104 protein-coding genes, 1 tRNA gene, 1 pseudogene and 1 riboswitch (2 of these 107 only partly in view) are annotated in these 111,281 nt (G+C 70.7%); of the genes and pseudogenes, 60 read left to right on the plus strand and 46 right to left on the minus strand.

The features are described from left to right. Positions 1-664 carry the 3' portion of a succinyl-diaminopimelate desuccinylase gene (gene dapE, locus Drose_RS05050; protein WP_390891324.1) on the plus strand. 395 nt of this gene lie to the left of the window's left edge, so the window shows 664 of its 1,059 coding nt (coding positions 396-1,059); the start codon falls outside the window, past its left edge; its stop codon occupies positions 662-664. Here dapE and Drose_RS05055 read toward each other — a convergent pair whose 3' ends face one another. Continuing rightward, the gene (locus tag Drose_RS05055) at positions 665-805 is read right to left on the minus strand and encodes a hypothetical protein (protein ID WP_260727002.1); all 141 of its coding nucleotides are present in this window, start codon (positions 803-805) and stop codon (positions 665-667) included. A gap of 113 nt (positions 806-918) precedes the next feature. After that, positions 919-1,704 (minus strand): DUF3152 domain-containing protein, encoded by a 786-nt coding sequence (locus Drose_RS05060; RefSeq protein WP_260727003.1) that lies wholly within the window; start codon positions 1,702-1,704, stop codon positions 919-921. A 70-nt stretch (positions 1,705-1,774) separates the two neighbouring features. Here Drose_RS05060 and Drose_RS05065 point away from each other — a divergent pair, with 70 nt between their 5' ends. From Drose_RS05065 to nudC, 10 genes are all read left to right on the plus strand, one after another. Then, positions 1,775-2,578 (plus strand): LOG family protein, encoded by an 804-nt coding sequence (locus Drose_RS05065; RefSeq protein ID WP_260727004.1) that lies wholly within the window; start codon positions 1,775-1,777, stop codon positions 2,576-2,578. Next, positions 2,578-3,129, plus strand: coding sequence for an LOG family protein (locus Drose_RS05070; protein WP_260727005.1), 552 nt, complete (start codon positions 2,578-2,580; stop codon positions 3,127-3,129). The genes Drose_RS05065 and Drose_RS05070 overlap by 1 nt, the downstream gene beginning before the upstream one ends. 37 nt (positions 3,130-3,166) lie before the next feature. Continuing rightward, on the plus strand, positions 3,167-6,352 hold the full coding sequence (locus Drose_RS05075; RefSeq protein WP_425545097.1) for an ATP-dependent helicase: 3,186 nt from the start codon (positions 3,167-3,169) through the stop codon (positions 6,350-6,352). A 55-nt stretch (positions 6,353-6,407) separates the two neighbouring features. Continuing rightward, entirely contained in the window at positions 6,408-9,764 is a 3,357-nt protein-coding gene (locus Drose_RS05080; protein ID WP_260727006.1) for an ATP-dependent helicase, read from the plus strand. Between the two features lie 87 nt (positions 9,765-9,851). Further along, complete coding sequence (locus Drose_RS05085; protein ID WP_260727007.1) at positions 9,852-10,013, plus strand: hypothetical protein; 162 nt, start codon at positions 9,852-9,854, stop codon at positions 10,011-10,013. A gap of 46 nt (positions 10,014-10,059) precedes the next feature. After that, complete coding sequence (locus tag Drose_RS05090; protein WP_260727008.1) at positions 10,060-11,028, plus strand: hypothetical protein; 969 nt, start codon at positions 10,060-10,062, stop codon at positions 11,026-11,028. Positions 11,029-11,190: 162 nt separating this feature from the next. Beyond that, positions 11,191-12,399, plus strand: coding sequence for a S8 family serine peptidase (locus Drose_RS05095; protein ID WP_260727009.1), 1,209 nt, complete (start codon positions 11,191-11,193; stop codon positions 12,397-12,399). Between the two features lie 7 nt (positions 12,400-12,406). Continuing rightward, the gene (locus tag Drose_RS05100; RefSeq protein WP_390891416.1) at positions 12,407-13,702 is read left to right on the plus strand and encodes a M16 family metallopeptidase; all 1,296 of its coding nucleotides are present in this window, start codon (positions 12,407-12,409) and stop codon (positions 13,700-13,702) included. After that, positions 13,699-15,030 (plus strand): M16 family metallopeptidase, encoded by a 1,332-nt coding sequence (locus Drose_RS05105; protein WP_260727011.1) that lies wholly within the window; start codon positions 13,699-13,701, stop codon positions 15,028-15,030. The genes Drose_RS05100 and Drose_RS05105 overlap by 4 nt, the downstream gene beginning before the upstream one ends. A 5-nt stretch (positions 15,031-15,035) precedes the next feature. Continuing rightward, entirely contained in the window at positions 15,036-15,941 is a 906-nt protein-coding gene (gene nudC, locus Drose_RS05110; protein WP_390891325.1) for an NAD(+) diphosphatase, read from the plus strand. Here the strand turns inward: nudC and Drose_RS05115 are convergent. Together Drose_RS05115 and Drose_RS05120 are read right to left on the minus strand one after the other, a co-directional pair. Continuing rightward, entirely contained in the window at positions 15,922-16,530 is a 609-nt protein-coding gene (locus Drose_RS05115; RefSeq protein ID WP_260727013.1) for a hypothetical protein, read from the minus strand. The two genes, nudC and Drose_RS05115, sit on opposite strands and share 20 nt — an antisense overlap. 64 nt (positions 16,531-16,594) lie before the next feature. Continuing rightward, on the minus strand, positions 16,595-16,840 hold the full coding sequence (locus tag Drose_RS05120; protein ID WP_260729616.1) for a mycoredoxin: 246 nt from the start codon (positions 16,838-16,840) through the stop codon (positions 16,595-16,597). 82 nt (positions 16,841-16,922) lie between these two features. Here Drose_RS05120 and Drose_RS05125 point away from each other — a divergent pair, with 82 nt between their 5' ends. The 3 genes from Drose_RS05125 to Drose_RS05135 all read left to right on the plus strand — a co-directional run bounded on the left by Drose_RS05125 (position 16,923) and on the right by Drose_RS05135 (position 20,109). Further along, a complete protein-coding gene (locus tag Drose_RS05125; protein WP_260727014.1) occupies positions 16,923-19,010 on the plus strand; it encodes an ATP-dependent DNA helicase UvrD2 in 2,088 nt (695 codons plus the stop codon). A gap of 125 nt (positions 19,011-19,135) precedes the next feature. Then, positions 19,136-19,609 carry a hypothetical protein gene (locus Drose_RS05130; protein ID WP_260727015.1) on the plus strand — a complete coding sequence of 158 codons (474 nt, stop codon included), beginning with the start codon at positions 19,136-19,138 and terminating at the stop codon, positions 19,607-19,609. A gap of 116 nt (positions 19,610-19,725) precedes the next feature. After that, positions 19,726-20,109: a WhiB family transcriptional regulator gene (locus Drose_RS05135; RefSeq protein ID WP_313899997.1), complete on the plus strand. Its 384-nt coding sequence runs from the start codon at positions 19,726-19,728 to the stop codon at positions 20,107-20,109. A gap of 319 nt (positions 20,110-20,428) precedes the next feature. On the opposite strand, the gene Drose_RS05140 is transcribed toward Drose_RS05135, so the two are convergent. From Drose_RS05140 to Drose_RS05150, 3 genes are all read right to left on the minus strand, one after another. Further along, positions 20,429-21,841 carry an ABC1 kinase family protein gene (locus Drose_RS05140; protein WP_260727016.1) on the minus strand — a complete coding sequence of 471 codons (1,413 nt, stop codon included), beginning with the start codon at positions 21,839-21,841 and terminating at the stop codon, positions 20,429-20,431. Between the two features lie 9 nt (positions 21,842-21,850). Beyond that, entirely contained in the window at positions 21,851-22,921 is a 1,071-nt protein-coding gene (locus Drose_RS05145) for a TOMM precursor leader peptide-binding protein (RefSeq protein ID WP_260727017.1), read from the minus strand. Positions 22,922-23,670: 749 nt separating this feature from the next. After that, complete coding sequence (locus Drose_RS05150) at positions 23,671-23,826, minus strand: DUF5679 domain-containing protein (protein ID WP_425516560.1); 156 nt, start codon at positions 23,824-23,826, stop codon at positions 23,671-23,673. Positions 23,827-24,199: 373 nt separating this feature from the next. On the opposite strand from Drose_RS05150, the gene Drose_RS05155 reads away from it, so the two are divergent. Then, positions 24,200-24,724 carry a M48 metallopeptidase family protein gene (locus Drose_RS05155; protein ID WP_260727018.1) on the plus strand — a complete coding sequence of 175 codons (525 nt, stop codon included), beginning with the start codon at positions 24,200-24,202 and terminating at the stop codon, positions 24,722-24,724. After that, a complete protein-coding gene (locus tag Drose_RS05160) occupies positions 24,721-25,311 on the plus strand; it encodes a hypothetical protein (protein WP_260727019.1) in 591 nt (196 codons plus the stop codon). Before Drose_RS05155 ends, Drose_RS05160 begins: the two co-directional genes overlap by 4 nt. Here Drose_RS05160 and Drose_RS05165 read toward each other — a convergent pair. Then, entirely contained in the window at positions 25,304-26,653 is a 1,350-nt protein-coding gene (locus Drose_RS05165; protein WP_260727020.1) for a zinc-dependent metalloprotease, read from the minus strand. The genes Drose_RS05160 and Drose_RS05165 overlap by 8 nt on opposite strands. A gap of 56 nt (positions 26,654-26,709) precedes the next feature. Between Drose_RS05165 and Drose_RS05170 the strand changes: the two genes are divergently transcribed. The 5 genes from Drose_RS05170 (at position 26,710) to Drose_RS05190 (ending at position 32,709) form a co-directional block, all read left to right on the plus strand. Next, entirely contained in the window at positions 26,710-27,744 is a 1,035-nt protein-coding gene (locus tag Drose_RS05170) for a YlbL family protein (RefSeq protein WP_260727021.1), read from the plus strand. A gap of 61 nt (positions 27,745-27,805) precedes the next feature. After that, complete coding sequence (locus Drose_RS05175) at positions 27,806-30,784, plus strand: UPF0182 family membrane protein (protein WP_390891326.1); 2,979 nt, start codon at positions 27,806-27,808, stop codon at positions 30,782-30,784. Between the two features lie 135 nt (positions 30,785-30,919). Next, a tRNA-Met gene (locus tag Drose_RS05180) sits at positions 30,920-30,993 on the plus strand. Between the two features lie 250 nt (positions 30,994-31,243). After that, positions 31,244-31,726 (plus strand): hypothetical protein, encoded by a 483-nt coding sequence (locus Drose_RS05185; RefSeq protein ID WP_260727022.1) that lies wholly within the window; start codon positions 31,244-31,246, stop codon positions 31,724-31,726. A gap of 425 nt (positions 31,727-32,151) precedes the next feature. Continuing rightward, entirely contained in the window at positions 32,152-32,709 is a 558-nt protein-coding gene (locus tag Drose_RS05190; protein WP_260727023.1) for a Uma2 family endonuclease, read from the plus strand. 545 nt (positions 32,710-33,254) lie between these two features. On the opposite strand, the gene Drose_RS05195 is transcribed toward Drose_RS05190, so the two are convergent. Beyond that, entirely contained in the window at positions 33,255-34,100 is an 846-nt protein-coding gene (locus tag Drose_RS05195) for a hypothetical protein (RefSeq protein ID WP_260727024.1), read from the minus strand. 77 nt (positions 34,101-34,177) lie between these two features. Between Drose_RS05195 and Drose_RS05200 the strand changes: the two genes are divergently transcribed. Together Drose_RS05200 and Drose_RS05205 are read left to right on the plus strand one after the other, a co-directional pair. Next, entirely contained in the window at positions 34,178-34,813 is a 636-nt protein-coding gene (locus Drose_RS05200; protein WP_260727025.1) for a Dps family protein, read from the plus strand. Positions 34,814-34,835: 22 nt separating this feature from the next. Next, complete coding sequence (locus Drose_RS05205; protein WP_260727026.1) at positions 34,836-37,337, plus strand: Hsp70 family protein; 2,502 nt, start codon at positions 34,836-34,838, stop codon at positions 37,335-37,337. Here Drose_RS05205 and fabG read toward each other — a convergent pair whose 3' ends face one another. From fabG to hisN, 4 genes are all read right to left on the minus strand, one after another. Next, a complete protein-coding gene (gene fabG, locus Drose_RS05210) occupies positions 37,338-38,078 on the minus strand; it encodes a 3-oxoacyl-ACP reductase FabG (RefSeq protein WP_390891327.1) in 741 nt (246 codons plus the stop codon). After that, a complete protein-coding gene (locus Drose_RS05215; RefSeq protein ID WP_260727028.1) occupies positions 38,075-39,241 on the minus strand; it encodes a thiolase family protein in 1,167 nt (388 codons plus the stop codon). Before Drose_RS05215 ends, fabG begins: the two co-directional genes overlap by 4 nt. Positions 39,242-39,345: 104 nt before the next feature. After that, positions 39,346-40,218, minus strand: coding sequence for a hypothetical protein (locus tag Drose_RS05220; protein WP_260729618.1), 873 nt, complete (start codon positions 40,216-40,218; stop codon positions 39,346-39,348). A gap of 82 nt (positions 40,219-40,300) precedes the next feature. After that, positions 40,301-41,119 (minus strand): histidinol-phosphatase, encoded by an 819-nt coding sequence (gene hisN, locus Drose_RS05225; protein ID WP_260727029.1) that lies wholly within the window; start codon positions 41,117-41,119, stop codon positions 40,301-40,303. Between the two features lie 52 nt (positions 41,120-41,171). Between hisN and Drose_RS05230 the strand changes: the two genes are divergently transcribed. Next, positions 41,172-41,714, plus strand: coding sequence for a DUF2087 domain-containing protein (locus Drose_RS05230; protein ID WP_260727030.1), 543 nt, complete (start codon positions 41,172-41,174; stop codon positions 41,712-41,714). Here Drose_RS05230 and rsgA read toward each other — a convergent pair. Both rsgA and aroA read right to left on the minus strand, forming a co-directional pair. Further along, positions 41,691-42,761, minus strand: coding sequence for a ribosome small subunit-dependent GTPase A (rsgA, locus tag Drose_RS05235; protein ID WP_260727031.1), 1,071 nt, complete (start codon positions 42,759-42,761; stop codon positions 41,691-41,693). The genes Drose_RS05230 and rsgA overlap by 24 nt on opposite strands. Beyond that, positions 42,710-44,005 (minus strand): 3-phosphoshikimate 1-carboxyvinyltransferase, encoded by a 1,296-nt coding sequence (gene aroA / locus Drose_RS05240; protein WP_260727032.1) that lies wholly within the window; start codon positions 44,003-44,005, stop codon positions 42,710-42,712. Before aroA ends, rsgA begins: the two co-directional genes overlap by 52 nt. An 86-nt stretch (positions 44,006-44,091) precedes the next feature. Between aroA and Drose_RS05245 the strand changes: the two genes are divergently transcribed. The 7 genes from Drose_RS05245 (at position 44,092) to Drose_RS05275 (ending at position 48,669) form a co-directional block, all read left to right on the plus strand. Then, positions 44,092-44,811, plus strand: a complete 720-nt coding sequence (locus Drose_RS05245) for an SOS response-associated peptidase (protein ID WP_260727033.1) — start codon at positions 44,092-44,094, stop codon at positions 44,809-44,811. 166 nt (positions 44,812-44,977) lie between these two features. Then, entirely contained in the window at positions 44,978-45,430 is a 453-nt protein-coding gene (locus Drose_RS05250) for a WhiB family transcriptional regulator (RefSeq protein WP_313899998.1), read from the plus strand. Positions 45,431-45,606: 176 nt separating this feature from the next. Beyond that, positions 45,607-46,200, plus strand: a complete 594-nt coding sequence (locus Drose_RS05255) for an alpha/beta hydrolase family protein (RefSeq protein ID WP_260729619.1) — start codon at positions 45,607-45,609, stop codon at positions 46,198-46,200. Positions 46,201-46,488: 288 nt separating this feature from the next. Then, complete coding sequence (locus tag Drose_RS05260) at positions 46,489-47,289, plus strand: sigma-70 family RNA polymerase sigma factor (protein WP_390891328.1); 801 nt, start codon at positions 46,489-46,491, stop codon at positions 47,287-47,289. Between the two features lie 4 nt (positions 47,290-47,293). After that, positions 47,294-47,578 carry a mycothiol system anti-sigma-R factor gene (gene rsrA / locus Drose_RS05265; RefSeq protein ID WP_260727035.1) on the plus strand — a complete coding sequence of 95 codons (285 nt, stop codon included), beginning with the start codon at positions 47,294-47,296 and terminating at the stop codon, positions 47,576-47,578. A gap of 366 nt (positions 47,579-47,944) precedes the next feature. Next, on the plus strand, positions 47,945-48,160 hold the full coding sequence (locus Drose_RS05270; RefSeq protein WP_260727036.1) for a biotin/lipoyl-binding carrier protein: 216 nt from the start codon (positions 47,945-47,947) through the stop codon (positions 48,158-48,160). Beyond that, positions 48,157-48,669 carry a GNAT family N-acetyltransferase gene (locus tag Drose_RS05275; protein WP_260727037.1) on the plus strand — a complete coding sequence of 171 codons (513 nt, stop codon included), beginning with the start codon at positions 48,157-48,159 and terminating at the stop codon, positions 48,667-48,669. The genes Drose_RS05270 and Drose_RS05275 overlap by 4 nt, the downstream gene beginning before the upstream one ends. On the opposite strand, the gene Drose_RS05280 is transcribed toward Drose_RS05275, so the two are convergent. Beyond that, the gene (locus Drose_RS05280; RefSeq protein ID WP_260727038.1) at positions 48,607-49,332 is read right to left on the minus strand and encodes a TetR/AcrR family transcriptional regulator; all 726 of its coding nucleotides are present in this window, start codon (positions 49,330-49,332) and stop codon (positions 48,607-48,609) included. The genes Drose_RS05275 and Drose_RS05280 overlap by 63 nt on opposite strands. Before the next feature lie 92 nt (positions 49,333-49,424). Here Drose_RS05280 and Drose_RS05285 point away from each other — a divergent pair, with 92 nt between their 5' ends. Both Drose_RS05285 and Drose_RS05290 read left to right on the plus strand, forming a co-directional pair. Beyond that, positions 49,425-50,960, plus strand: a complete 1,536-nt coding sequence (locus Drose_RS05285; protein WP_260727039.1) for an MDR family MFS transporter — start codon at positions 49,425-49,427, stop codon at positions 50,958-50,960. Between the two features lie 130 nt (positions 50,961-51,090). Next, positions 51,091-52,119 carry an SIS domain-containing protein gene (locus Drose_RS05290; RefSeq protein WP_260729620.1) on the plus strand — a complete coding sequence of 343 codons (1,029 nt, stop codon included), beginning with the start codon at positions 51,091-51,093 and terminating at the stop codon, positions 52,117-52,119. Here Drose_RS05290 and Drose_RS05295 read toward each other — a convergent pair. Next, positions 52,094-52,552 carry a hypothetical protein gene (locus tag Drose_RS05295; RefSeq protein ID WP_260727040.1) on the minus strand — a complete coding sequence of 153 codons (459 nt, stop codon included), beginning with the start codon at positions 52,550-52,552 and terminating at the stop codon, positions 52,094-52,096. The two genes, Drose_RS05290 and Drose_RS05295, sit on opposite strands and share 26 nt — an antisense overlap. A 23-nt stretch (positions 52,553-52,575) precedes the next feature. On the opposite strand from Drose_RS05295, the gene Drose_RS05300 reads away from it, so the two are divergent. From Drose_RS05300 to Drose_RS05320, 5 genes are all read left to right on the plus strand, one after another. Further along, positions 52,576-54,078: a sensor histidine kinase gene (locus Drose_RS05300; RefSeq protein ID WP_260727041.1), complete on the plus strand. Its 1,503-nt coding sequence runs from the start codon at positions 52,576-52,578 to the stop codon at positions 54,076-54,078. Between the two features lie 389 nt (positions 54,079-54,467). Next, the gene (locus Drose_RS05305) at positions 54,468-56,195 is read left to right on the plus strand and encodes a nitrite/sulfite reductase (RefSeq protein ID WP_260727042.1); all 1,728 of its coding nucleotides are present in this window, start codon (positions 54,468-54,470) and stop codon (positions 56,193-56,195) included. Positions 56,196-56,349: 154 nt separating this feature from the next. Beyond that, complete coding sequence (locus Drose_RS05310) at positions 56,350-57,066, plus strand: phosphoadenylyl-sulfate reductase (protein ID WP_260727043.1); 717 nt, start codon at positions 56,350-56,352, stop codon at positions 57,064-57,066. Beyond that, positions 57,063-57,812, plus strand: a complete 750-nt coding sequence (locus Drose_RS05315) for a sirohydrochlorin chelatase (RefSeq protein WP_260727044.1) — start codon at positions 57,063-57,065, stop codon at positions 57,810-57,812. The genes Drose_RS05310 and Drose_RS05315 overlap by 4 nt, the downstream gene beginning before the upstream one ends. Positions 57,813-57,848: 36 nt before the next feature. Then, complete coding sequence (locus tag Drose_RS05320; RefSeq protein WP_260727045.1) at positions 57,849-58,169, plus strand: TFIIB-type zinc ribbon-containing protein; 321 nt, start codon at positions 57,849-57,851, stop codon at positions 58,167-58,169. Positions 58,170-58,315: 146 nt separating this feature from the next. On the opposite strand, the gene Drose_RS05325 is transcribed toward Drose_RS05320, so the two are convergent. Together Drose_RS05325 and Drose_RS05330 are read right to left on the minus strand one after the other, a co-directional pair. Then, positions 58,316-58,573 (minus strand): WhiB family transcriptional regulator, encoded by a 258-nt coding sequence (locus Drose_RS05325; RefSeq protein ID WP_260727046.1) that lies wholly within the window; start codon positions 58,571-58,573, stop codon positions 58,316-58,318. Between the two features lie 379 nt (positions 58,574-58,952). Next, on the minus strand, positions 58,953-59,891 hold the full coding sequence (locus Drose_RS05330; RefSeq protein WP_260727047.1) for a diacylglycerol/lipid kinase family protein: 939 nt from the start codon (positions 59,889-59,891) through the stop codon (positions 58,953-58,955). A 114-nt stretch (positions 59,892-60,005) separates the two neighbouring features. Between Drose_RS05330 and Drose_RS05335 the strand changes: the two genes are divergently transcribed. Together Drose_RS05335 and Drose_RS05340 are read left to right on the plus strand one after the other, a co-directional pair. Further along, entirely contained in the window at positions 60,006-60,416 is a 411-nt protein-coding gene (locus Drose_RS05335; protein WP_260727048.1) for a hypothetical protein, read from the plus strand. Positions 60,417-60,468: 52 nt separating this feature from the next. Then, the gene (locus tag Drose_RS05340; RefSeq protein WP_260727049.1) at positions 60,469-61,191 is read left to right on the plus strand and encodes a FadR/GntR family transcriptional regulator; all 723 of its coding nucleotides are present in this window, start codon (positions 60,469-60,471) and stop codon (positions 61,189-61,191) included. A gap of 7 nt (positions 61,192-61,198) precedes the next feature. Here Drose_RS05340 and Drose_RS05345 read toward each other — a convergent pair whose 3' ends face one another. The 3 genes from Drose_RS05345 to sodN form a co-directional block, all read right to left on the minus strand. Continuing rightward, a complete protein-coding gene (locus tag Drose_RS05345; protein ID WP_260727050.1) occupies positions 61,199-61,627 on the minus strand; it encodes an ATP-binding protein in 429 nt (142 codons plus the stop codon). Positions 61,628-61,653: 26 nt separating this feature from the next. Further along, positions 61,654-62,139: a GNAT family N-acetyltransferase gene (locus tag Drose_RS05350; RefSeq protein ID WP_390891329.1), complete on the minus strand. Its 486-nt coding sequence runs from the start codon at positions 62,137-62,139 to the stop codon at positions 61,654-61,656. Positions 62,140-62,208: 69 nt separating this feature from the next. After that, a complete protein-coding gene (gene sodN / locus Drose_RS05355) occupies positions 62,209-62,613 on the minus strand; it encodes a superoxide dismutase, Ni (protein ID WP_260727052.1) in 405 nt (134 codons plus the stop codon). Between the two features lie 69 nt (positions 62,614-62,682). Between sodN and Drose_RS05360 the strand changes: the two genes are divergently transcribed. The 3 genes from Drose_RS05360 (at position 62,683) to Drose_RS05370 (ending at position 65,231) form a co-directional block, all read left to right on the plus strand. Next, entirely contained in the window at positions 62,683-62,997 is a 315-nt protein-coding gene (locus Drose_RS05360; protein WP_260727053.1) for a S26 family signal peptidase, read from the plus strand. A gap of 99 nt (positions 62,998-63,096) precedes the next feature. Then, entirely contained in the window at positions 63,097-64,266 is a 1,170-nt protein-coding gene (locus tag Drose_RS05365; protein ID WP_260727054.1) for an NAD(P)-dependent malic enzyme, read from the plus strand. A gap of 20 nt (positions 64,267-64,286) precedes the next feature. After that, entirely contained in the window at positions 64,287-65,231 is a 945-nt protein-coding gene (locus Drose_RS05370; protein ID WP_260727055.1) for a zinc-binding dehydrogenase, read from the plus strand. Here the strand turns inward: Drose_RS05370 and Drose_RS05375 are convergent. From Drose_RS05375 to Drose_RS05405, 7 genes are all read right to left on the minus strand, one after another. Then, positions 65,228-66,124 carry an alpha/beta hydrolase family protein gene (locus Drose_RS05375; RefSeq protein WP_260727056.1) on the minus strand — a complete coding sequence of 299 codons (897 nt, stop codon included), beginning with the start codon at positions 66,122-66,124 and terminating at the stop codon, positions 65,228-65,230. The two genes, Drose_RS05370 and Drose_RS05375, sit on opposite strands and share 4 nt — an antisense overlap. 327 nt (positions 66,125-66,451) lie before the next feature. Next, a complete protein-coding gene (locus Drose_RS05380) occupies positions 66,452-67,480 on the minus strand; it encodes an alpha/beta hydrolase family protein (protein WP_260727057.1) in 1,029 nt (342 codons plus the stop codon). Between the two features lie 317 nt (positions 67,481-67,797). Next, positions 67,798-67,977: a DUF6104 family protein gene (locus Drose_RS05385; protein ID WP_260727058.1), complete on the minus strand. Its 180-nt coding sequence runs from the start codon at positions 67,975-67,977 to the stop codon at positions 67,798-67,800. 63 nt (positions 67,978-68,040) lie between these two features. Beyond that, the gene (locus Drose_RS05390) at positions 68,041-71,730 is read right to left on the minus strand and encodes a multifunctional oxoglutarate decarboxylase/oxoglutarate dehydrogenase thiamine pyrophosphate-binding subunit/dihydrolipoyllysine-residue succinyltransferase subunit (RefSeq protein WP_260727059.1); all 3,690 of its coding nucleotides are present in this window, start codon (positions 71,728-71,730) and stop codon (positions 68,041-68,043) included. 192 nt (positions 71,731-71,922) lie between these two features. Continuing rightward, entirely contained in the window at positions 71,923-72,828 is a 906-nt protein-coding gene (locus Drose_RS05395; RefSeq protein ID WP_260727060.1) for an ABC transporter permease, read from the minus strand. After that, positions 72,825-73,736: an ABC transporter ATP-binding protein gene (locus Drose_RS05400; RefSeq protein WP_260727061.1), complete on the minus strand. Its 912-nt coding sequence runs from the start codon at positions 73,734-73,736 to the stop codon at positions 72,825-72,827. Before Drose_RS05400 ends, Drose_RS05395 begins: the two co-directional genes overlap by 4 nt. A gap of 118 nt (positions 73,737-73,854) precedes the next feature. Beyond that, entirely contained in the window at positions 73,855-74,256 is a 402-nt protein-coding gene (locus Drose_RS05405; RefSeq protein WP_260727062.1) for a DUF3052 domain-containing protein, read from the minus strand. Positions 74,257-74,312: 56 nt separating this feature from the next. Here Drose_RS05405 and Drose_RS05410 point away from each other — a divergent pair. The 6 genes and pseudogenes from Drose_RS05410 to Drose_RS05435 form a co-directional block, all read left to right on the plus strand. Continuing rightward, positions 74,313-74,405: pseudogene (locus Drose_RS05410) on the plus strand (GNAT family N-acetyltransferase); the annotation flags it as partial. Between the two features lie 164 nt (positions 74,406-74,569). Next, the gene (locus Drose_RS05415) at positions 74,570-75,388 is read left to right on the plus strand and encodes a DUF4097 family beta strand repeat-containing protein (RefSeq protein WP_260727063.1); all 819 of its coding nucleotides are present in this window, start codon (positions 74,570-74,572) and stop codon (positions 75,386-75,388) included. Beyond that, positions 75,385-76,014 (plus strand): PadR family transcriptional regulator, encoded by a 630-nt coding sequence (locus Drose_RS05420; RefSeq protein ID WP_260727064.1) that lies wholly within the window; start codon positions 75,385-75,387, stop codon positions 76,012-76,014. The genes Drose_RS05415 and Drose_RS05420 overlap by 4 nt, the downstream gene beginning before the upstream one ends. Before the next feature lie 190 nt (positions 76,015-76,204). After that, positions 76,205-76,894 carry a response regulator transcription factor gene (locus Drose_RS05425; protein ID WP_238016827.1) on the plus strand — a complete coding sequence of 230 codons (690 nt, stop codon included), beginning with the start codon at positions 76,205-76,207 and terminating at the stop codon, positions 76,892-76,894. Between the two features lie 8 nt (positions 76,895-76,902). Continuing rightward, positions 76,903-78,372, plus strand: a complete 1,470-nt coding sequence (locus tag Drose_RS05430) for a sensor histidine kinase (protein WP_260727065.1) — start codon at positions 76,903-76,905, stop codon at positions 78,370-78,372. A gap of 404 nt (positions 78,373-78,776) precedes the next feature. Next, positions 78,777-79,634, plus strand: coding sequence for a S1C family serine protease (locus tag Drose_RS05435; protein ID WP_260727066.1), 858 nt, complete (start codon positions 78,777-78,779; stop codon positions 79,632-79,634). Positions 79,635-79,789: 155 nt separating this feature from the next. On the opposite strand, the gene glpK is transcribed toward Drose_RS05435, so the two are convergent. Continuing rightward, a complete protein-coding gene (glpK, locus tag Drose_RS05440) occupies positions 79,790-81,265 on the minus strand; it encodes a glycerol kinase GlpK (RefSeq protein WP_260727067.1) in 1,476 nt (491 codons plus the stop codon). Positions 81,266-81,613: 348 nt separating this feature from the next. Between glpK and Drose_RS05445 the strand changes: the two genes are divergently transcribed. Further along, complete coding sequence (locus tag Drose_RS05445; protein ID WP_260727068.1) at positions 81,614-81,961, plus strand: hypothetical protein; 348 nt, start codon at positions 81,614-81,616, stop codon at positions 81,959-81,961. A gap of 340 nt (positions 81,962-82,301) precedes the next feature. Here Drose_RS05445 and Drose_RS05450 read toward each other — a convergent pair whose 3' ends face one another. The 3 genes from Drose_RS05450 to Drose_RS05460 all read right to left on the minus strand — a co-directional run bounded on the left by Drose_RS05450 (position 82,302) and on the right by Drose_RS05460 (position 87,201). Beyond that, on the minus strand, positions 82,302-84,413 hold the full coding sequence (locus tag Drose_RS05450; protein ID WP_260727069.1) for a putative bifunctional diguanylate cyclase/phosphodiesterase: 2,112 nt from the start codon (positions 84,411-84,413) through the stop codon (positions 82,302-82,304). A 12-nt stretch (positions 84,414-84,425) separates the two neighbouring features. After that, on the minus strand, positions 84,426-85,235 hold the full coding sequence (locus tag Drose_RS05455) for an SAM-dependent methyltransferase (protein WP_260727070.1): 810 nt from the start codon (positions 85,233-85,235) through the stop codon (positions 84,426-84,428). Positions 85,236-85,356: 121 nt separating this feature from the next. Continuing rightward, entirely contained in the window at positions 85,357-87,201 is a 1,845-nt protein-coding gene (locus Drose_RS05460) for a bifunctional metallophosphatase/5'-nucleotidase (protein ID WP_260727071.1), read from the minus strand. 456 nt (positions 87,202-87,657) lie between these two features. Between Drose_RS05460 and Drose_RS05465 the strand changes: the two genes are divergently transcribed. Beyond that, positions 87,658-88,641 (plus strand): NAD-dependent epimerase/dehydratase family protein, encoded by a 984-nt coding sequence (locus Drose_RS05465; protein ID WP_260727072.1) that lies wholly within the window; start codon positions 87,658-87,660, stop codon positions 88,639-88,641. 432 nt (positions 88,642-89,073) lie between these two features. Next, positions 89,074-89,997, plus strand: coding sequence for a sigma-70 family RNA polymerase sigma factor (locus tag Drose_RS05470; protein ID WP_260729621.1), 924 nt, complete (start codon positions 89,074-89,076; stop codon positions 89,995-89,997). A 174-nt stretch (positions 89,998-90,171) separates the two neighbouring features. Here Drose_RS05470 and Drose_RS05475 read toward each other — a convergent pair whose 3' ends face one another. From Drose_RS05475 to Drose_RS05485, 3 genes are all read right to left on the minus strand, one after another. Next, positions 90,172-90,609 (minus strand): Rv0361 family membrane protein, encoded by a 438-nt coding sequence (locus Drose_RS05475; RefSeq protein WP_260727073.1) that lies wholly within the window; start codon positions 90,607-90,609, stop codon positions 90,172-90,174. A gap of 53 nt (positions 90,610-90,662) precedes the next feature. Beyond that, positions 90,663-91,442, minus strand: coding sequence for a methyltransferase domain-containing protein (locus Drose_RS05480; RefSeq protein WP_260727074.1), 780 nt, complete (start codon positions 91,440-91,442; stop codon positions 90,663-90,665). Between the two features lie 390 nt (positions 91,443-91,832). After that, positions 91,833-92,801 (minus strand): C40 family peptidase, encoded by a 969-nt coding sequence (locus Drose_RS05485; RefSeq protein ID WP_260727075.1) that lies wholly within the window; start codon positions 92,799-92,801, stop codon positions 91,833-91,835. Between the two features lie 12 nt (positions 92,802-92,813). Then, positions 92,814-92,955: riboswitch (cyclic di-AMP (ydaO/yuaA leader) on the minus strand. Positions 92,956-93,314: 359 nt separating this feature from the next. On the opposite strand from Drose_RS05485, the gene Drose_RS38985 reads away from it, so the two are divergent. Both Drose_RS38985 and Drose_RS05495 read left to right on the plus strand, forming a co-directional pair. Continuing rightward, positions 93,315-93,713 carry an ATP-binding cassette domain-containing protein gene (locus Drose_RS38985; protein ID WP_260727076.1) on the plus strand — a complete coding sequence of 133 codons (399 nt, stop codon included), beginning with the start codon at positions 93,315-93,317 and terminating at the stop codon, positions 93,711-93,713. Positions 93,714-93,821: 108 nt separating this feature from the next. Then, the gene (locus Drose_RS05495; RefSeq protein WP_260727077.1) at positions 93,822-97,499 is read left to right on the plus strand and encodes a PQQ-dependent sugar dehydrogenase; all 3,678 of its coding nucleotides are present in this window, start codon (positions 93,822-93,824) and stop codon (positions 97,497-97,499) included. 91 nt (positions 97,500-97,590) lie between these two features. Here the strand turns inward: Drose_RS05495 and Drose_RS05500 are convergent, their stop codons facing one another. The 4 genes from Drose_RS05500 to Drose_RS05515 all read right to left on the minus strand — a co-directional run bounded on the left by Drose_RS05500 (position 97,591) and on the right by Drose_RS05515 (position 101,558). Next, on the minus strand, positions 97,591-98,436 hold the full coding sequence (locus Drose_RS05500) for a helix-turn-helix domain-containing protein (protein ID WP_260727078.1): 846 nt from the start codon (positions 98,434-98,436) through the stop codon (positions 97,591-97,593). A 252-nt stretch (positions 98,437-98,688) separates the two neighbouring features. Further along, positions 98,689-99,153: a hypothetical protein gene (locus Drose_RS05505; protein WP_260727079.1), complete on the minus strand. Its 465-nt coding sequence runs from the start codon at positions 99,151-99,153 to the stop codon at positions 98,689-98,691. A 721-nt stretch (positions 99,154-99,874) separates the two neighbouring features. Beyond that, positions 99,875-100,516, minus strand: a complete 642-nt coding sequence (locus Drose_RS05510) for a hypothetical protein (protein WP_260727080.1) — start codon at positions 100,514-100,516, stop codon at positions 99,875-99,877. Between the two features lie 310 nt (positions 100,517-100,826). Next, entirely contained in the window at positions 100,827-101,558 is a 732-nt protein-coding gene (locus Drose_RS05515) for a M50 family metallopeptidase (RefSeq protein ID WP_390891330.1), read from the minus strand. A gap of 12 nt (positions 101,559-101,570) precedes the next feature. Between Drose_RS05515 and Drose_RS05520 the strand changes: the two genes are divergently transcribed. The 3 genes from Drose_RS05520 to Drose_RS05530 all read left to right on the plus strand — a co-directional run bounded on the left by Drose_RS05520 (position 101,571) and on the right by Drose_RS05530 (position 104,164). Next, positions 101,571-102,065 (plus strand): GNAT family N-acetyltransferase, encoded by a 495-nt coding sequence (locus Drose_RS05520; RefSeq protein WP_260727082.1) that lies wholly within the window; start codon positions 101,571-101,573, stop codon positions 102,063-102,065. A 132-nt stretch (positions 102,066-102,197) separates the two neighbouring features. Beyond that, positions 102,198-103,760, plus strand: a complete 1,563-nt coding sequence (locus tag Drose_RS05525) for a serine/threonine-protein kinase (RefSeq protein WP_260727083.1) — start codon at positions 102,198-102,200, stop codon at positions 103,758-103,760. Between the two features lie 44 nt (positions 103,761-103,804). After that, the gene (locus Drose_RS05530; RefSeq protein ID WP_260727084.1) at positions 103,805-104,164 is read left to right on the plus strand and encodes a DUF1801 domain-containing protein; all 360 of its coding nucleotides are present in this window, start codon (positions 103,805-103,807) and stop codon (positions 104,162-104,164) included. Between the two features lie 15 nt (positions 104,165-104,179). Here the strand turns inward: Drose_RS05530 and Drose_RS05535 are convergent, their stop codons facing one another. Genes Drose_RS05535 through Drose_RS05545 form a run of 3 tightly spaced genes read right to left on the minus strand, consistent with a single transcriptional unit; the run spans position 104,180 to position 106,933 of the window. After that, the gene (locus Drose_RS05535; protein WP_313899999.1) at positions 104,180-104,950 is read right to left on the minus strand and encodes an FAD:protein FMN transferase; all 771 of its coding nucleotides are present in this window, start codon (positions 104,948-104,950) and stop codon (positions 104,180-104,182) included. Positions 104,951-104,952: 2 nt separating this feature from the next. Continuing rightward, complete coding sequence (locus Drose_RS05540) at positions 104,953-105,513, minus strand: FMN-binding protein (protein ID WP_260727085.1); 561 nt, start codon at positions 105,511-105,513, stop codon at positions 104,953-104,955. Positions 105,514-105,553: 40 nt separating this feature from the next. Continuing rightward, a complete protein-coding gene (locus Drose_RS05545) occupies positions 105,554-106,933 on the minus strand; it encodes a ferredoxin reductase family protein (protein ID WP_260727086.1) in 1,380 nt (459 codons plus the stop codon). Positions 106,934-107,189: 256 nt separating this feature from the next. Between Drose_RS05545 and Drose_RS05550 the strand changes: the two genes are divergently transcribed. Continuing rightward, on the plus strand, positions 107,190-107,720 hold the full coding sequence (locus tag Drose_RS05550) for a hypothetical protein (RefSeq protein WP_260727087.1): 531 nt from the start codon (positions 107,190-107,192) through the stop codon (positions 107,718-107,720). A 77-nt stretch (positions 107,721-107,797) separates the two neighbouring features. Here the strand turns inward: Drose_RS05550 and Drose_RS05555 are convergent, their stop codons facing one another. From Drose_RS05555 to Drose_RS05565, 3 genes are all read right to left on the minus strand, one after another. Next, positions 107,798-108,274, minus strand: coding sequence for a GNAT family N-acetyltransferase (locus Drose_RS05555; protein ID WP_260727088.1), 477 nt, complete (start codon positions 108,272-108,274; stop codon positions 107,798-107,800). 112 nt (positions 108,275-108,386) lie between these two features. Then, entirely contained in the window at positions 108,387-108,815 is a 429-nt protein-coding gene (locus tag Drose_RS05560; protein WP_313900000.1) for an alkaline phosphatase D family protein, read from the minus strand. Further along, positions 108,724-108,999, minus strand: a complete 276-nt coding sequence (locus tag Drose_RS05565; RefSeq protein ID WP_260727090.1) for a PhoD-like phosphatase N-terminal domain-containing protein — start codon at positions 108,997-108,999, stop codon at positions 108,724-108,726. Before Drose_RS05565 ends, Drose_RS05560 begins: the two co-directional genes overlap by 92 nt. Before the next feature lie 169 nt (positions 109,000-109,168). On the opposite strand from Drose_RS05565, the gene Drose_RS05570 reads away from it, so the two are divergent. Together Drose_RS05570 and gntD are read left to right on the plus strand one after the other, a co-directional pair. Next, complete coding sequence (locus Drose_RS05570; protein ID WP_260727091.1) at positions 109,169-109,918, plus strand: single-stranded DNA-binding protein; 750 nt, start codon at positions 109,169-109,171, stop codon at positions 109,916-109,918. Between the two features lie 438 nt (positions 109,919-110,356). After that, positions 110,357-111,281, plus strand: the 5' portion of a protein-coding gene (gene gntD, locus Drose_RS05575; RefSeq protein WP_260727092.1) for a guanitoxin biosynthesis L-enduracididine beta-hydroxylase GntD. Its footprint extends 95 nt past the window's final position; only the first 925 of its 1,020 coding nucleotides appear in the window; it begins with the start codon at positions 110,357-110,359; the stop codon falls past the right edge of the window.

Here is a 111,281-nt window from a genome sequence, read left to right on the forward strand (position 1 = left end):
ACTGAAGATCCTGGCCGACAACCGGCCGGAACTGCTGACGGACGCCTCGTTCGCGGTCCTGCTGGAGCCGACGCATGGCCTGGTCGAGGCGGGTTGCCAGGGGACGCTGCGGGTGCTCGTGCGCACCAGCGGCAAGCGCGCCCACTCCGCGCGGTCCTGGCTGGGTGACAACGCCATCCACAAGGCGGCACCCGTCCTGCGGAGTTTGCAGCGGTACCGCGAGCGCATCGTCACGATCGACGGCTGCGAGTTCCACGAAGGGCTGAACGCCGTGCGTGTCTCCGGCGGCGTCGCCGGCAACGTGATCCCGGACGAGTGCGTCGTCGAGGTCAACTTCCGCTTCGCGCCGGACCGCTCGGAGGCCGACGCGCAGGACCACGTCCGCGAGGTGTTCGAGGGGTTCGACGTGGAGGTCGTCGACTCGGCACCCGGCGCGCTGCCCGGTCTCGACGAGCCACCGGCGCAGGAGTTCCTGGCGGCCATCGGCCGGCCACCGCGGGCGAAGCTCGGCTGGACCGACGTGGCCCGGTTCGCGACGCTGGGCATCCCCGGGCTGAACTACGGGCCGGGCGACCCAAACCTGGCCCACAAACAGGACGAGCACGTCGAGATCGACAAGATCGTCGAAGGCGCGGCGGTCGTGCGCCGCTGGCTGAGCAAGTAGCTACTCGGCGGGCTTGTCCGAAGTGTCGCGCGGCGCGTCGGGCAGGCTGGCCATCATCCGGCGGACCACGAGCACCTCGCGAATCCGCCGGTTCATCTGCCGCTTGCGGCGATCGTGCTCGGTTCGCGTCATCGCGGTCACCCCCCACACCGTGCACCCAGGTATACCGGGTACGACGCCATGGCAGGCGAAAACGTTGCACTCCGCACCTGATTTCTTACCGAACCGCGACCTTCGGCCGGTCCGAAGGGTGTTCAGCGGGGTGCGGGCGGTCCGCTGACGAACGTCCGGCCGTCCGGATACGGCCACGGGTTGGCCACACAGCCCTCCAGGCCGAACGTCTGCCGGGCCATCACCGGGGCCGGCGCACCCTTGCGCGGGCAGACCACGTGACCGTTGCCGAGGAAGTGGCCGACCTCGTGGTTCACGACCATGTCCCGGTAGTCGGCGAGCCGCGGGTACCAGGCGACGCCGAGCAGCCACCGTTTGAGGTTGATGATCACGTCTCGTCCGCCCCGGCAGGACACCTCGCCCCGGGTGCGCACACCCCGCCGCGCGCACATGGTGTCGGTGGTCGAGGGCGTGGCCAGGTGCACGGTCAGCTCGCTGGGAGAGCCGGACGGCACCCGCTGGAACGACCACCGGCCGGAGGCGATCCAGCTACGCGCGTCGCCGAGCGTCTCGTGGACCGCGGCCGCGAACACCTCGGGGTCGACGCCCGAGCCCTCCTCGGCCGCTACGACGTATCGCACCAGGCGGCCGGCGGTGCCGGCCCGGTCACCGCCGGTGGCCGAGAGCTGGAAGCGGCCGGTCCCGCGGGCCGGAACGGCGACCGGCGCCGGGGACAGGGACACCGTAGGTGACGGGGACGCCGTGGGCGGCGGCGTGGCCGGGGACACGGCGAACGCGGCCGGCGATGCCCGGTCCGACGGCGCGGCGAGTGGCGGCGGCGGGGAGGACGAGCTCAGCCCATACCACACCAAGGAGGAACCCAGCAGCACGCAGACCGCCGTGACCACGATCAACCATCGGCCCGTCATGGCTGCATTGCTATCACGTGTCGGCGGGCTGGTCGGCCCCATCGTATGCGATCCACGTACCGTGACACCCATGACCGATGCACAGAGCAGCCAACCCCGGGAGCGGCATCGCGGCATGGTGACCCTGCGGCGTGACGCGATTCCGCCGAGCACCGCCGACGAACGGCTGCTCGACTCGCGACTGCGCCACGAGTGGAAGACCAAGGACGCGTGGCGGGCGCTGCGCATCCTCAGCGAGTTCGTCGAGGGCTTCGACACGCTCGCCGACCTGCCGCCGGCCGTCAGTGTGTTCGGCTCCGCGCGCAGCAAGCCGGACAGCCCGGAGTGGAAGCTCGGCGAGGAGCTCGGCGCGGCGCTCGCGCATGCGGGATACGCGATCATCACCGGCGGCGGGCCGGGCGTCATGGAGGCCGCCAACAAGGGCGCCGCCGAGGCCGGTGGGCTCTCCGTCGGCCTCGGCATCGAGCTGCCGTTCGAGCAGGGCATCAACCAGTGGGTCGACCTCGGCATCGACTTCCGGTACTTCTTCGCCCGCAAGACGATGTTCGTGAAGTACGCGCAGGCGTTCGTCGTGCTGCCGGGCGGCTTCGGCACGCTCGACGAGCTGTTCGAGGCCGTCACGCTGGTCCAGACCAGGAAGGTCACCCGGTTCCCGGTCGTGCTCATGGGCCGGTCGTACTGGCAGGGTCTGCTGGACTGGATCCGCGAGACCATGATGGCCGACGGCAAGATCGGTCCGGAGGACCTGCAACTGCTGTTCGTGACCGACGACGTCGACGAGGCGGTGCGGCACATCGTCGAGGCTGGGGAGTACCTCGACGAGCTCGAGACGGCGTCGGCGCGGCGGACCGCGCGCGAGGCGGGCGGGAGCTGATGGCGTCCATCGGCGTGTTCTGCGCCTCGTCCCAGCGGCTCGACCAGCGCTGGCTCGACCTCGCGCACGACGTGGGCCTGGAGATCGCGCGACGGGGCCACGAGCTGGTCTCCGGCGGCGGCTGCGTCGGCATGATGGGCGCCGTCGCGGACGGTGCCCGGGCGGGCGGCGGCCGCACGTACGGCGTGATTCCCCAGTCCCTCGTCGATCTCGAGGTCGCCGACACCAAGTCCGACGAGCTGGTCGTCACCGACGGCATGGCCTCCCGCAAGACCATGATGATCGAGAAGTCCGACGCGTTCATCACGCTGCCTGGCGGCCTCGGCACCCTCGACGAGCTCTTCGAGGTCTGGACGACGGCGATGCTCGGCCTGCACCACAAGCCGCTGCTGCTCCTGGACGCCGACAACTTCTACGGTGGCCTGCTCTCCTGGCTGGGCACGCTCGCCGACCGGGAGTTCGTCCGCACCTCGGCGCTGGCGTTGCTGATGGTGTCGCCCGGTGTCGGTGAGTCACTTGACCTGATCGAAGCGTCGTTGCTCGCCGCATGACCCGGGAATTGTCGGTCGGTCATGGTTCGATAGCCGCGTGACCGCGACAGCTTCTCCCGCGGGGCCGCGCCGTGCCTATCGGCTGGTGCGACGGCCCCCGGTGGCGGCTGCCCCGATCGGCGCCGATCCCTGGCAGCGACTCGTGGTCGAGCACACCGCCGGCCCGCTGCTCGTCATCGGCGGCCCCGGCACCGGCAAGACCTCCACGCTGGTCGAGGCGGTCGCCGCACGGGTCGCCGACGGCGTCGATCCGGAGCGCATCCTCGTGCTGACCTTCGGCCGGCGCGGCGCCGTGCGGCTGCGCGACCGCGTCGAGGCCCGGCTCGGGCGCACCGCCGGCCTCCGCACGACCGCGGAGCCGACGGTCCGCACGTTCCACGGCTATGCGTTCGGCCTGCTGCGCCGGGCGGCCGTCGAGCGGGGCGAGCCGTCACCGCGCCTGCTCACCGGCCCCGAGCAGGACCTCGTCATCCGCGAGCTGCTCGCCGGCGGCACCGTGGCCTGGCCGGAGTCGCTGGAGGGCGCACTCGGCACCCGAGCGTTCGCCACCGAGCTGCGCGACCTGCTCTTGCGCGCCGTCGAGCGTGGGGTGGGCCCGGCCGACCTGGCGCGCCTGGCGACGATCCACGGCCGCGCCGACTGGGCCGCCGGCGCCCGGTTCTTCGAGGAATATCTTCAGGTCCTGGCGTTGCGCGACGCCACGACGAGGGGTTCCGTGGCATACGACTACGCCGAGTTGGTCCGTGCTGCCGCGTCCCTCCTGCTGGACGAGCCCGACCTGCTGGCCGCGGAGCGCCGCCGGCTGTCGTTCGTGTATCTCGACGAGCTGCCCGACACCGACCCGGCCCAGGTCGAGCTCCTGGAGCTCATCGCGGGCAACGGCGCACACCTCGTCGCGTTCGCCGACCCCGACTCGTCGACGTTCGCCTTCCGTGGCGCCGACCCCTCGATCGTCGGCGAGTTCCCGTCCCGTTTCCCGACCGCGGCCGGCGCGCCCGCCCCGCAGGTGACGCTGCCGCACTCGCGGCGGCTCGGCGACGGCCTTCTGGCGCCCACCCGGCGGGTCGCGGTGCGCCTGCGCGGCCCATCCAGGCACCGCCTCCTGCAGCCGGCGCGTCCGGGCGGCACCGTCGAGACACGCACGTTCGCCTCGGAGACCGCCGAGGCCGCGTTCCTCGCGCACCGCCTCCGCGAGGCGCACCTGCTGCGCGGCGTGCCCTGGTCCCGGATGGCCGTGATCGTGCGGTCCACGGCCCGGCAGCTCGCGCCGTTGCAGCGGGCGCTGCACTCGACCGGCGTGCCGACCGTGACCGAGGCCGAGGACCTCCCGCTGCACCTCCAGCCGGCCATCGCGCCGCTGCTGCTGCTCCTGCGCTGCGCCCTCGACGACGCCCGGCTCGACGAGGACGCGGCGATCGCGCTGCTGCACTCGCCGCTCGGCGGCGCCGATCCGCTGGCCGAGCGGCGGCTGCGGCAGGGGCTGCGGGCGCTCGCCCTGGCGGCCGGCAGCCGGCGGCCCTCGGGCGTGCTGCTGGTCGCGGCCCTGAAGGACCCCGCCGAGCTGGCCATGGTCGAGCGGCGCTGGGCGGCGCCGGCGCGGACGGTCGCCCGGCTGCTCCAGGAGGCCCGGGACGCCGCGGCCCGGCCCGGCGCCACCGCCGAAGAGGTGCTGTGGGCGGTCTGGCACGCCAGCGGCCTCGCCGACCGCTGGTCCATGATCAGTTCGCGCGGCGGCCACCGGGGCGCCGCCGCCGACCGCGACCTCGACGCGGTCGTGTCGCTGTTCGACGCCGCGGCCCGGTTCACCGACCGGCTGCCCGGCGCCGGGACCGAGGTCTTCCTCGACCACGTCGAGGGCCAGGACCTGCCGGCCGACTCGCTCGCCCCGTCCGCCGACCGGGGCGACGCCGTGCGCATCCTCACCGCGCACGCCGCCAAGGGCCTGGAGTGGGACGTCGTCGGGGTCGCCGGCGTGCAGGAGGGCGTCTGGCCCGACCTACGGCTGCGGGGCAGCGTCCTCGGCTCGGAGCTGCTGGTCGAGGTGCTGGCGGGGCGCACCATGGAGACGATCGGCCGGCTGTCGGCACTGCTCGACGAGGAGCGCCGGCTGTTCTACGTCGCGGTGACCCGGGCCCGCGAGCAGATGCTCGTCACCGCCGTCGCGTCCGGCGACGGCGAGGAGCAGCCGAGCCGGTTCCTCACCGAGCTGGCCAGCGACGAGGAGCTCGACGGGCAGGCCACGTTCGAGACGCCGCACGCCCTTACGCTGCCGACGCTCGTCGCCGAGCTGCGGGTCGCGCTCGTCGACCCCGACGCCTCCGACGCCGAGCGCACGGCGGCCGCCCGGGTGCTGGCCCGGCTCGCCGCCGAGGACGTGCCGGGCGCCGACCCCGACACCTGGTGGGGGCTGCCGGCGCTCTCCGACGACCGGCCGCTCGTCGACCCGGGCGAGCCGGTCCAGGTCACCCCGTCGACGGTCGAGAGCGTCGACCGGTGCAGCCTGCGATGGTTGCTGGAGCGGCACGGCGGATCGCTCACCCCGTCGCCCGAGCAGTCGATCGGCAACCTCGTTCACGCCGCGGCCATGCTCGCCTCCGACGCGACCGTCGACCGGGCGCAGCTCGTGGCCTACGTCGCCGACCGGTTCGACGCCATCGAGCTGTCGGCGCGCTGGCTGGCCGGGCGCGAGCGGGAGCGCGCCGAGACGATGCTCGACAAGCTCATCGGCTGGCTGGCCGGCAACCCCCGCCGGCTGGTCGCGATCGAGCAGGACTTTCTGGTCGAGCTGGCCGATCCGGAGGCGCCGGTCGAGATCAAGGGCCGGGTCGACCGGCTGGAGCTCGACGAGCACGGCCGGCTCGTGGTCGTCGACCTGAAGACCGGCAAGACCATCCCGGTCAACGCCAACCTCGCCGAGCATCCGCAGCTCGCGGCCTACCAGGCCGCGATCGAGCTCGGCGCGTTCCAGGAGTCCGACGTCGCGGGCGGCGCCGCGCTCGTTCAGCTCGGCGGCGACACCAACACCGCCCGCGAGCAGGTCCAGCCGCCGCTCAGCGAGGCCGACGACCCCAACTGGGCGCGTGCGCTGGTCCAGCGCACGGCGCGGACGATGGCGGCGTCGACCTTCAGCGCGGTCGTCAACAACAAGTGCCGGGTCTGCCCGGTGAAGACCTCGTGCCCGGTGTCCGGCAAGGGCCGCCACGTGACGGGCGCGGACACGTGATCGATCCGGAGCGCGGCGCCGGGGCCGGTCATCATGCGCGCGGTCCGGTGGTCGCATGACCGCGGCCAGCACGTCGCCAAAGATCGACGCCGGCCCGCGGTACACACCCGTCGAGCTGGCGAAGCTGCTCCGCCTGCCGGCGCCGACCGTCCAGCAGGCCGCGGTCATCGCGGCGCCGGTCTCGCCGCTGCTCGTCGTGGCCGGTGCCGGGTCCGGCAAGACCGAGACGATGGCGGCCCGGGTCGTCTGGCTGGTCGCCAACTCCCACGTGCGGCCGGAGCAGATCCTCGGCCTGACCTTCACCCGCAAGGCCGCCGGCGAGCTGTCGCACCGCATCCGGCAGCGCCTCGGGCAACTGGTCCGCCGCCTCGGCCGCGACGACCTCATCGCCGGCGAGCCGACCGTCGCGACGTACCACTCGTATGCCACGCGCGTCGTCCGCGAGCACGGCGTGCGGGCCGGGTTCGAGCCGTCGACCCGGCTCCTCACCGAGGCCGCGTGCTGGCAGCTCGCCGACGCCGTCGTGCGTGCCTACGACGGCGACATGACCGCCGTGGCCGCGGCCCCCTCGACGGTCGTCGACGCCGTGCTGCACCTTGCCGGGGACCTCGCCGAGCACCTGCGCGAGCCGGCCGACGTCGCCGCGTGGACCGGCCGGTTCTTCGCCGAGGTCGGCGGCAAGACGGGCAAGATGGCCAAGCCGGTGCGTGACGTCCTCTCCCGCCAGCAGGCCCGGCTGCAACTGCTGCCGTTGATCAGGCAGTATCAGGAGAAGAAAGCGCTGCTGGAAGCCATGGACTTCGGCGACCAGTTGTCCAGGGCGGCTCGGGTGGCGAGCGATCATCCGGAGGTCGGGGCCGTCGAGCGCGACCGGTTCCGGGTCGTGCTGCTCGACGAGTATCAGGACACGAGCCACGCGCAGGTCGTGCTGCTGCGCGCACTGTTCGGCGAGGGGCACCCGGTCACCGCGGTCGGTGACCCCTGCCAGTCCATCTACGGCTGGCGCGGTGCCTCGGCCGGCACGCTCGACCGGTTCCCGGCGGAGTTCCCGGCCGCGCCCGGCGTGCCGGCACCGGAGCTGTCGCTGACCACGAGCTGGCGCAACCGGCCCGAGATCCTCGACGTGGCCAACACGCTGTCCCAGCCGCTGCGGGCGCACGGCGCGCGCGTCGCCGAGCTGGCACCCGCCGACCGCCTCGCCGAGCCCGCCTCCACCGCGACCGTCCACTGCGCACTGCTCGAGACGTTTGCCGAAGAGGCCGCGTGGATCGCCGACCGGGTGGTCGCCTCGTGGCGGCTCGCGGCGAAGGTCGACCCTGACACGTTCCCCTACGACATCCCGGTCGAGGACCGGCCGTCGACCGCGGTCCTGGTGCGGACCCGCGCGCAGATCCCCGCGCTGGAAAACGCGCTGCGCTCCCGCGGCCTGCCGGTCGAGGTCGTCGGCCTCGGCGGCCTGCTCGACACGCCCGAGGTCCGCGACGTGGTGAGCACCATGCGGGTCCTCGCGGACCCGGCCGAGGGTGCCGCGCTCCTGCGCATCCTGACCGGGCCGCGGTGGCGCATCGGGCCGCGCGATCTCGTGGCGCTGTACCGGCGGGCGCGTGCCCTCGCCGCCGCGCGCCGGGCGTCCCCGGACGACGAGCCGGACCTCGCGGACCGGCTGGACGAGGCCCTGCTCGTCGAGGCGCTCGACGACCTGGGCGACGCCGACGGGTATTCGCCCGAGGGGCACCGCCGGTTCGCCGCCCTCGGGCTGGAGCTGCGGCGGCTGCGCCGCCGGCTCGACCAGCCGCTGCCCGACCTGGTCGCCGACATCGAGCGGGTCACCGGCCTCGACGTCGAGGTCGCCGCCCGTCCCGGTGACGCCGGCCTGGCGCGCGGTCACCTCGACGCGTTCAGCAACATCGCGGCCCGGTTCGCCGCGGAGTCGGAGGGTGCGACGCTGAGCGCGTTCCTGGCGTTCCTCGCCGCCGCCGAAAACGAGGAGCGCGGTCTCGCGCCCGGCGAGGTCGAGGTGGTCGACGGCGCGGTGCAGATCCTGACCGCCCACGCGGCGAAGGGCCTCGAGTGGGACGTCGTCGCCGTGGCCGGCCTGTGCGTCGACGTGTTCCCCGGCGCGAGCAACTCCGGCGACCACTGGCTGCGGGGCCTCGGTGTCCTGCCGTTCCCGCTGCGCGGGGACCACGCCGGGCTGCCCTCGCTCGACCTGTCCGGCGTGGCCGACGTCAAGGGTGTGGTGGGCCGGCTGGAGCTGTTCAACCGCGAGTGGCGCGAGCACGACGTGCGCGAGGAGCGGCGGCTGGCCTACGTGGCGGTGACGCGCCCGCGGCGGCTGCTGCTCGCCAGTGGGTACTGGTGGGGCGAGGGCGTCAAACGGGCCCGTGGCCCGTCGGTGTTCCTGGCGGAGATCCGCGAGCGCTGCCTGGCCGGCGCGGGTGTGGTCGACGCGTGGGCGGAGACGCCGGCGCAGGACGCGCAGAACCCGACCGCCTCCGAGGTTCCCAGCGCGAGCTGGCCCGCCGACCCGCTGGGCGCCCGCCGGCCGCTGCTGGAGGCGGCCGCGGCGATGGTCCGTTCGGCGGCGGTGGTCGCGCCGTCGGCGGAGAGCGCCGCCGAGGAGGAGCCGCCCGCGCCCGGGTCCGTCGGGGCCGCGCCCGCCGAGGGTGGTGCCCGCGGGTGGTCCGACGAGGTGCTGCGGGATCGCGCCGGGCGGAGGTGGGCGGCCGAGGCCGACCTCCTTCTCGCCGAGCGAGCCCGGCTGACCCCGCATTCCGACGGGGCCGTCGAGGTGTCGCTCCCCGGCCACCTCTCGGTCTCGCAGCTCGTGGCACTGCGGCGGGACCCGCAGCGGTTCGCCCGGTCACTGCGCCGGCCGCTGCCGTCCCGCCCGGACCCGTACGCCCGGCGCGGCACCGCCTTCCACCACTGGCTTGAGCAGCGGTTCAAGGCCGAGCGCCTCCTCGACCTCGACGAGCTGCCCGGCGCCGCCGACGAGGGGGCCGCACCCGACGAGGCCCTCGCCGACCTACAGACGAAGTTCCTGGCCAGCGAGTGGGCCGACCGGGTGCCGCTCGACGTCGAGGTGCCGTTCGCCTCCGTGATCGCCGGGGTGGTGGTCCGCGGGCGAATGGATGCCGTCTACCGGCACCCCGACGGACGGTATGACGTGGTCGACTGGAAGACCGGCGGCCGGCCGGGCGGCGGTGACGCGACGGCGGCGGCGGTGCAGCTCGCGGCGTACCGGCTGGCGTGGGCCGAGCTCCGCGGCGTCCCGCTGGAGCGGGTCGGGGCCGCCTTCTTCTACGTCCGCGACGGGGTGACGGTCCGCCCGGCCGACCTGCTCGACGAGGAAGGTCTTCTGGCGCTGATCACCGCGCTCCCGGTCGGCCGGGCCGCCGACGCCCGATGAACTGGCAAAGTTCCGACATTTCGCTGTCGTGGGAACTGATTCCTCCTGAAAGCTGTCCTAGGTGGCATGCGAGGGGGTGTGCGCACGATGCAGGTATCGCAGATGCGCGAGGTCGCCGTGGTCGTCGGGGTCGCCACCGCCGGGGTGGTGACCGTCGCACTGATCGTCATCGGGCCGCTCGCCGCCGCCGACGGGCCGCGATATCCGCAGGTGACGGAGCTCCACCCACCACCACAACCGCAGCCTTGAGGAAGCTTTGGCAGTCCGGGCATCGGGCTGCGACACTGACTGTGAGATGACCGAGCAGCGTTCGCCCTGGGCTGAGCCCGACACGCAGATCGTGGTCGAGCCTGTGCGTCCTTCGCCGACCGTTCAACGGCCGGCGGGCGAGCCGCGTGCCGCGTCGGGGTATCGGTCCGGAAATGTCTCCGGTCTGGGCGTGCCGCCCGTGGTGCCGCCGCCCGACGTGCTGATCGGCGGGCCGGACGACGACGACCCGATCCGGCGCAACAAGCGGATCATGAAGTGGCTGGGCGGCGGCGCGATCGCGGTCGTCGTCATCGGCCTGGTCGTCATCCTCGCCTCGGTCATGACCAACAACGCGACGACGCCCGGCGGGATCTTCGCCGGCAAACCCGACTCGCCCAGCGACACGCGCCCGGAGCTGGCCCGCCGCTGCCCGCCGCCGAGCATCCCGCCCGAGCGGCCCAACCAGCAGGTGCCTCCGGCCCCGGCCGGGCCGCGGACCGCCGACGAAGAGGCGGGCATCTCCTACAAGGAGTACGGCGACCCGTGGTCCCCTTGGGACGCGGCCTGGGTCGACCGGGGTGAGCTCAAGGTGACCTACCGTGTCGGCCAGCACTTCGTCACCGAGCCCAACTACGGCGGGGGCGGCAGCGACTACCACGCCACGATCCTGTCCGGGCACGTCCCGGCCGCGGTCAACGACGGCCTGGTGCTCGACCTCAAGTGCATCGGCGACCAGATCGCCGCCGACGTGCGGGTGAGCTTCTACCCCGACAGCAACCAGCTCGAGCCGATCGAAGCGAAGGACCTGGAGCTCGGCGGCCGGCCGGCCCGGCTGATCAAGTTTCGCCTGCACTTCTCCCAGCCCGGTCTCAAGGCCAAGAGCGAGCTGGTCTCGATCGCGCTCGTCGACGTCGGCCGGGTCGAGGCCGCGATCCTTTACGTGTCGATCCCCGACACGCACCGTCAGTTCGACTACGTGGCGGACGAAGCCCCGGAGAGCGTCCGGCCGATCTAGCGCCACTGCCGTCCGCCAGCTCTCATGGCGCGTCGATCTTGCAGTTGTGGTGCCTAACAAACCGGGCATCCAGGGAGTGTTCCGGCACCACAACTGCAAGATCGGCGAAGGGGAGACCGGGTCGAGTGGCGTCACTTGCGTCGATCCGGCACGCTATCGCGCATGAAACAGCCGCTGGCCCTCGCGGTGGTCCTCGGGACGGTTGTCGTGCTCGGCGCCGGCAGTCCCGCAAGCGCGGACGTCATCCGTGACGATCAGTGGCACCTCAAGTACCTCAAGGTGGCCGAAGCCAACCAGCGCAGCCGCGGCGACGGGGTGACGGTCGCGATCGTCGACAACGGCGTCGATCGCAGCCATCCCGACCTCACCGGCGGCATCCTCGACCCGGTGTTCGTCACCGACACGCCCAACGCCAGCGGCATCGACGACGACGGCCACGGCACCGCCCTCGCCGGCCTCATCGCCGGCCGGGGCCACCCCGACGAGCGCAGCGGCGACGAGCACGGCGCCGGCGTGATCGGCGTCGCGCCCGGCGCGCGCATCCTGCCGGTGGTCATCGGCCGCCCGGCGAGCCCCGACCCGGATGCCGGCGTGGGCCCCGACCAGCTCGCGGACGGCATCGCTCTGGCCGTCCGGCGCGGCGCGAAGATCATCGTGGTGGGCTACTCCGTCGGCGCGAGCGATCGGCTCCGGCAGGCGGTCCGCGACGCGCAGGAGCGGGACGCCATCGTGGTCGCCTCCGACGGCAACCAGCCCAGCCGGGCCTTCGAGCCGTATCCGGCCGCGTACGACGGCGTTCTGGCGGCGGTACCGCTGACCCGTGCCGGCGACGTCCGGGTCCGGTCCGACAGCGGACGGAGCCTGGGTCTCGGCGTGCCCGGCGATCAGATCATGACCACGAACAGCGGCGGCGGCTACCGCGTCGACGACGGCAGTGCGTCGGTCGGCCTGCTGGCCGGGGCGGTCGCGCTGCTGCGCTCCGCCTATCCGGGGCTGTCCGCCCCCGAGATCGTGCGCCGGCTGGCCCTGACCGCGGTCGACGCGGGCGCCAAGGGCCCGGACCGCGAATACGGACTCGGCCGTCTCGACCTCGTGCCGGCGCTGACGAGGAACCTGCCGGCGCCCTCGCCGTCGGCCAGCCCGCAGCCGACCGCCAGCGCGAGCCCGTCGCCCGAGCCGCAGGCCGCGCCGAAGCCGCCGCGCTCCCGTGGCCAGCTCGGATGGCTGCTCAGCCTGCCGCTCGTCGCCGTGATCGCGGTCCTCGCGCTCTACGCGGTGCGGAGCGAACAACGGATCAGCGCGTCCACGACCGGAACGGAGAGGGACGGAACTGAGCCGGACCAGATAGATTCGGTGCGTGCCTCGTCGTAGTGCCGCTGTGCGGATCCCGGCTTCCAAGTATCCTGTCGAGCGCCTCACCCTGCCCAATGGCTTGCGGGTGGTGCTCACTCCTGACCGTGCCGCCCCCGTCGTCGGCGTGGCGGTGGTCTATGACGTCGGCATCAGATCCGAGCCCGAAGGGCGCACCGGCTTCGCGCACCTGTTCGAGCACCTGATGTTCCAGGGCTCGGAGAGCCTCGAGAAGCTGGCCCATTTCCGTTACGTGCAGGGTTCCGGCGGCACGTTCAACGGCTCGACGCATTTCGACTACACCGACTACTTCGAGACGCTGCCGTCCAATGCGCTGGAGCGGGCACTCTTCCTTGAGGCCGACCGCATGCGGTCGCCGCGCCTGACGGAGGAGAACCTCCGCAACCAGGTCGACGTGGTCAAGGAGGAGATCCGGGTCAACGTGCTGAACCGGCCGTATGGCGGGTTCCCGTGGCTGCGGCTGCCCCCGGTCATGTTCGACACGTTCGCCAACGCGCACGACGGCTACGGGTCGTTCGACGATCTCGAATCGGCGACCGTCGCCGACGCCGCCGACTTCTTCGACCGCTATTACGCCTGCGGCAACGCCGTTCTGGCGGTCTCCGGCGACTTCGACGTGGCGACGGCGACCGAGCTGATCGAGCGGCACTTCGGTGACGTGCCCGCGCGACCCGCCCCGGTGCGCCCCGACTTCGCCGAGCCCGACCTGACCGCCGAGCGCCGTTCCTCCTACGAGGATCGGCTGGCGCCCCTGCCGGCGGTCGCGGCGGCGTGGCGGATCCCGGACCCGGTCAACGACCTGCGGGCCTATCTCCCGTATGTCGTGCTGGCCGAGGTGCTCACCGACGGCGACGCGTCCCGTCTCGTCGAGCGCCTGGTCCTGCGGGACCGCTCGGTCACCAGCGTCGGCGGTTACGTCGGGTTCATGGGTGAGCCGTTCGCGGTGCGCGACCCCACCGCCCTGATCCTCCAGGCCCACCTTCCTCCGGGCGGCGATGTCGACAAGGTGCTGCGCAGCATCGAGGAGGAGTCCGTGCGGATCGCCACCGACGGGCTCGCGCCGGACGAGCTGAGCCGCACCCAGGCCCGCATGGCCACCCACCTGCTGCGCGACACCGACGCGGTGCTCGGCCGCGCCCTGCAGATGGCCGTTCTTGAGCAGCAGCGCGGCGAGCCGGAGCTGCTCAACCAGTTGCACACGCTGATCGGTGAGGTGACCGAGGAGCAGATCGTCGCCGCCGCGGCCGAGCTGGTCCCGTCCCGCCGCGCCGCGGTCGAGGTCATCCCCGGAGGAGCCAAGTGACTGTCGCAACCCCCGTCCGGACCCTTCCGGTGCTCGGGCCCAACCGCCCGCTGAAGCTGCCCAAGGTTGTCGAGCAGACGCTCGACAACGGGCTGACCGTCATCGCGCTGCGCCGCTCGTCGGTGCCGCTGGTGGAGATCCGGTTGCGGGTGCCGTTCGCCAAGGCGAACCTGGCCCGGGCCGCGATGCTCACCCAGACGGTGCTGTCCGGCACGTCGACGATGTCGACCGTGGACATCGCCGCCGAGCTGCAGAAGGTCGGCGGCGGCCTGTCCGCGGGCGCCGACCCCGACCGGCTGCTCATCTCCGGCAACGCGCTCGTCGGCGGGCTCGACCGGCTGCTCGACATCCTCGCCGAGGTGCTCACCGACGCCAGCTACCCGGCCGACGAGGTGGGCACCGAGCGTTCGCGCCTGGTGGACCGGATCCGGGTGGCGCAGACCCAGCCGAGCCACCTTGCCCGGGTCGCGCTGCTCAAACGGATGTACGGCAAGCACCCGTATGCCGTCCAGACGCCCACGCCGGAGCAGGTGGAGGCGGTCACGCCGGCCGGCCTGCGCACCCTGCACGCCGAGCGGCTCCACCCGGCCGGCGCGACGCTGGTCATCGTCGGTGACATCGCGCCGGAGAAGGCGATCGCCGCCGCCGAGCGCATGCTGTCGAAGTGGGACGGCGGCGGCAGCGAGATCGAGCTGCCGCCGGCACCGCCGCTCAAGCCGGGGCCGCTGACCCTGGTCGACCGGCCCGGCTCGGTGCAGTCGTCGGTGCGCCTGGCGCTGCCGGCGGTGTCCCGCAGGCACCCGGACCACGCCGCGCTGCAGTTGGCCAATCTGGTCTTCGGTGGCTACTTCTCGTCCCGCTGGGTGGAGAACATCCGCGAGGACAAGGGGTACACGTACGGGCCGCACTCGCTCGTCGAGCACGCCGTCGCCGGGTCCGCCCTGGTCGTCGCGGCCGAGGTGGCGACGGAGGTGACCGGGCCGGCGCTGCTCGAGACGTTGTACGAGCTGGGCCGCCTCGCGAGCCTTCCACCGAAGGAGGAGGAGCTGGAGCAGGCACGGCAGTATGCGCTGGGCACCCTCCAGCTCGGCATGTCGACGCAGGCGGGCCTGGCCGGTCTGGTCTCGACGTATGCGGGCTTCGGGCTGCGGCTGGACTACCTGGCCGAGCACGCCGCCAAGCTGGCCCGGGTCAGCCGGGACGAGGTGGCCGCGGCGGCGACGGAGTACCTCGCGCCGGCGAAGGCCGCCGCCGTGGTGCTCGGCGATGCCGAGCAGATCGAAACGCCGCTCGGCGCCCTGACCGCCGTGACCCGAGCGGCTTCATGACGTCGGTGGAATCTGCCCGGTCCGGCCCGCCGTTCACGCGCGGCATGCTGGACCGGGCGGCGCATCGCCGTACCGATGCCGCTTGGTTGTCCGAAGCGTGGTCGCGGGCGCGCGTCGTCGTGGTCGACGACGGCCACGTGCTGGTCGACCCCGGCAACCCGCCGGAGCTTGTGCTGATCGACTCCGCCGAGGCGCCGCAGGGCGAGCGGTTCTTCCTGGGGGAGGAGCCCGGCGGCACGGTGTATTTCGCGGTGGCCGCCGACGTCTTGCCGATGCCCGGCACGCGCCGGGTCGACCTGCGGCAGGTCGGCCACTTGCTGCCCGACCTGCCGGCCGGGCTCTTCGTCACCGCGGTCGCGCTGGCCAACTGGCACTCCCGCCATCCGTTCAGCCCACTGAGCGGCAAGCTGACCACACCCGCGCAGGGCGGCTGGGTGCGGACGACCGAGGACGGCACCGAGACGCTGTGGCCGCGCACGGATCCGGCGGTGATCATGCTGGTCCACGACGACGTCGCCGGGCCGGAGGGTCGTTGCCTGCTCGGCAGCAGCACGCGATGGGTCAACGTCAGCGGCATCCGGCGGTATTCGACCCTGGCGGGCTTCGTGGAGCCGGGGGAGTCCGCCGAGATGGCGGTCGCCCGTGAGGTCCTCGAAGAGGTCGGCGTGCGGGTCGGCGACGTCCGGTATGCCGCGAGCCAGCCCTGGCCGTTCCCCGGCTCGCTGATGCTCGGCTTCCACGCCACGGCACCGGTCGGCGCCCAGGTGCAGGTCGACAACGAGGAGATCGTCGAGGCCCGGTGGTTCACGCGCACGGAGATCGCCGCGGTGCTGGAGGGCCGGTCGCGGGACTTCGGGCTGCCGTTCCCCGCGTCCATCGCCCACTATCTGGTCACGTCGTGGCTCGGTTGAGCGCGGCCGCGTGCCACCTGGTGCACCAGGTGTCGAGCACGCCGGCCGCGTGTGCCGAGGTCACCTCGCGGATGTCGTAGTCGACCTTCGGTACCGACAAGGCGTTGGTCGGATGCCACGCCATGTCCCGCCAGAGGGCCTCCTCGGTCACGTCCCCCGCCGGAGTGACCGTCCTGCGCAGCAGGGACAGCGGCGAGTCCGGCGTCGATTCGTCGTCGACGCGGACGAAGTACGTGATGAGCAGCCTCGGCCGGGGCGGCGGTCCCGATCGCCAGGCGGCGAGCGCGTCCTCGGTCAGCCGCGCGTCAGGCGGCGGCGCGGACGCGCGGTAGCTCCGGGCGCGCATGTAGCCGAGGAGATCCGGCTCCGGCGCGAGCCCCTGCTTGAGGATCTCGGTGACGAACCGCTCGGGCCACAGCCACACGCCGTCGGTGTGCAGCACGTCGGGGCCGTGGCCACGGCTGATCGTGGTGCCGCCGGACAGGTAGTCCGCGATGCGCCGCCGGCGGTCCGGATCGGCCACCCGCGGCCGCTCGGGCGCGTGGTGCGGCCGGGGACCGCCGACGGCGAAGTCGCGTGCAACCCGCATGATGGGCGCCTCCCCAGGTGTCCCTGCCAGCCACCGTAGCGAGTCGACGCCGCTTCGTGAAGGGTCAGCTACGGACCGCTTCGGCGAGTTTGGCCTTCACCTGGACGATCGTCGGGTTGGTCATGGCGGTGCCGTCGTCGAAGCGCACCGTCGGGACGGTCTGGTTGCCGCCGTTGACGCTCTCGACGTACTTGGCCGCCGCGGGATCCCGCTCGATGTCCACCACCTGGAACTGGATGCCCTCGCGGTCGAGCTGCGACTTGAGGCGGTGGCAGTACCCGCACCACGTGGTCGAATACATGGTGATCATGAGCTGTTGTTCCTCCTGGCGGGTGCGCGTCATGACATTGCGATCGCGATAACGTCATACCCGGCTGAGATGATGCCGGGTTGTGGCGGATTCCTCAGACATCTTGGCGGGTCTCGACCCGGAGCAGGCGTCGGCGGTGACGGCGCCCGCCGGGCCGCTGTGCATCCTGGCCGGCGCCGGCACCGGGAAGACGCGGGCGATCACGCACCGCATCGCCCACCGTGTCCGTTCCGGCGAGGTCCGTGCCGGGCACGTCCTCGCCGTCACGTTCACCGCGCGCGCCGCCGCCGAGATGCGCGCCCGCCTCGGCCAGCTCGGCGCCGACGGCGTGCCGGCTCGTACGTTCCACTCCGCCGCGCTGCGCCAGGTGCGATATTTCGCACCCCGGCTCTTCGCCGGCCGCGAGATGCCCGAGCTGCTCGACAGCAAGGCCCGGCTGGTCGGCCTGGCCGCGACCCGCGCCGGGCTGAAGACCGACCGCGCCGCGGCGCGCGACCTCGCCGGTGAGATCGAGTGGGCCAAGGCGTCGCTCGTCGAGCCCGACGACTACGCGGTCGCCGCGGCCAAGGCGCTGCGCGAGCCGCCGTTCGACGCGGCGAAGGTCGGCCAGGTGTACGCGCACTACGAGCGGATCAAGCGGGCCCAGGGCGTCATCGACTTCGAGGACATGATCCGCGCCGCGATCTGGGCGATCGAGGAGCACGAGGACGTCGCGGCGCAGATCCGCTCGCAGTATCGGCACTTCGTCGTCGACGAGTACCAGGACGTCAACCCGATGCAGCAGCGCCTGCTCGACGCGTGGCTCGGCGACCGCGACGACGTGACCGTGGTCGGCGACGCCAGCCAGACGATCTATTCGTTCACCGGGGCCAGCGCGGCGTACCTGGTCGGCTTCAAACGCCGCCACCCGGATGCCAGGGTGGTCCGGCTGGTGCGGGACTACCGCTCCACCCCGCAGGTCGTCGGCCTCGCCAACGCGGTCATCTCGCGGGCTCGCGGTGATCTGGCGAAGCTGCGCCTGGAGCTGGTCGGGCAGCGCAAGCCCGGACCCGAGCCGACCGTGCGGGTCTTCGCCGACGAGCCGGAGGAGGCCGCGGCCGTGGCGGCCCGGTGCGCCGACCTCATCGCCGCCGGCACGCCACCGCGCGAGATCGCGGTGCTGTTCCGCGTCAACGCCCAGTCGGAGGTGTACCAGGAGGCGCTCGCCGAGGCGGGCGTGCCGTATGTGGTGCACGACGCCGAGCGGTTCTTCGACCGGGCCGAGATCCGCCAGGCGATGATCGCGCTCCGCGTGGCGACGCGGACGGCGCCCGGACAGGAGGCCGCGCTCCTCGACGTTGTCGTCCAAGCCCTGGAGGGCGTCGGGTGGCGGCCCGACGCGGCGCCGGCCGGCGGGGCGATGCGTGAGCGGTGGGAGGCGGTGGCCGCACTCGTCACGCTCGCCGAGGGCATGCCGGGACGCAGCCTCGAGGAGTTCACCGAGGAGCTGTCGCGGCGGGCCGCCCTCCAGCACGTGCCGACCGTCGACGGGGTGACGCTGTCGTCGCTGCACTCGGCCAAGGGCCTGGAGTGGGACGCGGTGTTCCTCGTCGGCCTCGCCGAGGGGACGCTGCCGGTCATCCACGCCCGCACACCCGACGCGGTGGAGGAGGAGCGGCGGTTGCTCTACGTGGGGGTGACCCGGGCGCGGCACACCCTCTGGCTGTCGTATGCGGCGGCCCGCTCACCCGGCGGCCGCGCCCGGCGGCCATGTCGCTTTCTGCCCGCGCTCGACCCGTCCCGTCCGGCGACACCCGCACCCAAGGGCACGGTGGCCGGCCGGGTGAAACGGGTCATGGCGGTCTCCTGCCGCGTCTGTGGCACCGGGCTCGTCAACGGCGTCGACCGCAAGCTCGGCCGCTGCTCGACCTGTCCGTCGGATCTCGACGAGGAGCTGCTGAGCCGGCTGGTCGACTGGCGCGCCCGCCTGGCAGGGGTCCAGAAGGTACCCCCGTTCGTGATTTTCACCGACGTCACCCTCGCCGCGATCGCCGAGCGGCGGCCCGCCCGGCGCGAGGAACTGGCCGTCATCGCGGGCATCGGACCGCGCAAACTCGGCCTCTACGGCGACGACGTCCTCGCGCTGGTGGGTGGCACAACGGTGGACAATCTTGTGGGTGTCGATGGATAGAAAAGTGACAAGGACTTTCTCCCGAAATTCGATTGCCCTACCGTCGAGGGACGGCATAGCCTGCGAACACGACGCCGGAGGACCGGCCGTCGACACGTGACTAGCGCAGAAAGAAGGTGGCACCGGTGAAGCTCTATCTGACCAGAGAGCGTCAATCGGCGCTGCTTGCTGTCTGCCCGTCGTTGACCGCGTCGGTGTGCCATCTCGCGCCGCCGTCGGTCCCGGCTCCGTGGCACGAGTCTGCCCTTGGCGGCATCGCCGTCGAGCGGACCACGGTTGCGGCGGTCGTCCCGGTTCAGGCCTCGGTCCCGGCCGTCGCCTCCGTTGTTCCCGTCTCCGCCCTGGTTCCGTCGGCGTCCGTCGCGGCGCTGGCTACCGGGTCGGTCCGGGGCGACAGGGCGGTTCGGATCGACGGACTAGGCGGCGGCGACATGGTCGACGCGGAGCGCGGTGCTGCGGATTCGCAGGTGCCGGCTCAGCTCGGCGGGCGTGGGATCCAGGTTCAGGGGACCAGTGGATTCACCGCCAAGCATGACATGACGGCTCCGAAGCCCAATGGCGGAGTCCGCGGCATACCACCTCGAGGCAGGCCGGTCTAAAAAGACCGTCTCCGGCTCACCTCGAGGCCGCGGAACCCGACACCGGGATCCGCGGCCTCATTCATTTGCACCGACGATCACACCAAACGATCGACAAACAGAAAGGGGTGACCGGGATGAGCCTGGCCTTGGCATCGATCGACGTGCGTGTCGAGTCGGCCTCGGACGAGCGTCTTCGCGTCGCTGCGCGAGGCGTCAAGTCCGACCTGCCGTGCCGCACCTTCGACCCGGACCTGTGGTTCGCCGACTCGCCGGCCGAGCTCGAGCTGGCCAAGTCGCTCTGCGTGGAATGCCCGCTCCGTGCCGAGTGCCTTGCCGGCGCGATCGAGCGCGCCGAGCCCTGGGGCGTCTGGGGTGGCGAGATCTTCGAGCGCGGCGCCGTGGTCCCGCGGAAGCGTCCGCGGGGTCGTCCGCGCAAGGAGGACGTCGCGCGCGACGCCGTCCTTCGGGTCGAAGTTGCTGCTCGTACCGCGGCCGTGACCGCGGGAGTGGCGGCCTGACATGAACGCACATCTGTTGCCAGCCAGCCGAGGTCTGCGGAACACGCGGCCGACCCGGCTCCGTCACACCGACCTTCGCACCAACCGACCCAGGAGCATCGTCATGTCCTTGCAACTTCTCCATGAAGCACTGTCACGCGCGCGAATGCGTCGGCCTCAGGCTGTACAGCACGCTGAGGCTTACCCGTCCGCCCGTCAGATCGCCATGCGCGCCCGGCGCGAGCAGGAGCGTCTGCTGAGCCGACACTGATTTCGGCTCCTCCGACACGGCGGGCCCTTCCCCGGTCTGGGGAGGGCCCGCCCTTCCGCAGCTCCGTCGTCAGGCTGCGTCGTCGGCGGTCTTGCGCCGCCGCGGCCGCTTCGGCTGCTTCGGCGGCTTCGCCACCGTGGCGATCTTCTTCGTCGGCTCGGGCTCGGTGCCCGGCTCGGCGAAGCCCGGCAACCAGCGCTCGATGATCGCGCGGTACTCCGCCTTCGCCTCCAATTGGCACAGCACGCCGATCGAGCCGAGCGTGACGCGGTGGGTCAGCATGTACGACGGTGGGAGGTTGAGCTGACGACTCAACGCATAGGCCGGGCTCTTCGGGTTGGCCAGCCGGCCCGCCTCGGCCCGCAGCCAGGCCCGCGTGAAGCGGAACTCCGGCTCGGCGATCGGATCCAGCATCGGCCTGATGTAGGCCAGCACCGCCTCGGCGTCGATGTCGCCGTCGTTCTTCAGGAAGCCCTCGCCTTGCAGGCCCGCCAGCACCCCTTGGGCGTCGCCGGACAGCGCCAGCCGGGTCAGCCGGCCGATGATCTCCGGGTGCCCACCGGGCAGCCGTGCGACCGCACCGAAGTCGAGGACGCCGAGCCTGCCGTCAGGCAGCACGCGGAAGTTTCCCGGATGCGGGTCGGCGTGCAGCAGCTCGGCCCGCGCCGGCGCGGAGAAGTGCAGCAGCGCCATCAGCCCGCCGGCGTGGTCCCGCTCCTCCTCGGTGCCCGAGGCGATGATCGTCGACAGCGGCGTGCCGTCGACCCACTCCGTCACCAGCACCCGCGGTGACGAGCTGAGCACCTCGGGCACGAAGATGTCGGGATCGCCGGCGAACGCCGCCGCGAAGGCGGACTGCGAGCGGGCCTCCAGCTCGTAGTCGAGCTCCTCGGTGACCCGGTCGCGGATCTCCTGGACGAGCGGCTTCACGTCGAGGCCGGGCTGGATGGCCTTGAACAACCCGGCGAAGCGGGCCATCTGGTTGAGGTCCGCGCGCAGGGCGTCGCCCGCGCCCGGGTATTGCACCTTGACCGCCACCGGCCGGCCGTCGGCCCACAAGGCGCGGTGGACCTGGCCGATGCTCGCCGCGGCGGCCGGCTTGTCGTCGAACTCGGAGAACAGGTCGCGCCAGTCCTTGCCGAGCGACTCGGCCAGGACCTTGTGGACGCTGGCGGCGGGCAGCGGCGGTGCGGCCTCCTGCAACTTGGTCAGCGCGGCTCGATATGGCCCCGCGAGCTCCTCCGGCAGGGCTGCCTCGAAGACGGACAGCGCCTGCCCCATCTTCATGGCACCGCCCTTGAGCTGCCCGAGCACGCTGAAGAGATGCTCGGCGGTGCGGCGCTGGACATCGGCGGAAACCACGTCGGCGGCCATGCCGGTGACGCGCTTGCCGATGCCGAGCGCGGCGCGGCCGGCGAGCCCCAGGGGGAGTGACGCCAGCCGTGCGGTGCGGGCGACTGCGCCCCTAGGGATCTCGGTCACAAGTCATTCTTACCCGGTCGAGGCGATCCGACGACGGCGACGGCAGTCACAGCGTGGATGCGGCGCCCATTCTCGGCGCCGAAACTCGCCCGCACGCGGAATTTCCACGATCGCCGCCTCGGTGCGCGGGGCGGTCCCGTCCAGGAACGCCAGCACCTCGTCGGCGGCGAACGCGGCCCCGGCGAGGGCGGTCGTCGAGGCACATGGCTCCCCGTCGCGGACCGGCGTCGTGGCGAGCTGCGCGGCGAGCACGGGCCACGCCGGGTCTCGATCGCGCCGGTGCAGGTCGAGGCAGCGCCGGCAGGGCGAGCCGGCCGGCCGGACCAGCGGGCCCACCAGGACGGTGCCGAGGCGCACGGTTACGTCGAGCCGTGGGAGCGTGCTGAGTCGGACACCCCGTTTCGCCAGGGCCGACGGCTGGCGGTCGCCGACGCGCACGACGAAGTCGACGGCATCGGCCCGCACCGTCGAGACCTCGGCGTTCGGCGCGAACCGGATGATCGCCGTGGCGGTGGCGATCGCCCGCGAACAGTCGACGTCGTCGCTGCTCAGCCCGCCGACCAGCACGTCTGGCGCGGCCGTGATGCCATCGACGGCCGGGTCCACATGTCCGACCCCGGCCGCGGCGAGCACGGCCGCCAGCGGGGCTACCAGCGGCCCGTCACCGGCGACGACGACCTTGGCCGCGTGCCGCCGCCGCAGCACGTCGGCCGGACTGCGTCTTGCGTTGCCGCCGGGCTGGGCGCGCAGCCGGAGTCCGATGGCCGCCGCCTCGACGCTGAGGAGACGGTGCGCCTTCGCGGGAAGACCGGCGGGGACGAGTGCGTGCGCACCCACGACGAGGCCGGCCGCCCCCAGGGTGTGAACGAGGTCGAACACGTCACGCTCGTCCAGCCCGAGCGCTCCTGCCGCGGTGCGCAGGGCCCGCTCGGTGTGCGAGCCGTCGAGCAGGTCGAGGACGCGTGCCAGCTCGGGCTGACGGAACTCGAGGATGACCGCGGTGGCCGGATCGGTGCCGAGCTGGACCGTGTGCTCGTCGCGCCAGAGGCGTCGCAGGTTGGGCAGCAGCGTCGGTCGCATGGCGGCGAGCCTGCCAGAAGGCGGCCCTTGCCCGGCTGGTTGTCCACAGGTCTGTCCACTGCTGGCCGGGGTTATCCACAGTTGTTCACCAAGTTATCCACAACGAACCGTGTAAAAGTCGCAGAACGTGCGGGCCGGGTTGCGTTTTGGTGCGGCCTACTTCCGCCGCTGTCCGTGTCGGGCCGGGTTGGCCGGCGTCGCTGTCCGGCTCGGAAGCCGGGTTGGACACGCTGCTGTCGGGCTCGGGGGCCGGGTTGGCCGCGCCGTTGCACGGGAACGGAGCGGCCCCCCTCAGACGAACCATGGGCGAGCTGGACACGCCTGTGATAGTCGTCACTGCCGGGCCGGAGTGGCCTTTGACGCAACGGGCCGTTCGCACTGCTGGGCCCTGATCAGGCCGGTCGGCGACCTGGCAGCGCACGGCGTCACCGCCGAGGCGGAAAGTGGGCCACGGTCGGCTGGTCACCGCGCCAGGCGGCCGCGGCTCGCGTTGCGAGGCGATGAACCACCGGCTGCCGTCGTGGCCCGAGCCGGAGTGCCGTGATCCGGCGAACTGCCGTCCCCGGTTCGGCCCCCGTTGTTCCCCCACGGGCAGTCCACGCGGCCACACCGGGCCACCAGGAACCCGCCGACAGTGCCGAGCCCGCAAACCAAGACGGCCGCACAACCCCTGAACCCTGCCCGGCCGGGCAGAGCTGGCTGGGCCGGTGAACGCCGGCCAGCCTCCCCCCGAAGCCGCTGAGTGCGTGTCAGGCCTTGCCGAGGATCCGGTTGACCGTCGTGCCGCAGACCGGGCAGGCGCCCTTGGCCATCTTCATGCCGGTCTTCGAGATCGCGATCTCGCCCTCGAAGTCTCGCTTCTCCTTGCACTTGACGCAGTAGCCGTTGTAGGTCTCGGCCACGATGCCCTCCTCATCTCGTCCGGCACGCGGCGCGCACCGGTGCTGACCAGCTAGGCCAACGTGGTGAGTGTGCCTTGTCGGACACTCGGGGAAAGTGCGGTTACACGGGACACGCCGAGCGTAATCGGAAGATCTTCCCGCAACCGCACGGTACACACTATGCACAGCCTGGGGATAACCGTGTGCGTAACCCTGTGGGTAGCCATGGATGAAATACCCTGAGCGGCTGTCGACAGGCCCGACGACCGGTGGAATCTTTCCGGCGGAACCCCACGAAAGGGTGACTTACGGACCTGCTCCGGGAGATTGGGCCTTGCGAAGGCATGGCCGCCTACGGCTAGCGTTCCTCCGTGAGCGGTACCCGGATGGGGCCGGCATGACACGGAAGCCGGTCATCGAGGTGCGGCGCAGCAAGCGCCGCCGACGCACGGTGTCTGCCTATCGCGATGGTGAGCGGGTCGTCGTGCTGATCCCCGCGCAGTTCTCCCGTGCGGAGGAGCGCGAGTGGGTCGATCGCATGCTGGAGCGCCTCGCCGCCCGTGAGCAGCGCGCCCGCCGCACCGACGCCGAGCTGACCACCCGCGCGCAGCGGCTGGCCGCCCGCTATCTGCCCGACCACCCGGCGGCCTCCCGTCCGGCCAGCGTTCGCTGGGTGCAGAACCAGAACGGACGTTGGGGATCTTGCACGCCGGCAGACGGTACCATCCGCATCTCGCACCGCGTGCAGGAGATGCCCGACTGGGTCATCGACTACGTCCTGCTGCATGAGCTGTCGCACCTGGTGATCCCGAGCCACAGCAGCGCGTTCTGGGCGCTGGTCGCCCGCTACCCGAAGTCCGAACGGGCCCGGGGGTATCTTGAGGGGGTGTCAGCGGCAGCCGGTCTCGGGATCACCGAATGACGGTGGCGGCGGTCATCGCGCTCCTGGCCCCCGTGACCTGGTCGCCTCCGGGTGTCGACCCGGAGGCGTGGCGCGCGGCCCTGGCCGAGGACGTGGTCGACCTGCTCGCTCCGTTGCCACAGATCCAGCCCGCGATCGCCGCGACCGAGCCCGACCTGCCACTGGCGGCCAAGATCGCCTGGCCGTCGACGAGGATCTACCAGGTCGAGACGCCCACCATCCGGGCCGCCCTACACGCCGCCGCCCTCGACGGTCATGACAGAGCGGCAGTTGTACTGGCTGATGCGCCCGACCTCCCCGCCATGCTGATCGGCAAGCTCATCCGCCCGCTATCGACCCGCGCGCTGGCGGTCGCGCCGGCCCACGGCGGCGGGTTGCTCGGCGCGGCCGCGCGGCTGCCGGTGCCCGAGTGGCTGCCCGAGCTGGATGCCGAGGCCGGCGACGTCGCGACGGCCCGCCGGGCCGCACCGGAGGCGACGACGGTGGTGTCGGCGCCGGGCTGGCACCGTCTCCGCGGGTCGGACGACCTGCGCCGCCTCGATCCCGGCCTCGACGGCTGGGAGGCGACGCGCTCGCTGCTCAGCTAGGGTCGGTCGGCTTGTCCGGGCCGGTCTCGTCGTTGAACCCGAGATCGCCGAGGTCTAGCTGCGTTCGGGCGAACATGTCCGGGTCGGCGAATGCCTCTTCGTCGGGCAGCAGGTCGGGGTGGCCCCAGAGGGCGTCACGGCCGCTGATGCCCCGGTGCTCGGCCAGCGCGCTCCACAGTGCGGTGGCCTCACGGAGGCGGCGCGGCCGCAACTCGAGGCCGACCAGCGCGGCGAACGTCTGCTCCGCGGGGCCGCCGGCCGCGCGGCGGCGACGGAAGGCCTCCGACAGCCGGACCACGTCGGGCAGCCGGTCACCGGCGGCCCGGTCGACGACGTGGCAGACCCAGCCCTCGACGAGTGCCAGGGCGGTTTCCAGCCGGGCGAGCGCGGCCCGCTGCTGCGGCGTGTCCTCGGGCGTGAAGAGGCCCTCGAGCACCAGCTCCTGCGGGTCGCTGCTGAGCGTCGCCGGGTCGAGCCGGCTCATCGCCTCCTCGATCGCCTCGCGGTCGACGTGGATGCCGGCCGCATACGCCTCGACGGCCGCGAAGACGTGACCGCGCAGCCACGGCACGTGTCCGAACAGCCGCTGGTGGGCCGCCTCGCGCAGTGCGACGTAGAGCCGGACCTGGTCGTCGGGGATCTCCAGACCCTTGCCGTATTCGGCGATGTTGACGGGGACCAGCGCGGCCGTGCCGGCGGGGCCGAGGGGGAGGCCGATGTCGCCGGCGGAGAGCACCTCGGCGGCGAGCGAGCCGAGCGCCGTGCCGAGCTGCCCGCCGAGCAACGCGCCACCCAGGGAGGCCACCATCGAGGTCATCGGGCCCATCTGGGCGCGCATCTCCTCGGGCACGAGCTCGGTCATCGCGGACACCATGCGGGCCGCGACCGGGTCGCACAGCTTCTTCCAGACCGGCAGCGTCTGGTTGAGCCACTCGCCGCGGCTCCACGCGGACGTCGAGCGCACGCCCGAGGGGAGCGCCGACTCCGGCTCGAGCCACAGGTCGGCGATGCGCAGCGCCTCGATGACCGCCGTGCGCTCGACCGCGGTCACCGCGGGGTCGCCGACGGGCTTTGCCACGTCAGTGTCCGCCTCGGCGGCCGGCACCGGGGCGCCGGGCATCGCGAAACCCACCGGGAACTGCGCCATGCCGGCGGCCGGGCCGCCGCCGGTGAGGTGGGCCTGTGCCAACTGGCGGGCCAGATCCCAGTTGACCGGGCCGCCGCCGGGCGTGGCGAACAACTGCTGCAGTTGGCTCAGGAACTGCTGCATCTGGCGCGGATCATTGGGATCCGGCACGTCGCCGCCGGGCGGACCGAAGCCGAACGGGATGTCTGCGGGCATTCCACAACGGTACTCGCTTCCGGGTCTTGTCGGTCGGGAGCGCTAGGCTCGCCGCCATGAGACGTCGTGGCATCACCGTGTTGTTCGGCGCGCTGCTGCTGTTGGTGCTGTCCTGGCAGGCGACCGTGGTCAAGGTGCCGTATGTCGAGATGGGCCCCGGTCCGACGTACGACACCCTGGGCACCGACACCGGCAAGCCCGGCGGCAAGCCGATCATCAACGTGAGCGGCGTCGAGGCCACGAAGTCCAAGGGTCAGCTACGGATGACCACCGTGTCGGTCCAGCCTCAACTGACGCTGTTCGACGCGATGGTCGGCTGGTGGCAGGACGACCACGCCGTGGTGCCCCGCGAGCTCATCTACCCGCCCAACCGCACCCAGCAGCAGGTCGACGACGACAACGCGCGCGACTTCCAGGAGTCGCAGACCTCGGCGGAGACCGCCGCGCTGCGCAAGCTCGGTTACCCGGTGCAGGTGACCGTCAGCGAGGTGACCGAGGGCTTCCCCGCGCAGGGCCAGCTCATGAAGGACGACGTCATCAAATCGATCGACGGCACACCCGTCACGTCGGTCAACAAGCTCACCGAGCTGGTCCGGGCCAAGCCGGCCGACACGCCACGGGAGGTCGAGTTCACCCGCGGCGGCGAGACTCGCAAGGTCGGCATCGCGACCAAGAAGGGCGACGACGGCAACCCCCGCCTCGGTGTGACCGTCACCTCCAAGCAGCCCCACCCGTTCGAGCTGAGCATTCAGCTCGACCGCATCGGCGGCCCCTCGGCCGGCCTGATGTTCACGCTCGGGATCATCGACACCGTCGAGAAGGAGGACCTGACCGGCGGGCTGATCATCGCCGGCACCGGCACCATCGACGAAGACGGCACGGTCGGGCCGATCGGCGGCATCCCGCAGAAACTCGTCGCGGCGAAGGCCGCGAAGGCAAAGTACTTCCTGACCCCTGCGGCCAACTGCGCCGAGGCTGTGGACAACGCGCAGCCCGGGCTTCCGTTGGTCAAAGTGGACAATCTGGACCAGGCGCTGGACGCGCTGACGGCGCTCCGGGCCGGTCAGACGCCGACGCTGTGTAGTCGATGACTACGCTGGACGAGTTTCCATACGCGAACGGGCGGAGTCGACCGTGGTAATGCGGAACCCGATGACCAGGGTGAGCCGGCGTGGCCGAGTCACGATCGCCGTGCTGGTGGTCGTCTTCCTGCTGTTCACAGTGTTCGACCGGGTGGTCGGGGCATGGGCCGACTACCTGTGGTTCTCCGAGGTGAAATACACCCAGGTCTTCTCCGGGGTGCTCACGACACGCCTCTGGATGTTCCTGATCTTCGGGGTGGCGGTGGGGCTGGTCATCGCCGGCAACCTCTACCTCGCCTACCGCACGCGCCCCCTGCTGCGGCCGCACTCGGCGGAGCAGCACGCGCTCGATCGGTACCGGTTGTTCCTCCTGCCGCACATGACCGGCTGGATCATCCTGGTGGCCGCCCTCATCGCCCTGTTCTCCGGTCTCTCGGCCCAGGGGCACTGGCAGGAGTGGATGCTGTTCAGCAACAGCACCCCGTTCAACAAGACCGACGACCAGTTCCACGTCGACCTGTCGTTCTACGTCTTCGAGTACCCCTTCTGGCGCTATCTCCTCGGCGTGGCCTTCACGACCGTCGTCTTCTCGCTGCTCGGTGCGCTGGCACTGCACTACCTCTTCGGCGGCGTGCGCCTGCAGGGCGCCGGCGAGCGGATGACCGCCGCCGCCCGGGCGCACCTGACCGGCCTGGTCGCCGCGTTCGTGCTGCTGAAGGCCGCCGCCTACTTCCTCGACCGGCGGGGCCTGCTGCTCGACAAGTTCCCCACGCAGGAGCTCTACGGCGCGGGGTACACCAACGTCAATGCCCTCTTGCCGGCCAAGGAGATCCTGGCGTGGATCTCGATCGTCGTGGCGATCGCGATTCTCGTGTTCTCCAACGCGTTCATGCGAAACCTGGTATGGCCGGGCCTCGCGCTGGGGCTGCTCGCCCTGTCCGCGGTGGCGGTCGGCGGCATCTACCCGGCGGCGGTGCAGTCGTTCACGGTCAAGCCGAGCCAGTTGCAGAAGGAGTCCGATTACTTCGAGCGCGCCATCAAGGCGACGCGCGACGCGTACGGGCTCAACGAGGTCGAGATGAAGGACTACACGGCGGACAACCAGAATCCGCCGGCCGACCTCGCCAGCTCCAAGGACGAAACGGTCACCAACATCCGTCTCCTCGACCCCAACGTGGTCGGCGAGACGTATACGCAGCAGCAACAGGTCCGCGGCTTCTACGAGTTCAACCCGAAGCTCGACATCGACCGGTACACCATCGGCGGCAAGACCCAGGACTACGTCGTCGGCGTCCGCGAGATCCGCTACGACCAGCTCCAGCAGAACAACTGGCAGAACCGGCACAGCGTCTACACCCACGGCTACGGCTTCGTGGCGGCGCCGGCCAACGAGGTGGTCTGCAGCGGCCAGCCCTTCTACGTCTCCGGCTTCCTCAGCGACCAGGACAAGCCCGGTGACCAGGGCGGCCAGAAGTGCGCGTCGGACACCGACCTCATCCCGGTCAAGCAGCCGCGGATCTACTACGGCGAGCAGATGGGCGACGCCTACGCGGTCGTCGGGCGCGCCAGCGCCAACGACCGCAACGCCGAATACGACCGGCAGACCGCCGGTGAGGACCAGTACTCGACGTATGACGGCAGCGGCGGCGTGAAGGTCGGCTCCTTCGGGCGGCGCCTGCTCTACGCCGCGTACTTCCGCGAGACCAACTTCCTGCTGTCCGGCGTGCTCAACGACAACTCCAAGGTGCTGTACGTGCGGGATCCGGAGTCCCGCGTGCGCAAGGTCGCGCCGTTCCTGACCCTCGACAGCGACCCCTACCCGGCGGTCGTCGACGGCAAGATCCAATGGATCATCGACGGCTACACCACGTCGGCGACGTACCCGTACGCGCAGCGCATCAACTGGAACACCGCGATCCAGGACTCGTCGACCAGCGGCCGGCTGTTCCCGGAACCGCGCCAGGACGTGACGTACCTGCGCAACTCCGTGAAGGCGACGGTCGACGCGTACACGGGCGAGGTCGCCCTCTACGCCTTCGACGAGTCCGACCCGGTCCTCAAAACCTGGAACAAGGCCTTCGGCGGCAAGCTGGTCAAGCCGCGCTCGGCGATCTCGGCCGACCTGATGAACCACCTGCGGTACCCGGAGGACCAGTTCAAGGTCCAGCGTGATCTGCTCAGCCGGTTCCACGTCACGACGCCCGAGGGCTTCTTCTCCGGTCAGGACTTCTGGGAGGTCCCGAAGGACCCGGCGAACTCGACGGCCGACCAGCCGCCGTACTACATCGTCGCGAAGCTGCCCGGCCAGGGGAGCGCGCGGTTCCAGCTCACGGCCGCAATGGCGCCGCGCAAGCGGGGCAACCTGGCCGCGCTGATGTCGGCGTCGTACGTCGACGGCAAGCCGAAGTTCGAGGTGCTGGAGCTTCCGGCCAACACGGCCATCCAGGGCCCGAACCAGATGCACAGCGTCATGACCGGTATCTCCGATGCCCGGCGTGACCTGACCCAGTTCACGTCGAGCAACTCGGATGTGATCTACGGCAACCTCCTGTCGCTGCCCGTCGGCAACGGCATGCTCTACGTCGAGCCGATCTATCTGCGGACGAAGAACGACAAGACGTTCCCGACGCTGCAGAAGGTGCTGGTCGCGTACGGGCCGCAGTACAAGGCGTACGCCGACAACCTCACCGCCGGCCTCGAACAGTTGGTCAAACAGGTGAGCGGCCAGGTGCCGGTGCCGTCGACGGACGGCAGCACGGGCCAGCCGGCGAGCCCGCCGACCGGCAACCAGCCGAGCACCCCACAGGTGCAGGAGGCGATCGCCGCCATGAACAAGGCGATCGCCGACCTCAAGGCCGCACAGCAGTCGGGCGACTTCGAGGCGTACGGCCGGGCGCTCAAGGCCCTGCAGGACGCGATCGCGCGGTACGAGGCGGCGGTGAAGGCGGCCGGGGCGGCCCCGTCGGCCAGCGCCTCACCGAGCGTCTCGCCGAGCGTCTCGGGGTCACCCGGTGCCTCGCCGACGGTGAGCGTCGCCCCGTCCGGCTGACGACTCGGACATCGGCCGCCGAGGCCGGTGCGCACGCTCGCACCGGCCTCGGCCCAGCCTTCGGGTGATCCACAGCACGTGACCACCCGGCGATTTGGAAGTCGGGACGAGCGTGCGCTAATGTGAACAAGCCGACGCGGGGTGGAGCAGCTCGGTAGCTCGCTGGGCTCATAACCCAGAGGTCGCAGGTTCAAATCCTGTCCCCGCTACAAAGAGAAACGCCCCTCAGGATACCTGAGGGGCGTTTCGAGGTTTGATGAGCCGCCTTTTCTTGCGCTCGCTTCGCTCACTCCCGCCTGGTGGGGCTTCGCCCCACCCACACCCTCCTCGACAGTGCCGGCGTGGTCGGTGGCCTCGGGGCGCTCGTGTGGCCCGGCCCGGCCTGTCCCAATCCAGCTCAGGTCGGAGCCGGCAGCGATGCCGCTGATCGGGCACTGCCGGGCCGATTACCATCCGGCGATGAACGACGACGCCCTCGCGGACTTGGCCGAAGAATTGGTCACGCGGCCGTTCCCCGACGGGCCGGCCCACGACAGCAGCTCGCTCGATGGCTCGACACAGAGTGGACCGGAGGCCCACTTCGTGCCCATCGCGATGCAGGAGAGTCTGTACGAGACGCCCGCGGACTACGACGGATCGATCGGCGAGTTGTATGACGACGTCTACGACGAATTCGAGCAGCGGCGCCTGCGCGCTGCCGCCGTGCTGGCGGCGAGGTGGGGTTCGCCGCAGCCGTACTCGTTCCAGGCGGAATTGGAGCGGGTGATGGCGAACGACGACAGCGTCTCGATGCTCGACTATGACCTCGCCCTGTTCACCAGCGGTGAGCAGTTCCCCGCCTGGCGTCGCGGCGACCGTATCGTGGGTCTGCTCCTGGGGCAGATGGACAAGGAGTTTCCCATCGTGCTGACCCTCGCCGTCATCGCCCGGCCACCGTCGTAACCCGGCGGCGACGGGAACATCGCGCCGGGAGATCCACTCGCACCGCATCGGCCGCGCTGCTCACCATGCGGTGCTGGATCAATCCGGTCTCCGAGCCCGACGTCAAGTTCACGCGTTGCGCTAGTGATCGCTACGCGGGCCAACCGTTGACGCCGCACGCGGGTGACCCGGAAGTTGCGCTTCCGCGGCTTGGGCGTAGCCAGGACGCCCTGACACGTGGCTTGCCGAACCGCTACCGTTGAGCCGGCCGGCGCCCGTCGCAGCAGCTCGAGCTGCACCTCGTGCAACGGGGTGAGTCGTGTGAGACGGGTCAAGGTGTGCTCATAAAGGCAACGCCCCCAGGGGCGTTTTTCGTGCCAGATGGTCGGGCAGCGTTCCTAGTTGTTGCTCGTGCTCGCTTCCCGGACGGGAGGTAGCATCACCGCATGAGCGCGGAGGCTGTTGGCAGGCACATGCCGGCCATCATCACGCTCGATGATCTGGCCGCCATGATCTCCGCCGACACGCACGGGCGTCGGTATGAGACCAGTCCCGAGGGAGTCCTCTCCGTCGTGCCGCCTCCGGACAGCGAGCATGCCGTCATCGCCACTCGTCTGATGGCCTGGTTGATCGCGGCGGGTTGGCCGCTCGATCAGGTCATGCAGGTCGTGGGCGTCCGCATTCCTGGTCCTGACGGGGACGGGGGGCGCATCCCGGACCTCACCGTCTGGTCGCGGCCGCAACCACGAGCCGTCTGGCTGGCGGTCGCCGATCTCGTACTCGTCATCGAGATCGTGTCGCGGGGCTCTGAGGCGATCGATCAGGGCGCCAAGGTGTCGGAGTATGCGATGGCAGGGATTCCGCAGTACTGGACGGTTGCGCGGGACTCGGCGCAGACGGTGACTCTGCACCGGCTCGGTGCGGACGGCGTCTATGAGGTGACGGCGAAGATGCCGCTGGCCTGGTTGCTCCAGACCGTCCCGGCCGACCACATCAGCGGCTGATCGTGCCGCTGCGGCGTTGCGCCGGACTGTAGCCAGATGTGTAGCCAAGACGCTGCGGGACGTGGGGCGACGGACCGGGACGCCTGAGACGGTCGACGGCCGTTCCGGCAGATGGAGCGGCACCTGATGTGACGGGTGAGTCGTGTGAGGCGGCTCAACGACTGCTCATAACCCAGAGGTCGCAGGTTCAAATCCTGTCCCCGCTACAAACCTGAGAGGCCCCTGCTTCGCGGCGGGGGCCTCTCGCCATTTGGTTTGTAGTATTCCTCGCGCTCGCTTCGCTCGCTCCCCTGTGGGGGAGCTTCGCTCCACCCACACCCCTCAACGGCCGCGGCGCTTGGCCGGGCAAGACCGATCATTCGGGCGCGAGGGTCGGAGGTGTGCGGTCGGCGCGCGTTGCGGCGATCCGTTGCCGGGTCGCTGAGATCTCATGATCATGGGAAAGATGTGGCTGCCCCGATAGCCGGATCTTTCCCATGATCATGGAGTCATGGAGTCATGGAGTTGCCCGGGCGCCCGCTGACCGAGCAATGACTCGGGATTGGTTATCCGAGATCGGCGCAGCTCGACTCGTGGGGGAGCAGCGGACGGAACGAGACGCTCCACGAGGAGCCGCCCGCGGTCCACGGGGTGCGGGCGTTCGCCGATTTCGCCGCCGCCAGGATCTCGGTCACCTGGGCGCCGGTGGCGGTCACGCAGCGCACGTCGGGGTGGTCACCGACCGGGTCGCCGGGCAGTGCGGGGCCCGGCCAGGCCACCGCCGGCGGGTCCTTGAGCATCGGGTCGTCCGTCGGCTGCCACGGCACGGCGACCACGGTCAGCGCCGTGGGCACGTAGGCCGCCGGCCGGTCGATCGCGCTCGCACCCAGCGTCTTCGGCAGGTCGGTCAGGTCCTCCACCAGGCGCTGCAACTGCTCGCGGGCGGCCCGCTGCGGCTCGCTCAGCTCCTCGGTGGAGCCGATGCCCAGCGCCGGTGCCGAGGTTCGCTGCAGCCCGGCGGCGGTGCGGACCGTGATCTGCGTGGTGGGCGCGTCGGCCACATTGGGCATGCCGAGGTCGCGGTCCATGCCCACGCCGGCGTCGACCGCCAGCTTGGTCAGCTTCGCAACGTCGGCCTGGCTGATGTGCTGGACCTGCACGTTCGGCAGGGCGGGGCCGGGATAGATCGCCGGCACGGGGCCGGTGGTGATCACGCGCCCGTCACCGAAAACGCTCACGGTCGGCAGCTCGGTCACCGCGACGGCGACGGGCACGAACCCGCCGCCGACGCTCACCTGCAGCACCACCTCGCCGGGCGCGAACGAGGCGGCCGGCTCTGACGGGGAGGACCCGTCCGCGCAGCCGCCGGCGGCGAGGAGGGCGGCGGCGATCAACAGGCGCAGCGACTTCATGCCCGGTCTGACGCGGTGACGCCGAAGTCGGTTCCCGCACAGGGTTGAATCGGCGAAGAGCGGGAAGTGCCGCCTCCATGCCAGCCAACAAGAAGAAAGCCACCGGGCCGGTGGCCGACGAGAGCCAGCCGTGGCTGCACCAGCGCGGCCACGAGATCCAGCGCTTCGGAACGGTGCGGCAGTTTCCGATCGCGCTCTCCATGGACGCTCGGGCCTATTCTTGCGAGCGACTCAACCAGGTGCTCGCCGACAGCCAGATCTTGTACTCGCTGTACAAGAAGCACCACTGGCTCATGCGCGGGCCGACCTTCTACCAGTTGCACCTGCTGCTCGACAAGCACGCCGGTGAGCAGTTGGAACTCATCGACAAGCTGGCCGAGCGGGTGCAGACGTTGGGCGGCATCGCGGTGGGCGACCCCCGTCACGTCGTCGAGCTGACCCGCGTGCCGCGGCCGCCCGACGGGGCCGAGGAGGTGCCGGCGATGCTGTCCCGGCTGCTGGAGGCCCATGAGATCGTACTGACGGAGGCGCACGACGCCGCCGTGCGCGTGGCCGAGATGGGGGACGACGGCTCGAACGACCTGCTGGTCTCCGACATCATTCGCACCGGCGAACTGGAGGCGTGGTTCCTCGCGGAGCATCTGGTCGACACGCCGCTGGTGCACACCGTGGACGAAGTGAGAGCCGTGGCCGGGGCCGGCGCCAAGCGTTGATGAGAGGCGCTACCGTGTCGGCGTGACGAGGCACAACGAGTCGCAGTTGGGCGTCGACCTGGGCACCACGCACACGGTCGCCGCGCTGACCGCCGCCGACGGTCGCAGCCAGCCGCTGCTGTTCGACGCCAGCTTCCTGCTGCCATCGTCGATCTATGCGGAGGTCGACGGGCACCTGCTCGTCGGCAAGGACGCCGAGCGCAGCGCCCGGCTCGATCCCAGCCGGTTCGAACCCAACCCGAAGCGCCGTGTCGACGACGGCACAGTGCTGCTCGGCTCACGTGAGTACGCGGTCTCCGGCCTGCTCGCGGCCCTGCTGCGGCGCACCGCCGACGAGGCGTCCCGGGTCCTGGGCATCATGCCCGTGCGCTCCGTGCTGACCTACCCGGCGAACTGGGCGACACACCGCCGCTCGGTGCTCGCCGACGCTGCGGCCCGGGCCGGCATGCCGGCGCCGATCCTGGTGCCCGAGCCGATCGCGGCGGCCGCCTACTTCACCTCCGTCCTCGGGCGCGACATCGCCCCGGGCGGCGTGCTCGTCGTGTACGACTTCGGCGGCGGCACCTTCGACACGACGGTGCTGCGCCGCCGCCCCGACGGCGGCTGGGACGTGCTGGCCAGTGACGGCCTGCCCGACGTCGGCGGCATCGACCTCGACGCGGCGATCGTCAACCATCTCGGCCGGTCGCTGACGTCGAGGTCGAGCGCCGCGGGCGTCGACCGGCCCGGGGAAGCGCTGTCGGACGGCGACCGCTGGCGGCAGCTCGTCGAGCCGGGCGACGAGGCGGCCCGGCGCCGGAGCCTGCTGCTGCGCGAGGACGTGCGCCAGGCCAAGGAACAGCTCTCGCGCACCTCGTCGGCGGGCATCCACGTGCCGCTGTTCGACATCGACGTCCACCTCACGCGGTCGGAGTTCGAGCAGCTCGCCCGGTCGTACCTGGAGCGGACCGTCGACCTCACCGTGAGCACCCTCCAGCGGGCCGGCGTGCGGCCGGACCAGATCGGCGGGCTGTTCCTGGTCGGCGGTTCCAGCCGGATCCCGCTGGTCAGCACGCTGCTGCACCAGCGGCTCGGGGTGGCGCCGACCCTGATCGAGCAGCCCGAGCTGGTGGTCGCGCTCGGCAGCGTGCTGGCCGCCATGCCGAGCCGGCCTGGCGCGTTCCCCGCGGGTCCGCCCGCCGGGCCGCGCCCGCCGGTGATCGCCGGCCCGCCCGGTGCGATGCCAGGGGGTGTACCTCCGGTCGCGCCGATCTCCGGGCCGGGCATGGGCCCCGTGCCCGTCTCCGGCCCCGGCGGCCCGGGGGTCGGCCCGGTGGCCCCGGTCTCGATGCCGGCCCCGGGTGTGTCGCCGGTGTCGCCGGTGTCGCCGGCCGCCGGTCCGATGGGGGCGCCGCCACCCGTGTCCGGGACGGGGCTGATGGCGTCTCCGGTCGCCGCGTCGTCCTCGCCTTCGGCGTGGGGCAGCTCGGCACCACCGGGACCGGGCCCCAACCAGACCGCCATGTTCGGTGCCCCGGGTGCGCCCGGCCTCCCGCGGCAACAACGCCCCGGTGGCGGCTCCGGTGGCAAGCTCGCCCTGCTCGTCGGCATCGTCGCGGTCTGCGTGCTGCTCCTCGGCGTCGGCGGCGTCGCCGCCTGGAACGCCGTCAGCGACAACTCGCCGAACACCCGGCGAACCGGCGGCGCCAACCGGGAGGCCGGCACGGGCGGCGGCACCCAGGCCGGCGCCGCCAGCACCAAGGACGCCAAGCCCGGCGCGGCGCAGCAGACCGTCGACGTCGGCAAGACGGTCTGGTACGGGCAGTACAAGGTCAGCTTCGGCAAGCTGACCTACGACTTCGAGGCCGAGGACCACAAGCTCTTCACCGAGGTACGGGTGGAGAACCTCGGTGAGAAGGACCAGACGCCCTACATCAGCATGATCTTCAACGTCGGCGGCCAGCAGTTCACCGGCTCGTTCCGGGAGAACACGACCGTCGCGGCCGGTCAGAAGAGCGACTACCACGTCGACTTCCCGATCTACGACCAGCTCAAGGGCAGCATCGCGAGCGGCGAGTTCATCATCGGCGACGGTGACGAGGCGCAGGCGAAGATCCCGCTGGCCGGGGGTGAGGTCGTCGCGTACGAGCCGGTCAACGTCCTCAAGGACAAGAAGGTCAGCGTCCACGACCTGACCGTCACCTTCACCACCTGCGACCTGCGCGGCGGGTTCTTCGACTACAACGGGCAGGCGAAGAAGGGCTACCGCGCGCTGACGTGCAAGGTCGACATCCAGTACGCCGGCAACAGCAGTCACTACGTCGGCGGCGACAACTTCCGCCTGGGCCAGCCGGACGGGACCGAGGTGGGGCCCACGGTCGCGCCGAACGAGGCGCTCTACAACACCAAGGTCGCGCCCGCCACCGACCTGGGCTTCCAGGTGAAGGCGGACGCGCCCGGCACGTACAAGTTGCGCCTCGTCGACGTGCACGACAAGACACGGACCGCGGCCGACGTGGCCGAGGTCGACGTCGTCCTCAAGTGATCAGCGCGCGCCGCCGTTGACGTAGAGGGTCTGCCCGGAGACGTACGAGGCCTCGTCGCTCGCCAGGAACGCGATGACGGCCGCGACCTCTTCGGGCTGTCCGACCCGCCGCAGCGGCGTGCGCTCGGCGATCTGCGCCTGGTGCTCCTCAGGTGTGCTGCCGACGCGCTCGGCCGTGGCCGCGGTCATCGGCGTCGCGATGTAGCCGGGCGCGACGGCGTTGACGGTGATGTTGTACGGGCCCAGCTCGATCGCGAGCGTCGCGGTGAACCCCTGCACGCCCGCCTTCGCGGCCGCGTAGTTCGCCTGGCCCCGGGCGCCGAGCGCGGAGCGGCTGCTGAGGTTGACGATCCGGCCGTACCGCGCCGGGACCATCACCTTCTGCGCCGCTTGGCAGCAGAGGAACATGCTGGTCAGGTTGGTGGTGAGGACCGCGTTCCACTCGTCGAACGGCATCTTGAACAGCAGGTTGTCGCGGGTGATGCCGGCGTTGTTGACGAGGACGTCGATCCGGCCGATCCGCTCGAACACGGCGTCGACCTGCTCCTTGTCGGTCACGTCGCAGCCGTGGCCGGCCGCGCCGGGGATCTCGCCGGCCACCTTCTGTGCCCGGCTCTCGTCGAGGTCGAGCACGACCACCGTGGCGCCCTGCTCGCCGAGCAGCCGGGCGGTCGCCGCGCCGATGCCCTGCGCGCCGCCGGTGACGACGGCTGTCCTGCCTGCGAATCGCACGTGGCTCACCTCTCCACCAGTACCGCTGAACCCTGACCCACACCGACACACATCGTCGCCAGCCCTCGCGTGTCCCCGGTCCGCCGCATTCGGTGCAGCAGCGTTGTCAGGATACGGGCGCCGGAGCAGCCCAGCGGGTGCCCGATCGCGATCGCGCCGCCGTCCGGGTTGACGATCTCGGGGTCGATGCCGAGCTGGTCGACGACGGCGAGCGCCTGCGCCGCGAACGCCTCGTTGAGCTCCGCCTGCCGCACGTCGCCGAGCTTCCAGCCGGCGCGGTCGAGCACCTTGCGGGTGGCGGGGACCGGCCCGATGCCCATGACGTCGGGGTGCACACCCGCCGACGCGCCGGCGACGTAGCGGCCGAGGGGCTCCAGGCCGCTCCTGCGCAGTGCGTCCTCGCTCATCAGCACCAGCCCGGCCGCGCCGTCGTTGAGCGGCGAGGAGTTGCCGGCCGTGACCGTGCCGTCCGTGCGGAAGGCCGGCTTGAGCTTGGCGAGCTTCTCGAGGCTGGTGTCGTGGCGGATGCCCTCGTCGGCGGTCACCCCGTCGACGACGACGATCTCGTCGGCGAAGTGCCCGCCGTCCCGGGCCGCCGCGGCCTTCTGGTGGCTGCGCAGCGCGAACGCGTCCTGCCGTGCCCGGTCGACGTGGTAGCGCGCGGCGACCTCCTCGGCGGTCTCGCCCATGCTGAGCAGGCCGTGCAGCTCGTGCATGCGCGGGTTGACCAGCCGCCAGCCGAGCCGGGTGTCGGCGATGCTCATGCTGTTGGGCAACCCGTCCTCCGGGCGCGGCAGCACGAACGGTGCGCGGCTCATGGACTCCGATCCGCCGGCGATGACGATCTCGGCCTCACCCGATGCGACGGTACGGGCGGCGATCGTCACCGCCTCCATGCCGGAGGCGCACAGCCGGTTGACGGTGGCGCCGGGCACGGTCTCGGGCAGCCCCGCGAGGTGCACCGCCATGCGGGCCACGTTCCGGTTGTCCTCGCCGGCCTGGTTGGCGGCTCCCCAGTAGATCTCGTCGACGGTGGCCGGATCGATGGCGGTTCGCTCTACGAGATCCTTGACGACGGCGGCCGCGAGGTCGTCGGGCCGCACGTGTGAGAGAACCCCGCGCAACCTCCCGATCGCCGTCCGCCGGGCAGCGGCAAAGTACACGGTTCGCATGCGCCAAACTAACACCGTTAGTTGATCATGAGATCGAGCGGCGCGGCGGCGGGTTGCGCCAGAACGCGCGCCGGCCGGCACGCCTCGGCGGCGACACCTCCGACCTACTGACGGTGACTGGCGTGCATCGGCTCGAGGTGTTTCGGCATCCGGTGGGCCGGCTCCGGTTTGACCTGGTGGTGGTGCTGCGGCTCGGCGTAGAAGCTCAGCCCGAGCACGCTGCCCAGGGTCACCACGAACCCCAGCCCCACCAGCCACTCACGGCCCGGCCAGACGCCGTCACCGAGCACCAGCAGGCCGATCAGCGCGGCGGGCGCGGCGCCGGCGGCGTCCATGGCGGCGACCGCGGCGGTCGTCGAGCCGCGCTGCATCGCCAGGCCCAAGAGCAGTTGGCCGACCAGCGAATGGGCGACCAGGAGGTACGACAGCGGATCCGTGACGAATTCGGTGAATGAGCTCGCCGAGGCGAGGGGCCGGGACGCGACCGCCGCGGCGCCGAACGCCACGCCCGAGAGCGACCCGAGCACCACGGATCCGGGTGCGCCGTGCAGCCGGACGGCGAAGAACCCCACCACGCCCAGCACGACGAGCACCAGGACCAGGCCCAGCACGCCGCTCGCGCCGAGTTGGCGCGACGGTGCCGGTTTGGCGGCCAGCACCAGCGCGGCGATGCCGACGGTGAGGGTCAGGAGCAGCGCGATCTCGGTCCTGGGCAGGCGCCACTTGAGGATCAGCACACCCAGCAGGGTGGTGACGCCGAGTCCCGCGGCCATGGCGGACTGCACAAGGAAGAGCGGCAGGTCTCGCCGGGCGAAGAAGGCCAGTGCGAAGCCGCTGAACTGACAGGCGACACCCACCAGGTACGACTTGTGGCGGCCCAGGCGCAACAGCAGCATCGGATGGAAGCCCTGGTGCAGGTCGGTGCGGGCGGCGGCCACGGACTGGAGCAGGTTGGCCACGCCATAGGCGGCGATCATCGCGCCGAGGAACAGCCAACTCCAAGATGCCACCCGAGGAGGATAGACCGCCCCGGAGGGCAGGGCATACGGACCTTTCGGTTCAGCCGGACAAGTCGGACAATCTGCTGCTCCCTAACCGGGTGAGCACGTCTTCGTGCAGGTGGCCGTTGGTCGCAATGGCGCTGCCACCGCCCGGACCCGGGTTTCCCTGGAGGTCGGTGAACGTGCCGCCGGCCTCGGTGACGATCGGCACCAGCGCCGCCAGGTCCCACAGCGACAGCTCCGGCTCGACCATGATGTCGACCGCGCCCTCGGCGAGCAGCATGTAGCCGTAGAAGTCGCCGTACGCCCGCTGGCGCCACGTGCGGCGCATGAGGTCCAGCATGCTGTTGAGCCGGCCGGCCTCCTCCCAGCCGCGCAGCGACGAGTAGCAGAACGACGCGTCGGCGAGCCGCCGCACGCCACTGGCCCGGATCGGCGTCGCCGCGGCGGTGTGCCGGCCAGCATACGCCCCGTGGCCGATCGCGCCCCACCAGCGCCGCCCGAGCGCCGGCGCCGACACCAGGCCGACGACCGGCTGGTCGCCCTCCACCAGCGCGATCAGCGTCGCCCAGATGGGCACGCCGCGGACGTAGTTCTTGGTGCCGTCGATCGGGTCGATGACCCACTGGCGGCTGCCCGGCCCGGCGGCGGCCTCGGTCGCGCCGTACTCCTCGCCGAGCACGCCGTCGCGCGGGCGGGCCCGAGCGAGTGTGGCCCGCAGCGCCTTTTCGACCGAGGTGTCGGCGTCCGTGACCGGGGTCAGGTCCGGCTTGGCGGTGACGTGCAGATCCTGCGCGCGGAAGCGCGGGACGGCGATCGCGTCCGCGGTGTCGGCGAGAAGATGAGCGAGGGCCAGATCGTCCGCGTAGCGCGCCATGCGCGGAAACTTAGCCGACGATCGCCACCCGATGGCAGTACTGTCGCCGTTTGTGACTCCGTCCCCTACCGCGCTGTGCGGCCTGCTGGCCGAAGAAGCCCGGCTCCGCGTGTTCGCGGCCGTGGTGCTCGGTGCCCGTTCTCCCAGCACGGTCGAGGAGGCGTCCGGCCTGTCGTCCCGGACCGTGGAGGGTGCGATCCGCCGGCTCCAGCAGGGCGGTCTCCTGGACGTCGCCGACGGCACGCTCGTGCCCCTCGTCGCGGCTTTCAAGGATTCCGTACGGTCCGAGGCCGCCCAGGCCCCACCGGCGGAGCGGCTGGACCCGGACCGCCAGCGCGACCAGGTCCTCCGCACGTTCATCGTCGACGGGCGGCTCGCGCGGATGCCGGCCGCGCACGGCAAGCGGCTGGTGGTGCTGGAGCACATCGCCGCGTCGTTCGAGCCCGGCGTGCGGTATCCGGAGCGCGAGGTCGACGCCGTCCTGCGCGCCTGGTTCGACGACTACGCCGCCCTGCGCCGCTATCTCGTGGACACCGGCCTCCTGAGTCGCGCCGACAATGTCTACTGGCGCTCAGGGGGCGCTGTCGACGTCTAGGGTTCCCTCCTTCGACGCGAGCAGCCGCCGGAACGACTCCAGGCGTCGCGGGTCGGCGCCGCCCTCCGCGATCAGCTTGTCCAGGCCGCAGTCGCCGCCCGCGCCGGTGTGGTCGCAGTTCGGCGGGCAGCGCGTCGACGCCTCCACCAGGTCTGGGAAGCCGTGCAGGAGGCTGTCCGCCGACACGTGCGCGAGCCCGAACGACCGGATGCCCGGGGTGTCGATGATCCAGCCCAGGTCGCCCGGCAGCCGGAGGGCCAGGGCGCTCGTCGACGTGTGGCGGCCCTTGCCGATCGCGCTGACCGAGCCGACCGCCCGATCCGTCCCCGGCACCAGCCGGTTGACCAGCGTCGACTTGCCCACGCCGGAGTGCCCGATCATGACGGAGGCCCGGCCGCGCAGCTCCGCGACGAGGTCGTCGAGCGGCCGGTCGGGGCGGGTCAGCACGTAGGGCAGGTCCAGCGCGGCGTAATAGTCCAGGACCTCTTCCGGCCCGGCGAGATCGCCCTTGGTCAGGCACAGCAGCGGCTCGATCTCCGCATCGTACGCCGCCACCAGGCACCGGTCGATGAACCCGGTCCGCGGCGGTGGATCTCGCAGGGAGCTGACGATGACGAGCTGCTCGGCGTTGGCGACGACGACCCGCTCGAACCGGCCCTCGATGCCGCCTTCCTCGTCGTCGGCCGTCCGCATCAGCACCGACTTCCGCTCGTCGATGCGGACGATCCGGGCGAGCGTGTCCGGCCGGCCGCTGACGTCACCGACGATCTGCACCTGGTCGCCGACCACCACCCCGTGGCGGCCGAGCTCGCGGGCGCGCATGGCGGTGACGGTGCTCCCGGCACCGGCGATGTGGCAGGTGTACCTCCCGCGGTCGACCGCGACCACGAACCCCTCGACGGCATCGCTGTGCTTCGGCCGCTGGCGCGTGCGCGGGCGCGAGGAACGGCCCGGCCGGATCCGGACGTCGTCCTCGTCGTATTCGCGCTTTCGCCTCAGTCGGTCCCTCCAGTGCCACCGTTGCCGCCCCGCACCATGGTCGACCATAGCCGGGGAAAGTCCGGCAGCGTTTTCGCGGTACATGCCACGTCGTCGAGCCGCACGTCGCCGACGGTGAGCCCGATGACCGCGGCGGCGTGCGCGAGCCCGTGGTCGTCGCGGGTGCGGAACGTCGCGCCGCGCAGCGGCCGCGGCCGGATCCGCAGCCCACCGGCGTCGCCGGTCACGTCGGCGCCCAGGGCGGTCAGCCCGGTGACCAGCCCGGCGATCCGGTCCGGGCCGAGCCCGACGCCGTAGAGGTGGGACGGCGCGTCGGCGACCGCCGCAAGGGCGGCCAGCACCGGGGCGGCCTCGGCGACGCCGGACAGATCGGCGGTCAGTCCGTGCACGCCGCCTGAGCCGCGCATCACCAGCCCGTGGGGCGTGAGCGCCGGTTTCCCGCCCATCCGCCGCAGCAGCCCCAGCAGGTGGCCGGCCGGCTGACCGGTGGCAGGCGGCCACCCCTCGATCGTCACGGCACCGCCGGTGACCATGGCCGCGGCCAGGAACGGGACCGCACCCGACAGGTCCGGCTCGATGTCCCACGCCCGCCCGGTCAGCCGCCCGGGCTCGACAACCCACACGTCCGGCCGGCTGTCGTCCACGCCGGCCCCGGCGGCGCGCAGCATGTGCACCGTCAGGGCGATGTGCGGCTTCGGTACGGGCGGGCCGGCGTGCCGCACCACCACCCCGCGGTCGAACTCCGTCGCGGCGAGGAGCAGGCCGGACACGAGCTGGCTCGACGCGGAGGCGTCGATGGTCACCGCGCCACCTCTGACGCGCCCGACGCCGCGGACCGTCATCGGCAGGGCGTCGCCGGTCGCGTCGATCCGCACCCCGAGCGCGCGCAGTGCGCCAACGAGCGGCGCCATCGGCCGGCTGCGAAGCCGCGGGTCCCCGTCGAACGTCACCTCCCCGTCGGCCAGTCCGGCGACCGCCGGCAGGAACCGCATGACCGTGCCCGCCGTCCCGACGTCGATCCGGGCCGGTCCCCTGAGTGGACGCGACCGCAGCAGCCAGAGGTTGTCGTCGACCGTGGACACGTGGGTGCCCATGGCCCGCAGCCCGCCCGCCATCAGCTCGGTGTCCCGCGCCCGCAGCGGGGCCCGCAGTGTGCTGGCACCGACGGAGAGCGCGGCGAGCACGAGCGCCCGCGCCGTCATCGACTTCGATCCGGGCAGGCGGATCACGGCCCGGATCGGCCCGCTTGCCGTCGGTGCCGTCCAGGGCAGATGGGCGCTGACGTATGACACGCGTTCAGTGTGCGGGCCGGTTCGGGCTGTAGCGACAGCAGTGATTGGCTCCGCGTTTTGTCGGTGGGGGTCGGTACGGTGGCGGCATGTGTGGGAGGTACGCGACCAGTCGCAGCAACGTCGACCTGAGTGCGCTGTTCGAGGCGGCCGACGAGACCGACGGGCTGGAGCCGGACTACAACGTGGCCCCGACCGACCAGGTCCCCGTCGTGCGCGTGTCGGCCTCGGCCGGCGGCCGGGTCCTCAGCGAGGCCCGCTGGGGACTGGTGCCGGCGTGGGCGAAGGACCCGAAGGTCGGCGCCCGCATGATCAACGCCCGGGCCGAGACGGTCGCGACGTCCAACGCGTTCGCGCGGTCCTTCGCCCGGCGGCGCTGCCTGGTCCCGGCCGACGGCTGGTTCGAATGGGTGCGTGGTGCGGGCAAGGACAAGCAGGCCTATTTCATGACGCTCGGGGCGGACGAGCCGTGTGTGTTCGCCGGGATCTGGACGGTGTGGGGGCAGGGCGAGGGCCGGTTGCTCACGTGCGGCATCGTCACGGCCCCGGCCGTCGACGATCTGGCGCTGGTCCACGAGCGCATGCCGCTGCTGCTGCCGCGGGAGCGCTGGGAGTCGTGGCTGTCCGGCCCGGCCGACGCCGCGTTGCTCGAGCCGACCCCGTCGTCGCACGTGGCAAGGCTGGAGCTACGTCCCGTAGGGGCCCGGGTGGGCGACGTGCGCAACGACGGGCCTGGATTGCTCGACCGGGTGGCCGCCCCGCCGCTGCGATCGAGTGATGTCAAGCCGGTCGATCTGACCCTTTTTTAGGCGGAAAGTCCAGATAAAGTCCGGCAGCTTTTGCGGATTCGCGTGAAAACTCTTGTATTTACGGTCGATTGTGCGATACAACACAGCGCCGGTGGGTCTATGTCGGAGGGGGCATCCAGACATTCACCCGCCTTGCATTCGTTTGACCCACGGGGGAGGTGGGTGTATGACCCGGGCGCGGATGCCACGCCCGCACGAGGTCGCGGCGGCTCGACGAGACCCGCGACTGCTGCGAGCCTTCAAGGAGCAACAGGGCGACGGTGCCTGGCGCACTCGCGGCGCATGTCAGACGGTGGATCCGGAGACGTTCTTTCCGGCGCCGAGCGAGCCGGCCGACGCGGCCGTCGCGCTCTGCCGCACCTGCGAGGTCCAGGGGGCGTGTCTCGCCTGGGCGCTCGAGGTCGGTGACTGCCACGGTGTCTGGGGAGCCACAACACCGCGCGAGCGGCGTGCGATGCTCGTCGCATGGCGCAGCGAAGTGCCGGCGGCGGTGATGTCCGGCCCGGCGACCGGTCCGGACAGGCGACTCGGCGCGGTGGCCTGCCTGCCACTGTTACCGATTCCACGGCCTCGTCGGACGGTCGACCACCCGGACCCGGTGGGCGTCGGCACCACCTGAGCGACCCGCCGAGCCACCCGGCTCCGGCGGGTCGGCATGACCGCACGCCGCCATCGGCGTCGGCTCCTGCGGCCGTGTCCTCGTCCGGCAGGCCCCTGCCGGACGCCGGTCGGGCGGGCGGCTTGTCGCCCGTTCGGGCGACCGCTGCAGCGCTCAAGGCCGTCCGCGGGCTGTCGCTGGCCGGGCAGGAGGTCGAGACCCCGCACGGACCGGCCCGGTACTCGCTCGACGTCCCCGGCACGTACTCCGGCACGCTGCTCGTCCTCGGGCACGGAGCCGGGGGTGGCGTCGACGCCGTGGATCTGGTGGCGGTGCGGGACGCGGTGCTCGGTGCGGGGGCGGCGGTGGCGAGGGTCACCCAGCCGTACCGGGTCGCCGGCCGGCGCGCGCCGGCACCCGCCAACCAGCTCGACGCCGCGTGGCTCGCCGTGCTCGCCGACCTGCGCGGACGGGTGCCGGTGCGAAACCTGGTCGTCGGTGGGCGGTCCAGCGGGGCCCGCGTCGCCTGCCGCACCGCCGTGGCCGGAGGGGCGGCGCGCATCCTCGCGCTCGCGTTTCCGCTGCATCCGCCCGGCAAGCCGGAGCGGTCGCGGGCCGGCGAACTGGACACCGGGCTGCCGACCCTGGTCATCAACGGTGGCGCGGACCCGTTCGGGGTGCCCGAGCCGGGGCCGGCCGTGCTCGTGGAGGTGCTGCCGGGGGAGACCCACGCCCTGTCGAAGGCGCCCGGAGCGGTGGCGGCGCTCGCCGCGCCGTTCGTGACCACCTGACGTGTGAACCGTGTCGCGGCCGGCGTCACCCGGTGTCGACGGGGTCGTTGGGCCCGGTGTGACCGGTGCGAATCGGGCACTCTCCACACCGCAGATCGCTCAGATCCGCAACCTCCCAGGCCCTTCCTGTCCCCGGCGGCCGACCGGTCCCAGCTCTCTAGGCCGGCCGCCGGGGCAGGCAGGGGTCGTCGCGGCGGGCCCCGCCGCCCGGAATGATCGCCGGGCACCCGTTGTTGCATGGGGGGTGCGACGCTGCCGAGGCGTCGCCGGTGGAGGGAAGACAACAGCGTGGCAACACTCGAGCGTGAGGACCGGCGAGTCCGCGAGTTGCTGTTCAGCCCGGCGTGGCCTGCGGCGACGGACGCGGAGCCCGATCCGAACTGGCAGCCCATCACGCGTGAGCAGTTGACGGGCGCCACAAACTCAGAACTCGCTCAGCAACTCGGCGTATCCTCGGCGGGACGGTCGAGGGTGGGAGTCGCACGAGTGGTGAGCAGCGAGAGCACGGAGCAGCAGCGCGTGCGGTTCGAGCGTGACGCGTTGCCGTTCATCGATCAGCTATACGCGGCAGCTCTGCGCATGACGCGAAACCCGTCGGACGCGGATGATCTTGTCCAGGAGACGTTCCTCAAGGCGTTCGCGGCGTTCCACCAGTTCGAGACGGGCACCAACCTCAAGGCTTGGCTGTATCGCATCCTCACGAACACCTACATCAACTCCTACCGCCGCCGGCAGCGGCAGCCCGTGCAGGCGCCGACCGAGGAGATCACCGACTGGCAGCTCGCCGAGGCTGAGAGCCACACGTCCAGCGGCCTGCGTTCCGCCGAGACGGAGGCCCTCGACCGGCTGCCCGACTCCGACGTCAAGGAGGCGCTGCAGTCGCTTCCGGAGGAGTTCCGCCTGGCCGTCTATCTGGCCGACGTCGAGGGCTTCTCCTACAAGGAGATCGCCGACATCATGAACACGCCCATCGGCACCGTGATGTCGCGTCTGCACCGGGGACGGCGCAACCTGCGTCGATCGCTCGAGGCCTATGCTGCCGATCGGGGATTCACCCGCACCCCGTCCGCTGAGCCGAGCGAGGTCTGAACCGATGAGCTGTGGAGACCCGCACGAGACCGACTGCAATGACGTCCTTGCCGAGGTCTACCTGTATCTCGACCTGGAGTGCTCCGACGACCGTCGGCTGATGATCCGCGAGCACCTCGACGAGTGCTCTCCGTGCCTGCGTGAGTTCGGCATCGAGCAGGAGGTCAGGGCGCTCGTGGCCCGGTGCTGCGGCTCGGAGCTCGCCCCCGCCGAGCTCAAGCAGCGGCTCAGGACGAAGCTCGGCGAGCTCGTCCTCAACGCCGAGACCCGCGAGCTGCGTCCGGACTAGAGAATTCCGCCCGGCGCGACAGGCCGGCCCCGGGGTGGGGCCGGGCCGCCGGGCTTCGAGACCTGCCTGTCCGGGCGCCGGGGAAGACGCCCGGGCAGGCAGTCAAATGCCGTCGGCGCCCGAGGCGCCGGCGGCATTTCACCGCGACCGGAAGGCCGAGGCCCGGGTCGGGAACGGCGATTGCGCCGACGCCGGCATCAGGCACGCGTGCGTGCGGCGGTGCGGAAGCACGTCGGGCAGGGCCGCCGGGGTCGCCATGATCGTCGATTCCGTCGCGGCACTGCTGCGTTCGTCCGGTGGTGCCGCGCGGCCGGGTTCCCACCGATATGCTGCGGAGCGCAAGGAGCAGCCGCGAAGGAGACCGGGATGGCCGACGAGATCCGCGCCGAGATGGTGGCAAACGTCTGGAAGATCACGACCGAGGTCGGTGCCGAGGTCAGTGAGGGCGACACCCTGGTGATCCTCGAATCGATGAAGATGGAGATCCCCGTCGTCGCCGAGTCTGACGGCACGATCAGCCGGATCGCCGTCGATGAGGGCGACGTGGTCCAGGAGGGCGACCTGATCGCCGTGATCGGGTGACGTCACACGAGGTCGTCGTCCGGCCGATCGAGCCGGACGACTTCGCCGAGGTCTCGCGGCTGACGGTTGCCGCCTATGGCGCCGACGGCCAGCTCGACGAGGACCACGGCTACGGCGCCGTGCTCGCCGACGTGGCGTCGCGCGCCGAGGCCGCCGATGTCCTGGTCGCGGCGGACGGGGCGGCCGTTCTCGGTGCGGTGACGTTCGTGCTGCCCGGCACGAAGTATGCGGAGGTGTCCGGCGACGGCGAGGCGGAGTTTCGCATGCTCGCCGTCGATCCCGCGGCCCAGCGGCGAGGAGTGGCCCGGCGGCTCGTGCAGGCTTGCGTCGACCGTGCGCGGGCCCTGGGGTGCACGTCGCTGACCATCTGTGTGCACGACGGCAACACGGCCGCGTTCGCGCTCTACGACCGGTTCGGCTTCACGCGCGACCCGAGTCTGGACTGGTCACCCGCGCCCGGCGTCGACCTGCTCGGAATGCGCCTCTCGCTCCAGGTGCTCGCGCAGTAGCGTCGCGATCAGGCCGGGCTCCATCAGCTCGGCGGCGACCTGTGCGGCGCCGCTCATCAGGTCGAGCGCGACCTCCAGGGCGGCCTCCCGCCGCTGCTCCGGCGTGGCGCCGCGGTCGCGCAGGATGAGCCCGCTGGCGTGGATCGAGAAGATCGCCATCGCTCGGCGTAGCTGCTGCGTGAGCGGCTCGGCCGGGTCGATGAGCAGGTCGAAGACCCGCTCCATCTGGGCGCGCATCTGCTTGCCGGCGGGCATCGTGTTGATCAGCGTCTGGTTGCGCTCGAAGAACCTGATGACCTTCTCGTTGGACATCAGGTCGTGCACCGTCGCATACCGCCGCACGAACTCCAGGCGCATCCGCTCGTCCCGCGGCTGCGCCTGCGCCCACTCCAGGAGCTGGTCGATCGCCGCCATGCGCTGGTCGATCAGGCTGCGGACGATGTCGTCCTTCGTCGGGAAGTGGTAATAGAGGGCCGCCTTGGTCACGCCGAGCCTCTCGGCGATCTCCCGCAGCGACGTCTTGTCGTAGCCCTCCTCGATGAACAGGTCCAGTGCCACGTCCTGGATGTGGGCCCGCACGGCGGCCCCGTCGTCGAGGTCTCCGACGCGGATCCGGTTGCGGCCTCGCACCACGCGTGCGGCAGCGGCCTGCTGTTCGTCCATCGCCTCACATCCTACTTGACGACCGGCTAGGAACCAGCTTACCGTCCGGCTAGTAAGTTAACTAGCCGGCCGACAAGTAAGCAGAGGCGAGAATGTCCGAGAAAACCGTCCGGGCGGTCCTGCCCGGCCTGCTCATGGCCATGCTGCTGGCGATGCTCGACAACGTCATCGTCGGCACCGCGATGCCGCGCATCGTCGGTGATCTGGGCGGCGTCGACCACCTCTCCTGGGTGGTGACCGCCTATGTCCTCGGCACGACCGTCTCGACCCCGATCTGGGGCAAGCTCGGCGACCTCTACGGCCGCAAGGCGGTCTTCCTGATCTCGATCGGGCTGTTCCTCGTCGGCTCGGCGCTGTGCGGGGTCGCGCAGAACATGCCGGAGCTGATCGGGTTCCGCGCCTTCCAGGGGCTCGGCGCCGGCGGCCTGATGGTCGGCGCGATGGCCGTCCTCGGCGACCTGGTGCCGCCGCGGGAGCGCGGCAAGTACCAGGGCCAGTTCGCCGCCGTCATGGCGGTCGCGATGGCCGGTGGGCCGCTCGTCGGCGGCTTCATCACCGACCACGCGAACTGGCGCTGGGCCTTCTTCGTCAACCTGCCGCTCGGCGGCGCCGCCCTGGTGCTGCTCGCGTTGCGGCTGCACCTGCCCAAGCGGCGCACCGAGCACCGCGTCGACTGGGTCGGCGCGGCACTGCTGTCCGTCGGCGTGACCGCGCTGGTTCTCGTGACGACCTGGGGCGGCAACCAGTACGCGTGGGGCTCCGTGCGGATCCTCGGCCTCGTGGCACTGGCCGTCGTCACGCTCGCGGCGTTTCTGATCGTCGAGCGGCGCCACCCGGAGCCGATCGTGCCGCTGGGCATCTTCCGCAACCGCAACTTCGCGCTGATCTCGATCGTCGGCTTCCTGGTCGGCTTCTCGCTCTTCGGTGCGATCACCTTCCTGCCGCTCTACCAGCAGATCGTCCAGGGCGCCTCGGCGACCAACTCCGGCCTGCTCCTGCTGCCGATGATGGGCGGGTTGCTGGTGACCTCGCTGGTGGTCGGTCGCATGATCACCAAGACCGGGCGCTACCGCGTGTTCCCGATCATCGGTGGCGCGGTGCTGGTCCTGGGGATGGTGCTGCTGGCGCAACTGGACGCCGGCACCTCGAAGGTCGAGTCCGGCATCTTCATGGCGGTGCTCGGCCTGGGCATGGGCTTCCTCATGCAGACCTCGATGCTCATCGCGCAGAACAGCGTCGAGCTCAAGGACCTCGGGGTGGCCAGCAGCACGGCGACCTTCGCCCGCTCGATCGGCGGCGCGTTCGGTGTCGCGATCTTCGGCGCGATCTTCAACCACCGGCTGCACGACCTGCTGGGGGAGCGGCTCGGCGCGCGGGCCGCGGACCAGCTCGCGAGCGGCGGTGGCGGCGCCACCATCGGGCCGAAGACGCTGGGGCAACTGCCGGCGCAGGTCCGCACGGCGGTGGTCGACTCGATCGCCGGGGCGACGTCCAGCGTGTTCCTGTGGTCGATCGCGGCGACGGCGCTGGTCCCGGTGCTGGCCCTCTTCATCCGCGAGGTGGCCCTGCGCGGGGGCGGGAGCGACGAGAAGCCCGCCGAGAGCAGTCTGGTTGCGCAGGAAGGCTAGTTTCGCGCACAGACTGCGCGAAATTGGGCGGAAAACTGGTGTGGGGTGCGCGAAACTGCCACAATATGAGCAGGATCGCGCACCACGTCTACTGAAGGAGCACACCGTGACCGAGCAGCCCGGTGCCGGGATGAAGGCCGACATCGCCGAGCAGCCGGAGGTGTTCGCCCGCCTGCTCGACGAGCGGGCCGATCAGATCGCCGCGGCCGGCGCGCGGATCGCCGAGTGGCGGCCGCGCAGTGTCGTCTTCACCGCTCGTGGCACGTCCGACCACGCCGCTCTCTACGCGGCTTACCTCACCGAGATCCGCCTCGGCATCCCGGCCGGGCTCGCGTCCCCGTCCGCGATGACCGTCTACGGCGCCCGGCCCGACCTGCGTGACACGCTCGTCGTCGGGGTCAGCCAGAGCGGCGGCTCGCCCGACCTGCACGAGGTGCTGCGGGTCGCCAGGGAACAGGGCGCGCACACACTCGCCGTCACCAACAACCCGTCGTCGGCCCTGGCCGAGGTCGCGGAGCTGCACGTCGACGTGGCCGCCGGCCACGAGATCGCCGTCGCCGCCACCAAGACCTACACCGCCGAGCTGCTCGCCCTGCTGATGCTGGTCGAGAGCGTGAAGGGCGGCGGCACGCTGCCCGCCGGCAACCTCGCCGAGCTGCGCCGGCTGCCCGGCCACGCGGAGCGGGTGCTGGCCGACGACACGGCGGTCGACCTCGCCGCCCGCTACCGCTTCGCGGACCGCCTGGTCACCACCGGCCGCGGCTACGCCTACCCGACGGCGCGCGAAGCCGCGCTCAAGCTCATGGAGACCTCGTACGTGGCCGGTCTCGCCTTCTCCGGCGCCGACCTCCTGCACGGCCCCCTCGCCATGGCCCAGCCCGACGTGCCGGTGCTCGCCGTCGTCGGCTCCGGCCCGGCCGGCACCTCCATGCGGGACGTGGTCACCCGCCTCGGTGAGCGCCGCGCCGACGTGGTGGTCGTCGGCCCGTCCGATGTCGACGGCGCCAAGGCCCGGATCGCCACCCCGGACGTCGACGAGCGGTACGCGCCACTGCTCGACATCCTCCCGTTGCAACGGCTGGCGCTGGCCCTCGCGCTGCACCGGGGCGAGAACCCGGACGCGCCGCGGGGCCTCAAGAAGGTGACGGCGACACTGTAGAGCTCGCGGGTCCGTCGACCGGAAGGACGGCCTCCTTGCCCTCGCGGAGCGGCTTGGTCTCGAACGACCGCGGCGGCCGGTCGGCCACGATGAGCTGGTAGGTCGGTCGGCTGCCGGACAGGTTGCTCAGCTCGAAGCCGAAGTTGCAGTGGAAGCCGTCCGGCGTCTCCGCCAGCACGCCGCCGTTGAGCGACGTGACGGCGATGATCTTGCCGGCGGCGTCGGCCGCCCGGACCGGCGCGCCCGCCACGATGTCCGACGCCGATGCCGGCGCCAGGCACGGCGTGCCGCTGGCGCCGGTCGCCGCGCCGGCCGCGCTCACGTGTCCGTGCAGCAGGAATCCGTCGGGTTTGCTTCTCTCGTCGTGGCGCCCGGCCCAGCCGCAACCGCCGAGCGAGAGCGTCAACACCAGGGCAAGTACTGGGCGGCGCACGGGTCAACCTTAGTCTTGTCTGCGTGTCCACCCTGCGTGACCTCGTCGAGGAGCACACCGACCTCGAGCCAGAGGACATCGAGCACCTGCACCGCCTCGCCGGCGACTGGCAGATCGTGTCCGATCTGTCCTTCGCCGATCTGCTCATGTGGGTGTTGGTGGGGGACCGCGGGGACTTCCTGTGTGTCGCGCAGGTCCGCCCGACGACCGCGCCGACCGCCTACCAGGACGACCAGGTCGGACGGATCGCCGGCGGCCCCGAGGTCGCCCACCTCGCGATCGTGCGGGCGCAGGGGCGGATCTGGCGGGAGGGGGATCCGGTCTGGTACGGCGACATGCCCGCCCGTCACGAGGCGGTCCCCGTGCGCCGGCATGGCCAGGCGAAGGTCATCGCCGTGGTCGGGCGCGACACCAACCTCAGCACCGCGCGGACCCCGGCCCAGCTCGAGCTCAACTACCTGACCACCGCCGACGACCTGGCCCAGATGATCGCCGACGGTAGCTGGCCGCCACCGCGCCACCCGGGCGAGACCACGAGCGCGCCCCGGATCGGCGACGGGCTGGTCCGCCTCGACGCGACCGGCAAGGTGACCTACGCCAGCCCGAACGCGCAGTCGGCGTACCGGCGGCTCGGCCTCGCCGCCCACCTCGTCGGGGAGAGCCTCACCGAGCTCACCGGCCGGCTCGTCGACGATCCGCTGGAGGGCGCCGACGCGGTCGACCGTGTGCACGCCGCGCTGCGCGGTGAGGCGCCGGCCCGCAAGGAGCTGGAGGCCCGCGGCGCCACGGTGCTCATGCGTGCGCTGCCGCTCATACCGGCGGGCGTGCCGATCGGGGCGCTCGTGCTGGTCCGGGACATCACCGAGGTGCGGCGCCGGGACCGGCAGCTCATGACCAAGGACGCGACGATCCGCGAGATCCACCACCGGGTCAAGAACAACCTCCAGACCGTCGCCGCGCTGCTCCGTCTGCAGGCCCGCCGGGTGGGTGTGCCGGCCGCCCGGCACGCGTTGGAGGAGTCGGTACGACGTGTGGCCTCCATCGCGCTGGTCCACGAGACCCTGTCCATGTCGTCGACGTCCGAGTCCGCCGACGAGGCCGTGGAGTTCGACGACATCGTGGACCGGGTCGGGGCCGCCGCGGTCGAGGTCGGCGCGGCCGGATTCCAGGTCTCGCTGCGCCGTGAGGGCGACTTCGGGGTGCTCCCGGCCGAGATCGCCACCCCGCTCGTCATGGTGCTCAACGAGCTGTTGCAGAATGCCGTCGAGCACGCGTTCGAGCCGGCACCGGTCAAGTCGCCCGAGGTCGTCGTCTCGGTCCACCGCTTCCGCAAGCAACTGCACGTGACCGTCGCCGACAACGGGGTGGGCCTGCCCGACGACTTCGACCTGGACTCCAGCGAGCGGCTCGGGCTCCAGATCGTCCGGACGCTCGCCACGGGGGAGCTGCGGGGCACGATCGAGCTGCGCGCCCGCGCGGAGGGCGGGACCGAGGCGGTGATGGTGGTTCCGCTGGCGAGACGGTGAACCTACCGCAGTGTGGGACCACGTCCGGCTGGCCTCGGTTCGGCGGGCGAATCTCATCGACAATTCCTATCGATTGAGTCGTATTTCGGGGACCTGTCGAGGAAGTCGCTGTGAGAGAACCCTCACGCGAGCGTGGCGTAAGGACCGGTTCTCGTGGAAGACTGCTCCCCATGCACGCTGCTTCTCTGCGGCTCGTCTGCCGCCGACACGTCGACTACGGTCGCGTGCGCAGCGCCATCTGTCCGGCTTGCTGAACGCCGCCCGTCGAATTCTTCCCGGGCGCGCGACTTCGCGCCGGACTTTTCCATGACATCGACGTCATCCATCTCGGCTCTGCCGTGATCGGCCGGCGCTCAGTCGCGTGCTCTCGAACCTGAGAGGACGCCGCCATGACGGTGACCACCGTCCCGGCAGACAAAGCCACCCCAGCTCCCCGTCCGGCCCGCGGACGCGGTGCGGCCGGTGGGCGCCCTCGTGGTGAGGGGCAGTGGGCCCTCGGCCACCGCGAGCCGCTCAACCCCAACGAGCGCAGCAAGAAGGACGACAACCCGCTCAACGTCCGGGCCCGGATCGAGAACATCTACGCGCGTGGGGGCTTCGACTCGATCGACCCCGCCGACCTGCGTGGACGGTTCCGCTGGTACGGGCTCTACACCCAGCGCAAGCCGGGCATCGACGGCGGGCGGACGGCCGTGCTTGAGCCGGAGGAGCTCGAGGACCGGTACTTCATGCTGCGCATCCGCAGCGACGGCGGCCAGCTCGACCTGGCCCAGCTCCGCACGATCGCGTCGATCGCCCAGCGCTTCGCCCGCGACACCGCCGACATCACGGACCGGCAGAACATCCAGTTGCACTGGGTCGAGATCGAGAACGTCCCGCAGATCTGGCGGGAGCTGGAGGCCGTCGGCCTGTCCACCACCGAGGCCTGCGGCGACACCCCGCGGGTCATCCTGGGCAGCCCGATCGCCGGCGTCGCCGAGAGCGAGGTGCTCGACCCGACCGAGGCGATCACCGAGATCAACCGGCGGTACATCGGCGACCCGGACCTGTCGAACCTGCCGCGGAAGTTCAAGACGTCGATCTCCTGGCTGGCGGACACGCCGTACGAGGCCAACGACGTCTCGTTCGTCGGCGTGATCCACCCGGAGCACGGCCCCGGCTTCGACCTCTGGGTCGGCGGCGGCCTGTCGACCAACCCGATGCTCGCCCAGCGTGTCGGCGTGTGGGTCCCGCTGCACGAGGTGGCCGACGTCTGGCTCGGCGTGGCCCAGGTCTTCCGCGACTACGGCTACCGACGCTTGCGCAACCGCGCCCGGCTGAAGTTCCTCGTCGCCGACTGGGGCGTGGCCAAGTTCCGGGAGGTGCTCGAGACCGAGTACCTCAAGCGGCCGCTCGTCGACGGGCCCTCGCCCGATCTGCCGGAGAAGCCGGTCGACCACGTCGGCGTCCACAAGCAGTGGGACGGCAAGTTCTTCGTCGGTGCCGCACCCGTCGCGGGTCGCAGCTCCGGCACGCAGCTCGCCAAGGTCGCCGATCTGGCCGAGGAGCACGGGTCCGGGCGGGTGCGGCTCACGCCGTACCAGAAGATCCTGGTCCTCGACGTCGCCGAGGAACGCACCGAGTCGCTGGTGCGGGGGCTGCAGGCGATCGGCCTCGAACCCCGCCCGTCCGGCTGGCGGCGTAACACGATGGCGTGCACCGGCATCGAGTTCTGCAAGCTGGCGATCGTCGAGACGAAGGCGCGCGCCGCCGAGGTGGTCGAGCACCTGGAGAAGAAGGTCGCCGAGCTCGACGCGGACATCTCGATCCATCTCAACGGCTGCCCCAACGCCTGCGCCCGCACGCAGGTCGCGGACATCGGCCTCAAGGGCATGCTCGTCCGCGACGACAGCACCGGCGAGATGGTCGAGGGCTTCCAGATCCACCTGGGCGGCGGGCTGGGCATGGCCGCCGGGCAGACCGCCGGCTTCGGCCGGAAGCTGCGCGGGCTGAAGACCACGGCCGCCGACCTGCCGGCCTACGTCGAGCGGGTCGCGCACCACTACCTGGCCGGGCGCGAGCCCGGCGAGTCCTTCGCCCGCTGGGTGATGCGTGCTCCGGAGGAGGAGCTGCGATGAGCGAGCGCATGGCACCCCTCCATTGCCCGTACTGCGGGGACGAGGACCTCAGACCACACGAAGAGACCCACGGCGCATGGGAGTGCCGTAGCTGCGCACGGGTCTTCTCCTTGAAGTTCCTGGGACTGGCGGCATCAGCGTTGGAGGCGAAGCGATGAGCACAGCCACAGCCACTATCCGTATCCGTGAAGAGATGATGGCGCTGGCCAAGGACGCGTCGGCGCGTCTGGAGAACCAGCCCGCGGAGAAGATCATCGAGTGGGCCGCCGGCGAGTTCGGCGAGCGGTTCTGCGTGACCAGCTCGTTCGCCGACGCGGTGCTCGCGCACGTCGTGTCGAAGGTCGTTCCCGGCGTGCCGGTCGTCTTCCTCGACACCGGGCTCCACTTCGCCGAGACCCTCCGGGTGCGTGAGGTCGTCCAGCGGACGCTTCCGGTGACGGTACGGTCGATCCGTCCCCGTCAGACCGTGGCGGAGCAGGACGCGGAGTTCGGCCCGCGGCTGTATGCCCGCGACCCCGACGAGTGCTGCTTCCTGCGCAAGATCGAGCCGCTGGAGCGCGCGCTCGCCGACTACGACGCCTGGGCCGCCGGCCTGCGCCGCGACGAGTCGCCGAGCCGGGCGAACACGCCGATCGTGAGCTTCGAGCAGGCCCGTGACAAGATCAAGGTCTCCCCGCTCGCGCAGTGGACGCAGGCCGACGTCGACGCGTACATCTCGCGCCACAACGTGCCGGTCAACGCGTTGATGCGGCAGGGGTACGCCTCGGTGGGCTGCTGGCCGTGCACCCGCCGGACGCCTCCGGGTGGCGACCCTCGGGGCGGTCGCTGGCCGATGTTCGACAAGACCGAGTGCGGTCTGCACACTGCATGACCTCGGCGGTTCTCCTCGTCGCGCACGGCTCGTCCGATCCGCGGGCGGCGGCGACCACCCGGGCCCTGGCCCGCGCGGTCGCCGCCCAGCGCCCCGGCCTCGACGTCCGCTGCGCGTTCCTCGACCATGCGGGCCCGCGCCCCGATGAGGTGCTGTTCGCGTTCTCGCGGTCGGGCCACCGGTCGGCGGTGGTCGTACCGTTGCTGCTGACCGCCGCGTACCACGGCCGCGTTGATCTCCCGGCCGTGCTCGACCGGGCCCGTTCCGACGGCCTGCGCCTGGACGTCTCGGTGACCGACGTCCTGGGCCCGGTCGCCGGCGCCGTATCTCCGTTCCTGCTGGCGTCGTTGCGGCGTGCCCTTCCGGCCGGGCTCCACCACGACGGGATCGCCCTGGTCGCCGCCGGCACCCGCGACGACCTGGCCCGGCACACCGTCGACCAGGCGGCGTCGGCCCTCGGCGCCACGCTGGGTGTGCCGTGCCAGGCCGGCTTCGCGTCCGGCTCTCCGGTGACCGGTGCCGTGGCGGTGTCCCGGCTGCGCGAGGCCGGCTGCTCGCGGATCGCGATCGCTTCGTACTTCCTGGCGCCCGGCCGCCTGCACGACATGGCGGTGTCCTCGGCGCTGTCGGCCGGCGCACTGGCCCCGGCGGCCCCGCCGCTGGGCGGCAACCTGGACCTGGCAAGGTTGGTCGTCGCGCGGATCGCGGCGGTCTCGCCCGTTTCGGCGGCGCTCACCGCCGCGTGACACCCGCACGTGGTGCGTGACGGTTACCGTAGACGGATGCAGATGACATGCCCGAAGTGTCGCGGCGAGATGCGGCAGTACGAACGAAGCGGCGTCACCGTCGACCAGTGTCTGGAGTGCCGGGGCATCTTCCTGGACCGGGGCGAGCTGGAGCGGCTCGTCGACGCGGAGAACGCCTGGAACCGCAACCGCCAGGGCGCGCAGCCGCAGCAGCCGGGCTACCCGGCGCAACAGCACCAGAGCTACCCGCCGCCGCAGTCCTACCAGCACCAGAGCCACGGATACGGCCACTACGGCCACCACAAGCGCCACAAGCGCCACCACCGGGACAGCTTCTTCGGCGAGCTGTTCGACTGACGAAAGGCACCGTTGATCTTGGCGGATTCCGTGGTCCGGACGACGCTGATCGACCAAGGTCAAGCTGACTGGAGGCGTTCTCGTCAGAGGACGCCAAAACGCCCCGGTCGTCCAATGGACCGGGGCGTTTTCGTCTTGGAAGGGGTCTAAGCGGAGTGAGCGCGGACCCGGAGGCCGCCGCGACGCTTCATCATGCGCCGCTCGTCCTCGCTCATTCCGCCCCAGACGCCTGCATCCTGACCCGAGTCGAGCGCCCACTGCAGGCACTCGCTGGTCACGGAGCAGCGCTGGCAGACTGCCTTCGCCTGCTCAACCTGCAACAACGCGGGTCCGGAAGTCCCAATGGGGAAGAACAGCTCCGGGTCCTCGTCGCGGCAGAGGGCATGGTGGCGCCAGTCCGACATGGCGGCAACACTCCTTGGTTTTCGCGGATCGTTGTTGGTGATTCCCCTATATGCATCTCGTGTGACGGTTCGGCTAGGCGGAGCCTGAAGACCCGTAACACGCGTGCGGGCAACGCTCAGTGGTCGTTTCGCTTGTGAATGCTTTCACGAACTACCGCGATGTCAAGGGGTCCAAACCAAAAAAATCCAAGTCGGTGAGCAAGCTCACGCGCCGTTTGTCCGATTTTATGGTAGCTGGTGACCCTGGATCGCGACAGTCAGTGACCAATGTAGTACGGGTTGGTCAACGATCGAAGGGCTTTCGGGGATGCGGCCGCGGTGTCTCTGCCGCGACTCTCTGCAACTTTCTCCCCCTTCGGTGGTGAACTCGGGGGGTGACTCAACACACTACGCGTAATGCCCCGGGCACGGACGCAAAATCCAGCTTGTCGCACTCCCCGAGGTACTCTCCGTCAACCTGGAAAGCGATCGGTTTGGCGGCGGTCAGCGTGAAGCCGGACAGATCATGCATCCGCACGACCTGCTTTCCCTTCGGCTCATGGCGGTTCGACAGGATCTGCGTCACCGTGCGCGCGGTGCTCGCGACCTGCAACTCCCGAAGGCCCAGCACGTCGAGCCCGGTATCGAACGAGGCCCGCGGATTCGGATCCACCGGCCGCTCGCCGATATAGGTCCACGGTGCGGTGTTCTGCACCAGCATCCACGTTATCCCGGACTGCGCTGGTTCGCCCGGAAGCTCGAGCGTGAGCAGCGGCATCCTGCGGTTCGTCGCGGCGAACTGCGCCATCGTGGCGCGGAAGTACAGCCACGGCGTGGACGTCGAGCCCTTGCGGCGGGCCTGGTCCACACGCCGTACCACCTCCGCGTCGATCCCCATGCCCGCGCAGAACGTGAAGTAGCGGTCGTCCGCCCGGCCGAGTCCGATGATCCTTTCGCGACGGTCGCGCAACGCCTCCAGGATCGCGCCGGTCCCTTCCGCCCAGTCGCTGGGCAGCCCCAGGGCCCGCGCGAAGACGTTGGTCGAACCGCCGGGCACGACGGCGAGGGCCGGACGCTCCTGGGCGCGGTCCGGAGCCGGCCCCGAGTCGAAGGTCATGAGGCCGTTGACGGCCTCGTTGACCGTGCCGTCGCCGCCGAGTGTGACGACGAGGTCCAGACCCTCGCGGGCGGCTTCCCGCGCGAGGTCGGCGGCGTGGCCCCGCCGCTGTGTGTAGGCGACGTCCAGGTCGACCTGACTCCGCAAGGCCCGCACGAGGATGTCCCGGCCGCGTTCGGTGGTGGTCGTCGCGTTGGGGTTGACCACCAAGAGCGCTCGCATGGGCGGCACTGTACCCGCTCGGGGGCGCGATAAGGTTGCTCTGCGCACAACGCGTGACACGGACCTCCACCAGGAAGGACGTGCACTCAGGGCCAGCAGCGGAGCGGAGGAAACGTGAGCGGGAACGCCGCCGGGACCGACACGGTGCCCGATCGGGCACCGGCCACCCTCCGCTGGGCCGTCCGGCTGCTGCTCCTGGAGGGCGCCGGGCTCGCCGTCCTCACGCTGGTGCTGCTCTACCAGGACTTCACCGCCGAATACACGGCGATCGAGATGGCGCTCTCGTTCACCGGCTACCTTGCGTTGATGGCCGCGGCGTTCATCGGCATCGGTGTCGCACTGCACCGCCGCCGGCGCTGGGCGCGCGGGCCGGGGATCGTCGCGCAGATGCTCCAGATGCCGATCGGCTGGACGATGCTGATGGGCGGCCAGCCGCTGATCGGCGCACCGCTGTTCGTGCTGGGGGTCGTCGGCGCGGTCCTGCTGTTCGCCCCCTCGACCCGGATCGCGCTCGGCGTCCGCTGACCAGCCGGTCGCGGCAACCACGGACACACCGCGTGTTCTACGCTCGAAGGTCGTGACGATCGCTCCCGCCTACCAGGTCCTCGCCGACCGCATCCGGGTCGAGATCATGTCCGGTCAGCTACGTCCCGGCGAACGCCTGCCGACCGAGCCGAAGCTGTGCGAGCAGTCCGGCCTGAGCCGCTCCACCGTCCGGGAGGCGCTGCGCCTGCTCAGCAGCCAGCACCTGATCTTCACGACGCGCGGGGTCAACGGCGGCAGCTTCGTCGCCGCGCCGGACGCGCACATCCTCGGCGATTCGCTGTCCGACGGGGTCGGGCTGCTGCTCGCCAACGGCGTGGTCAAGGGCGACGACGTCCTCGAGGTGCGCCGGATGCTGGAGGTTCCGGCCGCCGGCCTCGCCGCCGCCCGCCGCGAGCCGCGCCACCTGGCGGAGTTGGAGCGGGCCATGTTCGACCCGGACCGTGACGACCTCGACCGCCGGATCACGGCGCACGCCGAGTTTCACCTGGCGGTGGCGGCCGCCTCCGGCAACACGCTGCTGAGCCTGGTCGTGCGTCCGCTCTACACCGTCGCCGACCCGCGGACGGTGGACCGGGTCGCCCCGCTGTCGATGTGGCGTGAGATCGACCGGGACCACCGCGAACTGCTGGCGGCCATCCGGGCCGGCGACGTCGAGAGGGCCATGGCCGCCGCCAGGGTGCACATCGATCATGTACGGCCCGAGTTCCCGCCCGAGCACACCAACCTCCCGGTCCCGGGGGTGGCGCGGCTGTAGCGCGGTGTCAGGCGGGACGGCGTTTCGTCAGGCGGATGCTCGCCTGGTGGCCGTCGACCGTGGCCGACACCTCGTCGGCCAGGGCGCTCAGCACCTGCCAGGCGAACGACTCGCCGCCCGGCAGCCGCTCGTCCGGCGAGCCGAGCGGCACCGTCGTCTCCACGGCCAGGGCGTCGGCCGTGACCGTGAAGCGGCAGGAGAGTTCGACGGTGTCACCCAGTTGGGGTGTCTCACTGGCCACCGCGAGGAGCATCGCGCACGCCTCGTCGACCGCGATCCGCAGGTCCTCGATCTCGTCGAGCGTGAACTGGAGCCGCGCCGCCAGGCCCGCCGTCGCGGTGCGCAGCACGCCAAGGTAGGCCGGCGACGCCGGAACGGCCAGCAGGACGACGTCGTCGCCGTCGGCACCCGACCTCTTCGATACGACCTGTGTCACGCGATGAAACCCCCTCGCGTGCGACTCTACGACGTCGCCGCACCCGATGACGCGGCGAGTGCGGCCAGCGGCGCACCCGACAGCCGATACGGCAGCCAGTCGGACTTGTGTCCCGCGCCGAGCGCCTCGTAGAAGCGGCGCGCCGGGTTCCAGTCGAGCACCGCCCACTCCAGCCGTGGGTAGCCCCGCTCGACGCAGATCCGGGCGAGCTCGGCCACCAGCGCCTTGCCGGCCCCGGTGCCGCGCGCGGACTCCCGGACGTACAGATCCTCGAGGTGGATCCCGTGGACGCCCTCCCAGGTGGAGAACGTCAGGAACCACAGCGCCATGCCGATCGGCCGGCCGTCCTCGACGGCGACGTGGCAGTACACCCGCGGATCGGGGCCGAACAGCGCGGTCGTCAGCAGCTCGGCGGTCAGGTGGCACTCGTCGGGGGCGCGCTCGAAGGCCGCGAGCTCGTGCACCATCTCGACGATGGCGGAAACGTCATCCGGGACAGCCGGACGGATCACCGGTACCTCCAGACAAAGAAGGCCCCCCATCCCGCGCGGCGGCGGAATGGGGGGAACGAACGCGACGGCTCAGGCCTGCTTGGTCTCCCAGAAGATCTTCGCGATCTCATCGATCTTCGCGAGCAGTTGCTCGGCGACGGCCGGGTCGACGGAGCCCTTCGCACCGGAGGCGCCCGCGAGCTTCGTGGCCTCGTTGAAGAGGGTGTGGAGCTGCGGGTACTTCTCGAAGTGCGCCGGCTTGAAGTAGTCGGTCCACAGCACCCACAGGTGGTGCTTGACCAGTTCGGCGCGCTGTTCCTTGATGACGAGCGCCCGGGTGCGGAACTCGGGGTCGCTGTTGGCCTGGTACTTCTCGGAGATTGCCTTGACGGACTCGGCCTCGATTCGGGCCTGTGCCGGGTCGTAAACACCACACGGCAAGTCGCAGTGGGCGCTCACCACGGTGCGCGGAGTGAAAAGCCGCGACAGTCGCATCGAACCCTCCTGGATAATTTGCGATGATCCTCGTTCCTGACCCTACTCCTCTCCATCTCCAGGGAATTCATGCGCCTGCCATGGTTCGCGGCACTGGTCTCCGGGCCCTCGATGGTGCCGACGTTGCGCGCCGGTGACCGGGTCATGGTGCTGCGCACGACGAAGGCCAGACCGGGTGATCTCGTCGTGGCGACGTTCCGGGCCCGGCCCGGCCTGCTGGTGGTGAAGCGGGTGATGCGCCGGGACGGTGACGGGTGGTGGATCGAGGGCGACAACCCCTTCGGCGGTGATGATTCCCGGGCGTACGGTCGGGCCGACCTCGTCGGGCGTGTGACATTTCGCTGGTGGCCACAACCGGTGCGCTTCCGGCGGACGCGGGCGTAAAGTGATGCGGATACGGGAGACCCCCGCCGCGTTCTTGTCGCGCCTTCCACCCGCGCCGCGCGTCCTTCCTGCAACATCCGCCGTGGCAAAGGAGCCCCCGTGTCCGCAACCGTGCCCGATCCGGTCTTCGATCTTCACAACGGCGGCAAGCTGGCCGTCCAGTCGACGGTTCCGCTGGCCACCCGCGAGGACCTCTCGCTCGCCTACACACCCGGCGTCGCGCGGGTCTGTGAGGCCATCGCCGCCGACGAATCGCTCGTGCACCAGCTCACCTGGGTCGGCAAGGCGGTCGCGGTGGTGACCGACGGCTCGGCGGTGCTCGGGCTGGGCAACATCGGCCCGCGTGCCGCGATGCCGGTCATGGAGGGCAAGGCCGTGCTGTTCAAGCAGTTCGGCGGGGTCGACGCGGTGCCGATCTGCCTCGACACACAGGACACGGACGAGATCGTGCGGATCGTGACCGCGCTGGCGCCGTCGTTCGGCGGCATCAACCTCGAGGACATCTCGGCGCCGCGCTGTTTCGAGATCGAGCGCCGGCTGGTGGAGGCGCTGCCCATCCCGGTGTTCCACGACGACCAGCACGGCACGGCGATCGTCGTCCTGGCCGCGCTGCGCAACGCCGCGCTCGTCCTGGACCGCAAGCTCGCCGACCTGCGCGTCGTCATCAGCGGCGCGGGCGCGGCCGGCGTCGCGGTGACCCGGATGCTGATCAACGGTGGCGTGAGCGCCGGGGACATCGTCGTCCTCGACTCGCGCGGGTGCCTCCACAGCGGACGGACGGATCTCAACTCCGCGAAGGCCGCGCTGGCCGCCGGGACCAACGCCGCCAAGGTCAGCGGCGACATCGCCGCCGCGTTGCGCGGCGCCGACGTGCTGATCGGCGTCTCCGGTGGCACGATCCCGGAGGAGGCGCTGGCGGGCATGGCGCCCGGCGGTGTCATCTTCGCGCTCGCGAACCCGACACCCGAGGTGCACCCCGAGATCGCCGCGCGGTATGCGAGCGTGGTCGCCACCGGGCGCAGCGACTTCCCCAACCAGATCAACAACGTCCTGGCCTTCCCGGGCATCTTCCGGGGCGCGCTGGACGCCGGGGCGACGCGGATCAGCGACGGGATGAAGGTCGCCGCCGCGACCGCGATCGCCGAGGTGCTCAGCGCGGGTGAGCTGGCGGCCGACACGATCGTGCCGAGTGCCCTCGACCCGCGGGTCGCTCCCGCCGTGGCGTCCGCCGTCGCCGAGGCAGCCCTCCGCGACGGCGTGACCCGTTAACCGCCGTTAAGGTCGACAGCATGCGTGCCGCCTTCGCGACCAGCCTCAACGACACCGACCCGCTCGCCGCCCTGACCATCGGCGACGCTCCCGAGCCGACCCCCCGCGACGGTTGGGCCGTGGTCGAGGTGCGCGCGAGCGCCCTCAACCACCACGACCTCTGGTCGTTGCGGGGCGTCGGCCTGCGGGCCGACCAGCTCCCGATGATCCTCGGCTGCGACGCCGCCGGCATCGGCCCCGACGGGAACGACGTCGTGGTCTATCCGGTCGTCTTCACCGAGAAGGGCGACTTCTCGATCCTGTCCGAGCACTACCAGGGGACAGTGGCCGAGCGGGTCACCGTCCCGGCGTCCAACCTTGTGCCGAAACCCGCCGAGCTCTCCTTCGCGGAGGCGGCGTGCCTGCCTACCGCGTGGCTGACCGCGTATCGGATGCTGACGACCCGCGGCCGCTTGGAAGCGGACGGTGCGGTGCTGGTGCAGGGCGCGGGGGGCGGGGTCGCCACCGCGGCGGTCCTGCTCGCCACCGCTCTCGGCGCGCGGGTCTACGCGACGAGCCGCGACGCCGCCAAGCGCGAGCGGATCGCCGCGCTCGGCGCCACCGCGCTGGAGCCCGGCGCGCGGCTGCCGGAGCGGGTCGACGTGGTCGTCGAGACGGTCGGTGAGGCGACGTTCGAGCACTCGATGAAGGCGGCCAAGCCCGGCGGGCGGATCGTCGTCTCCGGGGCCACCAGCGGCCACCTGCCGCAGGTCAACCTGCGCCGGATGTTCGCGCTCCAGTTGGAGATCCTCGGCAGCAGCATGGGCACGCCGGAGGAACTCGCCGACCTCATGGCCCTGATGGCGAAGACCGGCGTCCGCCCGATCATCGACTCGGTCGTCCCGTTCTCCGCGGCCCGGAGGGCGTTCGAGCTGCTCCGCTCGGGTGACGTCTTCGGCAAGGTGGTCCTCGACCACACCCGCTAAAGGTGGGAGTCCAGGTCGCTCGTCGGCTCCAGGGTCTGCCGGGCGGCCTGGTCCCCGTACAGCTCCAGGCGCAGAAACGCCAGCGTGCTCGACGTGACCGTCTGGTAGGACGCGGACCCCTGCGTCAGGTACGGATCGCCGTGGTTGCCGCCCTCGATCGTGAGCATCGCCTTGGACCACGGCACCGCGTCGTAGGCGGCCTTGCCGGACGCGTAGGAGACCAGCGGATCCGCGTTGCCGTGGATGAAGAACAGGGCGGCGGGCGTACCGCTGAAGGCCGTGCCGACGCCCAGCCCGCTGCCGGCCATGATGATCCCGGCGCGCAACCGTGGATCGCGCCCGGTCGTGAAGAGGCCGACGGTGGTGATGGCCCCCGCCGAGTGTCCCGCCGCCGCGATCCGGCCGGTGTCGATCCGCTTGCCGAGCGGCCCGGACAGCACCTGGCCGAGCACGTAGCTGGCGTCGGCGGGCTGGTTGAGCACGTCGTAGACGTCGAGCTTGGCGGTGCCGCGGGTGGTGTTCGGATAGGCCGGCGCGATGACCACGAACCCCGCCGCGGCCCAGGTCCGCAGCAGCGGCGCGAAGGCCTCCGGGCTGCCGTTGAGCCCGTGGCTGAACAGCACCGCCGGTGCCTTGCTCATCCCGTCGGGCGTCCAGATCACCGTCCGCAGCGTGCGGCCGCCCCGCGAGTACGTCACCTGCTGCGACGACGCCGAGACGGTGCCGCTGGGCAACGCGAGCGGCGGCGGTGGCGCGACCGCGGCGAGCTTCTGCAGCGTCGACACCGCGGGGGTGGGGGAGGGGATGGCCTGGCGGGACGGTGCGTCGCCGACGGAGCAGCCGCCGAGCAGCAGCGACGCGAGCGCGATCACGGCGAGCAGGCGCTGACGCATGCCACCAACGGTACGAGGAGCATCGCGGATCACCGCTTTCCCCAGAGGGCGAATTCGGGCTACGCCCGCCGGGTCGGGCCGGTCCGTGCGGCGTGGTGCCCGCCGGGTCGGGCCGGGGCCCGTCATGTGGTGGTCGCCGACCCCTCGCCGCGGGACCTCTCGCGCCGCCGGTACGTTCCGCCGATCGGGGGAGACTGCCACAATCCGACACTGTTCGGCCACTGTCGGAAGTCGCGGCATCGGTAAGGTGTCGACCATGCCCGATGAGCGTATTGACCCAAGCCAGAACACTCAGGCATTTCAGGCATGGGTGGACAATGGGAGCGATCAGCGCACGGAGCCGGTCCGGTCCAAGGCATTGGCCTGGGTCGTCGGCGTCGTGGCCGGCGCCGTCGTCGTGGGACTGGTTGTCGTCGCGCTCGCCGCGTTGGCATAGATCCCGACCGACTCGAAGCTCGTGATCCCGACGAGCGTGGCGTCCTGCTCGAGCCGGAGCCGGGCCGCGTCGTCGCCGTTGAGCGCCCAGTCGAAGAAATCGAGGATCGTCGTCATCGCCTGGTCATGACCCGGCTCGCCGCCGCCGGTCCCCGCCCCGTGCTCGCCGCCCTTGATGGTCAGGAACGCCTTCGGCCACGGGTCCGCCCGGTACGAGTCGCGGCCCTGGCTGTAGACGACGACGGGATCCTTGTCACCGTGCACGAACAGCAAAGGCACCGGTGAGCCCTGATAGGTGGTCGTCGGGCGACCCGCGAGCATCACGCCGACCTTGAGGCGCGGGTCGCGCTTGCCGGTGAACAGCCAGTTCGTCGTGGTGCCGCCGCCGGAATGCCCGATCGCGCCCATGCGCCGCGCGTCGATGGTTTCCGCGAGCGGGTTGCCCTGCTTGAGCATCTGCGTGATGACGTACGACGCGTCCACCGCCTGATTCGGCACGTCGTACTTGTTGAACTTCGGCGAGTCCTTCTTGGTGTACGGATACGTCGGCGCGACGACCACGTAGCCCGCCTCGGCGAGGAGCTTGGTCGTGTACTCCTGCATCTGCGGGTTGCTGTAGAACCCGTGGCTCCACAGCAGCAACGGAAAGTGTCCGGCGGCCGCCGTGGCGTCGAGCTTGGCGTGGCCCTTGGTGCGGCGGCTGGAGCCGCGTGCCGGATACCAGACGGTGGTGGGCAGCGGCCGGTCCTTGCCGCGGGCGAAGCTGAACTTGCGAACGCCGATGGCGAAGGTCGTGGGGGCGGTTGAGACCTGTGCCGAGCTGGCAGCCGAGCTGAACGACGCGCCGTCCGACCCCGAGGCAGAAACAGCGCCGCCCAGCACGAGCAGGGCGACGGTCAACAGCGACACAGTCACAGTCACGGCTCGGTTGCGACGCGGAGGCACGTTCAGAATGTAGGTGCGATGTGCGGTATCCCGTTATCACCCGAGTGGTGACATTCAATTACCGTCCTGGCCTACACCTTTTTGCGCGCGAACGACCCGTTTGGCGGACGCGAATGACGAGGTGTGAGCCGGCGCTCGCAGATGGTTCACCCGAGAGGCCGGTTGGCCAACACGACTGGCGCAGGCCGGGTCGGATTTGTCAGAAATATCCGGACGAATAGCGCTGTTGGCGGACCCGCCGCGGGCCACCGTGGTCATGCCGGCGGGATCGCCAGACGCGGCGTGCTTGAGCCTCAGTCGTCGTCCTCGTCGTCCAGCCTGGCCAAGTAGACGGCCAGGCGCTCGATCGGGGTCTCGAACTCCGGGTTCTGGTCGACGAAGTCGCGGAGGCGTTCGGCCAGCCACTCGAAGGTGACCTCCTCGTCGCCCCGGCGGTCGGCCAATTCTTCGATGCCGCGGTCGGTGAAGTACATGGTCATTCTCCAGAGAGCGCGGAGGGCACGGCGACTGCCGTGCCCTCCGACGGGGTGAACGGATCAGCGCTTCGGCAGCGCTGCCTCGATCAGGGCCTGCTGCTCGGCGTCGTGCAGCTTGGTCGAGCCGACCGCCGGAGCGGCCGCCGCCGGGCGGGAGATCCGGCGCAGGCCGACACCCTGCAGGTGCTCCAGCAGGTTGAGCGCGATGAACGACCAGGCGCCCTGGTTGGCCGGCTCCTCCTGGACCCAGGCGAAGTCCTCGGCGTTCGGGTACTGCTCGAGGGCCGCGCGCAGCTCTTCGATCGGCATCGGGTAGAGCTGCTCGACCCGGATGATCGCGGTGTCGGTGATGCCGCGGTCGCCGCGGGCCTGGAGCAGGTCGTAGAAGACCTTGCCCGAGCAGAGCAGCACCCGCTTGACGGCCGCCGGGTCCAGCGCGGTGCCCTTGATCCCCGGGTCCGCCATGACCGTCTGGAACGTCCCGCTGGTGAAGGCCTCCACCGGCGACACGCACAGCCGGTGCCGGAGCAGCGATTTGGGCGTGAAGACGACCAGTGGCTTCTTCTTCGGCGACAGGGCCTGGCGGCGCAGCAGGTGGAAGTGGTTCGCCGGGGTGGTCGGCACCGCCACGCGCATGTTGTCCTCGGCGCAAAGCTGGAGGTACCGCTCGAGGCGACCGGACGTGTGGTCCGGGCCCTGGCCCTCGTGCGAGTGCGGCAGCAGCAGCGTCACCGCCGACCGCTGACCCCACTTGACCTCGCCGGACGACACGAATTCGTCCACGATGGACTGTGCGCCGTTGACGAAGTCGCCGAACTGCGCCTCCCACATGACCAGCGCGTCGGGGTTCTCCACCGAGTAGCCGTATTCGAAGCCCATCGCCGCGAACTCCGACAGCAGGGAGTCGTAGACGAAGAGCTTGCCGCCGTTGTCGATCAGCGCCGACATCGGCATGTAGTCGGCGCCCGTCTCGGCGTCGACGATGCTGGCGTGCCGCTGCACGAACGTGCCGCGCCGCGAGTCCTGGCCGGAGAGGCGGACCGTGAGACCGTCGCGCACCAGCGAGCCGAACGAGATGACCTCGCCGAAGCCCCAGTCGATGTCGCCCTCGACGGCCATCTTGGCCCGCCGGTCGAGTAGCTGCTGGACCCGCTTGTGCGGTGTGAAGCCCTCGGGCAGCTTGACGTGCGCCTCGCCGATCGCGCGCAGCACGCTCTCGTCGATGGCGGTCTCGACCACCGGCTCCACCTCCGGCTCGCGTAGGCGGGTCAGCCGGGAAGCCGGGTTCGACGACGCGTCGCGAGTCGCCTTGAACACCGTCTCCAGTTGCTCGTGGTAGTCCTTGAGCAGCGCCTCGGCCTCGGTGATCGGGATGTCGCCGCGGCCGATGAGCTCCTCGGTGTAGATCTTTCGCACCGAGCGCTTCTGGTCGATGATCGCGTACATCAACGGGTTGGTCATCGAGGGGTCGTCGCCCTCGTTGTGCCCGCGCCGCCGGTAGCAGACCAGGTCGATGACCACGTCCTTGTTGAACGCCTGGCGGTACTCGAACGCCAGCCGCGCCACGCGCACGACGGCCTCTGGGTCGTCGCCGTTGACGTGGAAGATCGGCGCCTGGATCATCCGGGCGACGTCGGTCGAGTACAGCGACGAACGGGAGTACTCGGGGGCGGTGGTGAAGCCGACCTGGTTGTTGACGACCACGTGGACGGTGCCGCCGGTGCGGTAGCCACGCAACTGCGACAGGTTCAAGGTCTCGGCGACGACTCCCTGCCCGGCGAACGCCGCGTCACCGTGGATGAGCAGCGGCAGCACCGTGTAGCCCTCGAGCTTGAGGTCGATCTTGTCCTGTTTGGCCCGCACGATGCCTTCGAGCACCGGGTTGACCGCCTCGAGGTGGGACGGGTTGGCCACCACGGACACCGTCGTGGCGTGCTCACCGTCGGGCGTGGTGAACTTCCCGGTCATGCCCAGGTGGTACTTCACGTCGCCGGATCCGTGCGCCGACTTGAGGTCGAGGTGTCCCTCGAACTCGGAGAAGATCTTCTCGTAGGGCTTGCCGACGATGTTGGCCAGCACATTGAGCCGGCCGCGGTGCGCCATGCCGATGACGACCTCGTCGAGGCCGTTGACCGCGCAGTTCTGCAGGATCTCGTCGAGCAGCGGGATCAGCGACTCGCCGCCCTCCAGCGAGAAGCGCCGCTGGCCGACGTACTTGGTCTGCAGGAACGTCTCGAACGCCTCGGCGGCGTTGAGCCGGTTGAGGATGTGCTTCTGCTCGTCCGTGTCGGGCTTCTGGTACGGCTTCTCGACCCGCTCGGCGATCCAGCGCCGCTCCTCGGGGTCCATGATGTGCATGTACTCGACGCCGACCCGCCGGCAGTAGGAGTCACGCAGCACGCCCAGGACGGCGCGCAGCTTCATCTTCTGCTTGCCGGCGAACCCGCCCACCGGGAAGACCCGGTCGAGGTCCCACAGCGTCAGCCCGTGCTCGAGGACGTCGAGGTCGGGGTGGCGGCGGATCCGGAACTCCAGCGGGTCGGTGTCGGCCATCAGGTGGCCGCGCACCCGGTACGCGTGGATGAGCTCGACGACCCGCGCGGCCTTGTCGATCTGCCCCTCGGAGGTCCGCGCGACGTCACGCACCCAGCGGACCGGCTCGTAGGGGATCCGCAGCGCGGTGAAGATCTGGTCGTAGAACCCGTGCTCGCCGAGCAGGAGCTCGTGCATGACCTTCAGGAACTCCCCGGACTGCGCGCCCTGGATGATCCGGTGGTCGTACGTGCTGGTCAGCGTGATGATCTTGCTGATGCCGAGGTCGGCGAGCGTCTCGTCGGACATGCCGGCGTAGGGCGCCGGGTACTCCATCGCGCCGACGCCGATGATCGTGCCCTGCCCGGCCATGAGGCGCGGCATCGAGTGCACGGTGCCGATGCCGCCGGGGTTGGTCAGCGAGACCGTGGTGCTGGCGTAGTCGTCCATGGTGAGCTCGCCCCGGCGCGCACGCCGCACGATCTCCTCGTACGCCGACCAGAACTGGCGGAAGTCCAGGGTGTCGGCAGCCTTGATGCTCGGCACGACCAGCGTCCGGGAGCCGTCCGGCTTGGCCAGGTCGATCGCGATGCCCAGGTTGACGTGCTCCGGCTGGACCAGGTTGGGCTTGCCGTCGATCTCCGCGAAGGAGTTGTTCATCTCCGGGTGCGCGGCAAGGGCCTTGACCAGTGCGTAACCGATCAGGTGCGTGAAGCTCACCTTGCCGCCGCGACCGCGTGCGAGGTGGTTGTTGATCACGATCCGGTTGTCGGACAGCAGCTTCGCCGGGACGGCGCGCACGCTCGTGGCGGTCGGCACCTCCAGCGAGGCGTCCATGTTCTGCACGATGCGAGCGGCGACACCGCGCAGCGGGCTGGTCTTGGCGCCGCCGGCGGGAGCGGGGGTCTCCCTGGTCGGCGCGGGCTTGGTCGCCGGGACCGCGGCCTTGGGCGGGGCTTTCTTCTCGACCGGCTTCTCGACGAGCTTCTCCGCGGGCTTCTCGACCGTCTTCACCGGCGCCGGCTCAGCCACTGCGGCGGGCGCCGCCTCGGCGGCGGCGTCCGGGCTGGGCTTGTAGTCGGCGAAGAAGTCGTGCCACGCGGGGTCCACGCTGGCCGGGTCGGCGAGGTACCTCTGGTACATGTCCTCGACGATCCACTCGTTCGGGCCAAAACCCGCCAGCGGGTTCTCCTGCGAGTTGGTCGCTTGGGTCGACACGGCTCTTGATCGCCTCTTCCAAACGCGAGTTCTAGGGGGTTACGGATTCCGGGTCAAGGCTACGCGCTGCCGAAGGATCGTTCGTCGGCGACGCGGCCGGAGTGACCATGTAGACGACGGCATGCGTCCTCTCATACAACTGTGGCCGCCGGTCGGCGGCCACAGTTGTCCTAGATCTTGCTCATATCTTGTTCAGGAGATGTCCCGCTTTCTGGTGATCAAGGTGCCGATGGTGCCGAGGACGGCAGCCCAGGCGATCAGCACGACCGCGCCCGCCCAACGCGGCGGGAGGTCCGTCTCGCCGATCTGCTGCGCCAGCGAACCGACCACATGCTGGGACGCGAGCGGCGGTATGTAGACCGCGCTCTCCATGACCCAGTCCTCCTTGATGAGGTACTCGTGGACCAGTGCGAGCGCGAGGAGCGCCGCATACGTGCCGATCGTGTAGAGCACCGCGGCGGTGATCGTGGCGCCGATCTGGCTGCGGATCAGCACGCCGATGCCGACGCCGAAGATGGCCCACAGGACGTAGACGAGCAGGTTGAGCAGCATCGCCTGCTGCGGTGCCCAGACGCCGAGGCTGTTGGTCACGCCCTTGCTGCTGAAGAAGATCGCGCCGACAGCGACCGAGATCGCCGTGGCGAGGAGCCAGAAGCCGACCGCCATGAAGGACGCGGTGATCAGCTTGGCCACGATGACCTTGGTCCGCTTCGGGGTCGCGAGGAACGTGGCCGTCGCGGTCTGGTGGTAGAACTCGTTCGTGATCACCAGGATCGCCAGCAGCATCACCATGAGCAGGCCGAAGAACTGCCCCGAGGTGTAGATGTTGACGGCGTACTTCGCCAGGCCCGCGGCGCTGCGCACCCGGGCGACGCGGGCCTCCTCCTCCTGCTGGTAGTGCTCCCAGTCCGCCCGCTGATCCTCCGTCAGGTTCGGCGGGGGTGTCTGCTGGACGAACTGGTTGTCCATCTCCGAGTCGGCCTGAGCGGTGTTGAGCAGCAGCGCGATGCCGGTGAAGGCCACCGAGCAGAGCACGAAGATCCACCACATGTGCGTGGTGCGCAGCTTGATCAGCTCGCTGCGGATGAGCCGCGTCATCGGATGGCCGCCCTTCCCTGAGTCAGTTCGAGGAACACGTGCTCCAGGTCGGGCCGCTCGGTGACCAGTTCGTGCAGCTCCACGCCGGCCTGCAGGGCCAGCTTGCCGACGGCCGGGGCGTCGAGGCCGGTGATCAGTTGCGCGCCGCCGCCGTTGGGGTTGATCGTCCCGCCGGCGCCGCGGACGGCGACCACCAGCTCGTCGACGTGGGGCGTGCGGACGCGGATCTGCGGCCCGGTGGTCGTGGCGCCGATGATCTGGTCGACCGGCCCCTGCGTGACGAGCCGGCCGGCCGCGATGATGACCACGTCGTCGGCGAGGATCTCCATCTCCGACAGCAGGTGGCTGGAGACCAGCACCGTGCGCCCCTGCTGGGCCAGGCCCTTCAACAGCCCGCGCATCCAGCGGATGCCCTCCGGGTCGAGGCCGTTGGCCGGCTCGTCGAGGATCAGCACCTGCGGGTCGCCGAGCAGCGCCTGCGCGATGCCGAGCCGCTGCTTCATACCCAGCGAGTAGCCGCGGAACTTGCGCTTGGCGGCCTGTGTCAGCCCGACCAGTTCGAGCATCTCGTCGACGCGCGAGGTCGGGATGCCCGCGGCGGCGGCGACACACCGCAGGTGGTTGCGCGCGGTGCGGCCCTTGTGCGCGGCCGACGCCTCGAGGATCGCGCCCGCGAGCCGCAGCGGTTCGGCGACGTCGGCATATCGCTGGCCGCCGATGGTCGCGGAGCCCGAGGTCGGACTGACCAGGTTCAGCACCATACGAAGTGTGGTGGTCTTGCCCGCGCCGTTCGGACCGAGGAACCCCGTGACGCGGCCCGGCTCGACCACGAACGACAAATTGTCGACGGCTCTGACGTTGCGGTACTGCTTCGTCAGGCCGGAGACGACGATCTGTCCGTTGGACAACGTGCCGCTCCTCCCTCTTGAGAAGAACTTGAGCGAAGTAAGCCGTCAATATGGCATGCCACGGCGACGTCGATGGCCCCGGCCTACGAGCGTGGTCGGGCACGCACAACGCGTGTTGCTACCGGTCGGAAACCCGGATCACGTGCTTCAGGCCGGACCACGTCTCGTCGATCGCGCACACCTTGACGTCCACCCGGCCGTTGGCCAGGGCATATTCGCGCACGACGTTCTCGTCCAGGTCGGTCGCCACACCGGAGGAGCGCTTCGGCCACGCCACCCAGAGCGCGCCGGACGGCGAGGTGAGCCGGTGCAGCACCCGCCAGCGGCGCCGCAACCGGGCCTGGTCGGGGCAGAAGCACAGGATGACGTCGTAGAGGCCGGGCGCGCTGCGGCGGTGCAGCACCACGTCGGGCGGCAGCTCACGCAGCTCGAACGCCGCGGGTGCGCCGTCGAGCAGCACTCGGTGCCCGGCGAGCACGCCGAGCTTCTTCGGTAACGGTGTCCCTGAATATCCCGCCATGGCTGACCACGGTATCCACAGTTCACCCGCGCCATGCGGGCAACCGGTCATCGTCAGACGCCGACTTCGGCCGCGCCGACTTCTACGTGCTGCTGTCGCTCGACCGGGTCGACCCGCGGTACCTCCGCCACTTCCTCGGGCGGGGTTGATCTCCGTGACTGTCCTGGGCAAGGCGCGAGCGGCGGCGGCCGTGATCGCCGCCTGATCGGCCCGCGTCGCGAACCGGCGCTCACTGTGTCTCGAACGACAGTCGCGATGTATCGCGTTTCGCGCTACGCTCTCCGTACGGGAGTGAACGAGGAAAGTGGGCGCCATGACCGCTTGGAAGATCACCGAGCCTGAGCGGCTCGCGATGGAGGACGAGGTCAAGCAACTCAGGGTCAGTCTGGTCGCCGGGCGGCTCAACGTCGTGGGCGCCGACGACGGGCCGGCCCGCGTCGAGGTCTCCGCCATCGGTGACCGGCACGTCGACGTCACGCTCGCCGGCGGTGTCCTCACCGTCGCGCACGAGTTCCCGAAGAAGTGGAACGGGCTGCTCTGGTGGCTGTTCGGCGCGCGGTACAAGGCCAACGTCTCGATCGTCGTGCCGACGGGCACCGTCGTCGACCTCACCGTCGCCGCCGGGACCGTCATCGTGTCCTCGCTGCGCAACGGCGCCACCGTCGACGTCACCAGCGGCCGGATCACCCTGCTCGGCATCGACGGCGCGGTCGCCGGGAAGATCATCTCCGGGTCGATCGAGGCGCTGACGCTCGGCGGCGAGGTCGAGCTCGAAACCGTCTCCGGCGAGATCGTGGTCGCCGACTCGACCGCCCGCCAGGTGTACGCGAGGACGATCTCCGGCTCGGTCACCTGCGACCTCGACAATCCGCCGGCCGACACCGACGTCCGGCTCGACACCGTGTCGGGGGAGATCACGGTGCGCGTGCGCGCGGACAGCGACCTGCGGGTCAGCGTCAACGCCGTCTCCGGACACGTCCTCAACGCGTTCTCCGAGCTCGACCAGGTCGGTCGCGGTACCGTGACCGGCCGGCTGGGTAGTGGAACGGGCGGGCGGCTCACCGCCAACGCGACATCTGGCACGATCTCCGTGTTGCGGCGACCAGTAGACGATGAGGAAGCAGACGCATGAGTGCGGTCTTCAGCCACGGCCGGCTCCGGCTGTACCTGCTGAAGCTCCTGGCCGAGGGCCCGCGCCACGGCTACGAGCTGATCCGGCTGCTGGAGAACCGGTTCCACGGGCTCTACGCTCCGTCGGCCGGCACCATCTACCCCCGGCTGCAGCGGATGGAGGCCGACGGCCTGATCAGCCACACCGCCTCGGGCGGCCGGAAGGTGTACGAGATCACCGACGCCGGTCGGGCCGAGATCGGCCAGCGGGCCGGTGAGCTGGAGTCGCTCGAGGCGGACATCAACGCCTCGCTCGCCGACCTCTCGACGCTCGCCGACGAGGTCGAGCAGGGTGTGCGCGGCTCGGTGCGCGACCTCAAGAGGGAGCTCAAGGAGGCCAGCCGGCAGGTGCGCGGCGCGCCGCCCGGTCCGTCGCAGTTCGGCTGGGGATACCCGCCCCGCCCGGGCGCGGCCCGTCCGACGCCGCCGCCGACCGACGTGGTCACCGAGCTGGAGGAGAAGGCCGCCCAGTTGCTCTCCGAGGTTCGCCGCCTCGCCCGCGCCGGGCGGGCGAGCCAGGAAACCATGCGGGCGACGTTGGTCGTGCTGGACGGGGCGATCGACCAGGTACGCCGCCTGCTGCGCTAGTGCCTGTTTCATACTGAGGCCCGCCGCAGCCCGGCCTCAGTATGAAACAGGCGCTAGCGTTGAAGCAGGGAAACGGGTGCTCAGGTTCTTCCCAGGTAAACATCAGCCCGACTCCAGCGGAGGGCGGCAAGATATGCGCATGGGGGTACGAGGCGGCGTCGCACAATCCGGGGGTGCATCGTCGCCAGGCGTGGCGCAGGCTGAGGCGAGACTGCTCGTGGTCGAGGACGATCCGAACATCCGCGAGCTCCTCTCGGCCAGCCTGCGTTTCGCCGGCTTTGCGGTTGACGCGGTGACCACCGGTTCCGAGGCGGTCACCGCGGCCCGCGAGGCCAAGCCCGATCTTGTCGTGCTCGACGTCATGCTGCCCGACCTCGACGGCTTCGAGGTGATCCGGCGGCTGCGCGAAGGCGGCATCCGGCTTCCCGTCGTCTTTCTCACCGCTCGTGACGGCACCGAGGACAAGGTGCGTGGCCTCACCCTGGGCGGCGACGACTACGTCACCAAGCCGTTCAGCCTCGAGGAGCTGACCGCCCGCATCCGGGCCGTCCTGCGCCGCACCAACGGCGACCCCGGGCCCAACCGGCTCGTCTTCCACGACCTCGAGCTCGACGAGGAGACGCACGAGGTCAGCCGCGCCGGCCAGACCATCGCGCTGTCCCCGACAGAGTTCAAGCTGTTGCGATATCTCATGCTGAACGCGGGCCGGGTCCTGTCCAAGGCACAGATTCTCGACTTCGTGTGGAACTACGACTTCCGGGGCGACGACAGCATCGTCGAGTCCTACATCTCCTACCTGCGGCGAAAGGTCGACATCGCCGAGCCGCGCCTGATCCACACCCTGCGGGGCGTGGGTTACGTGCTGCGTCTTCCCGTCTGAGCCGCCGCATGGTGCGGTTCATCGCCGACGTTCCGCTGCGTGTGAAGCTGATCGCGGCGGTGCTCACCCTGGTCACCATGGCGTTGCTGGTCATCGGTGTGGCCAGCGCGCTCGTCATGCGCAGCTCGATGATCGACAAGGTCGACCAGCAGTTGCGCACGCTGGCCGACACGGTCGAGATCAGCCGGTTGCAGCAGCGCGCCGGGACCGACTCGGTGCTGCCCAGCAACTACTTCATCCTCTGGGCCACCATCAGTCCCAACGGCCGGTTGGAGTACGGCTACGTCGGCACCCGCGACCCGGCGGCCCAGCCGCCCCCGCCCTCCTCTCCGGAGGAGCTGGTGTCCCGGATCGGCGAGCCGTACACGGTGACGACCAAGGCGACCCACGAGCGGTGGCGGGTCCTGATCACCCAGCGCGGTTCGACGCTGCTGGTCATCTGCGAGAGCCTGTCGATGGTCGACAACGCCGTCGACGAGCTGGTCGCCGCGGAGCTGTTCGTCGGCGCCGGTGTCCTGGTCGTGCTCGCCGCAGTCGGCGTGACGATCGTGCGTACGAGTCTGCAGCCGTTGCGCGAGATCGAACGTACCGCCGCCGCCATCGCCGCCGGAGACCTCACCAAACGTGTGCCGGAGAGCCCTCCCGAGACGGAGATGGGGCATCTCGCCGCCGCGCTGAACACGATGCTCGCCCAGATCGAGGGCGCGTTCCGAATACGGCAGGCGTCGGAGGAGCGGATGCGGCAGTTCATCGCCGACGCCTCCCACGAGTTGCGCACCCCGCTGACGACGATCCGGGGTTTCGCCGAGCTGTACCGGCAGGGCGCGGCCCGGGAGCCCGAGGAGACGAGCGCGCTGCTGCGCCGGATCGAGGAGGAGGCGTCCCGGATGGGCCTGCTCGTCGAAGACCTGCTGCTGCTCGCCCGGCTCGACCAGGAGCGGCCGCTCAGCCTCGCGGACATGGACCTGCGGGTCATCACCAGCGACGCCGTCGCGGCCGCACGCGCCGTCGCACCCGACCGGGAGATCGGCCTGGAGCTGGAGCGCGACGAGCCGGTCGAGGTCAACGGCGACGAGGCCCGGCTGCGCCAGGTCGTCGGCAACCTGATGACCAACGCGCTCACCCACACGCCGGCCGGGACGCCGGTCGAGCTGCGGCTGCGCCGGGACGGCACCGACGCCCTCATCGAGGTCGTCGACCACGGCACCGGCCTCACCGAGGAACAGGCCGCGCGGGTGTTCGAGCGGTTCTACCGGGTAGACAAGGCCCGTACCAGGCGGCAGGCCGGCGGCGCACACAGCGGCAGCGGACTCGGCCTCGCGATCGTCGCCGCACTGGTCGCCGTGCACAGCGGCACAGTGTCGGTGTTCGTCACGCCGGGTGGCGGAGCAACCTTCCAGGTTCGGCTTCCCCTCACAGCCGGTTCCCAGGCCGCACTAAGTAGTCCGCCAGCCGCAGTGGGCAAGCTCAAATCATGAGCGAACAGCAGGGATGGGCGCCGAAGCCGGCCGGCCAGCAGGGCTGGACGGCCGGTCAGGCCGACCAGCCGGCTCCGGGCGACCGGCCGGAACAGGCGCCCGCTACGGGCGGCCGACAAGCATGGCCGCCCGTACCGGCACCCGCGCAGGGCGACCGCCCGGCTTCAGGACCGGCGTCGGGTGACCGGCTGGCTTCGGGACCTGAGCAAGGTGGGGCGCCCGGGCCGATCGCCGGGGACCGTCCCGGGTGGCCGGCCGCGTCGGCGCCGGTGTGGGGTGCCCAGGGATGGCAGGCCGCGCCGGGTGGGCCCGGGTGGCACGCCGGGGCACCCGTATCGGGCGGCCAGCCGGGGTGGACGGGGGCATCCGGGGGCCAGCAGGACCGGCATGTGCCGTCGGCGCAGATGCCTCCGCACGTGCCGCACATGCACCGGCCGTTGCAATGGCAGCCGCCGTCGCCGATGCCGTCGCCGGCGCAGCCGGCCGCGCTGTCGAAGCGGCGACGGGTGGGGCGTGTCGCGGCGGCGATCGTGGCTGCCGTCGGGCTCTCGGCGGTTTCCGCGTTCGGTGGCGGCTACGCGGCCCTGGAGCTCCGCCCGCCGACCAGCCACAGCGTGGTCAGCGCGCAGAACTCCGCAGGGTCCGGCAGCACCACAACGCTGTCGAACGTCGCCGCGCAGGTGCTGCCCAGTGTCGTGTCGATCAGCACCGGATCGGCCGTCGGCTCAGGGGTCATCATCACCACCGACGGTGCGATCCTGACGAACAACCACGTGGTGGCGACCGCTCGCGGCACCACGGTCCAGGTCACGTTCTCCGACGGCAAGTCCGCCATGGCCTCGATCGTCGGCACCGACCCGAGCACCGACCTGGCGGTCGTCAAGATCCGGGCCGGCGGCACCTACACCCCGCTGGCGTTCGCCGACAGCTCGACCGTCCACGTGGGCGACACCGTCCTCGCCGTCGGCAGCCCGCTCGGCCTCGACGGCTCGGTGACCTCGGGCATCGTCAGTGCCCTCAACCGTACGATCGACGAGGGTCAGGACGGCCGCACCGGCGCCACGAAGATCACCGGCGCGATCCAGACCGACGCCGCCATCAACCCCGGCAACTCCGGCGGTGCGCTGGTCAACACGTCCGGCCAGCTCATCGGCATCAACACCGCGATCGCCACATCGGGCGACACGGCCGGCAACATCGGCGTCGGTTTCGCGATCTCCAGCAACACCGCAAAGGCCGTCGCCGAGCACTTGCTGGCCTGACCCCGAAGCCTGCTCCGCCTCCCGCTCCCACTCCCGCCCCCTTCCCCGTCGATCTTGCAGTTGTGGTGGTGGACAAACCCGGACACTCGCGGAGTGTCCCGGCACCACAACTGCAAGATCGACGGGGAAGGGGGACGGGGAGGCGGGCGGGCGGGTCAGGCGGCCCAGCCGAAGGAGCGTTCCACGGCGCGCAGCCACAACGCGTGGCCGCGGTCCCGCGTCGCCTGGTCCATCGACGGCTCCCACCGTCGGTCGATGTGCCACTTCTCGCGCAAAGTGTCCGTATCCGGCCAGAAGCCGACCGCCAGCCCGGCCGCGTACGCCGCGCCCAGCGCCGTCGTCTCGGCCACCGTCGGGCGCACGACCGGAACGTCGAGCACGTCGGCCTGGAAGGCCATCAGCAGGTCACTGGCGGTCATGCCGCCGTCGACCTTCAGCGTTTCCAGCGGTACCGCCGACTCCGCCATCATGGCGTCGACCACGTCCTTGACCTGCCACGCCGTCGCTTCGAGGGCCGCCCGCGCGAGGTGCCCCTTGGTGACGTAACCGGTCAGCCCGGTGATCACGCCGCGGGCGTCCGGGCGCCAGTGCGGCGCGAACAGGCCCGAGAACGCCGGGACGATGTAGCAGCCGCCGTTGTCGGAGACGGTCGCCGCCAGGTCGTTGATCTCGGGTGCCGAGCCGATCAGGCCCAGGTTGTCGCGCAGCCACTGCACCAGCGAGCCGGTGATGGCGATCGAGCCTTCCAGCGCGTACACCGGATCCGCGTCCCCGATCCGATAACCGACCGTCGTCAACAGGCCACGCTCGCTGGCCACCGGGCGGTGACCGGTGTTGAGGAGCAGGAAGGAGCCGGTGCCGTACGTGCACTTCGCCTCACCGGGCGCGAAACACGCCTGGCCGAAGAGCGCGGCCTGCTGGTCGCCGAGGGCGCTGGCCACGGGGACGCCGTGCAGCATGGTGCGCGCCTCGCCGTACACGTAGGACGACGAGCCGATGTCCGGCAGCATCACCCGCGGGATGCCGAACGCGGCGAGCAGGTCGTCGTCCCAGTCCAGGGTCGCCAGGTTCATGAGCATGGTGCGGCTGGCGTTGGTCACGTCGGTGACGTGGCGGCCGGTCAGCTTCTCGATGAGCCAGGTGTCGACCGTGCCGAATCGGATCTCGCCGGCCTCGGCGCGGGCGCGCAGGCCCGGCACGGTTTCGAGCAGCCAGACGATCTTCGGGGCGGCGAAGTAGGTCGCGAGCGGCAGCCCGCAGCGGTCCCGGAACCGGTCGGCGCCGGCGGAGCCGCCGATCGACCGGATCAGCGCGTCGGTGCGCGTGTCCTGCCAGACGATCGCCGGATGGACCGGCTCGCCGGTCTTGGCGTCCCACAGGATCGTGGTCTCGCGCTGGTTGGTGATACCGATGGCGGCGACATCGGCCCGGGACAGGCCCGCCTGGTCCAGAGCGCGGGTCGACACGGCCTGGACGTTGTGCCAGATCTCGACCGGGTCGTGCTCGACCCAGCCGGGGCGGGGGAAGCTCTGGCGGTGTTCGCGCTGGTCGAGCGCCACGATGGCGCCGTCGGAGTCGAACACGATCGCACGGGAGGAGGTCGTGCCCTGATCGATGGCGAGGATGTACACGGTGCCATCTTCGCCGAATCCCTGTCACGTTCGGGACGGAACTTACCCGCGCCGGTCCGGGCCGCTTACATTCCCCCGGCGGCGGCGTCGGCGTCGACGTCGTGGTCGACGCCGACGGTGCCGGCCGTCCGGAGTTCGTCGGGCACGACACCGACCGCGACGGCGTCCAGACTGCCCGCTCCCACCGGCGAGGGCCGCCGGCGGACGGGGCCGCACCAAGAATTCAACCTTCGACGGTCCGCTGAGCCGTAAGGGCTCCCGGCTGACCGGTCGTGGCACGTTTCGGGGAGTGGGGCTTGTCGTGCGGCGCCTACCGTTGAGAGGTAGCCGAACCGACCGGGAGAAGTCATGAGCGACTTTGAGATCGACTGGGGCGAGGACGGCCTCCACGTCGACCACGACGGTGGAGTCGACCATGCCTTCGCCGATCACCAGTATGAGGATCACCATGGAGGATTCGACGGCACCGACGGTGCCGACGACCTCACCGATTTTGAAACCGTCGACGCCGTCGAAGGGGATCTCGGCGACGAGCCCCTGGACCTCGACGACGTGGACCTGCCCGACTGGCAGCTCGACCCCGATTTCGCCGACGGGCAGTTCGACCTCGTCGGTGCCGATCCGCACGAGGACGACCTGTGGTCGCAGTTCATGACGGACATGCACGAAGAGATCAACCCGTATGCGGCCAACTGACCGTATTCCGCCCAGCAACGTTGTTGCTGGGCGGAGTCAGGGCCGCGGTAGGTGAGCCGGTGTTGCGCTACGGGATGGTGACGCACAGTCGTGCGGGCGGGTCTCTGCCGCTCGTGGTCGCCGTTGGACCCGAGCGGCACGCTCCGGGTCGGACGACTCCATGATCATGGGAAAGATGTGGCTGCCCCGATGGCCACATCTTTCCCATGATCATGAGATCGAGCGGCACGGCGGCGGAACGCACGCCTCGACTGCGCCCCCTCCGGGCCTCGTGCCCGAATTATCGGCTTTGTTCGGCTGGCCAGGGGCTGCTGGGGTTGACTTGCGGGCGGATCGCCGGTCAGAACTCGAGGGCGGAGGCGGGGCCGGGACTCGCGTAGTACCAGCCCTGTGCCGTGTCGCAGCCGAGCGCCTGGAGGCGGCTGGCCTGCTCCGCCGTCTCCACGCCTTCGGCCGTGACGCTCAGCTTCAGGGTGTGCGCCAGCCCGATCACCGCGGCCACGATCTGCTCGTCGACCGGGTCCGGCCGCTCCGGCGGGCGCAGCCCGGCGACGAACGAGCCGGCCAGCTTCAGGCTGTGGACCGGCAGGTTCCGCAGGTACGCGAAGTTGGAGTAGCCGGTGCCGAAGTCGTCGATGGCGATGCGCGGACCCAGGTCCGCCAGCGCCTTGAGCGCCTCGATCGGCTCGCCGCCGGTGCCCATGACCGCGCTCTCGGTGAGCTCCAGTTGGAGCCGCTCCGGGGCCAGGCCGGTCTGCTCCAGGATCGCCCGCACGTCCCGGACGATCGTTCGGTCCCGCATCTGCCGCACCGCCAGGTTGACGCTCATCAGCGGCGCCTTGTCCTTGACGGTCCGGTGCCATTCGGCGGCCTGGCGGCAGGCCTCGTGCAGCACCCAGCGCCCCAGCGGCACGATGAGCCCGGTCTCCTCGGCCATGCCGATGAACGCGTCCGGGCCGAGCACCCCGAAGCGGGGATGCCGCCAGCGGACCAGCGCCTCGACGCCCATGACGCGGGCGTCGCTGAGCCGGACGAGGGGTTGGTACTCGACGAAGAACTCCCGCCGCTCCAGTGCCGCCGGCATGCTCGCGGACAGCTCGTACCGCGTCACCTCGCGTGCGTGCCGCTCGGCGTCGAACAGCGCGAGGCGGTTGCGGCCGTCGGCCTTGGCCCAGTAGAGGGTGGTGTCGGCGGCCTTCATCAGCTCGCCCGTGCTGGTGCCGCGCAGCGGCTGCTCGACCACGCCGATGCTCGCCGAGATGCTGATCTCGTGGCCGCCGACGTGGACCGGCGCGCGGACCGTGTCGAGCGCCTTTTCCGCGACGGTGACGATGTCCTCGGTGCTCGCTGTGCCTTCGATCAGTACGACGAACTCGTCGCCGCCCATCCGCGCGACGAGCTGACCCTCACCGTTGATCGACCGGGCCAGCCGGCGGGCGACCGTCTGCAGCAGTTGGTCACCGACGTCGTGGCCGAGTGTGTCGTTGATGACCTTGAAGCCGTCGACGTCGAGGTAGCAGACACCGACGCGGGTGTCGCCGTTCTCGTCGGCGTCGGCCAGCAGGGCGTCGAGCCGGTCGAAGAACAGTGTGCGGTTGGGCAACTGGGTCAGCGGGTCGTGGAGCGCCTGGTGCCGCAGACGGACCTGGAGGAGGTACCGCTCGGTGATGTCCTCGAACATCGCGACGAGCCACCTCGGCCGGTCCTCCTCGTCGCGGATGACCGACGCCACCAGGTCGGTCCAGACCCGGTGCCCGTCCTTGTGCACGTACGGCTTCTCGATGCGGAACTGGTCCCGCCGCCCGGCCAGCAGTTCGTCGAACATCGCGGCCGCGGACGGCGGGTCCTCGGGCAGCACGAAGTCCTCGAACGACATGGCGAGCAGCTCGTCGGCGGTGTAGCCGAGCATGTCGCACAGCGCCTGGTTGACCTCGATGACCTGCCCGTCGACGGTGCTGACGCTCATGCCGATCGCGGCACCGGCGAAGATCGCGCGGAACCGCGCGTCGCTGACCCGCCGGCCCTCCTCGGCCCGGGCCTGCGACCACAGCGCCGCGGTGCGGATCTCCTCCTGCTCGTCGAGCACACGGTCGCGCAGCGCCAGCGCGTAGCCTGCCGCGAGCGCGCCCTGGATCCGGGCGACCCGCTTGGCCGGCGCGTTGCCGAACTGCTCGCTGAGCACCGCCATGGTGCGCTCCAGCGTCGTCGGCTCGGTGAAGTGCGCGGCGACCAGGGTCGAGCCGACCTCGCGCACGTCGGCCGGGTCGAAGACCTCGGCCGTCAGCGCGTGGATGAGCCGGGTCGAGAGGCTGGTCAGGAAATCCTGGACCTCGAGACCGTTCATCGACACGTAGCTGGTGCCGGCGACGGCCAGCGACCAGGCGCGCGCGAGCCGTTCGGCGGCGCGGTGCGGGCGGTCCCACGAGGTCGGCGTGGAGCTGGCGGCGGTCATGGTGGGCCGGCGCTAGTCCTTGCGGGCGACGACCGCGCAGCCGAACGCGTCGCCCTCCGGGATCGCTTCGTCGTCCGGCCCCGGCCGCCACTTGTGGGTCGCGACGACGCCCGGCTCGACCACCGTCAGGTCGCCGAACAGCGCCGCCACCTGCGCCCTGGTCCGCAGGATCAGCGGGGTGGGAGACTTGCGGTACATCTCCCGCGCCGCTTCCTCCCCGGGCGTGAGCTGGCGTTCCAGCCCGGCGTGGGACAGCACGACGTAGCTGCCGGGGACGCCGGCGGCCGCGTATCCGGACACGATGTCGGCCGGGCGCTGCTCGTCGGAGACGAAGTGCAGCACCGCGACGAGCAGGAACGCGATCGGCTGGCTGAAGTCGAGCAGGGCCCGCACCGCCGGCTCGGCGAGCACGTCGGCGGGGCGGCAAAGGTCGCCGGCGACCACGGCGGTGCCCGGCACGTCGGCGAGGATGGCGCGGCTGTGCGCGACCGCGACGGGGTCGTGGTCGACATAGACCACCCGGCCGTCGCCGACACCGGCGTCCGCGACGACCTCGTGGACGTTGCCGACGGTGGGGATGCCGGAGCCGAGGTCGAGGAACTGGCGCACGCCCTGCGCCGCCAGCATGCTCACGGCGCGGCGCAGGAAGGCGCGGTTGCTGCGGGCGAGCGCGGCGACGACCGGCATGACCTTCAGGACCTGCTCGCCGAAGGCGCGGTCGGCGGCGAAGTTGTGCGAGCCGCCGAGGTAGTAGTCATAGACCCGGGCAACGCTCGGGCGATCGAGGTCGACGTCTGCGGGTGCCCAGGTCGGTCGCTCCACAGATCAACACTCCTCGACATCGGTGACACGTGGCACTCGGGCGTTGCGAGCATACGTGTGGGCGGGCGGGAGCAAAACCCGCCGCCCGCCCACACCGGTATCGATCAGGCAAACCGCGCGATCAGGCGACCCGCGTGATCCGGTTGGCCGGGCCGGGCGCGATCGGGCCGGTGCCGAGGTAGGCCACCAGCGCGTCCACGTCGAAGCCCGGCGCGGTGACCCGGCCGGTGCCCTTCGTCAGGTTGGAGAACCCGTCACCGCCGTTGGCGAGGAAGTCGTTCGTGGTCACCAGGTAGATCGCCGCCGGGTCGATCGGGGTGCCGTTGAGCGCCAGGTTGCTGATCTTCGATCCTGGCACCGCGGAGGCGCTGTACGTGTAGGTCAGGCCGCCGGAGACCTGGAGGATCCGCTGGTTGGTCTGTCCGCCGAAGCCGACGAACTGCTGCTCCAGCACGTCCTTGATCTGGGCGCCGGTGAACGACTGCGTCACGACCAGGTTGTTGAACGGCTGGACCGTGAAGCACTCACCGTAGGTGACCTGGCCGGGAGCCTCGCCGCCGGGCGAGTTGGCGTAGGTCAGCGGCGCCCGGATGCCACCGGGGTTCATGAACGCGATCCGCGTACCGGCCGACCTGGTGTAGGCCAACTGCGCGTCCGCGATCACGTCACCGAGCGGCGTCTCGCCGGCCGGCGTCGCCGTGGTGGTGATGTCGGCGGCGATGCTGCCGACGACCCGGTTGGCGATCGGCGCGACGGCCGCGCGGTACTTGTCCGCGATCTTCTTGATGTTCGGGTCGACCAGGCTCGGGTTGCGGACCGGGATGCCGTTCTCCGTCTTCCAGGTGCCGTCGGCGTTCCGTACGCCGTTTTCGACGATCACGTTGGTGGCCGACGCGTCGACGAACTTGCGGGACTTCTTGTCCAGCGTGACGCGGATGTCCGTCACCAGCGTGCCGGCCGTGCCGGCGCTCGTCACCAGCGTGTCGGCGCCCGAGGAGTTGGGCAGCTCGCAGGTGTAGAAGCGGTGCGTGTGTCCGGAGACGACCACGCCGTACGCCGGGTCGAGGCCCTTGACGATGTCGGTGATCGGGCCGGCGAAGTTGGCGCAGCCGGACGGGTCCAGCGGCGCGGGCGGGCTGCTCTGCATGCCGCCCTCGTGGATCACGAGCACCATCGAGCGGACACCGAGCCAGCTCAGGACGGTGGCGTACTGGTTGGCGGTCTCGACCTCGTCCTTGAAGTTGACGTTCTTGATGCCCGCCGGGTTCACGATGCCGGGGGTGGCCTCCAGCGTCATGCCGACGTAGGCGACCGGGACACCGTCGTACAGGCGCAGCGTGAAGGGCAGGAGGATCGGCAGGCTGTTGGACTTGTCGGTGACGTTGGCGGCGAGGTACGGGAAGTTCGCACCCGAGAAGCCGTCGCCGTCCTGGCAGCCGTCGACCGGATGGCAGCCGCCGAGCTGGATGCGCCTGAGCTCGTCGACACCCTCGTCGAACTCGTGGTTGCCGACCGATGAGATGTCGACGCCCATCTGGTTGAGGACCTCGATCGCCGGCTCGTCGTGGAAGGCGGCGCTCACCAGGGGCGTGGCCCCGATGTTGTCACCGGCGACGACCGTGTCGCTGTTGCGCACGCCGTTGTTCGCGGCGTCGTTGCGCAGCTTGGTCAGCCAGGTGCTGAGGTATTCGGCGCCACCCGCGGGGGTGCCGTTGATCAACCCGCCGCTGCCGATCGGCGGGTCGATGTTGCCGTGGAAGTCGTTGAAGCCGAGAAGCTGTGCCGTGGTCGTCGGGCCGGTCTTCTGGCTGAACGAGACCTTGGCCGGGGTGAGTGGCGTCCATCGGTCGGTTCCCGCTGGGGTGTCGGCCTTGGCCAGGGGTAAGAGGGCGACGACCGCGACGGCGAGCGCCGGCACCGCGAGGTGCTGGGCGATCCGCCAACCGCGGGCACTGGGTCGGGCCATGATCTCTCCTTATGGAAGGACGCATGCGTCGATCGCCATCTTTCCGTGGTCGTCGATCCGGCGCGAGCACCTGTTGTGAACAGACAGGTGACCTGCGGGTAAAAGCGAGGGTGCGGTACGGGCCGCTCCGCCCATGACGGCGTGCCGGACGGCTGTCACCGTGTCCTCGGCGTCCGCGGTCGCGTCACCACCGTCCACAGTGGAAGGAGTGCTGCCCCTGGCCGGCGCCCCTCTCCGCCGCTGGTCGCTCCGGCCGCCGGCGGCGGCGACCGTGCTGGCGGGGTTGGCGCTGTTCGTGCCGGTCGTCCGCAGGACCCGCCCCGCACCGCTCGCCGTCGTCCCACCGGATTCGCCCGAGGCTGCGGGGTCGGTTCGCCGCCGGAGTTTCGTTCCCAGCGGATCCGCTTCCAGTGAACAGCGGTTCTGGTTCGGTCACCGGCACCCCAGGATCGAGCGATGAAGATGCTTGTTCTCGGTGGCACCGTGTTCCTCGGCCGTGCCGTGGCCCGGCAGGCCCGCGACGCCGGCCACGACGTCGTCTGCGCCGCCCGCGGCTCGTCCGGCCGGCCGGTCGGCGGCGTCCAGTTCGTCCGCGTCGACCGGGACGACCCGGCCGGGCTCGACGCCCTCGACGGCACGTTCGACGCCGTCGTCGACGTCGGCCGCCGCCCCAGCCACGTCCGGCACGCCGTCGAGGCGCTTCGCGGGCGGGTCGGGCACTTCACGTTCGTCTCGAGCGGGTCCGTCTACGCCGACACCGCCACGCCGGGGCAGACCGTCGCCGACGCGCCCGTCATGGCGCCGGCGCCGCAGGGGTTCGACGACCCGTTCGCCGACGCCGAAGCGTACGGCCGGTGCAAGGTCACCTGCGAGCAGCTCGTGGCGTCGGCCGCCGACCGGGTCTTCATCTGCCGCGCCGGGCTCATCGTCGGCCCCGAGGACCCGACCGGGCGGTTCGACTACTGGGTGCGCCGCACCGCGCGCGGCGGTGAGATCCTCGCGCCCGGCGAGCCGGAGGACCTGGTCCAGTTCATCGACGTCCGGGATCTCGCCGGCTGGATCGTCCGGGCGGCCGAACGTGGCCTGGCCGGCGTGTTCGACGGCATCGGCACGCCGCTCACCCGTCGCGAGTTTCACGCTGGGTTGGCTGAGGGGGCACCTTCCGTACACACCCTCACGTGGGTGCCTCAGAGTTTCCTGACAGTTCGCGAGGTGGCGCCGTGGTCCGGGCCGCGATCGTTGCCCCTTTGGCTACCTTTGCCCGAATACGGAGGGTTCCTCAGTCGTGACGCTTCGCTGTCGATCGAGGCCGGTCTTCGTGTTCGCCCGCTTCGTGAGACGGTGCGGGACACACTCTCCGGGTTGAGTGAGGTATCGCACAACACCGGGCTCTCGGGCGAGGAGGAAGCCGAGCTGTTGCGGGAATGGCGCTCCCGGTAGAGGCGCACGGCGATCCGGTCGGCATTTCGACAGGTGGCGTCGCGCGTCAAGCCCCCAAAGAGGGAAGCCGATTTCTCATCCTTCAGAGCGTTTTGCCTGTCGTCTGGCCGACTGTTGCCGATGGACACCGGTGACCTCGGTCCCACCAGCCGCCGTTCCCAGGGAACTCACAGCGAGTTTAGGCGTCTGACGGGCAGGAATACCACGTATCACTTGTTGCAACCGAAGCGAACCGGAGCGGCCTCCAGAGCGTCCAGGTAAGTGGTGCAACTCTCAGGGGCCGTCACCGAGTCGCCCCTGAGGGCGGAATTCGGAGGGCGTGCTGGGTGTTGTGCAGGGGGCATACCCGGGGCATCCGTTTTAGCAGGGTGAAACGGGGAAGGCGAAGGATGGACGGGGAGGGGCCCGAAGGTGGAGAACGTGAAAGTGGAGATGCGACCCGACACAGGTGCCGAGGAGCGGGACCTCGTCGGAGTCTACCTGCATGAAATCTCCCGCACGCCGCTGCTCGACGCCGCTTCTGAGGTCGAGCTGTCCAAGGCGGTCGAGGCCGGGCTCTACGCGGAGCACCTGCTGGAGTCCGACAAGCTTCCCGAAGGCGTGACGGAGGCCGAGCTGCAGCGCCTCGTCGCCGAGGGCGAGCGGGCGAAGGACCGGTTCATCCGGGCCAACCTGCGACTGGTGGTCTCGATCGCTCGTCGTTACGTGCGGTCCGGCATGCCGATGCTCGACCTGATTCAGGAGGGCAACACCGGCCTGGTGCGCGCCGTCGAGAAGTTCGACTACGTGCGCGGATACAAGTTCTCGACATATGCGACGTGGTGGATCCGCCAGGCGATCAGCCGGGCGATCGCGCAGCAGGAGCGCACGGTCCGGCTGCCGGTGCACCTCGTCGAGGACGTCAACCGGATGCGCAACGTCGCGCGTCAGCTCACCCGCGAGCTGGGCAACGAGCCGGAGCCGGAGCAGTTGGCCACCGCGCTCGGCGTGCCGGTCGAGCGGGTCCACGAGCTCATGCGGTGGTCGCAGGACACGGTGTCGCTCGACACCCCGGTGGGTGACGACGGTGACACCAACCTCGGTGACCTGGTCGCGGACTCCGACGCCCCGTCACCGGAGGATGTGGTCCTCGCCGCCCTGGAGCGCCAGCGGATCGAGGGCCTGCTCAACCACCTCGACGACCGTTCGGCCGGCATCATGCGTGCCCGCTACGGCCTCGAGGACGGCCGGGAGCACTCCCTGACCGAGGTGGCGACCCGGTTCTCGCTCTCCCGTGAGCGGATCCGTCAGCTCGAGATCCAGGCGCTCGGCCGGCTGCGTGAGCTGGCCCGGGCCGAGGGCCTACAGGCCGCCTAGGCCCCCCCACACACACAACCCCCTGAGAGACGCGAGAGGCCCCGGTCGCCCGGGGCCTCTTCTCGTCGATCTTGCACTTGTGGTGCCTCGACGCTCCCACGATGTCCGGGTTTGTCAGGCACCACAAGTGCAAGATCGACGCGGGAGTGGGGGTGGGGGTGGGGGTGGGGGGGGTTAGCGCAGTGTGAGTGGGTTGCCGCAGACCTTCCAGTCGCCGCCCTCCTTGCGCAACTGGAAGCTCTCGTTGTTGGACGAGCCGTCGGTGAAGGTGACGTCGCCGGTGATCGCGGCGGTCTCCCGGCCGTTGGTGTTGTCGTACGAGCCGCCCCAGTCCAGGTCGTGCGACTTCGGCTGCCGGGCCTTGATCTTCTCCTCGAAGGTCGGCTGCTCGAACTCGCTCTTGGTGTCGGCACACAGCCGGTTGTAGGCGGCGGCGTAGTTGCCCGCCTCCAGTTCGTCCAGGAACGCCGAGGTCGCGGCCTTCGGGGCCTTCGTGGCGCCGGTGAGCAGGAAGTAGAACCCGGCGGCGCCACCGCCGCAACACACGACGATGACGACGGCAAGAATGATCAGCACGATCTTGAGCGTGCTTCGACGGCGAGGTTGGGTCACCCGCCCAGGCTAAATTCGCTCGCCGGGCCGCACTGTAAGCCAGCCGACGCGGGTCAGGGTCGATGCGCGACGACGAACAGCCGCGGAAACGGCAGGATCGTGCCGAACGGCTCGCGCGGGTAGGCCGACCGCAGGCGGGCGGCCACCTCGGCGCGGAAGTCGGCCAGGTCCTGCCCGGAGAGCGCGTCGAAATAGGGCCGCAGGCCCGTACCGCTGAACCACTCGAGCACCGGGTCGGCGCCGGGCAGCACGTGGTGGTATGTCGTCTGCCACACGTCGACGGTGAGACCGGCGCCGGCGAGGATCCGCACGTACTCCTGCGGGGTGAGGACCGGGCTGTTCGAGCGCGGCCCCGTCGACTCCAGCACGGCCGAGAGCAGCGGCGCCCACCGCGGCGCCGACACGACGTCCTCGATCGCCGTGAACGCGAAGCAGGGCACCTGGAACGCGAGCGTCCCGCCGTCGTCCAGTGCGGCGGCCCAGATCGGCAGCAGCGTGGCGTGGCCGGGCACCCACTGCAGCGCGGCGTTGGCCACGATGACGTCGACCGAGCCCCGCGGTGGCCGCCAGCCGGCGATGTCCCCGAGCTGGAACCGGAGCTGGGCGGTCTGCAGGGGTTCGGCCGCCGAGATCATCGCTGGGGAGGAGTCGATGCCGAGGACCGCCGCGTCGGGCCAGCGCGCCGCGAGGGTCGCGGTCATCGTCCCCGGGCCGCAGCCGAGGTCGACGACGGCCACCGCGTCCTTGGTCGGGACGCGGGCGACCAGCTCGTGGAAGGGCCGGGCGCGCTCGTCGGCGAAGCGGTTGTACTGCTCGGGATCCCACGATGTCATGCCCTCAATGATGAAGGCCGCGGAGTTCAGCCGTGCGGTCGTCTGTCCACCCCGGTGCTGCGCTACGGGCGGGCGTCTGGTCGCTCGTGGTCGCTACTGCCCCCGAGCGGCGCGTTCCGGCCCGGCCGACTTCATGATCATGGGAAAGATCTGGCTATCGGGGCAGCCATATCTTTCCCATGATCTGTGAGGTCGAGCGGCCCGGCGGCGGATTGCGGCGGAACGCGTGCCGGCCGGCACCCTCGGCGGCGACGCCTCCGAGGCCCACGCCCGAATTGTCGGCCTTGTTCGGGCTGGCAAGGGCCGTTGGCTGAACTTCGCGGCCTTGCCTCAATGGTGAAGGGCCGCCCCGCGCGCTGGCGGAGCGGCCCTTCATCGGGAGCGGTCCGGTCAGGCCCTGACCCGTCCGTATCCGTAGATCTTGTTACCCATGTCGACCGATGCCTCGGTCACGGTCCGGCCGCTGGTCGGCGCGTGGATGACCTTCCCGTTGCCCTCGTAGATGGCCACGTGCCCGAGGTTGTTGTAGAACACCAGGTCGCCCGGCTGGAGGTCGCCCCGTGAGATGTGCGCGACCTTGCTCCATTGCTGGGCGGCGCTGTGCGGGAGGCTGACGCCGGCCGCATTCCAGGCCGCCATCGTGAGCCCGGAGCAGTCGTAGGCGTTGGGACCCGCCTTGCCGAAAACGTAAGGGTCGCCGATCTGGTCGAAGGCGAATCTGACCGCGATGCCGGCCTTGCCGGACACCGCCGGCGGCGGCCCCTTCGGCGTCGCCGGCTTGTTGACCTTCTGCTTGAGCTTGTCGAGCTGGGCCATCTCGCTCTCGATCTTCTTGCGCTTGGCCTCGATCTCCGCCTTCTGCGCGTTTTGCGCGGCGATCGTCTGGTCGTAGCCCTTCTTCTGCTCTTCGAGCGCGGTCTTCGCCGTCCGGAACTCGTCGATGTGCTTCTGCTGCTGGCGGGTGATCTCGTTCAGCATGGAGAGCTGATCCATCAGCGTGTCCGACGAGCCCGCGTTGAGCACGACGGACAGGTTGCGCAGATTGCCCGAGGTCTTGAAGGCGTGGACCGCGGCACTCTGCACACTCTCGGCAGACGCGGCGACGGCGTCCTCCATCGGCTTGAGTTTCGTCTGCAGATCGGCGACCTTCGCCTGCGAATCAGCCAGAGCGACGTTCATCTGGTTCCACGCCTCGACCGTCGCCTCGAGTTCCTCGCCCGATTTCTGGAGCTGGGCCTCGATCTCTGCGAGCGTCGGGTCGGCACGTGCGACCGTCGCTGGCGCCAGCACAATCAGTGACACGGCCCCGATCAGCAGGGTCCGCAGCACCGAGCGGCGGGCGCGGTGTCCAGTGGACAAGGAAAAGGACCCTTCTTCGTGCTGACCGCCTACCGGGTTAGCTGACGGGTTCGGGCGAGAAGAGGAGCGCCCTACCGCGACCGTCCTTGGTCAGCGGATTCACCCCCGGAGATCGGGGTCCCCGGCTCGATGCGCGCCGCAGCGCGCGAAGCTCGATTCGGCGGCGCTTGCCCGGCGCCGCCCGGGGTGGGCGACGGACTGCCGAGCAGGCCAGGGCCTAACCTAACGTCACCGACGGGATCGCGAAACCCACCCGTCGGCCTCAATATCTATTACCCCAAAAGTCCGAATTACCGCCCGTCGCTGGTCCACATCGGACGGTTATGTCGAGTTGGCCAACAGTGTTGACGGACACATATTTGGGGCTTGATTCTTTTCAGAGACCAGGTTAAATGTCCGGAACGGTGTTCACCGATGATGCACAAAGTTTGACCCCCCCACCTCAGACCCCACAGGGGCCGCCGGTGTTACGGGTCCAGAGCCTCGACGACGTGATGTTGCGTCAGCCTGGCCGTGCCTCCCGGCCGGATCGTCGCGCTGCTCGGTGCGAACGGCGCGGGCAACACCACCCTGTTGCGGGCCCTGTCCGGCCTGCTCGACGTGCACGACGGCGCGCTCACCAAGGGCGCCGTCGCGCTTGGCGACCGGCCGATCCACCGCCTGCGCCCGGCCGCGATCGTGCGCCGCGGAGTCAGTCGGGTCATGGAGGGCCGGCCCACCTTCGCCGATTCACGGACCCGACCGCCAAGTCCTACAAGCTCGCCAGGCCCTGCTACGAGAACCGCTGCCCCCACCCCACCCCCCATTCCCGTTGATCATGCACTTGTGGTGCCTGACAAACCCGGACATCGCGGGAGTGTCGAGGCACCACAACTGCATGATCAACGCAGCGGATGGGGGGTGGCGATGTGACGGTTTCTCATTTGGCGGGTGGTCGGTAGGCTGGCGCAATTTCAGCGGTCCCGCTGCCTCCGCCTCACCCTCAGGAGGGGACGGTCCATGTCGATGCGTCGACGAGCCGTGCGCACATTCCTTGCCGCCGCGCTCATGGCCGGTGTCATCACGCCGATCGCCGGTGGGCAGCCGGCCGCGGCGGTGACGATGCCGACCGGATTCCAGGAGCAAGTGGTCTTCAGCGGGCTCAACAACCCGACGAACATCGAGTTTTCCCCGGACGGCCGCGTCTTCGTCGCCGAGAAGCGGGGCGTCGTCAAGGTCTTCGACAGCCTGGCCGACCCGACCCCGGACACGTTCGCCGACCTGCGCACCAACGTGCACGACCAGTGGGACCGCGGCCTGCTCGGCCTCGCGCTGGCGCCCGGTTTCCCGGCCAACCCCTGGGTCTACGTCCTCTACACCTACGATGCCCTGCCCGGCGGCACCGCGCCCCGGTGGAACGACGTCTGCTCCAACGCCAACAACGGTGACTGCGTCGTCACCGGACGCCTCTCCCGTCTGCGGGCCGCAGGCAACCAGATGACCGGCAACGAGCAGGTCCTCATCACCGACTGGTGCCAGCAGTTCCCCAGCCACTCGATCGGCGACCTGCGCTTCGGCGCCGACGGCGCGCTCTACGCGTCCGCCGGCGACGGCGCCAGCTTCAGCGCCACCGACTACGGCCAGTTCGGCAGCCCGGTCAACCCGTGCGGGGACCCGCCGGGCGGCGTGATGAACCCGCCGACCGCCGAGGGTGGCGCGCTGCGCTCCCAGGACGTCCGGACCACCGGCGACCCGACGCAGCTCAACGGCACGATCATCCGGATCGACCCGAACACCGGCGCCGCCATGCCGAACAACCCGCTCGCCGCGTCGGCCGACGCCAACGCCCGCCGGGTCGTCGCCTACGGCATGCGCAACCCGTTCCGCTTCACCATGCGCCCCGGCACCAACGAGGTCTGGAGCGGCGAGGTCGGCTGGAACACGTACGAGGAGATCAACCGGGTGGCGAACCCGACCGGCACGCCGGTCGGCAACTACGGGTGGCCGTGCATCGAGGGCCCGAACCCGCAGGGCGGTTACGACGGCGCGAACCTCAACCTGTGCGAGCCGATGTACGGCGCGAACCCGCCGGTGCCGAACGTCCAGCCCTACTACGCGTGGAACCACAACGCGAAGGTGGTCGCCGGCGAGTCGTGCCCGAGCGGCAGCTCGTCGTCGTCCGGCGTGGCGTTCTACCCGTCCGACACCGGCCCCTATCCGACGGCGTACCGCGGCGCCATGTTCTTCTCGGACTACAGCCGCGACTGCATCTGGGCGATGATGCCGGGCGGCAACGGCCTGCCCAACCCGTCGAACATCATCACGTTCGCCGCCGGCGCCGCGAACCCGGTCGATCTCGCCGTCGGCCCCGGCAACGAGCTGTACTACGTGGACCTGGGCGGCACCGTCCGGCGGATCCGGTACTACAACGGCAACCAGCCGCCGGTCGCCGCGATCACGACGGACCGTACCTCCGGCGGCACCCCGCTGACGGTGAACTTCGACGGCTCGACGTCCAGTGACGCCGACCCGGCCGACCAGGGCCTGCTGAGGTACCAGTGGGACTTCACCAACGACGGCGCATTCGACACCGGTGCGCCGTCGGCGACGCCGACCACCACGTACACCTACACGACCCCCGGCACGCATGCGGCTCGCCTGCGGGTCACCGACACGCTCGGGGTGAGCAACGACAAGACGATCACGATCACGGCCGGCAACGACGCGCCGACCGCGATCATCGACGGCCCGGCGGCCGGCCTCACCTGGGCGGTCGGCGACACGATCAACTTCTCCGGGCACGCCACCGACCCGCAGCAGGGCACCCTGCCGGGGTCGGCGCTGAACTGGACGATCATCCTGCACCACTGCTCGTCGCCGGGCGTGTGCCACGAGCACCCGATGCAGACGCTCGCCGGCGTCGCGAGCGGCACGCTCGCCGCACCCGACCACGAGTACCCGTCGTATCTCGAGTTCCGCATGACGGCGACCGACTCGGGCGGGCTGACCAGCACCACCGCGGTCAACGTGCAGCCGAAGACGGTCGACCTCACGTTCGTGTCCGACCCGGCCGGCCTCCAGTTGACCGTGGGCGCGACGAGCGCGGCGGCGCCGTTCACCCGTACCGTCATCCAGGGCTCGACCAACACGGTCAGCGCGCCGACGCCGCAGAACCAGAACGGCGTCCCGCAGGCGTTCAGCCGCTGGTCGGACGGCGGCGCGCAGACCCATGTGGTGACCGCGCCGGCGACCGACCGGACGTACACCGCCAACTACACCTCGTCGTGCGGCGACAGCTTCGGCTACACCTGCTCGGCGAGCGCGCGGACGTTCATCCCGGCCGAGGGCACGGTGCTGCCGCTGACCGGCGACGACAACCTCACCCAGATCACGCTGCCCTTCGGCGTCAAGTTCTACGGCACCACGTACAACTCGGCCTGGGTCGACACCAACGGCCGGCTGAGCTTCGCCGACCAGGGCACCTCAACGATCGCCCACGGTGCCGTCCCGTCGACGTCGCTGCCCAACTCGACGATCTACGCCTACTGGTCGGACCTGGTCGTCGACGGCTCGGCGAGCGTGCGCACCGCGCTGATCGGCACCGCGCCCAACCGGCAGTTCGTCGTCGAGTGGCGCAACGCCTACCAGTACGGCTTCACGTCCCGGCGGATCAACGCCGAGGCGGTGCTGTACGAGAATGGTGACGTCGTGACCAACTACTCCGGCATCGACAACACCGCGGAGGCGGGTGCGTCGGCGACCGTCGGCATCGAGAACGCCGCCGGCACGGTCGGCATCCAGTACTCGAACAACACCTCGACCCTCCAGAACGGCATCGGCGTGCTGTTCAAGGCGCCGGGTGGCGGCGGCGAGGAGCCACCGCCGGTGACGGGCACGATCACCGGCACCGTCACCAACCAGGGCACCGGCACGCCGGTGTCGGGCGCGACCGTCACGCTGTCGCCGGGCGGCGCCACGAAGACGACGGGCGCCAACGGCACGTACACCTTCACCGGCGTCACGGTGGGCAACTACACCGTCAGCGCGTCGGTCGGGTCCGGCGGGGCCTGCGGCGGCGGTGGCGCGAGCGCGCCGGTGACCGTCACGGCCGGCACCTCGACCGTGAACCTCGCGCTGACACAGGGCGCCGACGCGTTCGGCTACACCTGCGCCGACGGCACCCGGGCGTTCATCGACGCCGACACGCCGCTCACCCTGACGGGCGACGAGGGCATCGCCGAGCTGACGTTGCCGTTCCCGGTCAAGGTGTACGGGCAGAGCTATCCGACCGCCTGGGTCGACACCAACGGCAAGGTCAGCTTCGTGAACCCCGGCGCTGCCAACGCCGACCACACGACCCTGCCGACGACCGCGGCCCCGAACGCGACCGCGTACCCGTTCTGGTCCGACCTCGTGATCGACGGCTCGGCCAGCGTGCGCACCGGGCTGACCGGAACGGCGCCGAACCGGGCGTACGTCGTCGAGTGGCGCAACGTGTACCTCTACGGCAACACGTCACGGCGCCTGACGTTCGAGGCGGTCTTCTACGAGAACGGCGACATCGCCTTCGCGTACAAGGACCTCGACAACGCCTTCGAGCAGGGCAGCGACGCCACGGTCGGCATCGAGAACGCGGCCGGGACGATCGCCTACCAGTACTCGAACAACCAGCCGACACTGCGCAGCGGCAAGGGGGTTCTCTTCCACCCGCCCGCCTGACGGGTCCATCGGCGTGCATGACGCCGGCCGGTGCTTCCTACGGGCATCGGCCGGCGTCATGCGTCAGCCGCCTTTCCTTTTCGCGTTGTGGTCAGCCGCGCTTCAGCTCACCGGCGACCTGCCGCATGAAGTCGATCGAGGCATCGTGCGCCAGGGCGCGGTCGGCCAGTCGGCGCAGCACCTCCCGGTAGGTCACCACGGCGTCGGGTTCCTCCCAGAGGAGCCCCTGGCGGTAGAGCACGCCGTCGTCGGCGCCGAATTCGAGCAGCGTGAATTCGCCTTCCCAACCCGGGTGGTATCCCATGTTCAGCGGGGCGATGCGCACGTCGGCGTACGGCCGCTGGGCAAATTCGATCGCGTGCTCGATCTGGTCGACGAGCAGCGCCTCGTCGTTGTGGACGGGCTGGCGACGCAGCACCGACTCGTCCAGGACCGTCAGGATTCGCGGCGGCTGCTCACGGGAGAGCAACTCGTCCTGCCGCCGCATCCGGAACTCGACCCGCCGCTCCGCGACGGGTGAGTCGCCGTCGTGGTCGGCGACGCTGGTCGCCGACGCGTAACGCCGGGTCTGCATCAGCGCCGGGAACATGATCGGCGACCACTCGCCGATGGCGACCGCCTCGGCTTCGAATCCCACATAGGTGAGCATTTGCGAGAGCACACTCGCGCGGTACTCGTCCCACCACATTCGCCGCTTCGCCGCCCGAGCGAGCTCGAGCAGGTCGTCGACCATCTTGGTGTCGTGGACGCGGTAGTAGGCCAGGAGGCTGCGGAGGTCGCTCACCGAGATGGCGACGGTGCCGTTCTCGATGCGGATGAGCTTGGACAGCGACCACTCCATGTCGGCGGCCACCTGGTCCTGGGTCAGTTCGCGTTCGCGCCGGAGCCGCCTCAGTTCGGCCCGGAGGCGGCGCTTGCCCACGATAGGCCCGCTCATGGCCATCACCCCAATCGCGTACAAATGGCATCGCCCCCGTCGAGGGCTCCGCGTTTCTACCCGATTTGCGGCAGATGCACCCAGCGCTTTTCGTCGGTTCTCGACCTCATCGCGGCGCGTGGCGGCCAGGAACATCTTGGCCATCGCGCTGGCCGGACAGGCTTTCGCGACCTGTCGCATCGCCTCCCGCCGGACAGGGTGGCGCGACCGTGTACGGCGAGCGGCGGGCTCCGGGATCCACGCGTCGAACGGCTACTCCGTCGGCTTCGCGAGGGCGTGGGCGGGTCCCGGCGGGATGATCCGCGACCGGTCGCAGCCGCCGATCTCGGTCGGGTGCGGCGCCGGACGGTCGCAGGCGGCGCCGTGAGCGCCGGAGTCGCGCCGCGCCAGGTTGAGACCGACGAGCACCCCGGCGGCAACGGCGAGTGCGACGACGATGATCCCGATCGCGATCCACCATGCGGTGCCCGACGATCGCCGTTCGGGCGGCCGGACCGGTGGGGGCTGTACCGGTGGGGGCTCATACGGCTGCCGTTGCCTCGGGATCCGTTGTGGTGGCCAGGCCGCTGCCGGCTGGGGTGTCCAGACTTCGCCCTCCGGCTCCTCCGCGTCTTCCTCGTCGTTCTCGTCGGCGGATGGCCAGCCGGGTGCCGGCGTGTAGTACAGCGGAGCGTCGGGCGGCTCGGACGGGCCCGGTTCGGCCGGTGCTTGCGGCACCCAGGGGGAGGGGGTGTCGGGGTGAGCTGGTTGCCCGGGCGATCCGGTCGGCTCAGACCGGGGGCGTGGCATCTCACGCGGGGGCGGGATGTAGATCCCGTCTTCCGTGTGGTCGTCGTCGGGACGCCGGTGATGCCGGCCCTCCGTCATTGCATCCCTATCTTTCTGTGCTCAGGTTTTTCCGCGCTCGGGTGTCCGCTTCCGCGGTTCCGCGGCTCCCTGTGGCCACCGCTCGGTGCTCGCTACGCTCCGCGATGCCGGAAGGCACACAGCGGCCAACCTAGCACCGGAAGATGTCGATGTGTGACCGAGTGGCTACGTATTGATCATGCCCTGCTGTGCAGTATCTGGCTACTATGGCAAAACCACCCATTTGGGCGCCTCGGCTCCCATCGCCCTGACCGCGGCTCGACTTTCGCACTTTCGCGTGGTTGCGCGGCGGCTTCGGTCCAGGCGAGCCGGCGTGCGTTCCGCCGCCGTGCCGCTCGATCTCATGATCATGGGAAAGATGCGGCTGCCCAGATAGCCAGATCTTTCCCATGATCTGGAGTCGCCCGGGCTGGGGCGCGCCGCCTGAAGCATCGACCGATGTCACCCCGCCACGCCGCGGACTTTCACCAGGTCCAACATCGCCGCCGTTCGAGGCGGGCGCAACAAGTGCGCGGAAGCGGGCAAGGCTGCCGGCGAGGGCGCGCCTTGCCCGCTCCCGCGAGGGGGAGGGTCAAGCCGTCGCGCCCCACATGGCGGAGAAGGCGGCCGCCTCGCCGGCCAGCCAGCGCTCGACTTCCTCCGGCTTGACGGCCGGGTCGGGGCGGAGCGCGTCGCCGCGGCGGATGTCGACCAGGATCGGGGTGGCGTTGGGCAGGACCAGGTCCATGTGGCGGGTCATCAGGTGCAGCGTGGCGACCGCGGCCTCGTCCCGGGGCGGGTCCTCGTCGAAGTGCAGACGGACCGCCTCGCCGCGGCCGTCGGCATACCGTAGGCCGAAGTGTGGGTTGATCTTGACCGGGAGTGAGCCGATCATGCCGAGAGTGTCGCGGGTCGGGGTGACCTCGACCGGGGTGTCCAGCGACTCCAGGTATTTCAGCGCGCCGGGCACCACCGACTCGTAGAGCGGCTTCCAGCGGGCGTTGACCTGCTCGACGACGGCGTTGAGATAGGTGCCGCCGGTGCGGAACTGGATGTCGGCCTTGAGGGCCTTGACGAGTTGCCCGTGCGGGTTGAATCCGGAGCCCGACTCGCGCTGCCGGCGCAGCCCGCCGACGAAGCTGGCCTTGCGCGGGCCGGTGCGCCCGACGTAGCGGGTGAAGCTCAGCAGCGTCGCATAGGGAACGGATCCGGGTGGGGTAGTGGGGGCGGTCACGGGCGCTCTCCTCCCAGGTCAAGAGCAATTTTCGTACACACATTCTAATGGATTCCGGCCGTGATTCCCACCTACCAAGAAGGTGGGTGAAGTGGGATTCATGACCGCGTGTCGCTGGGTTCCGCCCACCACGGAGACGGCGACCAGGTCGCCGGTCGGCGCCGGCTGTCCGGACCCCTGATCATGTGTACCGCGATCGCGCGGCACGCGACCACGTCGAGGCTGCTCGTCGCGCTTCGCGCGGCAGGCCGGGGCGGCGCCGGCCCGCCGCGGACGTCGCCGCACCGGCCTGCCGACGTCGGTCAGGCGGTCACAGCAGGTCCCGCACCGGTCCCAGCATGAGCCGCACGCCGAAGGCCAGCGATCCGAGGCAGACCAGCACGAAGAACGCCACGTAGACGATGGCCGGGACGCGGGTCAGCCGGGCGATCTGGTCGGCGTCCGAGTTCGGGGCCTGGCGGCGGAAGCGGGACTGCTGTAGCTCGAACACGGCCCGCACGCCGCCGAGCAGCATGAACCACGCGAAGGCGTAGGCGAACGCGCCCTGGATCTCCGCCGAGGCGAACCACGAGACGGTGAAGACGATCGCGCCCGCCGCGACGATCGAGATCACGCCGTAGACGTTCCGGGTCATGATCAGCATCAGCACCAGAAGTACCAACAAGATCCAGAGCAGGATCGTGAGCCTTCCGCCGCCCAGGATCGCGGCCGCGGCGAGTCCCAGCAGCGACGGCGTGATGTAGCCGGCCAGGCCGGTGATCACCATGCCCGGGCCGGTCGGACGGCCGCGGGACAGGGTCAGCCCGGACGTGTCCGAATGCAGCCGGATGCCGGACAGCCGGCGGCCGCTCAGCACCGCGGCGAGGGCGTGGCCCCCCTCGTGTGCGATGGTCACGAAGTTACGCATGACCTTCCAGGCCGGCCGGACGAGCACCGCGAGCAGTGCGAGCACCGCCGTCGCGATGACCACCTCGCGGCTGGGGGACGGCTGGCGGCCGAATGCGTCGTTCAACACGTCGAACACGAATGCAGAGCCTGCCATCTGACGTGTTGAATGAACAGCGTGGAGATCAGGCGCTTCGTGGACACCGACTGGCCCGGGCTGTGGGACGTGTGGCACGAGGTGGTCGCGGCCGGTGAGAGTTACGACAACGACCCGGACTCCACCGAGGCCGACGCGCGGGCGCACTGGCTGCTCGCCCCGCCGTTCGAGACCTGGGTGGCGGTCGAGGACGGCGAGGTGCTCGGCACGTACAAGGTCGGGCCCAACAAGGGCAAGCTCGGCGCGCACGTCGCCAATGCGAGCTTCATGGTCTCGGGCCGGGCGCGTGGCCGCGGCCTCGGGCGCACGCTGGGCGCGCACTGTCTCGACCGGGCTCGCGAGCTGGGCTACACGGCGATGCAGTTCAATGCCGTGGTGTCGACCAACACCGTTGCCGTGCGGCTGTGGCGTTCATTGGGGTTCATCATCGTCGGCACCATCCCCGACGGCTTCCAGAGCACGAAGCACGGGTTGGTCGACTTTCATATCATGTATCGGCGCCTGTAAAGCTGTTGAACGCGCCGCGGGTAACCCTCTAGGGGCGTCTTCCCTGGTACAGGTTGTGACCTACATCTTGCGTTCTGTACCAATATTTCGATGCGTACTCCCCCCGAAACGCGCCACCACACCGAGGCTCGATTGGAAGATCAGTCCGGTGACCTCACGGGTTACCGGATCGGTGACGCATATGAGCTGATCGAGCCGATCGGCGGTGGCGGGACGGGCACCGTCTGGCGGGCCCGGTCCCTCAGCGGCGACGAGCAGGTCGCGGTCAAGCTGCTGCGTGAAGACCTGATGGCCGAGCCGAAGGCGGTCAACCGGTTCGTCCAGGAGCGGGCGATCCTCCTCATGCTGCGGCATCCGCACATCGTGGGCGTGCACGACCTGGTGACCGTCGGGACCTCGCTCGGCCTGGTCATGGACCTCGTCGAGGGCGGCAGCCTGCGTGACCACCTTCAGGGGTGCGGCAGCCTGCCCCCGTCCGAGGCGGCCCTGCTGGTCGCGCAGGTCGCCGAGGCGCTCGCGGCCGCGCACCGGCGCGGCATCGTGCACCGCGACCTCAAGCCCGACAACATCCTGCTCGACCGGGTCGACGGCAGGCTGCACTGCCGGCTGACCGACTTCGGCATCGCCCGGATTCTCGACACCCCGAGCATGACCACACCGGGCGCGCTCGTCGGCACGGCCAACTACGTCGCCCCCGAGACGGTCTACGGCGGGCGCCCGGCACCGGCGGTCGACGTCTACGCCCTCGGCGTCGTGCTCTTCGAGCTCACGACCGGCCGCCCCACGTACGCGGGCGGCCCCGCCTGGGCGATCCTGCGCCGCCACGTCGACGAGTCGCCGCGTCCGGTCGAGGGCATGCCCGAGGCGATCTGGCAGGTCGTCCAGCAGTGCATGGACAAGCGCCCGGGCCGCCGCCCGTCGGCCAAGGACCTCGCCGCGACGCTGCGTCTGGTCGCGAAGCGGCTCCGCCATCTTCCGGCGATGCCGCCGCAACCCGTCGACGACGGCCCGACCACGCCACACCCGGTCGTGCCGAGACCCCGGTCGTCGCCGTCGCGTTCCCGAGCGCCATATTTGGCGGTGGTACCCCTGGTGCTCGCGATCCTCGCCATCCCCACCTGGTTCTTCGTCGTCCAGCGGCCGGACGGCGGCACGGGCCCGACGACCCCCGGAGCCAACGCGACGGCGGCGCCGGCGACCGGCTGGAGCGGCAGCAGCATGCCGGGCGTCGGCCCCACGGCCAGGTCCAACCGCACGCACGGCGTCCTGAAGCCGGACAGCACCTCGGCCGAGGCGTCCAGCCGGAGCGCGGCCCCGGTCGAGGCGACGGACGTGTGGAGCTCCTGGGAGTGCGGCGACAGCTACACCTGGGATCTCGGCCACCCGGCGCTGGCCCAGCCGTGCCACGCGACCAGCGCCGACGCGGTGCGGATGGTCGGCCACATGAAGGCGCTGCCCGGCGTCCAGGCGGACGTGACGATGTCCGTGCTCAACGCCGGCACCGGTGCCGTGGTGGACGGCCCGCGCCAGTGCGGCGGCATGATGTTCACCGACCTGACCCCCGAGCACGACTGCGGCCCGTTCGAGGTGCGCCTGCCCCGCGGCCATCGGTACGTCGTGGTCCAGAAGTGGGTCTACACCGGCCGCGACCTGATTCCCGGCGGTGAGGTCCGCGGCAAGGAGTTCGCCTGGTAGGAAAGCCGCGGGATTTTGTCGTACCCGTGTGGTGAGGTGTGGGCATGATTGTGGCTGCCCCGCCGGGCTTCGAGGACCTGCTCGAGGAGCATTGTCCCGACATCAGCGCCCTGACACGCCACCTGCGCGACGTCATCCTGACCGCCCGCCCCGAGCTCGCCCAGCGCGTCTACCGCGGCTGGCACGGCCTCGGCTTCCACCACCCCGAGCGCGGCTACGTGGCCGCCGTCTTCCCCGGCACCGACGCCGTGCAGGTGGGTTTCGAGCACGGCGCCGACCTCCCCGACCCGCACGGCCTGCTCCAAGGCACCGGCAAACGCCTCCGCTACCTGCGCTTCGCCCCTGGCGCGCCGGCTCCGACCGACGAGCACCTGGTCGAATACCTCGACCTGGCCGTCTCGTAGGGCGGCAGCCACAATCTATGTCTGCCGCGCGTCCGTGGCCACCGGCAGGCCGTCCGAGCGCAGAGCCCGGCCGTCCTCGGTCACCACGGCGCTCTCGTGCCCCTCGATGGTGGCCAGCCAGTCGATGCCCGGCAGGCCCATGGCCAGAGCAGCCGTGGCATAGGCGTCCGCCGTGCCCAGGTCCGGGCCGACGACCGTCACCGAGCGCAGCGCCGTCGCGGGCTTGCCGGTGAACGGATTCAGGACGTGGGGGTCGCGCTCGTAGGTGCCCGAGGTCGCGACCGCCTGGTCGGTAATCTCCAGCACCCATGCCACCGACAGGGCTTCCCAGGGGTGGCGGATGCCGATCCGCCAGCGGTCCCGGCCGCCGCCGGGAGCGCCGCGGACGAAGAGGTCGCCGCCGGCGTTGAGGCAGTGGTTGGCGGAGCCCTCGGCGAGCAGCCGGTCGCAGGCCCGCTGGACCGCCCACCCCTTGACGTAGCCCGACGGGTCCAGCGTGCCGCCCGCGTTCACGTCGAAGTATCCGTTCGTCTCCCGCCACAGCTCGGCGCATCGGTCGAGGACCTCGCCGACGACCGGTGAGCAGTCGGCGCGGCGCAGGTCGCCCCGGCCGAGACGGCTGATCTCGCTCTCCGGCTGATACGTGCTGAAGATCGTGTCCACCACGCGGAGCCAGTCGAACACGCCGTGGGCGAGCCGCTCCAGCTCCGGCAGCGGCAGGTCGTCGGACAGGTCGAGGCTCACCGCCATGCCCATCACGTGTTCGACGCGGACCAGGTGCGCCATGGCTACGGCCGGTACGCGCGGTCGATCGCGGACTGGAGCGACATCTTGTATCCCGAACTGGTGTACGTGGCGCCGGAGACGGAGTCGACGTCCGCGCTCTGCGCCGCGAGGGCCTCGGCGCGCAGCTTCGGCAGCACAGCGTTGCCGATCCGCACCGACCGGGAGTGGTCGCTCGGCGAGTCGAGCACCTTGATGTCGGTGATCTTGCCGCCGGAGACGACGATCGACAGTTCGACGGTGCCGTAGTCGACGTAGACGGCGTCGCCCTTGAACGTGCCGTCCTTCATCGCCGTGCGCGGCGGATCGGACGCGGCCGTCGTCGGCTTCGGCCGGCCGGGTGCCGTCGTCTTCCCGGGCGCCGGCGCTGTGGTCGTGCCGGTCGACGCGCCGGGCTTGCCGGAGGCGACCGGCCGCGGGGCGGCGGAGGGGTCCGGGGGAGCGGAGCCGCTCGGCGTCACGCCCGGTGGCGGCTCGTCGGCGGCCGGCTTCGTCGCCTGATCGGACGGGCTGCTGACGCCCGCCTTGGCGCCGACCAGCAGGATCGTGCCCGCTGCCGTGCCCATCAGGGCGATCATCGCGCGTCGCACCGCGGTACCAACTCTCTCAGAACTCGAACGGGTCCAGGTGGATCTGCCGGCGGGGCACGCGCACGCGGCGCAGCACCGTGAGCGACTGTTCGACGAGGCCGTCGGGCCCGCACAGGTACACGTCGCGCTCGGTGATGTCGGGGACGAGGTCGCGCATGCCGCCCGGCGTGAACAGGCGGCGCGGGCCGGGATCGCGCCGGTCGCCGACGACGAACCACAGCTCGGCGTGGCGCAGCTCGGCCAGGTGCTCCAGCTCGTGCCGCAGGTGGAGGTCGTGCACGGCGCCGGCCCGGTAGATCACCACCGCACCCGCCGGCAGCTCCTCCAACAGTGCGCGGACCGGTGCGATGCCGCTGCCCGCCGCGATGAGGACGGCGCGCGACTTGACCCGGCGGCTGGCGGTGAAGTCGCCCCAGGGGCCCTCGACGAAGATCCGCACGCCGGGTCGTAGCCGGCGGAGCTGCCGGGTGTGGCCGCCGACGGTCTTGACGGTGAGCCGCAGCCAGCGGCCGTTGGGTGCGGCCGACAGCGAGAACGGGTGCGCCTGCCACCAGTACCTCCGGGCGAGGAACCGCCAGCGGAAGAACTGCCCGGCCCGGGCGTCGAGGTCGTCCAGCCGCCGCCCGGTGATGTAGATCGACACCATGTCGGGGCCTTCGGCCACCACGTCGGCGACCTGGAGACGGTGGCGCAGGTTGAGCCGGAGCGGCGCGACGACCCGGCCCCACACCACGGCGGCCGCGGTCACCGCGGAGAAGACGATCCAGACGGTTCGGCCGAAGCCCGGCCTGAAGAGCTCCTGCCCGTTGGAGAACTGGTGCGCGAAGCCCAGCAGCAGCGCGAGGTAGGCGGTCAGATGCAGGAAATACCACAACTCGTACGGCAAGGCGCGGCGCAGCCCGCGGATGCTCAGCAGACCGATGCAGACGAGCATGCCGGCCGCGAGGAAGGCGGTGACCATGTCCTCGTACTCGGTCAGGATCGTGCCCAGCTCGCTGACGAACCCGACGCGATCGGCATCGGCGTAACCGACCGTGATCAGGGCGGCGTGCGTCAGGATCATGACGAGCACGGCGCCGCCGAGCTCCCGGTGCCACAGGCCCAGGTGGCGCGCGCCGATCCACCGCTCGACGAAGCTCACCCGGCTCATCAGGACGACCTGGATGAGCAGCAGATAGCCGGCGACGAGCCCGGTCACCCGCCCGGCCGACTGGAACAGGTCGGCGGCGGTGTCGATCGAACCGGTCCCGGTCCCCAGCCACCACGGCAGCAGCGCGACGGCCAGGCCGCTCCAGAAAAGGGTGCGGAGCAGGAACCGTCCGGAGCTGTTGTGCTCCACGGGCCGCGCGGCCGGTGCCGCGAGCCGGCTGGCGGGGCGCTGCCGAGCGACGGTCATGATCGACTCCGCGGACGGTGCATGTGGTTCCACTGTCATCGTGATATCAGCACCCCCTGTCCCCAGACCACACCCTTAATCCGTTCTTCACCTCGCCCACAAACGGCACCCCGACCACTCCCCGCCGTTGCGCGTCGATCTTGCAGTTGTGGTGCCTGACAAGCTGGGCGTTGTGGGCGTGTCTCGGCACCACAACTGCAAGATCGGCAGAGGTGGGAACGGTCGGTGGTGGCGGACGTCGCAATAGACTGGCGCGATGCAGCGCTTGTGGCGAATTGTCCTGGTGTCGACGGTCGTGATCGTCGGCGGCACGGCGGTGGTGCTGGGCGTCCTGTACTCCGTCGGGGCGTTCGCCGAGCAGGGCCGGTTCAAGGCCGTCCCCGGCTGCGCGGTGCTCGACGCCGCGACGGTCGCGCCGGTGCTGCCGAGCGCCCAGTTCGAGGCCTCAGGGGGAAACTGCACGGCCACCGACGGTGCGACGCAGATCAACGTCGGGTTCACCCTCGTGTCCAAGCAGGGCCGGGTGGGCGGGCCGGAGCTGGCGTCGCGGTCCCTCGACGCGGTCACGGTCGCCGGCGGCGGCACCGAGCGTCTGCGGGGCGTCGGTGACCAGGCGATCCGGCAGCGGACGGAGGCGATCGGCCGGCCGCAGATCATCACGATGCGGGTGAGCAACCTGATCGTGGTCGTGTCGGTGGCGAATCTGAACGGGGGCGACCTTCCCGCGGCCGTGGACGACGGTCTGGTGCGGGTCGCGAAGGCTCTGGCGGCCCGGCTGACCGGCTAGGATTTCGCGCCTTCTGCACGAAGTCGCATTTCGGGAAAGCCGTGCCAAGGCCGCAGTCGTGCGCAGGCGGTGGCCGGCTACGGCAACTGGCGCAGGAAACGACCGGCGGCGTCCGACCGGTCCCGGTAACCCAGTGCCCGGTAGAACGCGTGGGCGCCCTCCCGGCTGCGCAGGCTGGTGACCTCGACGCTCGAGCAGCCGCGCATGAGCCCGAACGTCTCCGCCGCCGCGACAAGGCTGGTGCCGATGCCCCGGCCGCGAGCCGACTCCGACACGGCGAGGGCGACGATGCGCAGCCAGGCGCCGTCCTTCTCGAACGACGGGATGATGTGCGCGGCGATGGTGCCCAGCAGACGGCCCCGCTCGTCCCACACGAACGAGGCGCCGCCGGGGTGCTCCACCCAGCGCCGCAACCGCTCCGCGATGTTGGTCCCGGCCTGCGGGTAACCGAGCTGTTCCAGCAGCTCCGCCACCTGCTCCGTGTCGTCGGCGGCCAGGCGCCGGACCCCGCGGGCGACCTGCATCCGGTAGCTGTGCAGCACGTCAGCGCTCATAGTGAGCAAGGGTAGAACCGGGTGGTCGGTCCGTGCCCGCCGGAAGGCGGTCATTCACGTTCATGGTGCACATGCGAAATGTTCCTGCCTCTTGACTGTGCGCCCGCCCGGCCTATGATCCAGCACCCGCAGATGCACGTGCGATCAGACCGCGCGAGTCGTCGCATGAGTCGTCGCCGGGCCCGTTCACCAGCCGCCCGAGATGATCGAGGTGCAGACCAGTTCGGTGCCGATCGTCGCCGACTCTGGTCGGCGTAGTCGACCTCGTGGTCGTCCGGGACCACCAGCCAGGGCGCGACGGCGTGGGTCGCCTGGAGATCGGGTTCGACTTGTACTGCGCGTAGCGTCGCCGATAGTCGGCGAGCGAGACGATCTCGCTGCCGAGGTGCTGCCGCACCCCGGAGGAGCCCGCCCCGCCCTCGTAGATGTAGGCACCCAGGTGTGCAGGATCAGGTCGGACGGTCGTCGGCCATCCGCCGGTAGGCCGTGTAGTGCCCGGACTCGAAGTGCGCGCACGAGGCGAACGCCATCGTGAGGTCACGCCCGAGCGTGGTCACCGCCGGGGCCGTGCGGGTCCGGCCGACCGGCGAGATGTGGCCCTGCGCGCGGAACCGGTAGTAGTACTCGGCGTCCGGGTCGAGCCCGCCGGCCACGACGTGGACCGAGTGCGCCTCGGCGGAGCGGGCCGTCACCGTGCCCGACGCGACCAGCGCGGGCTCGCCCATGAACACAGTGTGTCCGTACGCTGGGTGGCCGGTTCGCCGGCCTGTTCGTGGCACGTCGCGGCGTTGTCCACAAGGGCTTCACTGTCCACAGAAACGCCCTGCGGCGCGAGCGGCGGCCGCGTGGTATGGCGCAAGCTCCCTCCGAGCCCAGAGGTGGAGGGAGACGAGGATGTTCGAGACAACGGTGACGGTGGTGGGCAACGTGCTCAACCCGCCGGACGCCCGGCGGCTGGTGGAGAGCCAGGCACTGGTCACACACTTCAAGGTCGCGACGACGTCGCGGCGGTTCGACAAGGTCAACGAGCGCTGGGTCGACGGGGACAGTCTGCGGGTCCGGGTGAACTGCTGGCGGCAGCTCGCCGAAAACGTGGCCCGCAGCGTCAACGTCGGCGACCCGGTCATCGTGACCGGCCGGCTCTACAGCCGCGACTGGGAGGGTGAGGACCACGTCAGGCGGGTGAGCTACGAGCTGGACGCGTTCTCGGTCGGTCACGATCTCTCGCGTGGCCGGGCGAAGTTCGCCCGGGTGAAGGCCAACACGTTGACCAGCGCGGTCGACGACGAGCTTTCCGACCAGCGGATCGGCGGCGCGCCGACCGTTCCCGCGTCGGAGGTCAACGAGCTGCCGCGGCGCCGGAAGTACGACGCCGAGCTCGGCGGGTTCGTCACCCTGGTCGACGAGCACGTGGCCGACCGGGATCCGTTCGCCGACGAGGTGCTCGCCGAGCTGGCGGGAGAGCTCGCCGCCGACCCGGCGTCCGTCTTCGCCGGCGCGGGGGAGCCTGACCCGGACGAGGACGGCGAGGACGACGAGGCCGTGGAGTCGGTGGACTCGGTGGCTGCGATGGACCCGGACGAGGACTCTGCGGTGGCGTCCGGCCGGCGGAAGCGGTCGCGCCGGGTGGTGGTGCCTGCATAGTCACGGTCCATTCGGGTAGGCGGGCCCGGGTGGAAGGCAGCCGTGGCCGGGTCGGTTCCAGCCCGTCTTCCGACGGGGCCGGCACCGGCCCGGCCGCTTACCGGAGAACATCGACGACCGGCATCGTCTGGGGCGGCTGTCGCGGGTGACCGCTCAGGCCGACCTTGATTGGACGAATGGATCATTCCCGACCCGTTGGGCAGGATTGCGGAATGGTCACCGACGCGTCTTGATCTGCGGTTCGTCCGCTGACATTGGCGACGTCAGCATAGACTTCGTCACGTAGAGCAGCGTTGCTCGTTGACCTCGATAGATTGACTGCCGTCGGCGGTGAGTCCTAAAGTCTGCGCGCGCGCTGTCGCACGCAGGCGGCCGATTGAGACCGAATAGTCCACGACCCGTCTGCCCATCGGGTTTGCTCTTGATCTGGAGGGCGGCATGGTCGCACCGGCCACGCTATGCATTGACGCCGACGAGCTCAAGTCCGTCGAGTGGACGATCGAGCACCTTGCCGACGAGTTCGACACCGTCGAAAGCGAGCCATTCCTCCGCGCGGTCACCCTCGCGTCCCATGAATTGCCGGCACGCATTCGTGCCGAGCTGCTGGACTTCAAGATGCTGGAGCCCAACGGCGCGCTGCTGATCCAAGGACTGCCGGTCGACGACGCCGCCATCGGACCGACCCCGTTCGGCCGCGGCCAGCTCGTCGACGAGAAGGCCACCCTCTGGCACGACATCGCGTTCTTCCTGTTCGCGTCCTGCCTCGGCGACCCGATCGGCTGGGAGACCTATCAGCAGGGCCGCCTCCTGCAGCACGTCGCGCCGCGGCCGGGTCACGAGTCCGATCAGACCAGCACCGGGTCGGTCACCAAGCTGGAGTGGCACACAGAGGAGGCGTATCACCCCTTCCGGCCCGAGTACCTGGGCCTGATGTGCCTGCGCAACCCCGACAACGTGGCGACGACGCTCACCCAGATGGCCGACCTGCGGCTCAGCGCGGAAGACCTGGCCCTGCTGCGCCAGAAGCGGTTCGTCATCCGCCCCGACGAGGCGCACATCCTGCGTCGCGACGAGGTGCCGGGCCTGACCGACCGCATGACCAGCTTCGACCGGATCGACCGGATGATCGAGGCGCCGGAGCCGGTCGCGCTCGTCTTCGGCGCGGAGGACCGGCCGTATCTCCGGGTCGATCCGTACTACATGGACCTGCCCGAGCAGGACGAGTTCGCCGCCGCGTTCACCAGGCTGTGCGCCGAGATCGAAACGCACCTTCAGGACGTGGCCCTCCAGCCCGGCGAGATCCTGTTCCTCGACAACTGGCGCACCGTCCACGGCCGCAAGGCGTTCCGCGCCCGTTACGACG

The organism is Dactylosporangium roseum, from assembly GCF_025264685.1.
GTDB classification, from domain to species: Bacteria; Actinomycetota; Actinomycetes; order Mycobacteriales; family Micromonosporaceae; genus Dactylosporangium; species Dactylosporangium roseum.

What these genes read in the sequence shown, in the direction of transcription:
- Drose_RS05370 (WP_260727055.1), top strand. Translation starts at nt 64,287, where the DNA reads ATGCGTGCCGCCTTCGCGACCAGCCTCAACGACACCGACCCGCTCGCC.
- Drose_RS05270 (WP_260727036.1), top strand. Translation starts at nt 47,945, where the DNA reads ATGGCCGACGAGATCCGCGCCGAGATGGTGGCAAACGTCTGGAAGATC.
- Drose_RS05285 (WP_260727039.1), top strand. Translation starts at nt 49,425, where the DNA reads ATGTCCGAGAAAACCGTCCGGGCGGTCCTGCCCGGCCTGCTCATGGCC.
- Drose_RS05515 (WP_390891330.1), bottom strand. Translation starts at nt 101,558, where the DNA reads ATGGCAGGCTCTGCATTCGTGTTCGACGTGTTGAACGACGCATTCGGC.
- Drose_RS05385 (WP_260727058.1), bottom strand. Translation starts at nt 67,977, where the DNA reads ATGTACTTCACCGACCGCGGCATCGAAGAATTGGCCGACCGCCGGGGC.
- Drose_RS05320 (WP_260727045.1), top strand. Translation starts at nt 57,849, where the DNA reads ATGCAGATGACATGCCCGAAGTGTCGCGGCGAGATGCGGCAGTACGAA.
- Drose_RS05470 (WP_260729621.1), top strand. Translation starts at nt 89,074, where the DNA reads ATGCGACCCGACACAGGTGCCGAGGAGCGGGACCTCGTCGGAGTCTAC.
- Drose_RS05175 (WP_390891326.1), top strand. Translation starts at nt 27,806, where the DNA reads ATGACCAGGGTGAGCCGGCGTGGCCGAGTCACGATCGCCGTGCTGGTG.
- Drose_RS05190 (WP_260727023.1), top strand. Translation starts at nt 32,152, where the DNA reads ATGAGCGCGGAGGCTGTTGGCAGGCACATGCCGGCCATCATCACGCTC.
- Drose_RS05290 (WP_260729620.1), top strand. Translation starts at nt 51,091, where the DNA reads ATGAAGGCCGACATCGCCGAGCAGCCGGAGGTGTTCGCCCGCCTGCTC.
- Drose_RS05500 (WP_260727078.1), bottom strand. Translation starts at nt 98,436, where the DNA reads ATGAGCGGGCCTATCGTGGGCAAGCGCCGCCTCCGGGCCGAACTGAGG.
- Drose_RS05170 (WP_260727021.1), top strand. Translation starts at nt 26,710, where the DNA reads ATGAGACGTCGTGGCATCACCGTGTTGTTCGGCGCGCTGCTGCTGTTG.
- Drose_RS05070 (WP_260727005.1), top strand. Translation starts at nt 2,578, where the DNA reads ATGGCGTCCATCGGCGTGTTCTGCGCCTCGTCCCAGCGGCTCGACCAG.
- Drose_RS05420 (WP_260727064.1), top strand. Translation starts at nt 75,385, where the DNA reads ATGAGTGCGGTCTTCAGCCACGGCCGGCTCCGGCTGTACCTGCTGAAG.
- hisN (WP_260727029.1), bottom strand. Translation starts at nt 41,119, where the DNA reads ATGGCGCGCTACGCGGACGATCTGGCCCTCGCTCATCTTCTCGCCGAC.
- Drose_RS05095 (WP_260727009.1), top strand. Translation starts at nt 11,191, where the DNA reads ATGAAACAGCCGCTGGCCCTCGCGGTGGTCCTCGGGACGGTTGTCGTG.
- Drose_RS05195 (WP_260727024.1), bottom strand. Translation starts at nt 34,100, where the DNA reads ATGAAGTCGCTGCGCCTGTTGATCGCCGCCGCCCTCCTCGCCGCCGGC.
- Drose_RS05570 (WP_260727091.1), top strand. Translation starts at nt 109,169, where the DNA reads ATGTTCGAGACAACGGTGACGGTGGTGGGCAACGTGCTCAACCCGCCG.
- Drose_RS05520 (WP_260727082.1), top strand. Translation starts at nt 101,571, where the DNA reads ATGAACAGCGTGGAGATCAGGCGCTTCGTGGACACCGACTGGCCCGGG.
- Drose_RS05060 (WP_260727003.1), bottom strand. Translation starts at nt 1,704, where the DNA reads ATGACGGGCCGATGGTTGATCGTGGTCACGGCGGTCTGCGTGCTGCTG.
- Drose_RS05395 (WP_260727060.1), bottom strand. Translation starts at nt 72,828, where the DNA reads ATGACGCGGCTCATCCGCAGCGAGCTGATCAAGCTGCGCACCACGCAC.
- Drose_RS05415 (WP_260727063.1), top strand. Translation starts at nt 74,570, where the DNA reads ATGACCGCTTGGAAGATCACCGAGCCTGAGCGGCTCGCGATGGAGGAC.
- Drose_RS05090 (WP_260727008.1), top strand. Translation starts at nt 10,060, where the DNA reads ATGACCGAGCAGCGTTCGCCCTGGGCTGAGCCCGACACGCAGATCGTG.
- rsgA (WP_260727031.1), bottom strand. Translation starts at nt 42,761, where the DNA reads ATGGTCGACCATGGTGCGGGGCGGCAACGGTGGCACTGGAGGGACCGA.
- Drose_RS05565 (WP_260727090.1), bottom strand. Translation starts at nt 108,999, where the DNA reads ATGGGCGAGCCCGCGCTGGTCGCGTCGGGCACGGTGACGGCCCGCTCC.
- Drose_RS05555 (WP_260727088.1), bottom strand. Translation starts at nt 108,274, where the DNA reads ATGAGCGCTGACGTGCTGCACAGCTACCGGATGCAGGTCGCCCGCGGG.
- Drose_RS05120 (WP_260729616.1), bottom strand. Translation starts at nt 16,840, where the DNA reads ATGATCACCATGTATTCGACCACGTGGTGCGGGTACTGCCACCGCCTC.
- Drose_RS05360 (WP_260727053.1), top strand. Translation starts at nt 62,683, where the DNA reads ATGCGCCTGCCATGGTTCGCGGCACTGGTCTCCGGGCCCTCGATGGTG.
- Drose_RS05315 (WP_260727044.1), top strand. Translation starts at nt 57,063, where the DNA reads ATGACCTCGGCGGTTCTCCTCGTCGCGCACGGCTCGTCCGATCCGCGG.
- Drose_RS05465 (WP_260727072.1), top strand. Translation starts at nt 87,658, where the DNA reads ATGAAGATGCTTGTTCTCGGTGGCACCGTGTTCCTCGGCCGTGCCGTG.
- Drose_RS05330 (WP_260727047.1), bottom strand. Translation starts at nt 59,891, where the DNA reads ATGCGAGCGCTCTTGGTGGTCAACCCCAACGCGACGACCACCACCGAA.
- Drose_RS05185 (WP_260727022.1), top strand. Translation starts at nt 31,244, where the DNA reads ATGAACGACGACGCCCTCGCGGACTTGGCCGAAGAATTGGTCACGCGG.
- Drose_RS05245 (WP_260727033.1), top strand. Translation starts at nt 44,092, where the DNA reads ATGTGTGGGAGGTACGCGACCAGTCGCAGCAACGTCGACCTGAGTGCG.
- Drose_RS05165 (WP_260727020.1), bottom strand. Translation starts at nt 26,653, where the DNA reads ATGCCCGCAGACATCCCGTTCGGCTTCGGTCCGCCCGGCGGCGACGTG.
- Drose_RS05250 (WP_313899998.1), top strand. Translation starts at nt 44,978, where the DNA reads ATGACCCGGGCGCGGATGCCACGCCCGCACGAGGTCGCGGCGGCTCGA.
- Drose_RS05135 (WP_313899997.1), top strand. Translation starts at nt 19,726, where the DNA reads ATGAGCCTGGCCTTGGCATCGATCGACGTGCGTGTCGAGTCGGCCTCG.
- Drose_RS05450 (WP_260727069.1), bottom strand. Translation starts at nt 84,413, where the DNA reads ATGACCGCCGCCAGCTCCACGCCGACCTCGTGGGACCGCCCGCACCGC.
- Drose_RS05375 (WP_260727056.1), bottom strand. Translation starts at nt 66,124, where the DNA reads ATGCGTCAGCGCCTGCTCGCCGTGATCGCGCTCGCGTCGCTGCTGCTC.
- Drose_RS05310 (WP_260727043.1), top strand. Translation starts at nt 56,350, where the DNA reads ATGAGCACAGCCACAGCCACTATCCGTATCCGTGAAGAGATGATGGCG.
- Drose_RS05280 (WP_260727038.1), bottom strand. Translation starts at nt 49,332, where the DNA reads ATGGACGAACAGCAGGCCGCTGCCGCACGCGTGGTGCGAGGCCGCAAC.
- Drose_RS05480 (WP_260727074.1), bottom strand. Translation starts at nt 91,442, where the DNA reads ATGACATCGTGGGATCCCGAGCAGTACAACCGCTTCGCCGACGAGCGC.
- Drose_RS05065 (WP_260727004.1), top strand. Translation starts at nt 1,775, where the DNA reads ATGACCGATGCACAGAGCAGCCAACCCCGGGAGCGGCATCGCGGCATG.
- Drose_RS05540 (WP_260727085.1), bottom strand. Translation starts at nt 105,513, where the DNA reads ATGGGCACGGCAGCGGGCACGATCCTGCTGGTCGGCGCCAAGGCGGGC.
- Drose_RS05115 (WP_260727013.1), bottom strand. Translation starts at nt 16,530, where the DNA reads ATGCGGGTTGCACGCGACTTCGCCGTCGGCGGTCCCCGGCCGCACCAC.
- Drose_RS05145 (WP_260727017.1), bottom strand. Translation starts at nt 22,921, where the DNA reads ATGCGACCGACGCTGCTGCCCAACCTGCGACGCCTCTGGCGCGACGAG.
- Drose_RS05445 (WP_260727068.1), top strand. Translation starts at nt 81,614, where the DNA reads ATGAGCGACTTTGAGATCGACTGGGGCGAGGACGGCCTCCACGTCGAC.
- Drose_RS05460 (WP_260727071.1), bottom strand. Translation starts at nt 87,201, where the DNA reads ATGGCCCGACCCAGTGCCCGCGGTTGGCGGATCGCCCAGCACCTCGCG.
- Drose_RS05405 (WP_260727062.1), bottom strand. Translation starts at nt 74,256, where the DNA reads ATGGCGGGATATTCAGGGACACCGTTACCGAAGAAGCTCGGCGTGCTC.
- sodN (WP_260727052.1), bottom strand. Translation starts at nt 62,613, where the DNA reads ATGCGACTGTCGCGGCTTTTCACTCCGCGCACCGTGGTGAGCGCCCAC.
- Drose_RS05550 (WP_260727087.1), top strand. Translation starts at nt 107,190, where the DNA reads ATGCAGCGCTTGTGGCGAATTGTCCTGGTGTCGACGGTCGTGATCGTC.
- Drose_RS05160 (WP_260727019.1), top strand. Translation starts at nt 24,721, where the DNA reads ATGACGGTGGCGGCGGTCATCGCGCTCCTGGCCCCCGTGACCTGGTCG.
- Drose_RS05155 (WP_260727018.1), top strand. Translation starts at nt 24,200, where the DNA reads ATGACACGGAAGCCGGTCATCGAGGTGCGGCGCAGCAAGCGCCGCCGA.
- Drose_RS05305 (WP_260727042.1), top strand. Translation starts at nt 54,468, where the DNA reads ATGACGGTGACCACCGTCCCGGCAGACAAAGCCACCCCAGCTCCCCGT.
- Drose_RS05430 (WP_260727065.1), top strand. Translation starts at nt 76,903, where the DNA reads ATGGTGCGGTTCATCGCCGACGTTCCGCTGCGTGTGAAGCTGATCGCG.
- Drose_RS05220 (WP_260729618.1), bottom strand. Translation starts at nt 40,218, where the DNA reads ATGATCGCCGCCTATGGCGTGGCCAACCTGCTCCAGTCCGTGGCCGCC.
- rsrA (WP_260727035.1), top strand. Translation starts at nt 47,294, where the DNA reads ATGAGCTGTGGAGACCCGCACGAGACCGACTGCAATGACGTCCTTGCC.
- Drose_RS05080 (WP_260727006.1), top strand. Translation starts at nt 6,408, where the DNA reads ATGACCGCGGCCAGCACGTCGCCAAAGATCGACGCCGGCCCGCGGTAC.
- Drose_RS05215 (WP_260727028.1), bottom strand. Translation starts at nt 39,241, where the DNA reads ATGCGAACCGTGTACTTTGCCGCTGCCCGGCGGACGGCGATCGGGAGG.
- Drose_RS05325 (WP_260727046.1), bottom strand. Translation starts at nt 58,573, where the DNA reads ATGTCGGACTGGCGCCACCATGCCCTCTGCCGCGACGAGGACCCGGAG.
- Drose_RS05545 (WP_260727086.1), bottom strand. Translation starts at nt 106,933, where the DNA reads ATGACCGTCGCTCGGCAGCGCCCCGCCAGCCGGCTCGCGGCACCGGCC.
- Drose_RS05435 (WP_260727066.1), top strand. Translation starts at nt 78,777, where the DNA reads ATGCCTCCGCACGTGCCGCACATGCACCGGCCGTTGCAATGGCAGCCG.
- Drose_RS05200 (WP_260727025.1), top strand. Translation starts at nt 34,178, where the DNA reads ATGCCAGCCAACAAGAAGAAAGCCACCGGGCCGGTGGCCGACGAGAGC.
- Drose_RS05530 (WP_260727084.1), top strand. Translation starts at nt 103,805, where the DNA reads ATGATTGTGGCTGCCCCGCCGGGCTTCGAGGACCTGCTCGAGGAGCAT.
- Drose_RS05085 (WP_260727007.1), top strand. Translation starts at nt 9,852, where the DNA reads ATGCAGGTATCGCAGATGCGCGAGGTCGCCGTGGTCGTCGGGGTCGCC.
- Drose_RS05535 (WP_313899999.1), bottom strand. Translation starts at nt 104,950, where the DNA reads ATGGCGCACCTGGTCCGCGTCGAACACGTGATGGGCATGGCGGTGAGC.